Annotated in this window: 115 protein-coding genes, 3 tRNA genes and 1 riboswitch (1 of these 119 only partly in view); of the genes, 57 read left to right on the forward strand and 61 right to left on the reverse strand. The window is 71.7% G+C overall.

What is annotated here, in order from left to right:
* Positions 1–79 precede the first annotated feature (79 nt).
* Both AC1DZA_RS13690 and AC1DZA_RS13695 read right to left on the reverse strand, forming a co-directional pair.
* Entirely contained in the window at positions 80–1081 is a 1002-nt protein-coding gene (locus AC1DZA_RS13690) for an endonuclease domain-containing protein (RefSeq protein ID WP_476773157.1), read from the reverse strand.
* 171 nt (positions 1082–1252) lie between these two features.
* The gene (locus AC1DZA_RS13695) at positions 1253–2938 is read right to left on the reverse strand and encodes a beta-N-acetylhexosaminidase (protein WP_476773158.1); all 1686 of its coding nucleotides are present in this window, start codon (positions 2936–2938) and stop codon (positions 1253–1255) included.
* Between the two features lie 141 nt (positions 2939–3079).
* Positions 3080–3161: riboswitch (ZMP/ZTP riboswitch) on the forward strand.
* A 67-nt stretch (positions 3162–3228) separates the two neighbouring features.
* Between AC1DZA_RS13695 and glyA the strand changes: the two genes are divergently transcribed.
* On the forward strand, positions 3229–4503 hold the full coding sequence (gene glyA / locus AC1DZA_RS13700; protein WP_476773159.1) for a serine hydroxymethyltransferase: 1275 nt from the start codon (positions 3229–3231) through the stop codon (positions 4501–4503).
* An 8-nt stretch (positions 4504–4511) separates the two neighbouring features.
* Positions 4512–5396, forward strand: coding sequence for a bifunctional methylenetetrahydrofolate dehydrogenase/methenyltetrahydrofolate cyclohydrolase (locus tag AC1DZA_RS13705; protein ID WP_476773160.1), 885 nt, complete (start codon positions 4512–4514; stop codon positions 5394–5396).
* Positions 5397–5482: 86 nt separating this feature from the next.
* On the opposite strand, the gene AC1DZA_RS13710 is transcribed toward AC1DZA_RS13705, so the two are convergent.
* Positions 5483–6685 (reverse strand): type II toxin-antitoxin system HipA family toxin, encoded by a 1203-nt coding sequence (locus AC1DZA_RS13710; protein ID WP_476773161.1) that lies wholly within the window; start codon positions 6683–6685, stop codon positions 5483–5485.
* Complete coding sequence (locus AC1DZA_RS13715; protein WP_476763537.1) at positions 6682–6882, reverse strand: helix-turn-helix transcriptional regulator; 201 nt, start codon at positions 6880–6882, stop codon at positions 6682–6684. Before AC1DZA_RS13715 ends, AC1DZA_RS13710 begins: the two co-directional genes overlap by 4 nt.
* A gap of 280 nt (positions 6883–7162) precedes the next feature.
* Between AC1DZA_RS13715 and AC1DZA_RS13720 the strand changes: the two genes are divergently transcribed.
* The 3 genes from AC1DZA_RS13720 to AC1DZA_RS13730 are packed head-to-tail and all read left to right on the forward strand — an operon-like array spanning position 7163 to position 10762.
* Positions 7163–8488, forward strand: a complete 1326-nt coding sequence (locus AC1DZA_RS13720; RefSeq protein ID WP_476773162.1) for a cytidylyltransferase domain-containing protein — start codon at positions 7163–7165, stop codon at positions 8486–8488.
* 4 nt (positions 8489–8492) lie between these two features.
* Entirely contained in the window at positions 8493–9368 is an 876-nt protein-coding gene (locus AC1DZA_RS13725) for an N-acetylneuraminate synthase family protein (protein ID WP_309977538.1), read from the forward strand.
* Positions 9365–10762 (forward strand): DUF6716 putative glycosyltransferase, encoded by a 1398-nt coding sequence (locus AC1DZA_RS13730; protein WP_476773163.1) that lies wholly within the window; start codon positions 9365–9367, stop codon positions 10760–10762. The genes AC1DZA_RS13725 and AC1DZA_RS13730 overlap by 4 nt, the downstream gene beginning before the upstream one ends.
* A 42-nt stretch (positions 10763–10804) precedes the next feature.
* Here AC1DZA_RS13730 and AC1DZA_RS13735 read toward each other — a convergent pair whose 3' ends face one another.
* Together AC1DZA_RS13735 and AC1DZA_RS13740 are read right to left on the reverse strand one after the other, a co-directional pair.
* Positions 10805–11341 (reverse strand): gamma carbonic anhydrase family protein, encoded by a 537-nt coding sequence (locus AC1DZA_RS13735; protein ID WP_476773164.1) that lies wholly within the window; start codon positions 11339–11341, stop codon positions 10805–10807.
* 26 nt (positions 11342–11367) lie between these two features.
* On the reverse strand, positions 11368–12675 hold the full coding sequence (locus AC1DZA_RS13740; RefSeq protein ID WP_476773165.1) for an APC family permease: 1308 nt from the start codon (positions 12673–12675) through the stop codon (positions 11368–11370).
* Between the two features lie 57 nt (positions 12676–12732).
* Here AC1DZA_RS13740 and AC1DZA_RS13745 point away from each other — a divergent pair, with 57 nt between their 5' ends.
* A complete protein-coding gene (locus AC1DZA_RS13745; protein WP_476763545.1) occupies positions 12733–13254 on the forward strand; it encodes a YbaK/EbsC family protein in 522 nt (173 codons plus the stop codon).
* On the forward strand, positions 13251–13823 hold the full coding sequence (locus AC1DZA_RS13750) for a GNAT family N-acetyltransferase (RefSeq protein ID WP_476773166.1): 573 nt from the start codon (positions 13251–13253) through the stop codon (positions 13821–13823). The genes AC1DZA_RS13745 and AC1DZA_RS13750 overlap by 4 nt, the downstream gene beginning before the upstream one ends.
* Before the next feature lie 39 nt (positions 13824–13862).
* Here AC1DZA_RS13750 and galK read toward each other — a convergent pair whose 3' ends face one another.
* Entirely contained in the window at positions 13863–15020 is a 1158-nt protein-coding gene (gene galK, locus AC1DZA_RS13755; RefSeq protein WP_476773167.1) for a galactokinase, read from the reverse strand.
* Positions 15017–16186 carry a galactose-1-phosphate uridylyltransferase gene (galT, locus tag AC1DZA_RS13760; RefSeq protein ID WP_476773168.1) on the reverse strand — a complete coding sequence of 390 codons (1170 nt, stop codon included), beginning with the start codon at positions 16184–16186 and terminating at the stop codon, positions 15017–15019. The genes galK and galT overlap by 4 nt, the downstream gene beginning before the upstream one ends.
* Positions 16187–16269: 83 nt before the next feature.
* On the opposite strand from galT, the gene AC1DZA_RS13765 reads away from it, so the two are divergent.
* Positions 16270–17115: a DeoR/GlpR family DNA-binding transcription regulator gene (locus tag AC1DZA_RS13765; protein WP_476773169.1), complete on the forward strand. Its 846-nt coding sequence runs from the start codon at positions 16270–16272 to the stop codon at positions 17113–17115.
* Positions 17112–18044, forward strand: coding sequence for an aldose 1-epimerase family protein (locus tag AC1DZA_RS13770; RefSeq protein ID WP_476773170.1), 933 nt, complete (start codon positions 17112–17114; stop codon positions 18042–18044). The genes AC1DZA_RS13765 and AC1DZA_RS13770 overlap by 4 nt, the downstream gene beginning before the upstream one ends.
* Before the next feature lie 131 nt (positions 18045–18175).
* Here AC1DZA_RS13770 and AC1DZA_RS13775 read toward each other — a convergent pair whose 3' ends face one another.
* Both AC1DZA_RS13775 and AC1DZA_RS13780 read right to left on the reverse strand, forming a co-directional pair.
* Positions 18176–19351 carry a MarP family serine protease gene (locus tag AC1DZA_RS13775; protein ID WP_476773171.1) on the reverse strand — a complete coding sequence of 392 codons (1176 nt, stop codon included), beginning with the start codon at positions 19349–19351 and terminating at the stop codon, positions 18176–18178.
* A gap of 155 nt (positions 19352–19506) precedes the next feature.
* Positions 19507–20169 (reverse strand): fasciclin domain-containing protein, encoded by a 663-nt coding sequence (locus tag AC1DZA_RS13780; RefSeq protein ID WP_476761373.1) that lies wholly within the window; start codon positions 20167–20169, stop codon positions 19507–19509.
* Between the two features lie 307 nt (positions 20170–20476).
* On the opposite strand from AC1DZA_RS13780, the gene sigK reads away from it, so the two are divergent.
* The 3 genes from sigK to AC1DZA_RS13795 all read left to right on the forward strand — a co-directional run bounded on the left by sigK (position 20477) and on the right by AC1DZA_RS13795 (position 23178).
* Complete coding sequence (gene sigK / locus AC1DZA_RS13785; protein WP_476761374.1) at positions 20477–21055, forward strand: ECF RNA polymerase sigma factor SigK; 579 nt, start codon at positions 20477–20479, stop codon at positions 21053–21055.
* The gene (locus AC1DZA_RS13790; protein WP_476773172.1) at positions 21052–22035 is read left to right on the forward strand and encodes an anti-sigma factor; all 984 of its coding nucleotides are present in this window, start codon (positions 21052–21054) and stop codon (positions 22033–22035) included. The genes sigK and AC1DZA_RS13790 overlap by 4 nt, the downstream gene beginning before the upstream one ends.
* A gap of 102 nt (positions 22036–22137) precedes the next feature.
* A complete protein-coding gene (locus tag AC1DZA_RS13795) occupies positions 22138–23178 on the forward strand; it encodes an LLM class F420-dependent oxidoreductase (RefSeq protein ID WP_476773173.1) in 1041 nt (346 codons plus the stop codon).
* Between the two features lie 252 nt (positions 23179–23430).
* Here the strand turns inward: AC1DZA_RS13795 and AC1DZA_RS13800 are convergent, their stop codons facing one another.
* Positions 23431–23688: a hypothetical protein gene (locus AC1DZA_RS13800; RefSeq protein ID WP_476773174.1), complete on the reverse strand. Its 258-nt coding sequence runs from the start codon at positions 23686–23688 to the stop codon at positions 23431–23433.
* Between the two features lie 602 nt (positions 23689–24290).
* Here AC1DZA_RS13800 and AC1DZA_RS13805 point away from each other — a divergent pair.
* Positions 24291–24929 carry a DNA-directed RNA polymerase subunit beta gene (locus AC1DZA_RS13805; protein WP_476761378.1) on the forward strand — a complete coding sequence of 213 codons (639 nt, stop codon included), beginning with the start codon at positions 24291–24293 and terminating at the stop codon, positions 24927–24929.
* 276 nt (positions 24930–25205) lie between these two features.
* Positions 25206–26093 carry an aminodeoxychorismate lyase gene (locus AC1DZA_RS13810; RefSeq protein ID WP_476773175.1) on the forward strand — a complete coding sequence of 296 codons (888 nt, stop codon included), beginning with the start codon at positions 25206–25208 and terminating at the stop codon, positions 26091–26093.
* 27 nt (positions 26094–26120) lie between these two features.
* On the opposite strand, the gene pstB is transcribed toward AC1DZA_RS13810, so the two are convergent.
* The 7 genes from pstB to AC1DZA_RS13845 all read right to left on the reverse strand — a co-directional run bounded on the left by pstB (position 26121) and on the right by AC1DZA_RS13845 (position 34173).
* On the reverse strand, positions 26121–26900 hold the full coding sequence (gene pstB / locus AC1DZA_RS13815) for a phosphate ABC transporter ATP-binding protein PstB (RefSeq protein WP_309977569.1): 780 nt from the start codon (positions 26898–26900) through the stop codon (positions 26121–26123).
* Between the two features lie 22 nt (positions 26901–26922).
* Positions 26923–28020 (reverse strand): phosphate ABC transporter permease PstA, encoded by a 1098-nt coding sequence (gene pstA / locus AC1DZA_RS13820; protein WP_309977571.1) that lies wholly within the window; start codon positions 28018–28020, stop codon positions 26923–26925.
* Positions 28020–28958 carry a phosphate ABC transporter permease subunit PstC gene (pstC, locus tag AC1DZA_RS13825; RefSeq protein WP_476761380.1) on the reverse strand — a complete coding sequence of 313 codons (939 nt, stop codon included), beginning with the start codon at positions 28956–28958 and terminating at the stop codon, positions 28020–28022. The genes pstA and pstC overlap by 1 nt, the downstream gene beginning before the upstream one ends.
* Positions 28959–29059: 101 nt before the next feature.
* On the reverse strand, positions 29060–30151 hold the full coding sequence (gene pstS, locus AC1DZA_RS13830; protein ID WP_476773176.1) for a phosphate ABC transporter substrate-binding protein PstS: 1092 nt from the start codon (positions 30149–30151) through the stop codon (positions 29060–29062).
* 174 nt (positions 30152–30325) lie between these two features.
* Complete coding sequence (locus AC1DZA_RS13835) at positions 30326–31264, reverse strand: NUDIX hydrolase (RefSeq protein WP_476761382.1); 939 nt, start codon at positions 31262–31264, stop codon at positions 30326–30328.
* Positions 31261–33435, reverse strand: a complete 2175-nt coding sequence (locus AC1DZA_RS13840) for an RNA degradosome polyphosphate kinase (protein WP_476773177.1) — start codon at positions 33433–33435, stop codon at positions 31261–31263. Before AC1DZA_RS13840 ends, AC1DZA_RS13835 begins: the two co-directional genes overlap by 4 nt.
* A 45-nt stretch (positions 33436–33480) precedes the next feature.
* Positions 33481–34173, reverse strand: a complete 693-nt coding sequence (locus tag AC1DZA_RS13845) for a winged helix-turn-helix transcriptional regulator (protein ID WP_309977579.1) — start codon at positions 34171–34173, stop codon at positions 33481–33483.
* A 77-nt stretch (positions 34174–34250) separates the two neighbouring features.
* On the opposite strand from AC1DZA_RS13845, the gene AC1DZA_RS13850 reads away from it, so the two are divergent.
* The 4 genes from AC1DZA_RS13850 (at position 34251) to AC1DZA_RS13865 (ending at position 37546) form a co-directional block, all read left to right on the forward strand.
* Positions 34251–34565 (forward strand): hypothetical protein, encoded by a 315-nt coding sequence (locus AC1DZA_RS13850; protein WP_309977581.1) that lies wholly within the window; start codon positions 34251–34253, stop codon positions 34563–34565.
* Positions 34566–34704: 139 nt separating this feature from the next.
* Positions 34705–35313 (forward strand): nitrobindin family protein, encoded by a 609-nt coding sequence (locus tag AC1DZA_RS13855; protein WP_476761385.1) that lies wholly within the window; start codon positions 34705–34707, stop codon positions 35311–35313.
* Positions 35313–36470 carry a CAF17-like 4Fe-4S cluster assembly/insertion protein YgfZ gene (ygfZ, locus tag AC1DZA_RS13860; RefSeq protein WP_476773178.1) on the forward strand — a complete coding sequence of 386 codons (1158 nt, stop codon included), beginning with the start codon at positions 35313–35315 and terminating at the stop codon, positions 36468–36470. Before AC1DZA_RS13855 ends, ygfZ begins: the two co-directional genes overlap by 1 nt.
* Positions 36467–37546 carry an FUSC family protein gene (locus AC1DZA_RS13865; protein ID WP_476773179.1) on the forward strand — a complete coding sequence of 360 codons (1080 nt, stop codon included), beginning with the start codon at positions 36467–36469 and terminating at the stop codon, positions 37544–37546. The genes ygfZ and AC1DZA_RS13865 overlap by 4 nt, the downstream gene beginning before the upstream one ends.
* 16 nt (positions 37547–37562) lie before the next feature.
* Here AC1DZA_RS13865 and AC1DZA_RS13870 read toward each other — a convergent pair whose 3' ends face one another.
* Positions 37563–38372, reverse strand: coding sequence for a class I SAM-dependent methyltransferase (locus AC1DZA_RS13870; protein ID WP_476763249.1), 810 nt, complete (start codon positions 38370–38372; stop codon positions 37563–37565).
* A 76-nt stretch (positions 38373–38448) separates the two neighbouring features.
* On the opposite strand from AC1DZA_RS13870, the gene AC1DZA_RS13875 reads away from it, so the two are divergent.
* Positions 38449–39195, forward strand: coding sequence for a phosphoglyceromutase (locus AC1DZA_RS13875; RefSeq protein ID WP_476763248.1), 747 nt, complete (start codon positions 38449–38451; stop codon positions 39193–39195).
* 66 nt (positions 39196–39261) lie between these two features.
* On the opposite strand, the gene phoU is transcribed toward AC1DZA_RS13875, so the two are convergent.
* Positions 39262–39930, reverse strand: a complete 669-nt coding sequence (gene phoU / locus AC1DZA_RS13880) for a phosphate signaling complex protein PhoU (RefSeq protein WP_309977592.1) — start codon at positions 39928–39930, stop codon at positions 39262–39264.
* 187 nt (positions 39931–40117) lie between these two features.
* Here phoU and AC1DZA_RS13885 point away from each other — a divergent pair, with 187 nt between their 5' ends.
* Entirely contained in the window at positions 40118–41401 is a 1284-nt protein-coding gene (locus AC1DZA_RS13885) for a sensor histidine kinase (RefSeq protein WP_476773180.1), read from the forward strand.
* Positions 41398–42078, forward strand: coding sequence for a response regulator transcription factor (locus AC1DZA_RS13890; RefSeq protein WP_159603026.1), 681 nt, complete (start codon positions 41398–41400; stop codon positions 42076–42078). Before AC1DZA_RS13885 ends, AC1DZA_RS13890 begins: the two co-directional genes overlap by 4 nt.
* Positions 42079–42182: 104 nt before the next feature.
* Here the strand turns inward: AC1DZA_RS13890 and AC1DZA_RS13895 are convergent, their stop codons facing one another.
* Positions 42183–42668: a hypothetical protein gene (locus tag AC1DZA_RS13895; protein WP_476773181.1), complete on the reverse strand. Its 486-nt coding sequence runs from the start codon at positions 42666–42668 to the stop codon at positions 42183–42185.
* Positions 42669–42829: 161 nt separating this feature from the next.
* Between AC1DZA_RS13895 and AC1DZA_RS13900 the strand changes: the two genes are divergently transcribed.
* The 5 genes from AC1DZA_RS13900 to AC1DZA_RS13920 all read left to right on the forward strand — a co-directional run bounded on the left by AC1DZA_RS13900 (position 42830) and on the right by AC1DZA_RS13920 (position 47777).
* Positions 42830–43312 carry a CarD family transcriptional regulator gene (locus tag AC1DZA_RS13900; protein WP_159603022.1) on the forward strand — a complete coding sequence of 161 codons (483 nt, stop codon included), beginning with the start codon at positions 42830–42832 and terminating at the stop codon, positions 43310–43312.
* 81 nt (positions 43313–43393) lie between these two features.
* The gene (ispD, locus tag AC1DZA_RS13905; protein ID WP_476773182.1) at positions 43394–44644 is read left to right on the forward strand and encodes a 2-C-methyl-D-erythritol 4-phosphate cytidylyltransferase; all 1251 of its coding nucleotides are present in this window, start codon (positions 43394–43396) and stop codon (positions 44642–44644) included.
* 64 nt (positions 44645–44708) lie between these two features.
* The gene (gene cysS / locus AC1DZA_RS13910) at positions 44709–46139 is read left to right on the forward strand and encodes a cysteine--tRNA ligase (protein WP_476773183.1); all 1431 of its coding nucleotides are present in this window, start codon (positions 44709–44711) and stop codon (positions 46137–46139) included.
* Positions 46136–47170, forward strand: coding sequence for a 23S rRNA (guanosine(2251)-2'-O)-methyltransferase RlmB (gene rlmB, locus AC1DZA_RS13915; protein WP_476773184.1), 1035 nt, complete (start codon positions 46136–46138; stop codon positions 47168–47170). Before cysS ends, rlmB begins: the two co-directional genes overlap by 4 nt.
* A 49-nt stretch (positions 47171–47219) precedes the next feature.
* Positions 47220–47777 (forward strand): pyridoxamine 5'-phosphate oxidase family protein, encoded by a 558-nt coding sequence (locus AC1DZA_RS13920; RefSeq protein WP_476773185.1) that lies wholly within the window; start codon positions 47220–47222, stop codon positions 47775–47777.
* A 43-nt stretch (positions 47778–47820) separates the two neighbouring features.
* Here the strand turns inward: AC1DZA_RS13920 and AC1DZA_RS13925 are convergent, their stop codons facing one another.
* Positions 47821–49134, reverse strand: coding sequence for a DUF4032 domain-containing protein (locus AC1DZA_RS13925; protein ID WP_476773186.1), 1314 nt, complete (start codon positions 49132–49134; stop codon positions 47821–47823).
* 136 nt (positions 49135–49270) lie between these two features.
* Entirely contained in the window at positions 49271–50371 is a 1101-nt protein-coding gene (locus AC1DZA_RS13930; protein ID WP_476762307.1) for an ABC transporter ATP-binding protein, read from the reverse strand.
* Positions 50372–50642: 271 nt separating this feature from the next.
* On the opposite strand from AC1DZA_RS13930, the gene AC1DZA_RS13935 reads away from it, so the two are divergent.
* The 3 genes from AC1DZA_RS13935 (at position 50643) to AC1DZA_RS13945 (ending at position 52817) form a co-directional block, all read left to right on the forward strand.
* Entirely contained in the window at positions 50643–51584 is a 942-nt protein-coding gene (locus AC1DZA_RS13935) for a DsbA family protein (RefSeq protein WP_476762306.1), read from the forward strand.
* Positions 51585–51666: 82 nt separating this feature from the next.
* Positions 51667–51739: transfer RNA gene (locus AC1DZA_RS13940), tRNA-Thr, on the forward strand.
* A 1-nt stretch (position 51740) separates the two neighbouring features.
* On the forward strand, positions 51741–52817 hold the full coding sequence (locus AC1DZA_RS13945) for a DMT family transporter (RefSeq protein WP_476773187.1): 1077 nt from the start codon (positions 51741–51743) through the stop codon (positions 52815–52817).
* Here the strand turns inward: AC1DZA_RS13945 and AC1DZA_RS13950 are convergent.
* Together AC1DZA_RS13950 and msrB are read right to left on the reverse strand one after the other, a co-directional pair.
* Entirely contained in the window at positions 52801–53355 is a 555-nt protein-coding gene (locus AC1DZA_RS13950; RefSeq protein ID WP_476773188.1) for a nitroreductase family protein, read from the reverse strand. The two genes, AC1DZA_RS13945 and AC1DZA_RS13950, sit on opposite strands and share 17 nt — an antisense overlap.
* A 3-nt stretch (positions 53356–53358) precedes the next feature.
* Complete coding sequence (gene msrB, locus AC1DZA_RS13955) at positions 53359–53760, reverse strand: peptide-methionine (R)-S-oxide reductase MsrB (RefSeq protein WP_476773189.1); 402 nt, start codon at positions 53758–53760, stop codon at positions 53359–53361.
* Between the two features lie 197 nt (positions 53761–53957).
* Here msrB and AC1DZA_RS13960 point away from each other — a divergent pair, with 197 nt between their 5' ends.
* The 5 genes from AC1DZA_RS13960 to groL all read left to right on the forward strand — a co-directional run bounded on the left by AC1DZA_RS13960 (position 53958) and on the right by groL (position 58196).
* Positions 53958–54257, forward strand: a complete 300-nt coding sequence (locus AC1DZA_RS13960) for a DUF3263 domain-containing protein (protein WP_309977619.1) — start codon at positions 53958–53960, stop codon at positions 54255–54257.
* 30 nt (positions 54258–54287) lie between these two features.
* A complete protein-coding gene (locus AC1DZA_RS13965) occupies positions 54288–54833 on the forward strand; it encodes a LytR C-terminal domain-containing protein (RefSeq protein ID WP_476773190.1) in 546 nt (181 codons plus the stop codon).
* A 204-nt stretch (positions 54834–55037) separates the two neighbouring features.
* Positions 55038–55241, forward strand: coding sequence for a cold-shock protein (locus AC1DZA_RS13970; protein ID WP_309977623.1), 204 nt, complete (start codon positions 55038–55040; stop codon positions 55239–55241).
* Positions 55242–55390: 149 nt separating this feature from the next.
* Entirely contained in the window at positions 55391–56446 is a 1056-nt protein-coding gene (locus AC1DZA_RS13975; RefSeq protein ID WP_476773191.1) for a DUF3048 domain-containing protein, read from the forward strand.
* A gap of 130 nt (positions 56447–56576) precedes the next feature.
* Positions 56577–58196, forward strand: a complete 1620-nt coding sequence (gene groL, locus AC1DZA_RS13980; protein WP_309977627.1) for a chaperonin GroEL — start codon at positions 56577–56579, stop codon at positions 58194–58196.
* A 125-nt stretch (positions 58197–58321) separates the two neighbouring features.
* On the opposite strand, the gene AC1DZA_RS13985 is transcribed toward groL, so the two are convergent.
* The 4 genes from AC1DZA_RS13985 to AC1DZA_RS14000 all read right to left on the reverse strand — a co-directional run bounded on the left by AC1DZA_RS13985 (position 58322) and on the right by AC1DZA_RS14000 (position 62096).
* A complete protein-coding gene (locus AC1DZA_RS13985) occupies positions 58322–58612 on the reverse strand; it encodes a WXG100 family type VII secretion target (RefSeq protein WP_309977629.1) in 291 nt (96 codons plus the stop codon).
* A 161-nt stretch (positions 58613–58773) separates the two neighbouring features.
* The gene (locus AC1DZA_RS13990; protein ID WP_476773192.1) at positions 58774–60651 is read right to left on the reverse strand and encodes a sensor histidine kinase; all 1878 of its coding nucleotides are present in this window, start codon (positions 60649–60651) and stop codon (positions 58774–58776) included.
* Positions 60652–60682: 31 nt separating this feature from the next.
* A complete protein-coding gene (locus AC1DZA_RS13995; RefSeq protein ID WP_056734571.1) occupies positions 60683–61375 on the reverse strand; it encodes a response regulator transcription factor in 693 nt (230 codons plus the stop codon).
* A gap of 40 nt (positions 61376–61415) precedes the next feature.
* The gene (locus AC1DZA_RS14000; RefSeq protein WP_476773193.1) at positions 61416–62096 is read right to left on the reverse strand and encodes a helix-turn-helix transcriptional regulator; all 681 of its coding nucleotides are present in this window, start codon (positions 62094–62096) and stop codon (positions 61416–61418) included.
* Positions 62097–62214: 118 nt separating this feature from the next.
* On the opposite strand from AC1DZA_RS14000, the gene folE reads away from it, so the two are divergent.
* The 4 genes from folE to AC1DZA_RS14020 are packed head-to-tail and all read left to right on the forward strand — an operon-like array spanning position 62215 to position 65759.
* Positions 62215–62847: a GTP cyclohydrolase I gene (gene folE / locus AC1DZA_RS14005; protein ID WP_476773194.1), complete on the forward strand. Its 633-nt coding sequence runs from the start codon at positions 62215–62217 to the stop codon at positions 62845–62847.
* Positions 62844–64091: an NAD(P)/FAD-dependent oxidoreductase gene (locus tag AC1DZA_RS14010; protein ID WP_476773195.1), complete on the forward strand. Its 1248-nt coding sequence runs from the start codon at positions 62844–62846 to the stop codon at positions 64089–64091. The genes folE and AC1DZA_RS14010 overlap by 4 nt, the downstream gene beginning before the upstream one ends.
* 37 nt (positions 64092–64128) lie before the next feature.
* Entirely contained in the window at positions 64129–65049 is a 921-nt protein-coding gene (gene folP, locus AC1DZA_RS14015) for a dihydropteroate synthase (RefSeq protein WP_476773196.1), read from the forward strand.
* On the forward strand, positions 65046–65759 hold the full coding sequence (locus AC1DZA_RS14020; protein ID WP_476773197.1) for a pyrimidine reductase family protein: 714 nt from the start codon (positions 65046–65048) through the stop codon (positions 65757–65759). The genes folP and AC1DZA_RS14020 overlap by 4 nt, the downstream gene beginning before the upstream one ends.
* A 45-nt stretch (positions 65760–65804) precedes the next feature.
* Here the strand turns inward: AC1DZA_RS14020 and AC1DZA_RS14025 are convergent, their stop codons facing one another.
* The 4 genes from AC1DZA_RS14025 to AC1DZA_RS14040 form a co-directional block, all read right to left on the reverse strand.
* Positions 65805–66401, reverse strand: coding sequence for a dihydrofolate reductase family protein (locus tag AC1DZA_RS14025; RefSeq protein ID WP_476773198.1), 597 nt, complete (start codon positions 66399–66401; stop codon positions 65805–65807).
* Positions 66402–66531: 130 nt separating this feature from the next.
* Positions 66532–68172, reverse strand: a complete 1641-nt coding sequence (locus AC1DZA_RS14030) for a DNA repair helicase XPB (protein WP_476773199.1) — start codon at positions 68170–68172, stop codon at positions 66532–66534.
* A 64-nt stretch (positions 68173–68236) separates the two neighbouring features.
* Positions 68237–70102: a helicase-associated domain-containing protein gene (locus AC1DZA_RS14035; protein ID WP_476773200.1), complete on the reverse strand. Its 1866-nt coding sequence runs from the start codon at positions 70100–70102 to the stop codon at positions 68237–68239.
* Positions 70103–70111: 9 nt separating this feature from the next.
* A complete protein-coding gene (locus AC1DZA_RS14040) occupies positions 70112–70387 on the reverse strand; it encodes a multidrug ABC transporter ATPase (RefSeq protein ID WP_309977648.1) in 276 nt (91 codons plus the stop codon).
* Positions 70388–70496: 109 nt separating this feature from the next.
* Between AC1DZA_RS14040 and AC1DZA_RS14045 the strand changes: the two genes are divergently transcribed.
* Both AC1DZA_RS14045 and AC1DZA_RS14050 read left to right on the forward strand, forming a co-directional pair.
* Positions 70497–70877, forward strand: a complete 381-nt coding sequence (locus AC1DZA_RS14045; protein ID WP_159603760.1) for a cold-shock protein — start codon at positions 70497–70499, stop codon at positions 70875–70877.
* On the forward strand, positions 70870–71700 hold the full coding sequence (locus tag AC1DZA_RS14050; protein WP_476773201.1) for a DUF3027 domain-containing protein: 831 nt from the start codon (positions 70870–70872) through the stop codon (positions 71698–71700). The genes AC1DZA_RS14045 and AC1DZA_RS14050 overlap by 8 nt, the downstream gene beginning before the upstream one ends.
* Here the strand turns inward: AC1DZA_RS14050 and AC1DZA_RS14055 are convergent.
* Both AC1DZA_RS14055 and serC read right to left on the reverse strand, forming a co-directional pair.
* Complete coding sequence (locus AC1DZA_RS14055) at positions 71676–71942, reverse strand: DUF2530 domain-containing protein (RefSeq protein WP_476763745.1); 267 nt, start codon at positions 71940–71942, stop codon at positions 71676–71678. The genes AC1DZA_RS14050 and AC1DZA_RS14055 overlap by 25 nt on opposite strands.
* A gap of 6 nt (positions 71943–71948) precedes the next feature.
* Positions 71949–73064, reverse strand: a complete 1116-nt coding sequence (gene serC / locus AC1DZA_RS14060; protein ID WP_476773202.1) for a phosphoserine transaminase — start codon at positions 73062–73064, stop codon at positions 71949–71951.
* Between the two features lie 69 nt (positions 73065–73133).
* Here serC and AC1DZA_RS14065 point away from each other — a divergent pair, with 69 nt between their 5' ends.
* From AC1DZA_RS14065 to AC1DZA_RS14080, 4 genes are all read left to right on the forward strand, one after another.
* Complete coding sequence (locus tag AC1DZA_RS14065) at positions 73134–73826, forward strand: iron-dependent transcriptional repressor DtxR (RefSeq protein WP_476773203.1); 693 nt, start codon at positions 73134–73136, stop codon at positions 73824–73826.
* A gap of 390 nt (positions 73827–74216) precedes the next feature.
* On the forward strand, positions 74217–74897 hold the full coding sequence (locus tag AC1DZA_RS14070) for a C40 family peptidase (RefSeq protein ID WP_476773204.1): 681 nt from the start codon (positions 74217–74219) through the stop codon (positions 74895–74897).
* A 362-nt stretch (positions 74898–75259) separates the two neighbouring features.
* The gene (locus tag AC1DZA_RS14075) at positions 75260–75757 is read left to right on the forward strand and encodes an HNH endonuclease (protein ID WP_309977661.1); all 498 of its coding nucleotides are present in this window, start codon (positions 75260–75262) and stop codon (positions 75755–75757) included.
* A gap of 133 nt (positions 75758–75890) precedes the next feature.
* Positions 75891–76835, forward strand: coding sequence for a CHAP domain-containing protein (locus AC1DZA_RS14080; protein ID WP_476773205.1), 945 nt, complete (start codon positions 75891–75893; stop codon positions 76833–76835).
* A gap of 255 nt (positions 76836–77090) precedes the next feature.
* On the opposite strand, the gene AC1DZA_RS14085 is transcribed toward AC1DZA_RS14080, so the two are convergent.
* Positions 77091–78131: a lactonase family protein gene (locus tag AC1DZA_RS14085; RefSeq protein WP_476773206.1), complete on the reverse strand. Its 1041-nt coding sequence runs from the start codon at positions 78129–78131 to the stop codon at positions 77091–77093.
* Positions 78132–78222: 91 nt separating this feature from the next.
* Here AC1DZA_RS14085 and AC1DZA_RS14090 point away from each other — a divergent pair.
* Positions 78223–78294: transfer RNA gene (locus AC1DZA_RS14090), tRNA-Arg, on the forward strand.
* 33 nt (positions 78295–78327) lie between these two features.
* Here the strand turns inward: AC1DZA_RS14090 and AC1DZA_RS14095 are convergent.
* The 6 genes from AC1DZA_RS14095 to AC1DZA_RS14120 form a co-directional block, all read right to left on the reverse strand.
* Positions 78328–79104 carry a PspA/IM30 family protein gene (locus AC1DZA_RS14095; protein ID WP_476773207.1) on the reverse strand — a complete coding sequence of 259 codons (777 nt, stop codon included), beginning with the start codon at positions 79102–79104 and terminating at the stop codon, positions 78328–78330.
* A 2-nt stretch (positions 79105–79106) separates the two neighbouring features.
* Positions 79107–79730, reverse strand: a complete 624-nt coding sequence (locus AC1DZA_RS14100; protein ID WP_476773208.1) for a hypothetical protein — start codon at positions 79728–79730, stop codon at positions 79107–79109.
* A 195-nt stretch (positions 79731–79925) separates the two neighbouring features.
* Entirely contained in the window at positions 79926–80252 is a 327-nt protein-coding gene (locus AC1DZA_RS14105) for a DUF7882 family protein (protein ID WP_476773209.1), read from the reverse strand.
* Between the two features lie 138 nt (positions 80253–80390).
* Positions 80391–81122, reverse strand: a complete 732-nt coding sequence (locus AC1DZA_RS14110; protein ID WP_476773210.1) for a TMEM175 family protein — start codon at positions 81120–81122, stop codon at positions 80391–80393.
* Between the two features lie 61 nt (positions 81123–81183).
* Positions 81184–81453 carry a hypothetical protein gene (locus AC1DZA_RS14115; RefSeq protein WP_476773211.1) on the reverse strand — a complete coding sequence of 90 codons (270 nt, stop codon included), beginning with the start codon at positions 81451–81453 and terminating at the stop codon, positions 81184–81186.
* A complete protein-coding gene (locus AC1DZA_RS14120; RefSeq protein ID WP_159605097.1) occupies positions 81450–81614 on the reverse strand; it encodes a hypothetical protein in 165 nt (54 codons plus the stop codon). Before AC1DZA_RS14120 ends, AC1DZA_RS14115 begins: the two co-directional genes overlap by 4 nt.
* A gap of 172 nt (positions 81615–81786) precedes the next feature.
* Here AC1DZA_RS14120 and AC1DZA_RS14125 point away from each other — a divergent pair, with 172 nt between their 5' ends.
* The gene (locus tag AC1DZA_RS14125; RefSeq protein WP_476773212.1) at positions 81787–82854 is read left to right on the forward strand and encodes an ATP-dependent DNA ligase; all 1068 of its coding nucleotides are present in this window, start codon (positions 81787–81789) and stop codon (positions 82852–82854) included.
* A gap of 3 nt (positions 82855–82857) precedes the next feature.
* Here the strand turns inward: AC1DZA_RS14125 and AC1DZA_RS14130 are convergent, their stop codons facing one another.
* Positions 82858–83388: an Lrp/AsnC family transcriptional regulator gene (locus AC1DZA_RS14130; protein WP_476773213.1), complete on the reverse strand. Its 531-nt coding sequence runs from the start codon at positions 83386–83388 to the stop codon at positions 82858–82860.
* A gap of 129 nt (positions 83389–83517) precedes the next feature.
* On the opposite strand from AC1DZA_RS14130, the gene ald reads away from it, so the two are divergent.
* Positions 83518–84618, forward strand: coding sequence for an alanine dehydrogenase (gene ald / locus AC1DZA_RS14135; RefSeq protein WP_309977684.1), 1101 nt, complete (start codon positions 83518–83520; stop codon positions 84616–84618).
* A gap of 9 nt (positions 84619–84627) precedes the next feature.
* Here the strand turns inward: ald and AC1DZA_RS14140 are convergent, their stop codons facing one another.
* Entirely contained in the window at positions 84628–84936 is a 309-nt protein-coding gene (locus AC1DZA_RS14140; RefSeq protein ID WP_476773214.1) for a rhodanese-like domain-containing protein, read from the reverse strand.
* 227 nt (positions 84937–85163) lie between these two features.
* On the opposite strand from AC1DZA_RS14140, the gene AC1DZA_RS14145 reads away from it, so the two are divergent.
* Complete coding sequence (locus AC1DZA_RS14145) at positions 85164–88838, forward strand: AAA family ATPase (protein WP_476773215.1); 3675 nt, start codon at positions 85164–85166, stop codon at positions 88836–88838.
* On the forward strand, positions 88838–89047 hold the full coding sequence (locus AC1DZA_RS14150) for a hypothetical protein (RefSeq protein WP_476762791.1): 210 nt from the start codon (positions 88838–88840) through the stop codon (positions 89045–89047). The genes AC1DZA_RS14145 and AC1DZA_RS14150 overlap by 1 nt, the downstream gene beginning before the upstream one ends.
* Before the next feature lie 67 nt (positions 89048–89114).
* Here AC1DZA_RS14150 and mscL read toward each other — a convergent pair whose 3' ends face one another.
* Genes mscL through AC1DZA_RS14165 form a run of 3 tightly spaced genes read right to left on the reverse strand, consistent with a single transcriptional unit; the run spans position 89115 to position 90629 of the window.
* The gene (mscL, locus tag AC1DZA_RS14155; RefSeq protein ID WP_476773216.1) at positions 89115–89588 is read right to left on the reverse strand and encodes a large conductance mechanosensitive channel protein MscL; all 474 of its coding nucleotides are present in this window, start codon (positions 89586–89588) and stop codon (positions 89115–89117) included.
* A 35-nt stretch (positions 89589–89623) separates the two neighbouring features.
* Positions 89624–90022 carry an FmdB family zinc ribbon protein gene (locus AC1DZA_RS14160; protein ID WP_476773217.1) on the reverse strand — a complete coding sequence of 133 codons (399 nt, stop codon included), beginning with the start codon at positions 90020–90022 and terminating at the stop codon, positions 89624–89626.
* A 28-nt stretch (positions 90023–90050) separates the two neighbouring features.
* On the reverse strand, positions 90051–90629 hold the full coding sequence (locus AC1DZA_RS14165; RefSeq protein WP_476773218.1) for a 5-formyltetrahydrofolate cyclo-ligase: 579 nt from the start codon (positions 90627–90629) through the stop codon (positions 90051–90053).
* Between the two features lie 74 nt (positions 90630–90703).
* Here AC1DZA_RS14165 and galU point away from each other — a divergent pair, with 74 nt between their 5' ends.
* The 5 genes from galU (at position 90704) to AC1DZA_RS14190 (ending at position 95110) form a co-directional block, all read left to right on the forward strand.
* Entirely contained in the window at positions 90704–91603 is a 900-nt protein-coding gene (gene galU, locus AC1DZA_RS14170) for a UTP--glucose-1-phosphate uridylyltransferase GalU (RefSeq protein ID WP_476761140.1), read from the forward strand.
* A gap of 3 nt (positions 91604–91606) precedes the next feature.
* Positions 91607–92269, forward strand: a complete 663-nt coding sequence (locus tag AC1DZA_RS14175; RefSeq protein ID WP_476761141.1) for a GNAT family N-acetyltransferase — start codon at positions 91607–91609, stop codon at positions 92267–92269.
* A 52-nt stretch (positions 92270–92321) separates the two neighbouring features.
* Entirely contained in the window at positions 92322–93383 is a 1062-nt protein-coding gene (locus AC1DZA_RS14180) for a hypothetical protein (RefSeq protein WP_476773219.1), read from the forward strand.
* A 58-nt stretch (positions 93384–93441) separates the two neighbouring features.
* Positions 93442–93514: transfer RNA gene (locus AC1DZA_RS14185), tRNA-Ala, on the forward strand.
* Positions 93515–93631: 117 nt separating this feature from the next.
* Positions 93632–95110: an MFS transporter gene (locus tag AC1DZA_RS14190; protein ID WP_476773220.1), complete on the forward strand. Its 1479-nt coding sequence runs from the start codon at positions 93632–93634 to the stop codon at positions 95108–95110.
* Between the two features lie 35 nt (positions 95111–95145).
* Here AC1DZA_RS14190 and AC1DZA_RS14195 read toward each other — a convergent pair whose 3' ends face one another.
* From AC1DZA_RS14195 to AC1DZA_RS14210, 4 genes are all read right to left on the reverse strand, one after another.
* Positions 95146–95841 carry a DNA alkylation repair protein gene (locus tag AC1DZA_RS14195; RefSeq protein ID WP_476773221.1) on the reverse strand — a complete coding sequence of 232 codons (696 nt, stop codon included), beginning with the start codon at positions 95839–95841 and terminating at the stop codon, positions 95146–95148.
* A gap of 34 nt (positions 95842–95875) precedes the next feature.
* Positions 95876–97324, reverse strand: a complete 1449-nt coding sequence (locus tag AC1DZA_RS14200) for an MFS transporter (protein WP_476773222.1) — start codon at positions 97322–97324, stop codon at positions 95876–95878.
* A gap of 103 nt (positions 97325–97427) precedes the next feature.
* The gene (locus tag AC1DZA_RS14205; RefSeq protein ID WP_476773223.1) at positions 97428–97613 is read right to left on the reverse strand and encodes a hypothetical protein; all 186 of its coding nucleotides are present in this window, start codon (positions 97611–97613) and stop codon (positions 97428–97430) included.
* The gene (locus AC1DZA_RS14210; protein ID WP_476773224.1) at positions 97610–98689 is read right to left on the reverse strand and encodes a M20/M25/M40 family metallo-hydrolase; all 1080 of its coding nucleotides are present in this window, start codon (positions 98687–98689) and stop codon (positions 97610–97612) included. Before AC1DZA_RS14210 ends, AC1DZA_RS14205 begins: the two co-directional genes overlap by 4 nt.
* Positions 98690–98760: 71 nt before the next feature.
* Between AC1DZA_RS14210 and AC1DZA_RS14215 the strand changes: the two genes are divergently transcribed.
* Together AC1DZA_RS14215 and AC1DZA_RS14220 are read left to right on the forward strand one after the other, a co-directional pair.
* Positions 98761–99201, forward strand: coding sequence for a helix-turn-helix transcriptional regulator (locus AC1DZA_RS14215; RefSeq protein ID WP_476773225.1), 441 nt, complete (start codon positions 98761–98763; stop codon positions 99199–99201).
* Between the two features lie 10 nt (positions 99202–99211).
* On the forward strand, positions 99212–99616 hold the full coding sequence (locus tag AC1DZA_RS14220) for a VOC family protein (protein WP_476773226.1): 405 nt from the start codon (positions 99212–99214) through the stop codon (positions 99614–99616).
* A 6-nt stretch (positions 99617–99622) separates the two neighbouring features.
* Here AC1DZA_RS14220 and AC1DZA_RS14225 read toward each other — a convergent pair whose 3' ends face one another.
* Positions 99623–100282: an NADPH-dependent F420 reductase gene (locus AC1DZA_RS14225; protein WP_476761149.1), complete on the reverse strand. Its 660-nt coding sequence runs from the start codon at positions 100280–100282 to the stop codon at positions 99623–99625.
* Between the two features lie 168 nt (positions 100283–100450).
* On the opposite strand from AC1DZA_RS14225, the gene AC1DZA_RS14230 reads away from it, so the two are divergent.
* Positions 100451–101572: an LLM class flavin-dependent oxidoreductase gene (locus AC1DZA_RS14230; protein WP_476773227.1), complete on the forward strand. Its 1122-nt coding sequence runs from the start codon at positions 100451–100453 to the stop codon at positions 101570–101572.
* A gap of 11 nt (positions 101573–101583) precedes the next feature.
* Here AC1DZA_RS14230 and AC1DZA_RS14235 read toward each other — a convergent pair whose 3' ends face one another.
* The 9 genes from AC1DZA_RS14235 to AC1DZA_RS14275 all read right to left on the reverse strand — a co-directional run.
* Complete coding sequence (locus tag AC1DZA_RS14235) at positions 101584–102780, reverse strand: cation:proton antiporter (RefSeq protein ID WP_476761151.1); 1197 nt, start codon at positions 102778–102780, stop codon at positions 101584–101586.
* Positions 102781–102790: 10 nt separating this feature from the next.
* Positions 102791–103285, reverse strand: a complete 495-nt coding sequence (locus AC1DZA_RS14240; protein ID WP_476761152.1) for a cation:proton antiporter regulatory subunit — start codon at positions 103283–103285, stop codon at positions 102791–102793.
* Positions 103286–103331: 46 nt separating this feature from the next.
* The gene (locus tag AC1DZA_RS14245; RefSeq protein WP_476773228.1) at positions 103332–104210 is read right to left on the reverse strand and encodes a metal-dependent hydrolase; all 879 of its coding nucleotides are present in this window, start codon (positions 104208–104210) and stop codon (positions 103332–103334) included.
* Positions 104211–104213: 3 nt separating this feature from the next.
* Positions 104214–104390, reverse strand: a complete 177-nt coding sequence (locus AC1DZA_RS14250; protein WP_476773229.1) for a hypothetical protein — start codon at positions 104388–104390, stop codon at positions 104214–104216.
* A gap of 59 nt (positions 104391–104449) precedes the next feature.
* Positions 104450–105613, reverse strand: coding sequence for an acyl-CoA dehydrogenase family protein (locus AC1DZA_RS14255; RefSeq protein WP_476773230.1), 1164 nt, complete (start codon positions 105611–105613; stop codon positions 104450–104452).
* A gap of 9 nt (positions 105614–105622) precedes the next feature.
* Positions 105623–106549, reverse strand: a complete 927-nt coding sequence (locus AC1DZA_RS14260) for a DUF4349 domain-containing protein (RefSeq protein ID WP_476773231.1) — start codon at positions 106547–106549, stop codon at positions 105623–105625.
* Positions 106550–106624: 75 nt separating this feature from the next.
* On the reverse strand, positions 106625–107458 hold the full coding sequence (locus AC1DZA_RS14265) for an aldo/keto reductase (RefSeq protein ID WP_476761156.1): 834 nt from the start codon (positions 107456–107458) through the stop codon (positions 106625–106627).
* Positions 107459–107469: 11 nt separating this feature from the next.
* A complete protein-coding gene (locus AC1DZA_RS14270; protein WP_476773232.1) occupies positions 107470–108678 on the reverse strand; it encodes an MFS transporter in 1209 nt (402 codons plus the stop codon).
* A gap of 136 nt (positions 108679–108814) precedes the next feature.
* A protein-coding gene (locus AC1DZA_RS14275) for a M20/M25/M40 family metallo-hydrolase (RefSeq protein WP_476773233.1) crosses the window boundary here: on the reverse strand, positions 108815–109362 show its final stretch. The gene runs 1099 nt beyond the window's last position; the window shows 548 of its 1647 coding nt (coding positions 1100–1647); the start codon falls outside the window, past its right edge; the stop codon is at positions 108815–108817.

The following is a 109362-nucleotide window of genomic DNA, read 5'->3' on the forward strand; positions in this document are numbered from 1 at the left end:
CCCGCCGCCCGCCGCCCGCCGCCCGCCGCCCGCCGCGGGCGCCGCACCAGCGCCTCGGACTCAGGCAAACGGCCGCTGCTCAGGCCGTTCTCGTCGATTCCCGCCTGAATCGAGACCGGTTGCCTGAATCCGAGCGACCGATGCCGCCCTTGGCGACGTCGAGCCGAGCACCGAGCGCGTGCCGGACCTCCGACTCGACCTCGGGCCAGCGATAGAGGACGTCGACGTATCCATACCGGAACACCGTGTAGCCCATCAGCACGAGCCGACGGTCCTGCGCGAGATCCCGCTCGCGCTGCTCCGCCGTTCGATGGAACTCGAAGCCGTCGATCTGCAGCACCAGGCGTTCGCCGATGAGGATGTCCACCGGATGCCCGTCGATCATCACCTGTTGCCGTAACCGGATGCCGATCCTGCGCAGTCGCGCGACGGGGATGGACTCGATTCCCGAGTCCGACAACTGGGATGCGCCGAGCCGGACGTGTCTCGCCGCTGTGCTGCGGAGCGGTAGCTGCTCGAGGTATCCGGCACGGACCCGTCCCGTTCGCAGGGCCGACTCCCATGCAGCCAGGGCGTGGTCGAGCGGCTGGCAGTCGGCGATGCGGACGAGCGCGTCGACGAGCGGCTCGATGAGTCCGAAGCGATTCGGAGGCAGGACCGGGGCGCCCCAGTGCACCGTCGCGCCCCTGGCGTCGAAGCGCGACGCGCTCTGTGCGACGGCGAGATGGAGCCGTGCGTCGTCGACCGTCCACAGCCCGAGCAGGCGGGCGGCGCTGACGCAGCTCACCCTGCCGCTGACGGCGGCGGCCGAGCGGAGTTCCGGGCCCACCGCCGGCGTCGCCAGCCACCTCCGGATCCGGGTCACCGCTCCGCCCGCGACCGCCGCGCGGATCGCGTGCCGGGTGAACCCCGCGTTGAAGGCCTCCTCGGCGTGACGAATGCCGGTGGTCTGGTCGAGCCAGGTGGCGAGCTGCATCGCCCCATCGTCATCGACGCCGGGACGCGGATGCCCCGAGCGGCGCAGTTCGGTGGTCGCAGCGTGGGATCGGCCGGTGTCGAGGGCGAGTCGGCTGGCGCGCATTCAGGCGATCGGCCGCCCCTCAGGCAGGAATCGTACGGTTCGTCCTGAATCCCGGCCGAACGCCTGAACCAGCGGCGGTGCGAGTCGGAGCGGGCGCCGCGCCGCGCCGCGGTGCTGCGCTCGCGCAGCGACGACCGCGGAGTGGGCGTGCGCGGACGCGGCGGAGGTGCGCTAGTCGCCCCAGGGCACCCCGCGCACCGGGTAGTACCTGATGCCCGCGGCATCCCACCGCTCGCCGAGCCCGGCCACGCGCGCGAAGAACGCGTCCGTGTCGCGCAGCGCAGCGCCGCCACCCGAGCCGGGCGCCGGCACCGGCGCCGCCGACCAGCCGATCTCCGCGATCGCCGTGATGCGCGGGAACGCCATGAACTCGGCCTCCCCGAGCGTGCCGATCGTCTCGGTCCAGAGCGGCGCCTCCACGCCGAGCAGCTCGTCCTCGCCGATGCCGGGCACGACGGCTGCCGGATCCCAGAGGTATGCCTCGTCGAGCGTGGTCGGCCCCTTCGCCCAGTCGAGGCCGAGGGTGCCGCCGAGCGGCCCCTGCGGGTCGTCCACGTACTTCATGTCGAGGTAGGCGACGTCGGCGGGCGACATGATCACCCGGCCGCCCTGCGCGACGAACGACTGCGTGGCGGCGACCGCGTCCTCCTCCGGTTCCACGAAGCTCCAGTACTGGCCGATCGTGCCGACCGGCAGGGCGGCGGAGGCGCCCAGCTCGTGCCAGCCGATCACGGTCTTGCCGGTCGCCGCCCCGGCCGCCGCGATGCGCCGCACGAGGTCGAGGTAGTCCGCCTGCGAGGTCGAGAGCGATTCGTCGCCGCCGAGGTGCAGCCACGGACCGGGGGTGAGCTCCGCGACCTCGCGCGTGACGTCGGCGAGGAACCGGTCGGTGGCCTCCGCCCGCTCGGGCGACGCGCACAACGACGAGAACCCGACCTCGACGCCCTCGTACGGCTCGGGTGCGACGCCGTCGCAGTTGAGCTCGGGGTAGGCGCTGAGCGCGGCGTTGGTGTGACCGGGCAGGTCGAGCTCGGGCACGACGGTGACGAACCGCTCGGCGGCGTACTCGACGATGCGCCGGTAGTCGTCCTTCGTGTAGAAGCCGCCGCCGTCGCCACCGACCGAGGTCGACGCCCCGATGCGGGTGAGCTCGGGCCACGCGTCGATCTGGATGCGCCAGCCCTGGTCGTCGGTCAGGTGCAGGTGCAGCACGTTGAGCTTCAGCATCGCGATCGCGTCGATGTAGCGCAGCACGTCGTCGACCGGCAGGAAGTGCCGGGCGACATCGAGCATCGCGCCGCGGTAGGCGAAGCGCGGTGCATCGGCGACGGATGCCGCGGGCACGGTCCATCCGCCGTCGGGCTCGCCCGTGGCATCCGCCCGCTCGATCGCGGCGGGCAGCAGCTGCCGCAGCGTCTGCGTGCCGCGGTAGAGCCCAGCAGCGGTCGAGGCGGCCAGGCGCACGCCGTCGTCGCCCGACTCGAGCGTGTAGCCCTCGTCGGCCCCGGCGACCCCGTCGGGCGCCTCCCCGGCGGCGACCACGAACACGACGTCGGATGCCGCGGCCTCGCCGTCGACCACGGGCAACTGGAAGCCCGTGGCCGCCCGCACCTGCCCGGCGAACGTCTCTGCGACGGCGGCGGCGCCGTCACCGGTGGCGACGAGCCGGGACTCCTCGGTGAGCCGGAACGGCGGCGCGTCGTGCGTCGCGAACGTCGTGGGGGCGGGGACGATGCCGGTCACGGCGTCTCCGTTCTCGTCGGCGGTGCAGGCGGTGAGCGTGGTGGCGAGGAGGGCCAGCGCGACGACGACCGCCGTGAGCACTGCGGTCGTGGCGCGGATGCTGCGTCGGCGCATGCTTCCCCTGGTCGTCGTCAGGTCCGCCGAATAAGGCAGGACTCCTTACAAACACGTCGCGTCCATCCTCCCATGCGACGACGCCGTATGACAGTCCCGGTCGAGCCCGAGACGACCGCTCGCGGCATCCGTTGCTATGCTTGCCAGCGTCGCGACTGGCGTTGAGATGGGTACCCATCGGGGAGCGACTGGCACGGACCGACCGCTCGCCTGGGCCGGTGCGCCTGCTGCCGCGCGAGTCGCGCTCGCAGCAGCACCCCTTCAGGTCCGCATGTCATAAGGAGCCAGTCTTGGCCGAATCCGTCTTCAATGCCCCCCTGTCCGAGGTCGACCCCGAGATCGCCGAAGTTCTCGAGCTCGAGCTCGGTCGCCAGCGCGACTACCTCGAGATGATCGCGAGCGAGAACTTCGTGCCCGTCTCGGTGCTGCAGTCCCAGGGCTCGGTGCTCACGAACAAGTACGCCGAGGGCTACCCCGGCCGTCGCTACTACGGCGGCTGCGAGTACGTCGACATCGCCGAGTCGCTCGCCATCGAGCGCGCGAAGAGCCTGTTCGGCGCCGAGTACGCGAACGTGCAGCCGCACTCGGGCGCCACGGCCAACGCCGCGGTGCTCAGCGCCATCGCCACCCCCGGCGACACGATCCTCGGCCTCGAGCTCGCGCACGGCGGCCACCTCACGCACGGCATGAAGCTCAACTTCTCGGGCAAGCTCTACAACGCCGTCTCGTACGGGGTGAACCCCGAGTCGTTCCTCGTCGACATGGACGTGGTGCGCGACAAGGCCCTCGAGCACAAGCCGCAGGTCATCATCGCCGGCTGGTCGGCGTACCCCCGCCACCTCGACTTCGCGGCGTTCCGCGCGATCGCCGACGAGGTCGGCGCGAAGCTCTGGGTCGACATGGCGCACTTCGCCGGCCTCGTGGCCGCGGGCCTGCACCCGAGCCCCGTGCCGCACGCCGACGTCGTGTCGTCGACGGTGCATAAGACGATCGGCGGCCCGCGCTCCGGCTTCATCGTGTCGCGCGACACCGAGCTCGCGAAGAAGCTCAATTCCAACGTGTTCCCCGGCCAGCAGGGCGGCCCGCTCATGCACGTGATCGCGGCGAAGGCCACGGCCTTCAAGATCGCGGCATCCGAGGAGTTCAAGGACCGCCAGGCCCGCACGATCCGCGGCGCGCAGATCCTCGCCGACCGCCTCACGGACGACGACTCGCGCGCCGCCGGCGTCGACGTGCTCACGGGTGGCACCGACGTGCACCTCGTGCTGGCCGACCTCCGCAACTCGAAGCTCGACGGCCAGCAGGCCGAAGACCTCCTGCACGACGCGCTCATCACGGTGAACCGCAACGCGGTGCCGTTCGATCCGCGTCCGCCGATGGTCACCTCGGGCCTGCGCATCGGCACGCCCGCCCTCGCCACGCGTGGCTTCGGCGACGCCGAGTTCACCGAGGTCGCCGACATCATCGCGCTCGCGCTGCAGGGCGAGGCGGATGTCGCGGCGCTGCGCTCCCGGGTCGAGGCCCTCACGGCGGCGTTCCCGCTGTACCCGGGCCTCCAGCAGTAGGGAGCGGCATGACGGCCATCACCCTCGACGGCGTCGCCACGGCGTCCGCCGTCAAGTCCGAGCTCGCGTCGCGCATCGCGCTGCTGCGGGCGCACGGGGTCGTGCCGGGCCTCGGCACGCTCCTCGTGGGCGACGACCCCGGCTCGCGTTCGTACGTGGCGGGCAAGCACCGCGACTGCGCCGAGGTCGGCATCGAGTCGATCCGCGTCGACCTGCCGGCGTCGGCGACCACGCACGACGTGCGGGCGGCGATCCACGACCTGAACGCGGCACGCGAGGTCACCGGGTACATCGTGCAGCTCCCGCTTCCCGCCGGGCACGACGAGAACGCCATGCTCGAGCTCATCGACCCCGACAAGGACGCCGACGGACTGCACCCGACGAACCTCGGGCGCCTCGTCCTGGGCATCGAGGGCGAGCTGCACTCGCCGCTCCCGTGCACGCCTGCGGGCATCGTCGAGATGCTGCGCCGGTACGACGTGCCGATCCGTGGGCGCCATGTCACAGTCATCGGACGCGGCCTCACCGTGGGCCGCCCGCTCGGGTTGCTCTTCACCCGCAAGGGCCTCGACGCGACGGTCACGTTGACGCACTCGCGCACCGAGGACCTCGCGGCCGAGGTGCGTCGTGCTGACATCGTCGTGGCCGCCGTCGGCGTGCCGCACCTGGTTCAGCCCGACTGGATCAAGCCGGGCGCCGCGGTGCTCGACGTGGGCATCACGCGCGTGCAGGACGAGGAGACCGGCAAGGGCCGGCTCACGGGCGACGTCGACCCTGCGGTCGCCGAGGTCGCCGGGCACCTGTCGCCGAACCCGGGCGGCGTCGGTCCGATGACGCGGGCCATGCTCCTCGCGAACGTCGTGAAGGCCGCCGAGCAGCGCCTGCGCCGCTAGCGGCCGCGGTCGCAACGAGCACGAGCGACAGTGAGAACGAACGCGAGCGGATGCCGCGGGCCCGGTGCCCGCGGCATCCGCTCGTTTCACGCCGCGTCGTGCTCGAACTCGCCCCGGCGGAACCGCAGCTCGCGCTGGACGCGATGCAGCGGGGACCCCTCGAAGCCGATCGACCCGAGGTCGACCCGCGACGCTGCGGCGGCGGCGAGCGCCTCGGCGGATCGGGCGGCGCGCTGCGGCAGGCCGATCGAGTCCGCGAACTCGGCCCAGTGGCGGGCTTTGAGGCCCCGAGTGCGTCCGGCGACCGGCAGCGCCATCGAGTCGTCGCCGTACACGAGGGTGCACAGCACATCGTAGATCGGCGCGACGGACCAGCCGCGCTCGTCCGGCCGGATCACCGACAGGTTCTTCGCGTGCAGGTCGCCGTTGCCGGTGAGCCAGGCGAAGGCGAATTGGAGGTAGGCGGCGCGCACGGCGACCGCGGGCGCCCGGCACACCGCGGCGAGTCCGAGCACCGCCTGCTCCGCCGGAACGGTGTACTTCGACGCCGGGGGAAGGCCGAGCACCTGGGTGGCGTCCTCGAGGCCGAGGCGTCGCCAGCGGTCGGCGTCGCGGACCCGATCGAAGCGCTCCACGAGCAGCCCGGCGGTGCCGGTGCGGTCGTGGATGATCCGCGCTGCCGCGACGGGCAGCCGCACGCCCTTCGCGGCGTTGAGGTGCAGCAGCTCGTTCTCCACGAGGCGCGGATACTCGGCGGGTGAGAGCTTCAGGATGTAGCGGCCGTCGCGTCCCCGCACGGGCGCGCTGATCATCGAGGCGCTGGCCTTGTCCTGGACGCCGGGGATGGCGTGCGTGTCGACGGCGTCGACGAGCTTGCGGAAGTCGAGGAGCTCGGGATCGGTCGGGTCGATCAGGGCGGATGCCTCGATCGGCGCCTCGCCCGCGGGCACGACGCGCACGTCGCCGGGGGTGTCGCCGCCGACCGCGAGGAGCAGCGAGAGCTCGTCGCTCGTGCTCGTCTTCACGGCGCGCTGCAGCACCGTGAGGCGGTGCCCCTCGGGGAGCAGGCCCGCGAAGAACGCCGGGAGCGCGCCGTTCGGTGTGACGACCGGTTCGGTGGACAACGGGAGGGTGGTGGCGATGGGCCTCGCGCCGTCGCCGGCGAGGTAGTCGGGCCGGTAGGCGAAGGACGTGCCGCCCTCGGCGGTCCTCGACAGGGACGCCGCGAGCCGGTCGTCGGCCCACACGTCGGCCGCCGGGACCGACCGGAGACGCTCGAGATCGGTCACGGGCGCGCCTCGATCACCAGGCCGACGACGGTGGCCGCCCGGACGACCGCGGCGAGGCTCGGCGAACCGGTGCCCTTCTCGATGTCCCGGATCGTGCGCTCGGAGGTCTCGGCGAGCTCCGCGTGCTGTGCCTGGGTCAGTCCGGCCTCGCGCCGGGCTCGTCGTACCGCCGTGCCGATCGCCCGGATCTGGTCCATCCGTCCCTCCATCTTCGGCATGATCCTGCCGAATCTGCCGGTCGGCTCGCCAACGGGCGCATTGCCCGCCCTCAACCGGAAGGATACTGCCGAAATGGCTGGCCGGCCATCTTCGCGCGGGGTGTGGCTCCATGTTCGGCAGCATGCTGCCGACGCGAAGCACCGGGCGTTCGAGGGCCCTCGTCGTGTGGCGAGCCCAGCACGGCCCGTCGACCTGACCGTCGCCCGGCGTTCACCGCCCGTGCACCGCGCCGTCGTCGCGGCTGCATAGGTTCGCGCCATGACCCACGCCGAGCTCCTCGTCACGCCCGGCCGGGTGGCGCGAGCGGAGGGGGCCGACCGCGCCATCCGACCCGACGTGGTCGAGCACGCGGCGGATGCCCCGACAGCCCACGCGACGGCCGTGATCCCCGCCCGTGGCGGCTCGCAGGGCCTGCCCGGCAAGAACGTCGCCCGCGTCGGTGGGATCCCGCTCGTCGCCAGGGCGGTGATGGCCGCGCTCGCCGCGGAGCGGATCGCCCGGGTGGTCGTTACCACGGACGACGACGCGATCGCCGAGGCCGCGCGCGTCGCCGGCGCCGAGGTCGTCGTGCGTCCCGCGTCCCTGGCTGGACCGACCGCGTCGAGCGAGTCGGCCGTGCTGCACGCGCTCGAGCAGCTCGACGGCGCCGACCCCGTCACCGTCTTCATCCAGGCGACGTCGCCGTTCATCGACCCCGTCGACCTCGACGCCGCGGTCGACCAGGTCGTGCGCGGGCACCGCGACGCCGTGTTCTCGGCCGCGCCGACCCACGTGTTCCTCTGGCGTGAGGATGCCGCCGCCGGGGCGGTCGGCGTGAACCACGACGCCGCGCAGCGGCCGCGCCGCCAGGATCGCGAGCCCGAGTTCGCCGAGACCGGCGCCTTCTACGTGTTCCGCACCGAGGGGTTCCGCGTCGCGGGGCACCGGTTCTTCGGCCGCGTCGGCGTGCAGCCCGTGCATCCCGACCACGCCATCGAGATCGACGACGCCGCCGACCTGGACCGCGCTCGCGCGCTCGCGCCCCACGTCGACGCCGCGCTCGCCGAGGCCGGACGGGGGATCGCCGGCCCGCGGCATCCGCACATCGACGTCGACGCGCTCGTCACCGACTTCGACGGCGTGCACACCGACGACACCGTGATGGTCGACCAGCTCGGGCGCGAGACCGTGCGCGTGAGCCGCAGCGACGGGCACGGCGTGGCACGCCTGCGGGCGGCGGGCGTTCCCGTGCTGATCCTGTCGGCCGAGGAGAACCCGGTCGTGGGGCGCCGGGCCGAGAAACTCGGCGTGGAGTGCGCACAGGGCGTCGCCGACAAGGGCGCGGTGCTGCGCGACTGGGCGGCGGCACGCGGCATCCGCCTCGACCGCATCGCCTACCTCGGCAACGACCGCGGCGACCTGCCCGCGCTCGCCGAGGTCGGCTGGCCCATCGCGGTCGCCGACGCGGTGCCCGACGTGCGCGCCGCGGCCAGGCACGTGCTCGAACGCCGCGGCGGGGAGGGCGCGGTGCGAGAGCTCACCGACCTCATCGTCGGAGCGAGGACCAGGGCGGGCGCGACCGGCGCCCGCGACGAGGAGGAGTGAGCGAATGGCAGCTGTGCGCATCGGTCGATCGGTGGTCGGCCCCGGAATGCCCGTCTACGTCATCGGCGAGATCGGCCTGAACCACAACGGCGACGTCGACATCGCCAAGCGGCTCATCGACGTGGCGGTCGAGTCCGGCGCGCAGGCGGTGAAGTTCCAGAAGCGCACGCCCGAGATCGCGACGCCCGAGCACATGCGCGACGTGCCCCGTGAGACGCCGTGGGGCACGATGACCTACCTCGACTACCGACGCCGCGTCGAGTTCGGCGAGGCCGAGTACCTCGAGATCGCCTCCTACGCGCTGCGCGCCGGGGTCGACTGGTTCGCGTCGCCGTGGGACGTGCCCTCGGTCGAGTTCCTCGAACGGCTCGATGTCGTGGCGCACAAGATCGCCTCGGCGTCGGTGACCGACCTCGAGCTGCTCGAGGCCGTCGCGGCGACCGGCAAGCCCGTCATCCTGTCGACCGGCATGTCGACCCTCGACGAGATCGACCGCGCCGTCGAGGCGCTCGGCACCGAGCGGCTCGTGCTCATGCACGCCACGTCGAGCTATCCGATGCCCGCCGAGGAGGCGAACCTGCGCATGATCGGCAGGCTGCAGCACCGGTATCCCGGCGTGCCGATCGGCTACTCGGGGCACGAGCGGGGACTCCAGATCTCGCTCGCGGCCGTCGCGCTCGGCGCCGTGGCCGTCGAGCGGCACATCACGCTCGACCGGGCGATGTGGGGGAGCGACCAGGCGGCCTCGCTCGAGCCGCAGGGCCTCGAGCACCTCGTGCGCGACATCCGCATCATCGGCGAGGCCATGGGCGACGGCGTGAAGCGGGTGTTCCCGGGCGAGGAGGCCCCGCGCGCAAAGCTCCGCAGGGTGCCCGCGTGACCGGTGGCACGCTGCTCGTCGTCGCCGACACCGACTCGTACGTGAAGTGGGGCGCGGCGCTCGCGTCGCAGCTGCCCGACGAGTGGGAGGCGCGGCTCGTCGTCGTCGCGACGCCCGCGCAACCGAGCGCACGGCAGCTGCGGGTCGCGCTCGCCGGCACCCGCTTCGCACCGTCCGAGGTGGAGGTGCTCGAACTCGGCCCGCTCGGGGACCTCGTCGACGAGCAGCGTCCCGATGCCGTGCTGCTCGCGCTGCGCGGTCCGCTGGTGCGGGTCGTGGTGCCGGTCGTCGGCGAGCGTGCCGACCGCGTCGGCCGTGCCGACAGGCTCGAGCGGCCGGACCGGCCGGTGATCCTGACCGGATTCCCCGGGCTGACGATCCCCGCGGCCCGCAAGGCCGTGATCTACCGCGAGCGCACCGACCTCATCGTGCTGCACAGTCGCCGCGAGGTGCGCGAGTTCCGCGCCATCGCGGACGAGCTCGGCGTGCCGGTCGGCCTCGGCCTCGCGACGCTGCCGTTCCTCCGCGTCGCGGCACGCGAGCTCGAGCCGGTCGCGGCGGCCGGTGAGGCGACGTCGACGGTCGCGGCGTCGGCCGACCGTGCCGCGCAGCGCTCCGACCCCACGAGCGCGCAGCGCCCCGACCGCACCGATCTCGTGTTCGCCGCCCAGGCGAAGGTGCCCGCCGAGCGCGACGACCGGGTGCGCCTGCTCGGCTGGCTCGCGGATGCCGCGCGCCGCCGTCCGAACCGACGCGTGGTCGTGAAGGTGCGCGCCCGCGCCGGTGAGGCGCAGACGCACGCCGAGAGCTGGGATTACGCCGACCTGCTCGCCGACCCGGCCGTGCGCGCGCAGCTCGGTGGCTCGATGCCCCCGAACCTCGTCGTCGAGGACGGCCCGATGGCCGAGCACCTGGCGCGGGCGTCAGCGCTCGTCACCGTGAGCTCCACGGCGGTGCTCGAGGCGATCGCCGAGGGGGTGCCGGCGCTCGTCGTCGACGAGTTCGGCGTGGCTCCGAAACTCATCAACACGGTGTTCGTCGGCAGCGGCCTGTTCGGCGGCGCCGGCGACGTGGCGGCCGGGGCCGCGAGGCATCCGGATCCCGCGTGGCTCGACGACAACTACTTCCACGGGCCCGCCGCCGACGACTGGCTCGAACGGCTCGAGGAGCTCGTCGAACGCCGACGGGCGCTGCCCCTGCCGCTGGCGCCGCGTCGGCACAACCGGGCCGGCGGGGCGGTGCGACGCGCGTACGAGCGGCGGCGGATGCTGGGCCGCCACGACCCGTCGCCGGCCGGTGCGGTCGCGATGGTCGTCGCGCTCCCGGTGCGTGCGGTGGTGCGGCGGATGCACCGACTGCGTGCCGCGCTCACGACGCTCAGCGCGCGGCCCTGACACCGGCCCGCGGGGTTTCGTGCGGCGCCGCAGGCGGCACGCTCAGTCGACGGGCGCCGTGTGCTCCTCGACATGGCGCAGGTAGGCGGCGGCGTTGCGGCGGATGCCGTCGCGCTCGGCCTCGGAGAGCTCGCGCCGCACCTTGCCCGGCACGCCCGCGACGAGGGAGCCGGGCGGCACGACCGTGCCCTCGAGCACGACGGCCCCGGCCGCGACGAGCGACCCCGCGCCGATGACGGCCCCGTTCAGCACGGTCGCGCCCATGCCGATGAGGCAGTCGTCCTCGACGGTGCAGCCGTGCAGCACCGCGCCGTGCCCGACCGAGACGCCCCGGCCGATCGTGAGCGGGAAGCCGGCGTCGACGTGGCAGACCACGGTGTCCTGCAGGTTCGCGTCCTCGCCGAGCACGATCGGCTCGGCCTCAGCGCGCAGCACCGCGTTGTACCAGACGCTCGAGCCTGCGGCGAGGCGCACGTCGCCGACGATCACCGCGCCCGCGGCGACGAAGGCGTGCTCGTGCACGACGGGCGCCGGCACGTCGGCGATGGTCAGGATGCGGGCGGAGGGGTCGGCGCTCATGGCGTCAGCCTACGCTCGCGCCGCGGTCACCCGTCGGCGCGGCGTGCGCGGCGGCGTCGGCGACCGACCGTCGAGGCGACGAGGCGGTACGCCGCCCCGATCGCGAAGACCACGACGCCCCCGATGACCGCCTGGATCGGCAGGGTGGCGACGAGCACGAGGCATCCGATCGCCCCCGCGATGTTCAGCCAGCGCGGTACGCGGCGTTCGGGGGCAGGCTGGGTGAACGCCGACGCGTTGGCGACGAGGTAGTACAGGAGCACGCCGAACGAGCTGAACCCGATCGCGCCCCGAAGGTCGACGACGAGCACCAGCCCGACGATCGCGACGGCCACCGCGATCTCGGCGACATAGGGCACGTGCGATCGCGGATGCACCGCCGCGAGCGGCGCAGGCAGCTCGCGGTCGCGCGCCATCGCGAGGGTGGTGCGGCCGATGCCGGCGATGAGGGCGAGCAGGGCGCCGAGGGCCGCCACGGCGGCGCCCACCTGCACGACCGGCACCGCCCATTCCCAGCCGCTCAGCTGGACGAGGTCGGTCAACGGGGCGTCCACGCCGGCCGCGAGGTACGCCGCGCCCAGCGTGAGCAGGAGCACGATCGCGACGGCCGCGTAGATCGCCACGACGATGCCGAGCGCGATGGCGATCGCCCTCGGGATCGTGCGAGCGGGATCGCGCACCTCCTCCCCGAGCGTGGCGATTCGGGCGTAGCCCGCGAAGGCGAAGAAGAGGAGTCCCGCCGACTGCAGCACGCCGTACCAGCCGCCGCCGGACGCTACCGGCACCTCCTGCAGCACCGGGATGCCGTCGCGGAACAGCTGGGTCGCACCGGCGACGAGCACGAGCGCCAGCACGGCCAGGACCACGACCACGATGACGGTCGCCGCCCGGGCCGTGCGGGTGATGCCGAGCAGGTTGACCCCCGCGAGCACCACGACCGCCGCCACGGCCACGGGCCGCTCCCATGCCGTCGGCACCAGGTAGTCGGCGGCCGTGAGCGCCATCGCCGCGCAGCTCGCCGTCTTCCCGACGACGAAGCCCCACCCCGCGAGGAACCCCGGCCATTCGCCGAGCCGCTCCCGCCCGTACCGGTACGCGCCGCCCGACTCGGGGTAGCGCGCCGCGAGCTGGCCGGTCGAGCTCGCGTTCGCGTACGCGACGAACGCGGCGATCACGAGGCCCGCGAGCAGCCACGGGCCGGCGGCCGCGGCGGCCGGCTGCCACACCGCGAACACGCCGGCGCCGATCATCGACGCGAGGCCGATCGCCACGGCGTCGCGGAGTCCGAGGCGGCGGGCCAGGCGCCCGGAGGGCGGGGACGGAGTCGCGGTCACGCCGGAACCCTACTCCACGGGCGTGAAGCGCTCGTCGCCGACTCGTAGGATCGACGCATGCCCGCCGAGCAGACGTCCACGCCGTCCCACGCCGCCGTCGACCGCGTCACCGCCGCACTCGCCGCGCAGGGGGTCGAGCCGCGCATCGTCTGGTTCGACGACGCCGTGACCACCGCGCAGCTCGCCGCCGACGCGCTCGGCGTCGAGGTCGGGCAGATCGCCAACTCGCTGGTGTTCACGATCGACGACGAGCCGATCCTCGTGCTCACGTCGGGCGCGCACCGCGTCGACACCGAGTGGCTCGGCGAGCGCCTCGGCGGCACCATCCGTCGCGCATCGAAGGAGACCGTGAAGGCGGCCACCGGCCAGGTGATCGGCGGGGTCGCGCCCGTCGGGCATCCGGAGCCGGTTCGCACCATCGTCGACGTGCAGCTGGCCGACTACGACGAGGTGTGGGCCGCCGCGGGGCACGCGAAGACCGTCTTCCCGACGACGTTCGACGAGCTCGTGCGCATCACGGGCGGCACGCCCGGCCCCGTGGAGCCCTCGGGCGAGGCATCCGCAGAGGTCCCGACGTGACAACCGACCGTGTGGCGTGGCCGCGTCCGGCGGGCCCGCTCACGCTCCGACCGCCGACCAGCGAGGACCTCGACCAGGTGCTCGTCTGGCGGAACCGCCCGGAGGTCATCCGCTGGTTGCTGCGCACCACGGTCGACCCCGAGGCGTTCAGGCGGGCATGGCTGGAGAGCGTCGGCGATCCCGCCCAGCACACCGCCGTGGCGGTGCTCGACGGCGTCGTGGTCGGAACGGGATCGCTCGACGTGCGCGACGGCATGGGGCAGTTCGACGGCGACGCGTGGCGTGGGGCCGAGGGGCTGCTCGGCTACGTCATAGATCCGGCCCACGCCGGCAACGGGTACGCGAGCGATGTCGCGCGCGCGCTGCTCGACCTCGCGTTCGGCGACCTCGGCCTCCACCGGGTGACCGCCGGATGCTTCGCCGACAACGTCGCCTCGTGGCGGGTCATGGAGAAGGTCGGCATGCGGCGCGAACAGCACGGCGTCCGCGACTCGTGGCATGCCGAACTCGGCTGGGTCGACGGCTTCACCTACGGGATCCTCGCCGAGGAGTGGCCGGCGGCTGGCTGACCCAGGCAGTCGTGCGCTGACCCGACGTCGAGCCGAACCCTACGCGTCCCGTCGCGCGCCCTGGCTCGGGTGCACCACGAAGATCGACGGCTCGCGGTAGCCCCGCTCGGCGAACGCCGCGAGCACCTCGCGCGTGACGACCGGCACGAGGTCGTCGATCATGAGCGCGATGGCCGAGCCGCCGAACCCGCCGCCCGTCATGCGCGCCCCGATCGCGCCGTGCGCCTGCGCGGTCGCGACCGCGAGGTCGAGCTCAGGCACCGAGATCTCGAAGTCGTCGCGCATGGAGACGTGCGAGGCGTCGAGGAAGGGGCCGATCGCGCCCGGTCCCTGCTCGCGCAGCGTGCGCACGGTGTCGAGCACGCGCTGGTCCTCGGTCACCACGTGTCGCACCCGGCGGAACGTCTCGTCGTCGAGCAGCTCGGCCGCACGGCCGAGGTCGTCGTGGCGCACGTCGCGGAGGGACTCGACGCCGAGGGCGCGGGCGCCCGCCTCGCAGGATGCGCGCCGAGCGGCGTACCCGCCCGAGGCGTGCGCGTGCTCGACCTTCGTGTCGATGACGAGGAGGGAGAGCCCGTCGGCCGCGAAGCCGAGCGGGATCACGTCGGCGTCGAGGCTGCGGCAGTCGAGGAAGACGCCGCCGTCGGCCTCGCCGAGGAGCGACGCCGACTGGTCCATGATGCCCGTCGGCGCCCCCACCACGCGGTTCTCGGCGAGCTGGCCGACCTTCGCGAGCGTGGGCCGGTCGAAGCCGAGGCCCCAGTGCTCGTCGAGCGCGAGCGCCACGGCACTCTCGATCGCGGCCGACGACGAGAGGCCCGCGCCGACCGGCACCGAGCTCGCGACGTAGAGGTCGACCCCGCGCACGTGCTCGAGGTCGGCACCCAGCTCCCCGAGCGCCCAGGCGACGCCGAGCGGATACGCCGACCAGCCGCTGATCGCGTCGGGCGAGAGCTCGTCGAGGTGGATCTCGACGGCGTCGGGGGCGAAGCCCGACGCGACGCGAATCACCCGGTCGTCGCGGTCGCCGAGGGCGACGGCCGTGCGCTGGTCGATGGCGAACGGGAAGACGAACCCGTCGTTGTAGTCGGTGTGCTCGCCGATGAGGTTCACGCGTCCGGGAGCGGACCACACGCCGATGGGCCGCCGTCCGTACCATTCGGCGAACCCGTGCATCGCCTCCGTGACCTCGTTCATGCGTCGACCTCGATCTCTCCGATCGCGCGGCGCAGGGCGCCGGCCTGTGACTCGGGCGTGACATCCCCGATCCATGCGCCCATCGCGGCCTCCGAGCCGGCGAGGTACTTGAGCTTGTCGGCGGCCCGGCGCGGGCTCGTGAGCTGGAGCATCAGCCGCACCTCGTCGCGTCGCTCGCTGACGGGGGCCTGGTGCCAGGCGGCGATGTAGGGCGTGGGGGTGTCGTAGAGCCGGTCGACGCCGCGCAGCAGCGTGAGGTACAGCGACGCGAGCTCATCGCGCTCGTCGAGGGTGGTCGCCGCGAAGTCGGGCACGTGCCGGTGGGGGAGCAGGTGCACCTCGATCGGCCAGCGCGCGGCGAACGGCACGAACGCGGTCCAGTGCTCGCCGCTGAGCAGCACGCGCGGCCCGTTGCGCTCGCGCTCGAGGATGTCGGCCATGAGCGTGGGGCCGTAGTCGTCGATCGCGGCGAGCAGGCGTTCGGTGCGCGGCGTGACGTACGGGTAGGCGTAGATCTGGCCGTGCGGATGCGGCAGCGTGACGCCGATCTCACGTCCGCGGTTCTCGAAGGGGAACACCTCTTCCACTCCGGGCAGCGCCGAGAGGGCGGCGGTGCGCTGCGCCCACGCCTCGATCACGGTGCGCGCCCGCGAGACGCCGAGCGTGCCGAAGGACCCCTCGTGCTCGGGGCTGAAGCAGACGACCTCGCAGCGCCCGACCGAGGTGAGGGTGCGCTCGAGCCCGACGCTGCGGAGCGAGGCCAGGGCGTCGGCGGCAGGGGCGGCCGGGTCGGCCAGCTCTGGCCCGAACGACGGCGAGCGGTTCTCGAACACGGCCACGTCGTAGCTGCTCGGGATCTCGGACGGGTTCGTGGCCGTCTGCGGCGCGAGCGGGTCGGCGTCGGCGGGCGGGAGGAACACGCGGTTCTGGCGGGCCGCGGCGATCGAGATCCACTCGCCGGTGAGCGGGTCCTGTCGCATCTGGGCGGTGGCGGGGCGCGGGTCGAGCGTGCGCGCGTCGACGGCGCGCTCGGGCGGCAGGCTCGTGTCGGCGTCGTCGAAGTAGATGAGCTCGCGGCCGTCGGCGAGCGTCGTGGGGCGCACGGCGATGCGCGGGTCGACGATGGCGTCGGGCCCCGCGGTGGCGTCTGGTTCGGTATCGGGCACGCGCACACCCTACGCGACTTTCGTTTCGCAAACAACCGGGGTTTCGTATTGCAAAGGTCGCGTTCGGCGCGGAGAATGCCGGTATGACGGATGCCGCGACGGCCACGCCCGCGCCCCTCGACGCTCCCCGGCGACGCCAGCTCGCCCTCGGTCTCGTCGCCGAGCGCGGATTCGTGCGGGTCGCCGAGCTCAGCGCGGCCTTCGGCGTCACCACGGTGACCGCCCGAGCCGACCTCGACGCGCTCGAACGGCAGGGCGCCATCCGCCGGGTCCACGGGGGAGCCGTGCCCGCCTCGTCGGTGCTCGAGGCCGAGCGGCCCGAACGCGAGCCGAGCTTCGAGGAGGCGCTCGCGGCATCCGTGGAGCCGAAGCGGTCGATCGGCGAGTACGCCGCGTCGCTCGTGCGCAGCGGCCAGAGCGTCATCCTCGACGTCGGCACGACCACCCTGCAGATCGCACGCGCCCTGCGCGCCCGCACCGACCTCGACGACCTCGTCGTGTTCACGAACGGCCTCTCGATCGCGCTCGAGCTCGAGGACGAGATCCCGCGCTTCACGGTCGTCGTGACGGGCGGCACCCTGCGCCCGAAGCAGCACTCGCTGGTGCATCCGCTGGCCGGGTCGATGCTCGAGGAGGTGCACGCCGACCTCGCCTTCATCGGCTGCAACGGCGTCGACCCGGCACACGGCGTGACGAACGCGAACCTGCCCGAGGCGGCGGTGAAGGCGCTCATGCTGCGCGCCGCGGCCAGGGCCGTCGTGGTCGCCGACGGCTCGAAGCTCGGCGAGGTGCACCTGGGCCGCATCGCCTCGATCGACGCCTTCGACGTGCTGGTGACGGATGCCGCGGCGCCGGCGCCGCTCGTCGCCGAACTCGAGGCGTCGGGGCTCGCGGTGCACCTCGCCCGAGACCCTAAAGTGGATCCATGACTCTTCCCACGGGCGAGCAGTTCGTGCTCGAGACCTCGACGTCGAGCGGCGACCTGCAGGCCACGATCACGGCCGTCGCTGCGGGCATCCGCACCCTCAGCATCAACGGCATCGACCTCGTTCCTCCCTACGCCGAGGACCAGGCGCCCCCCATGGGCGCCGGCATCGTGCTCGCGCCGTGGCCGAACCGCATCCGCGACGGCCGGTGGACGCACGAGGGCGTCGAGCACCAGCTCGCCATCACCGAGCCGGCCCGCAACAACGCCATCCACGGCCTGCTGCGGTACACCGAGTACAAGCCGATCGCCCGCGAGCGCGACTCGGTGACCCTCTCGGCGACGATCTACCCGCAGCTCGGCTACCCCTACCTCCTCGGCACTGCCGTGCACTACGAGCTCGTCGCCGACGGCCTCAAGGTCACCCACTACGTGGAGAACCTGGGCGCCGAGGCGGCGCCGGTCGCACTCGGCTCGCACCCCTACCTGAAGATCGGCGGCGTGCCCACCGGCGACCTCACGCTGCGCCTGGACGCGGCGAGCCACATCGAGGTCGACGACCGGCTGCTGCCCACCGGTGAGGTTCCCGTCGACGGCACCGAATGGGACCTGCGCGACGGCCGGCGTGTGAGCGACCTCCACCTCGACGACGCGTTCGGCGAGGTGGCCAGCGAAGACGGTGTCGTGGTGCACACGCTCACCGCGCCCGACGGGCGAACGGTGTCCATCTGGGCCGACGACGAGTTCGACTACGTGCAGGTCTACACGAGCCGTGAGTTCCCCGGGGAAGACGGCGACGTGGCGATCGCCGTGGAGCCGATGACGGCTCCCGCCGAGGCGTTCAACTCGGGTCGCGGCCTGCGCTGGCTCGACCCGGGCGAGGAGTGGCAGGTCAGCTGGGGCATCCGGTTCGAGGGCTTCACCGCGGACTGAGCCGGACGGCGCGATCGACGGTCGCACCACCTGTCACGGTCACGTTCAGCGGATATACGATCCGCCGCACCGACGAAGCCGTGGACCGCGCGGCGCGGCGGATCGTATCTCCGCGATGTGCGGCACGCCGATCAGTCGGCGCACGACCCCGAGTCCACGGTGTCCTCCAGCAGCGGCGCCTGCTCGGCGAGCGGCGACAGCGTGGACACCGGGATGGCGTAGCCCACGTTCTCGACGGAGTCCGACTTGGCGAACACCACGCCGCCCACGGCACCGTCGCCCGTGAGCACCGGGCCGCCCGAGTTGCCGTGGTCGACGTCGGCGGCGACCGTCATGATCTCGCGCGTCGAGGTGCGGCCGCCCTCCTCGATGGTGATCGGCCCGACCGACATCACGCGGGCCGGCCGCAGTTCGAGCGGACCGCCGAACGGATAGCCGGCCACGGCGGCGTCGGAACCCGTCGTGAGGTCGGCGATCGGGAGCGGCGGGGTCAGCAGTCCCGACACGGCGATGAGGGCGAGGTCGTTCTCGCGGTCGAAGGCCACCACGCGACCGGCGAGCGCCGGCTGCCCGGGCGCCTCGACGATCGGCTCGGTGACGCCGGCGACCACGTGCGCGTTGGTGACGATGCGGTCCTCGGCGACGACGAAGCCGCTGCCCGACAGGTTGCTGCCGCACTGGAAGGCCGTGCCGGTGACGCGCACCACCGAGGTCGCCGCGCGTGCGAGCTCGGCGTCGTCGACGCCGCCCGCAGGCAGCGCGGGCGCCTCGGTCGGCGCATCGAGTACCTGCACGAGCCAGGGGATGCCCTGGCCGAGCGCAGCCGTGCGGATCTCGGCGAGCAGGGTGCGGGTCGGCGCGGGCGTGACCTGGTCGAGGGCGGTGAGCACGCGGGAGCCGGCGACCGCCGGGGAGAGCACCGGCACGCCCATCGCCGACACGCCCGACGCGACGAGCGCGACCACGAACGCGGCGACCAGGAGGTTGCCGATGGCGCCGAGGACGCGGTCGAGCACGCCGAGCTTCACGGCGCGGGCGCCACGGCTGAGCGCACGACCGACGACCGCACCGAGCCACGCGCCGAGTGACAGGAGCACCAGCGCCGTGCCGATCGCCGCGGGTGCTCGCCATTCAGGTGCGGGGACCAACCCCGACACCCACGGCATCACGAGGTACGCGGCGAGGCCGCCGAGCACGAGCCCGATGAGGCCGGCGGCGGTGCGCAGGAGGCCCGCGCGGTACCCGTGCACGGCCGCGGCGATGAAGGCCAGCACGAGGAACACGTCGAGCAGCAGGCTCCAGCCCATGGTGCCTCCGTTCCGTCGCGTCGGGTCGCACGTCCGTGGAGGACCAGCCTGCGGCATCCGGCTCGGAGACACCTGCAAGCGCGCCCGGCGCACACGCCCCGGCGCGCGAGAACGGCTCCGACGCCGGATCGTCGGAGCCGTTCGCACGGTCGGTGCTACATGGGGGGCATGAGCACCGTGTCGATGAGGTACACCGTCGCGTTGGCCGTGTGCACGCCGCCGCAGATCACCTTGGCGTCGTTGACCATGAGGTCGTCGCCCGAGCCGGTCACCTCGACGGTGCCGCCCTGCACGGTGGTCTGGGTGCCGACGACGTCATCAGGCGTCAGCTGGCCCGGCACCACGTGGTAGGTGAGGATGCTCGTGAGCGTCGCGGAGTCCGTCTTCAGCGCCTCGATCGTGGCCGGGTCGATCTTCGCGAACGCGTCGTCGACCGGGGCGAACACGGTGAACTCGTCACCGTTCAGGGTGTCGACGAGGTTCACGTCGGGGTTCAGCTGTCCCGAGACCGCCGCGGTCAGGGTGGTCAGCACCGGGTTGTTCGACGCGGCCGTCGCGACGGGGTCTTGCGACATGCCCTCGACCGACCCGGCGCCGTCGGGCACCTGCTCGGCGTAGGCGGCGCAGCCGGGGCCGACGAGGTCGGCCGCGGGATCCGCCATGGCCTCCTCGGTGGGCTCGGCCGACTCGGACATGGTGGGTTCTTCGCTCTCGGTGGCGCTTCCGCTCATGCTGCAGCCGGCGAGCCCGAGCGTCGCGAGGGCGACGATCGAGGCGGCGGCGATGGCGGTGCGAGTGCTGCGTGACGAGGATCGCATCGGTGTACTCCTTCGTGGAAGTCGGCCTCGTTCGGGGCCGATGCGAGGGGTTCGGCGTGGGCTCGGGAACGGATTGGACCGATCGCCGATCGGGGTGCGGCGGGCGTCGCGGTCGTCTCCGACGTCGCCAGCCGGCATCCGACCAATCGGATCGGCCGTCGGCTGCGAATCACCGACGACCCGAGAGAGCAGGATCCCCCGTGACCACCCCAGCCTCCGCCGAGGGATGAGCCGTGCACTGGCCCATCCTCGGGCGCGCGCCGCAACCGGTGCCGCGCCGCAGCAGCGATCTGTCATGCTTGACGAGATGGCAGACGACGGCGAGCGCACGTCGGCGTCGCGCCCGACGATCGACGAGCTGCTCGCTCACGTCGGGCGCGGTGACCGCGTCGCGTTCAGTGCGCTCTACGACGAGACGGCGCCGCGCCTCTTCGGCCTCATCCGCCGCCTGGTCGTCGATCCGGCGCAGGCCGAGGAGGTGACCCAGGACGTGTACCTCGAGATCTGGCAGTCGGCCGCCCGCTTCGACGCCGACAAGGGCAACGCGCTCTCGTGGATGTTCACCATGGCGCATCGCCGCGCCGTCGACCGCATCCGCTCGGCCCAGGCGTCGCGCGATCGCGACCTCCGCATCGGCGTGCGCGACCTCGACGTACCCGTCGACACGGTGGCCGAGGCCGCCGAGACGAGCGTCGAGCACGAGCGCGTCCAGGGCGCGCTCGGCGAACTGAGCGACCTGCAGCGCGAGTGCGTGCGGCTCGCCTACTACGGCGGCCTCACCCAGAGCGAGATCGCCGAACGACTCCAGGTGCCGCTCGGCACGGTCAAGACCCGGTTGCGAGACGGCATGATCCGGCTCCGCACGGCATTGGGGGTGACGACATGAGCGACGACCAGGAGCGACCCGACGACGGCTCGGATCGCCGGCCCGCCTCCGTCGAGGCGTACCGGGGGCTCGCGGCGGCCTATGCGCTCGACGCGCTCGACCCCGACGAGCGCGTCGCGTTCGAGCGCGTGCTCGCCGACTCCGCCGAACTGCGCGAGGAGGTCGACGCCTACGCGCGATCGGCGTCCCACCTCGCCGAGCAGACCGAAGACGTGACGCCGCCGCCGTCGCTGAAGGCGGGCCTCATGGCCGCGCTCGATCGCACGCCGCAAGAGGCGCCCGGGCAGCCGAGGCCGCAGGTCGCCTCGGCTCCCGTCACGGCGGCCGCGTCGGTTCCGGATGCCCCGTCGGTCGACGCCGCCCCGGTTCGCGATGTCGAGTCGGCTCCGGATGTCGCGTCGATTCGGGATGTCCCGTCGGTTCCGGATGACGCGTCGATTCCGGATGCCGCGGTGCCGGCCGCCCCCGCCTCCACCCCGCCGCCCGCGGCTCATGCGCCGGGCCCGGTCGAGTCCGCCGCTCACCGCCGGTGGTTCCAGCGGCCCGTCGCCGTCATCGTCTCGGCCGCGGCGGCCGTCGTGCTCATCGCCGGCATCGTGCTCGGCGTCGGATGGTCGGGGCCGAACGGGTGGGGCGCCCAGCGCGAGATGGACGCCATCGCTTCAGCGCCCGACGCCCAGTCGCAGACCCACGAGGTTCCGGGCGGCGGCGAGATCACGCTCGTGACCTCGGCCGCGAAGGGCCGGTCGGGCGTCGTGGTCGACGGACTGCCGCCCCTCGAGGCCGGCCAGACCTACGAGCTCTGGTACATCGACGACTCGGGGGCCGCGGCCGCCGGCACGTTCGACGCGAACGGCGGCGAGACGTGGCGCGTGCTCGACGGTTCCTTCAGCCCCGGTGTCGCGGTGGGCGTCACGGTCGAGCCGGAGGGCGGCTCAGCGCAACCCACCACCGATCCGATCGTCGTCATCGCCACGTAGTCGGGTCCCCACAAGCGACGCGGCCGCGCGCCGGTCCTCGGTTATGGTCTGAGGTGCCCGTCGACACCTCGCCGGGTCACAGCACACGACGAGGAGTGATGGATGCGCGTCGGCATGTTCCTGAGCTACGCAGGCGGATTCCGCGAGGTCGCCGACGAGGTGGCCGAGCTCGAGCGGGCGGGCGTCGACCTCGTCGCCGTGCCGGAGGCCTACTCGTTCGACGCGGTGAGCCAGCTCGGGTTCCTCGCGGCGCGCACGTCGACCATCACGCTCGCGTCGGGCATCCTGCAGCTCTACACGCGCACCCCCACGCTCACGGCGATGACGGCCGCGGGCCTGGACTACGTCTCCGGCGGACGCTTCGAGCTCGGCATCGGGGCATCCGGGCCCCAGGTGATCGAGGGATTCCACGGGGTGCGATACGACGCACCGCTCGCCCGCACCCGCGAGATCGTCGACATCTGCCGCATGACCTGGCGGCGCGAGCCGGTGGTGCACGACGGCCCGAAGTACCGCATCCCGCTACCCGCCGGCGAGGGCACCGGGCTCGGCAAGCCGCTGAAGCTCATCAACCACCCGGTGCGCGAGCGCATCCCGATCACGATCGCCTCCCTGGGCCCCAAGTCCGTCGAGCAGACGGCGGAGATCGCCGACGGCTGGCTGCCGATGTTCTACCACCCCGAACGGGCGGGCGACGTGTGGGGCGAGGCGTTGGCGGCCGGCACCGCAAAGCGGTCCGCCGACCTGGCCCCGCTCGACGTGTTCGCCAGTCCGGCGCTCGCCATCACCGATCGTCCCGAGGCCGTGCTGCCGCTCGTGAAGCCGCAGCTGGCGCTCTACGTCGGCGGCATGGGCGCCCGCGGCAAGAACTTCTACAACGACCTCATCTCGAGCTACGGCTTCGAGGCGGAGGCGGCGCGCATCCAGGACCTCTACCTCGAGGGCCGTCGTGACGAGGCCATCGCGGCAGTGCCCGATGAGCTCGTACGCGCGGTGTCGCTCATCGGTCCGGCCTCGTACGTCGCCGAACGGGTCGAGGCGTTCCGTGCCGCGGGCGTCACCACGCTGTCGGTCACCCCGCTGGCCCGCGACTCGGCCGAGCGCGTCGCGCTGATGTCGGGGTTCCGGGCGCTCGTCGGCTGACCTGCGCTCGGGCACATCGCTTCGACGGTTTCGACTGCGGGGGTCCACAACCGCACCGGGATACCGGCGTTCCGCGCATGGTCGATCGGCCGATGCCCCTTTCGGCCGCGGGCTTGCGGGGCTACCGTGTTGTCACCCGCTCGACGCCGTGCGGGAAGGGGAACCTGGGGAGGAGCTGCCGTGACGGGGACGTCCGAGTCCTCCACGTGACCCGGACTCCCGTCGGGCGGTGCCCCGGGGAGTCGGGCCGCGTCAGTCGGGGTCGGAGACGAGCTCGAGCCGGGCGGCGATCGCCGTCACCGCGGCATCCATGGTCGCGTAGCGGTAGACCGCTCCCGGACGTGGACGCATCCACAGCATCTCGTAGCCGTCGTCGATGGTCTGGAGGTAGCCGACGACGCGCCTGAGGTCGCCGTCCGCATAACGGTCGTTGCACACGCGCCACGTGGTCGGACTGAGCGGCATGAGCTCCACGTGGGAGCGGGTCTGCGTTTCCTGTCGGGCGAGCATCTCGCACCATTCCCCATCGAATCCGCGGTTCATTCATGGCGGACCGGCACCGACCGACACGTCCTGGGATGCGCGTGGTCGATTGCGCTGCGCCGGTCGGCCCGGCCCGCCTGTCCGGGTCTTGCGACCCGTGACTACAGTTCTACGCGGGGCCTTGGGGCGTCGATAGGCCCTTGACATGCCTCAGGCGAGATGCGATATTGCGGTGCCCCCACAGGGACTCGAACCCTGGACCCACGGATTAACCTGCTGCACTGGGTTTCCCCAGCCACCGCGGTGGCGGCTTGCAGTCTGGACTATATCTTCACCTTCGACCGGATCGTTCAGGTGCGCCGCGTGTAGTCTCTGAGGTTCCCTTGCGGTTACCTGCTGATTACCCAATCCGGTCCGATTGTCACTGCCTCGCGCGAACGAGGCGAGTACGGCCGGCTCTCAGGGCGTTCCAGCATATAGCGGCGGTCATCCAGCGCATTTCGGCGCTGGCGCTCCATTGTTGTGTTGAAGTCCGTTGCTCTAACCAACTGAGCTATAGGGGCATCGACCACCCTAACAGGAGCCGCATGCCGGTCCCTCGTCCAGCCGAGGCGAGTAGCCTTGCCGCAATGGCTTCCGACTTCCATCGACCCACTCGCTTCCCGAACGGCATGTTCGAGGGTTACCTCGGCGCCGAGGATCCGGCTCACGTGAGCCGGGTCGCCCACGACACCGCGGCCGCGATCCTGTCCCGGGTCCGTGCCGATCCCGACCCGGCGGTGGTCGAGCGACTCGTCACCTACACCGACGAGCACGGCATCGACGCGATCGCCGAGCTCTGGTCCCACGCGTCGGCGAAGAGCCTACCGGGGGCGCTCTGGCGGGTCTACCTGCTGCGCACCCTGATCCGCCAGGACCCGCTGGGCATCAGCCTGGCCTTCCAGCGCGGCACCGAGGTCTCGCACACGATCGACCAGGTCGTCGCGGGCGCACCGGTGCCGGCCGGTCCCGACGAGGTGCGCGAGCTCGCCGACCGCATCCTGCACGGGCTCTTCGCCGGCGACTTCGCGGTGGCGCTCGACCGTGCCGCCGCCTTCTCCCGGGTCGTAGCGGCCGGCTTCACGAGCCTCGCCGATGATGCGGATGCCGCGGACGCGGTGCACCCCGATCGCCCCGGCGAGCTGACCCAGCGGGCGCTGCGCCTCACCCAGCTCGCAGACGAGCTGTCCTCGTGCGCCCGGCTCTGGCGTCGCGACGCCTTGGACTGAGTCGACGCCCTGGACTGAGCCGACCGCGCCGCTTCGGCACGCGGATGCCTCGACGGCGCGCACCCGGGAATGAACCACCCCCCGACCTCGTTTACACTTGATGTGCCGGGCCGCAGTAACCCCGGGCTCCAATATTCGCCGCTCCGAGCGGCCTCGCGCCGAGAGGCGTTCTGCGGCCCGGCATTTTCATGCCCGGGCGCGGCCGACGCCCGGTCGTCATCCCTTCCGGCCCGGCTCGGCCCTCCCAGCACCGGCTCGTCCGCGTAGCATCGGAGGATGCCCGACACGCTCACCCTGCTGATCGAACCGCTGCCCGCCGACGCCCCCGCGACCGATCTCGACCGCACGTTCCGCGAGGTGGATGCCTCGGCTCCCGCGCTCCGGGTGGGCGAGCTCTCGACGCAGCGCGGCGATGGCATCTTCGAGACCATCGGCGTGGTCGACGGCCACCCGCAGGAGGCCCGGCCGCACCTCGAGCGGCTCCGCAACTCGGCGCGCATCTGCGAGCTGCCCGAGCCGAACCTCCCGCAATGGGAGGCGGCCATCGCGCGAGTCGTCGCGAGCCTTCCGGTGACGGGCGAGTTCGCGCTCAAGCTCGTGCTGAGCCGTGGCGTCGAGCACGGGCCGGCGCCCACCGCGTGGTTGCACGTGGCGCCCGCGGCCGACTTCAGCGCGGTGCGCGAGCGCGGCATCCGCGTCGTCACGCTCGATCGCGGCTACGACCGCGGCACCGCCGAGCGCGCACCCTGGCTGCTCCTCGGGGCGAAGACGCTGAGCTACGCCGTGAACATGGCGGCGCTCCGCGAGGCGCGCCGCCGTGGCGCGGACGACACGATCTTCGTCACGAGCGACGGCTACGTCATGGAGGGCCCGACCTCGAGCGTCATCCTCCGGCACGGCGAGGTCTGGTCCACCCCCGCGCCCTCGGGCGCCATCCTCCACGGCACGACCCAGCTGAGCCTGTTCGAGCACCTCGAGGCATCCGGTCGGCGCACCGAGTACCGCGACATCCCCGTCGACGAGCTCAGGTCTGCGGATGCCGCGTGGCTCGTGTCGAGCGTGCGGCTGGCCGCGGGCATCACCGAACTCGACGGGCAGCCGATGCCCTACGACGTGGAGGAGACGCGCGACCTCAACGCGTACCTGCTGAGCCCGCGCGACTGACGGTCGCCGTCGGCGAAGGGGCGGTGATCAGCCGAAGCGGCCCGACACGTAGTCCTCGGTGGCCTGCACGGTCGGGTTCGAGAAGATCGTGGTGGTGTCCGCGTACTCGATGAGGTTGCCCGGCTTGCCGGTGCCGGCGATGTTGAAGAACGCCGTCTTGTCGGAGACGCGGCTGGCCTGCTGCATGTTGTGCGTCACGATGACGATCGTGTACTGCAGCTTGAGCTCCTCGATGAGGTCCTCGATCGCGAGCGTGGAGATCGGGTCGAGCGCCGAGCACGGCTCGTCCATGAGGATGACCTCGGGCGACACCGCGATGGCGCGGGCGATGCAGAGGCGCTGCTGCTGGCCGCCCGAGAGGCCCGATCCGGGGCGGTCGAGGCGGTCCTTGACCTCGTTCCAGAGGTTGGCGCCGCGCAGCGACTTCTCGACGAGGTCGTCGGCATCCGTCTTGGAGATGCGCCGGTTGTTGAGCTTCACGCCCGCGAGCACGTTCTCCTTGATGGACATCGTGGGGAACGGGTTGGGTCGCTGGAAGACCATGCCCACCTGGCGCCGCACGAGCACCGGGTCGACGTCGGGGTCGTACAGGTTGTTGCCGTCGACGAGCACCTCGCCCTCGACGCGCGCGCCGGGGATCACCTCGTGCATGCGGTTGAGCGTGCGGAGGAAGGTCGACTTGCCGCAGCCCGACGGGCCGATGAAGGCGGTGACGCTGCGGGGCTCGATCTCGAGGCTCACGCCCTCCACAGCGAGGAACTTGCTGTAGTAGACGTTGAGGTCGCGGACTTCGATGCGCTTTGACACGGATTTCCTTACTGGGGGAGGGTCAGCGGCCGAACTTCGGTGCGAAGAACTTGGCGACGAGACGGGCGATGAGGTTCAGCGCCATGACGATGAGGATGAGGGTGAGCGCGGCGGCCCACGCGCGGTCGAGGTACGCCTCGGGCGGATTGCCCTGGTTGGCGTACTGCGTGTAGACGAAGACGGGCAGCGACGACATGCGACCGTCGAACAGGTTCCAGTTCATGCTCTGCGTGAACCCCGCCGCGATGAGGAGCGGCGCGGTCTCGCCGATGACCCGCGAGATCGAGAGCATGATGCCGGTCGTGATGCCGGCGATGGACGTCGGGAGGACCACCTTCACGATGGTGAGCCACTTCGGCACGCCGAGGGCGAAGGCCGCCTCGCGCAGCTCGTTCGGCACGAGGCGGAGCATCTCCTCGCTCGACCGCACGACCACGGGGATCATCAGGACCGACAGGGCGACGGCGCCGGCGATGCCCGTGCGGGTGCCCGGCCCCAGGAAGATCGAGAACAGGGCGTAGGCGAAGAGGCCGGCGACGATCGACGGGATGCCGGTCATGACGTCGACGAGGAACGTGATGCCCCGCGCGAGGCGCCCGCGGCCGTACTCGACGAGGTAGATCGAGGTCATCAGGCCAATGGGGATGGAGATGATCGCCGCGGTGCCCGTCATGAGCACCGTGCCGACGATCGCGTGCAGCACGCCGCCGCCCTCGCCGGTCACGTTGCGCATCGACATCGTGAAGAAGTCCGCGTCGAACCGGTTGAGCCCGAACGTGATGACGGTGATGGTGAGCGAGATGAGCGGGATCATCGCGAGCACGAAGGCACCCGTCACGAGCGCCGTGACGAGGCGGTCCATGGCCCGCCGGCGGCCCTCGACGAGCATCGAGAAGAGCCAGATCGACGGGATGTAGAGGACGGCGCCGACGAGGAGCGCGCCGCCCCAGTTGAATCCGCTGCCGTCGGCGAGGGCGAGCACGCCGAAGATCGCGGCCGCAACGAGGATGGCTGCGCCGAGGATCATCCACGGTGCGGGGGTGGGCAGGCGCCCGGCGGTCAGGGAGTTCTCGATGGGCACCGCGACGGCGGTGGGCTCGGGCTTCGTCGTGACGGACATCAGTTGGCTCCCGAGAATTCCTTGCGGCGGCTGACGATCCAGCGTGCGATGGCGTTGACCACGAAGGTCACGATGAAGAGGATGAGGCCCGTCGCGATGAGCACGTTGACGTTCATGCCGTAGGCCTCGGGGAACGTCAGGGCGATGTTCGCGGCGATCGTCGACGGGTTCACCGAGGTCAGCAGCTTGAACGTGACCGCGCCGCTGGCGGAGAGCACCATGGCGACGGCCATCGTCTCGCCGAGCGCCCGGCCGAGGCCGAGGACCGCGGCGGAGACGATGCCCGAGCGGCCGAAGGGCAGCACGGCGGTGCGGATCATCTCCCACCGGGTGGCGCCGAGCGCGAGTGCGGCCTCCTCGTGGAGGACCGGGGTCTGCAGGAACACCTCGCGGCAGATCGCGGTCATGATCGGCAGCACCATCACGGCGAGCACGATGGCGGCGGTGAGGATCGTGCGGCCGGTGCCCGAGACGGGGCCGGCGAAGAGGGGGAACCAGCCGAAGTTGTCGACGAGCCAGGAGTACACCGGCTGCACCGCCGGGGCGAGCACGCCGATGCCCCAGAGGCCGAAGACCACGGAGGGCACCGCGGCGAGCAGGTCGACGATGTAGCCCAGGACCGAGGCGAGGCGGCGCGGCGCGTAGTGCGAGATGAAGAGGGCGATGCCGATCGAGACCGGGATGGCCATGAGCAGGGCGAGGGCCGCGGCCCACACCGTGCCGAAGAGCAGGGGACCGACGTAGTTCCAGAAGTTGTCGGTGAGGATCGACGCGTCCTCGTGGCTCGCGACGAGCGCGGGAAGGCTCTGCACGATCAGGAAGACGGCGACGGCGGCGAGCGTGACGAGGATCATCGATCCCGCGAAGACCGCGGAGCCCGAGAAGACCCGGTCGCCCGGTCGCTGCTTCGCCTTGATGGCGGTGGTGGCGGTGCTCATCTGGCGTGATCCTCGAGTTCAGGTGATGGTGGATCGTGGGACATGACCGTGCCCGACCCCGTCGCGTTCATGAGGAAACGTCGGGGTCGGGCACGAACCTACTACTGGATCGAGTCGATCGCAGCCGTGATCTGCTCGCGCAGGCTGTCCGAGATCGGCGCAGAGCCGGCGGCGTCAGCCGCCACGTTCTGGCCCTCGGGGCTGGCCATGTACGAGAAGTACGACTTCACGAGCTCGACGTTCTCGTCGTCCTCGTAGTCCTGGCAGCCGATGATGTAGCTCACGAGCACGATCGGGTAGACGCCGGCCTCCTCGGAGGTGCGGTCGATCTCGATGGCGATGTCGCCGTCGGCGCGACCCTCGGCCTCGGGCGAGGCGTCGACGATGGCCGCGGCGGCCTCGGGCGAGAACTCGACGAAGTCGTCGCCGACCTGCACCGCGACGGTGCCCAGGTCGCCGGCGCGCGAGGCGTCGGCGTAGCCGATGGTGCCGGTGCCGTTGGTGACCGCGTCGACGACGCCCGAGGTGCCCTGTGCGGCCTCGCCGCCCTCGAACGGCCAGACGCCGTCGGCCTCATACGTCCACACGTCGGGAGCCGCGGCGCCGAGGTAGTCGGTGAAGTTCTCGGTGGTGCCCGAGTCGTCGGAGCGGTGCACGGGCGTGATCGCTAGGTCGGGCAGCGTCGCGTCGGGGTTCAGCGCGACGATGGCCTCGTCGTTCCAGTTCGTGATGGTGCCGGCGAAGATGCCCGCGATGGTCGCGGCGTCGAGGTTGAGCGTGTCGACGCCCTCGACGTTGAAGATCACCGCGATGGGGGAGATGTACATGGGCAGCTCGACCACCGAGGTGTCGGCGGCGCACTTGGCGAAGCCGCCGGCGGCGATCTCCTCGTCCTTGAACGCGCGGTCCGAGCCGGCGAAGTCGCTCGCACCCTCGAGGAAGGTCTCGCGGCCTGCGCCCGAGCCCGAGGGGTCGTAGTCGATCGTCACGTCGGGGTTGGCCGTCTGGAAGCCGGCGATCCACGCCTGCTGTGCGGCATCCTGCGAGGACGCGCCGGCGCCGACGAGGTTGCCCGAGAGCGACGAGGCCGACTCCGAGGCGGCGGTGCCGCCCTCGTTCGCGGCGCAGGAGCTGAGCGCGATCGCCGCGGTGATGGCGACGACGACGGGCACGCCGAAACGCTTGAGGTTCACGTGATTCCCTTCCGGGGTTCTGATTGCAGGGGATGGGCCGGGTGCCGGCCCGCCTGCGACGCTAAGCCGCGCGCCTTACGAGCTTCCGCCACGACGGTAAACGGCAGGTGAACGAGCCCTGTCGCACGGATGCCGCGGGCTGGGAGTTCCCCGGAAGCCGCCCGCGCGACCGCGTCAGGCGCGGGGCGCGTGCGTCTCGATGGCGACGATGCCCGAGCCGGAGTTCGTGGCCGAGAGGTGCACCACGCTGAAGGCGCCGGGCTCGAGCCCCGCGGCATCCGTCACGTACGAACCGAGCGGCGTGGCCGTCGCCAAGGCGATCTCGCGCACCATCTCGGGCAGCACGGGACCGTGTCCGCAGATCACGGCCGGCTTGCCCGCGCGCACGCGCTTGCCGACGACGCGGCGCACCTCGTCGTTGCCCGACTCCCAGGCGTCCTGGCTGATGCCCTCGTCGCGCTTGATCGGGATGCCGGTGGCGGCGGCGAGGGGCGCGACCGTGGTGACGCAACGCACCGCGGGCGACGTGACGATGCGCCGGGGCGCCCACGCCGTGATCGTGTCGACGAGCGCGGCCGCCTGCTGCACGCCGCGCTCGGCGAGCGGGCGCGCGGCATCCGTGCCCTTCCATCCGCCCCGTGAGACGGCCTTGCCGTGCCGCACCAGAAGGAGCGGGAAGGTGCTCGTGACGCCCTGGTCGAGCAGCTTCGCGAACGTGTCGAGGATCTCGACGTCGGGTTCGTAGCTGAGGTAGCCGCGGGCGCGCTTCACCGTGACCCACTCGAGGGCGGCGATCTCTGAGTTCGGCTTGAACGTCGATCGCTGGACGGCGCGTTCGCTCACCTCGGCGGCCCAGTAGTGCACGATCTTCTCGCGCCCGCTGGGCAGCGGGTAGCGCGAGACGCCGAGCGGCACGCCGAGCGCGACGTCGAGGCCGGTCTCCTCGGCGATCTCGCGCACCGCCGTGCGGGGGAGCGACTCGCCCGGGTCGACCTTGCCCTTGGGGATGGTGACGTCACCGTACGCGGTGCGGTGCACGACGAGCACGTGGATCCGGCCGTCGATGACGCGCCAGCACACGGCGCCGGCCGCGTAGATGGCCGTGGCGGTCAACGCCGCTTCCCCGGACGGGTACGCTGGCCGATCTGCTGCATCAGCTTCGACTGCATGTCCTCCAGCGGATGCCCCGCGTCGTCGATCCAGTGCCGCACCCATTCCCCGTCGCCCGACAGGTGCCACGAGCTCGTCCGGTCGTCCATCGCCCGGTCGAACAGGGCCGCGATCTCGGTGAGGTGCTCGGGGTCGACGAGTCGCACGAGTGCCTCCACCCGACGGTCGAGGTTGCGGTGCATCATGTCGGCGGAGCCGATGAACACCTGCGGGTCGCCGTCGTTGAGGAACGAGAAGATCCGCGAGTGCTCCAGGTAGCGCCCGAGGATCGAACGCACGCGGATGTTCTCGCTGAGCCCGGGGATGCCCGGGCGCAGGCTGCAGATGCCCCGCACCCAGACGTCGACGGGCACGCCCGCGTTCGACGCGCGGTACAGCGCATCGATGATCGCCTCGTCGACGATCGAGTTCACCTTGATGCGGATGCCGCTGGGCCGGCCGGCCTCGGCGTTGCGCGTCTCGGTGGCGATGAGCTTGAGCAGGCCCTTGCGCAGGTGCAGCGGCGCGACGAGCAGGCGCTTGAACTTCTTCTCGATCGCGTAGCCCGAGAGCTCGTTGAAGAGGCGGGTGAGGTCCTTGCCGACCTGATCGTCGGCGGTGAGCAGGCCGAGGTCCTCGTAGATGCGGCTCGTCTTCGGGTTGTAGTTTCCCGTGCCGATGTGGCTGTAGTGGCGGAGGCCGCCCTTCTCCTGCCGGATCACGAGGGCGAGCTTGCAGTGCGTCTTCAGCCCGACGAGGCCGTAGACGACGTGCACGCCGGCCTTCTCGAGCTTGCGCGCCCACGAGATGTTCGCCTGCTCGTCGAACCGCGCCTTGATCTCGACGAGGGCGAGCACCTGCTTGCCCGACTCGGCCGCGTCGATGAGCGCCTCGACGATGGGGCTGTCGCCCGACGTGCGGTAGAGCGTCTGCTTGATGGCGAGCACGTCGGGGTCGGCGGCGGCCTGTTCGAGGAAGGCCTGCACGCTCGTCGCGAACGACTCGTAGGGGTGGTGGAGGAGGACGTCCTGCCGGGAGACGGCCTTGAAGATGTCGGCCTGCCGGTTCGGCTCCGACGGCAGCAGGTGCGCGTTCGTGGTGGGCACGTGCGTGGGGTAGTGGAGCTCGGGCCGGTCGAGCCGGGCGAGGTCGAACAGCCCGCCCAGGTCGAGCGGGGCCGGGAGGCGGAAGACCTCCTGCTCGGTGACATCGAGCTCGCGCACGAGCAGGCCCAGGGTCACGTCGTCCATGTCCTCGGTGATCTCGAGGCGGATGGGCGGACCGAACCGGCGCCGGAGGAGCTCCTTCTCGAGCGCCTTGATGAGGTTCTCGGTCTCGTCCTCCTCGATCTCGACGTCCTCGTTGCGGGTGATGCGGAACACGTGGTGCTCGACGATCTCCATGCCGGGGAAGAGGTCGCCCAGGTGGTTCGCGATGAGGTCCTCGAGCGTGACGTACCTGGCGTCCTCGATCGACTCCTCGGGGTCGACGCGCACGAACCGGGGGAGCATCTGCGGCACCTTGACGCGGGCGAACTCCTGACGGCCGGTGCGGCTGTTGCGCACGCGCACCGAGAGATTGAGCGAGAGGCCCGAGATGTAGGGGAACGGATGCGCCGGGTCGACCGCGAGCGGCATGAGCACCGGGAAGATCTGCGCCGAGAAGTAGGCGCGCAGGTGCGCCGTCTCGCGTTCGCCCAGGTCGGACCAGGCGACGACGTGGATGCCGGACTCGGCCAGCGCGGGCTTGACGAGCTCCTGGTAGGCGGCCGAATGGCGTTCCTGCAGCTCGTGCGCCTTCTTCGAGATGTCGCTCAGGACGTCGTGCGGGGCGCGGCCCACGTTGGTGGGCACGGCGAGGCCCGTGACGATGCGGCGCTTCAGGCCCGCGACCCGCACCATGAAGAACTCGTCGAGGTTCGACGCGAAGATGGCGAGGAAGTTGGCGCGCTCCAGCACGGGCAGCAGCGGGTCCTCGGCGAGCTCCAGCACGCGCTGGTTGAACGCGAGCCAGCTGAGCTCGCGGTCGAGGTAGCGTTCGGCGGGAAGTTCGGGCGCGCCTTCGATGTCGAACGGCTCGAAGTCGTCGTCGAAGTCGCTGGCGGTGCGGTCTTCGTCGAGGGCGCTGTCGGTCATCCACTCATCATGCCACCCGGCCCGCCACAGGCGGGGGGTGCGACGTTAACGTGCGGTGACGGTCGGCGCGCCCTGGTCGTCTTCCTCGTGCACGTTGAAGCGGTAGCCCACGTTGCGAACGGTGCCGATGAGGCTGTCGAGGTCGCCGAGCTTGGCCCGGAGGCGCCGCACGTGCACGTCCACCGTGCGGGTGCCGCCGAAGTAGTCGTAGCCCCACACCTCGCTGAGCAGCTGCTCGCGGGTGAACACGCGCGAGGGGTGCGCGGCGAGGAAGCGGAGGAGCTCGAACTCCTTGTACGTGAGGTCGAGGGTGCGGCCGTGCACCTTCGCCGAGTAGCTGGCCTCGTCGATGACGACGCCGGAGGTCTGGATGCGCTCCGACGGCTGCGCAGACTGTGCCCGGCCGAGGGCGAGGCGGATGCGCGCATCGACCTCGGCGGGCCCGGCGTCCATGAGCACCACGTCGTCGACGCCCCAGTCGGGCGTGACCGCGGTGAGGCCGCCCTCCGTGACGATGAGCAGGAGGGGAACCGACAGTCCCGTCGTGCGAAGGATCTGCGACAGCGCCTTCGCACCCGCGAGGTTCGTGCGGGCGTCGAGGAACACGAGATCGGATTCTGGCGCTCTGACCAGCTGCTCAGGCGAAGCGGGGATGACCCTCGTTCGGTGAGTCAGGAGTGACAACGCCGGGAGAACCTCATCGTTTGCCGCCGGCGACAGGATCAGTAACTGCGCCACGCACACCCTCCAGTAGTAAGGTGCGGTCAATACTACGTGACGCCGGACACCGGCTGTGCGACGCGAACGGGGGGAACATGCGAGCGGGCTCTGAGACCCGAGGCGGCTGGCCGCGGATCGTGCTCGTCTGGGCCATCGCGGCGGTCGGTGCGGTCCTCGTCGTCTCCGGCGCGTACTCGGGCACCGGTGCGTGGTTCGGCGACGCCTCGTCGCTCGGGGTCTACGGTGCGCTGTGCGTCGCGTTCGCAGCATCCGTGCTGGCCGCGCTCATCGTCGAACTCGCGTCGCGGAAGCCCGGCGGCTTCGTCACGCGCACCAGCACGAGCATCGCCGGCGCCGCCGTGGTGATGCTCATCGCGGCGATCGCCGTGGCGCCCGTCGCCTTCGGGTGAGCGGGTAGACTCGACGCCATGTCGCAGCTGCTCGCCCTCGAACTCCTCTTCATCGGCCTGCTCGGGCTCGCGAGCCTCGCCATCGCGTGGATCAGCGGCGTCGTCGTGTACAAGCTCTTCAAGGGCCAGCGCTGATCCGATGATCGAGCTTCCCGTCGACCTTCCGGCCGAGCTCGTGCCGCTCTCCTGGCTCATCGGGGTCTGGGAGGGCTCGGGCGTCATCGACTACAAGGTGGGCGACGAGTCGATCACCCATGAGTTCGGCCAGCGCGTGAGCTTCAGCCATGACGGCCTGCCGCACCTGAACTACACGTCGTACACGTGGCTCTTCCCCGAGGAGCCCGACGGCGACCCGAGGCCGCTCGCGACCGAGACGGGGTACTGGCGCATCGAGCGCCCGCTGGGGGAGGGCGACCCGGGCCCCGCGCTGCTGCCCGCCGTGGGCGAGAACCGCTATCCCGACGCGGAGTCCGTCGAAACACTGCGTAATGCGACCGGCGGATTCGATCTCGAGGTCTCGCTCGTGCACCCCGGGGGTGTCGCCGAGCTCTACCTCGGGCAGGTCAAGGGCCCGCGCATCGACCTCGCCACCGACGCCGTGATGCGCACGGCCGGCGCGAAGGACTACGCGGCCGCCACCCGCCTCTACGGCCTGGTCGACGGCCACCTGCTGTGGGCCTGGGACATCGCCGCACTCGGGCAGGACCTGCGCACGCACGCGTCCGCCCGGCTCGCGAAGGTCGACTGATGACCGGATCGCCCTTCCTCGCGCTGCCCGGCGCCGTGCCCGCCGAGGGCGTCGACGCGGGCGTGCCCGGCCACTACGGCAACCCCATCGTCGAGCAGCGCCGCCTCGAACGGGGCGACGCGATCGTCGACCTCTCCGATCGCGGGGTGCTCTCGGTCACCGGGCCCGACCGACTCAGCTGGCTGCACTCGATGGCGAGCCAGGCGCTCGACCGGCTCGCACCCGGCATCGCCGCAGAGGCGCTCTTCCTCGACGCGTCCGGTCGCATCGAGCACGTGGTGCACGTCGTCGACGACGGCGAGACCGCGTGGCTCATCGTCGAGGGCACGGATGCCGCACCGCTGGCCGCCTTCCTCGACCGCATGCGGTTCATGCTGCGCGTCGAGGTCGGCGACCGATCGGGCGAGCTGGCGGTCGTCGCCGCGATGTCGTCGTCGGCCCTCGATGCGGCGGTGCCCGCGTACGCGCCGGCGGGGGTGGCGCTCGACTGGGCCGACCCGTGGTCGTCGCCCGCCCCGAACGCGCACCGCTACGCGGCCGACGCCGGCCACCCGGCATCCGACTGGCACTGGATCGAACGCATCGTGCCGCGCGACGCGCTCGCCGAGGCGGCCGCGGCCGTCCGCGCCGGTCGCGTGGCCGTGGCCGGCTCGCTCGCGGCCGAGGCGCTGCGCATCGCGGCGTGGCGGCCCAGGCTCGCCACCGAGGTCGACGAGAAGTCGATCCCGCACGAGCTCGACTGGCTGCGCAGCGCGGTCGACCTGGGCAAGGGCTGCTACAAGGGGCAGGAGACCGTGGCCAAGGTGCTGAACCTCGGCCGGCCGCCGCGCCGCCTCGTGCTCCTGCACCTCGACGGCAGCGACACGGTGCTGCCCGCCCCCGGCGATATCGTGGTGGGCGAGAAGGTGCGGCCCGAACCCGCCGAGGGCGAGGCGCCCCAGCGACGCGAGGTCGGCCACGTCACCTCGAGTGCCATGCACCACGAGCTCGGCCCGGTGGCCCTGGCGGTCGTGAAGCGCGCGGTGCCCGCGGACCTGACCCTCATCGTCGAGAGCCACGGCATCGACGTCGCCGCCGCACAGGTCGAGATCGTCCCGGCCGACGCCGGTGCCGCCGTCGACGTGCCCAGACTGCCGAGGCTCGGCGTCCGCAAGTGAGCGCCTCGGGCCGGGTCGGCGCGCGCCTCGCGGCCGGCTCGATCCGGGTCCGCGACTCCCTTCCCGCGATCCTGCAGATCACCGTCACGGCCGTCGCGGCGTATGCCTTCGCCTCGCTCGTGCTCGGCCACGCCCAGCCGCTGATCGCGGCGATCGTCGCGATCACCGCGCTCGGCTTCGTGCGCGACGCCCGTCCCGTGCGGGTGCTCGAGACCGTGGTCGCGATGACCCTCGGCATCGTGCTTGCCGAGGTGCTGCTGCTCGCGTTCGGCGCCGGAATCTGGCAGTACGCGCTGGCACTGGCCCTCACGCTCGCACTCGCGCGGCTGGTGTCGGCGAACGCGGCCTTCGCCATCGCGGCCGCCGTGCAGTGCTCGCTCGTCATGCTCGTGCCCGCGCCCGCCGGTGGCCCGTTCGTGCGAACGGTCGACGCCATCGTGGGCGGGGCGTTCGCGCTCGCCGCGACGGCGATCATCCCGCGCGACCCCTACCGCGCGGCCACGCGTGAGGGGCGTCGCCTCATCGACGAGCACGTGGCGGTGCTCGGCGAGCTCGCCGAGGCGCTGCGGTCGGGGAGCACGGATGCCGCGGGCCGGGCGCTCTCGCGAGCCAGGGCGACGCAGCCCCTCGTCGAGGCGTGGATGGCGTCGGTCGACTCGGGCCTCGCGATCGCGCGCGTCTCGCCGATCGTGCATCGGGCGAAGTTCGACCTCGAGCGGCAGCGGGTGATGCTCGGCGGGCTCGACCTCGCGACGAGGAACCTGCGCATCATCGCGCGCCGGATCGAATGGGTGCTGCGCGACGGACGAGCCCGGCCCGAGGTCGCCGACGTGCACGCTCGCGTCGCGGTGGCGCTGGGGCCGCTCGCCGACTCGATGCGCGACGTGTCGGCGCAGCCGATCGCGCGGCAGGCGTTCGCCGAGATCGCGCGCCATCTCGATCCCGTGGCGATCCTGCCCGACGGTCCGGTCGGCGACCGGAACACGATCACCGCGCTGCGGCCCTACCTCGTCGACCTGTTGACCGCGACCGGGCTCGACCTCGACGGGGCGCGGGAGCTGCTCCCCGCCGACTGAGGCGGGAACTCGGCGTTCAGACGGGCGCGACCGCGTCCCACGGCACGGTGAGCTCCCCGAGGCGCGAGCGACGCGGCCCGCCGATCACGGGCCAGCCCTCGTGCCGGAGGGTGGCCACGGCGGCGATCCACCGCTGCGAGCCGCCGTAGACCGACATCGGCGCGTGCACCCGCCAGGCGCGGTCGAGGGTCGCGAGCAGCTCGTGGATGCGCTCGCCGGGCACGTTGCGGTGGATGAGCGCCTTCGGCAGCCGCTCGGCGACGATCGAGGGCCGCTCGAGGCCCGACCGGCGCAGGCTGATCGTGAAGGTGCGCGGCCCCTCGGCCGTGACGCCCACCCAGCTCGACACCCGGCCGAGCTCGTCGCAGGTGCCCTCGACCACGAGGCCGCCGGGCGAGAGGCGCGCCGACATCCGCCGCCAGGCCGCGTCGACCTGCGCCTCGTCGTACTGCCGGAGCACGTTGAACGCGCGGATCACCGCGGGACGGCGTGCGTCGGGTGTCGGCACCTCGAAGCCGCCGAGGCCGAACGTGACGGGCAGGCCGGCGGGGAAGTGCCCGTCGCCGGCGCGCATGCGGTCGAGCTGCTCACGCGCGGTGCGGACCCGCGCCGGGTCGATCTCGAGGCCGAGCACCTCGACGTCGGGGCGCGACCGGATGACGCGTGCGGCGAGCTCGAACGTCGTCACGGCGCTCGCGCCGAAGCCCAGGTCGACGACGAAGGGGTCGGCGGCGTGCAGGAGGGCGGGCTGCGCGGCGATCCACCGGTCGACGCGGCGCAGCCGGTTGGTGTTCGTCGTGCCGCGCGTGATCGATCCGACGGGCATGCCCCAAGTCTCGCAGGGCGACGCGGGAGGTCTCGCAGCGCGGGCCACGGATGCCGCCGCGGCTAGGCTGTTCCCCATGCCTCACACGCTCGTGCTGCTGCGCCACGGCAACAGCGAATGGAACCAGAAGAACCTGTTCACCGGATGGGTCGACGTGCGACTCAGCGAACTCGGCCTCCAGGAGGCGAAGCGCGCCGGCGAGCTCCTCGTCGAGCACGGGGTGCTGCCCGACGTGCAGCACACCTCGGTGCTCACCCGCGCCATCCAGACCGCGAACATCGCCCTCGACGTCGCCGACCGCGCCTGGATCGACGTGCGCCGTTCCTGGCGGCTCAACGAGCGTCACTACGGCGCGCTGCAGGGGCTCGACAAGGCCGAGACGCTGGAGAAGTACGGTCCCGAGCAGTTCCAGCTCTGGCGTCGATCCTTCGACGTCCCGCCGCCGGTGCTCGCCGACGATGCCGAGTGGTCGCAGGTCGGCGACCCCCGCTACGCCGACCTCGCCGACGACGAGCTGCCGCGCACCGAGTGCCTGAAGGACGTCATCGCGCGAATGCTCCCGTACTGGGAGTCGGACATCATCCCCGACCTCGCCACCGGGAAGACGGTGCTGGTCACCGCGCACGGCAACTCGCTCCGCGCCCTCGTGAAGCACCTCGACGGGATCTCCGACGACGACATCGCCGAGCTCAACATCCCCACCGGCATCCCGCTCGTGTACGAGCTGGGCGACGACTACATGCCGCTCGAGCCCGGCCGCTACCTCGACCCCGAGGCCGCCGCGGCGGGCGCGGCCGCCGTCGCCGCCCAGGGCAAGAAGTAGCCGCACCGGCACACGACGAAGGGCGGGGGATGCGACATCCCCCGCCCTTCGTCGTGCGGTCTCGGCTCAGAGCGACGAGGCCGCCGACTTCTCGGGGTCCCAGTCGCCGGTCGCGAGGTACTGCACCATCTTCGCGATGGCCACCGCGTGGTCGGCGAACCGCTCGTGGTAGCGGCTCGCCAGCGTGGCGTCGACGGTGTCGACGGCCTCGCCCTTCCACTTCTCGCCCAGCACCCGGTCGAAGACCGAGAGGTGCAGCGCGTCGACCTTGTCGTCCTCGTTGCGGATCTCCTCGGCGAGGTTGACGTCCTCGCTGCGCAGGAGCTCGGCGAGCTTCTGCGAGATCTCGACGTCGAGCGCGCCCATCTCGGCGAAGGTGCCGCGGAGCGACTTGGGTACCACCTTGTCGGGGAACCGGTAGCGGGCGAGCTGCGAGATGTGCGTCGCCAGGTCGCCCATGCGCTCGAGCGAGGCGCTGATGCGCAGCGCGCTCACGACGATGCGGAGATCTCGGGCGACGGGCTGCTGCCGCGCGAGGATGGTGACCGCGTGCTCGTCGAGCGCCAACGTGGCCTGGTCGATGCGCGGGTCCTCGGCGATCACCTCTTCGGCCAGGCTCACGTCGGACTCGTTGAACGCCCGCGTGGCCTTCTCGATCGAGATGGCCACGAGCTCGGCGATCTCGACGAGTCGGTCCTGCACCTCGCGCAGTTCCTGCTGGAACACCTCACGCATGTGGAAATCCTTGTCTGTTCGGTCCGGCGCCGAAGCGCGCGCGGACGCACCGGTCTCATCCAGCCCCGGACATCATCCCCGCGACGGGTGAACAACAGGTACCGGGAGCCTGAACACTCGTTAACCTACCGCCGGGGGGCCGGGGGCAGCGGGCGGAGCAGCCGATCGCACTGGTTAGGGTGAACCCATGGACTCCATGTGGCTGGTGCTCACCGCGCTGGCCTTCGGCGTCTTCATCGGCGCCGCCTTCATGATCGTGCTGCACATCGCCGAACGGCGCGGATCGAGTGCGGCGAGGGTGGTCGCGCCCACCATCCCCGACGGCATCGACCAGGTGCTCGAGGTGCTCGAGTCGGCGGGCGTCGTGCTCGATCCGTCGAACAACGTGCTCAGGGCCTCGCCCGGTGCCCTGGCCATGGGCCTCGTGCGCCAGCAGGCGCTCGTGCATCCCGAGCTCCTCGACCTCGTCGCCGGCGTGCGACGCACGGGCGAGGCCGTGGTCGAGGAGATCGACGTCGCGCGAGGGCCCTACGGCGAGGGCACCATCAGGCTGCGCGTCCGCGTGGCGCGCCTCGGCACCCGATTTGTCCTCCTCCTCGCCGAGGACCGCACCGAGGCGCATCGGCTCGACGAGGTGCGACGCGACTTCGTCGCGAACATCAGCCACGAGCTGAAGACGCCGATCGCGTCGGTGAGCCTGCTCGCCGAAGCGCTCGACCAGGCGGCCGACGAGCCCGAGCAGGTGCGGCGCTTCGCCGGCCGGCTGACGGTCGAGGCGAGCCGCCTCGCGCACATCACGAGCGAGGTCATCGAGCTGTCGCGGCTGCAGGCGCGCGACGCCCTCCGACCCGACGTCCGCGTGCGCGTCGACGACGTGGTGGCGGCGGCGGTCGACCAGAACCGCGTCGTCGCGACGGCGAAGCACGTGGAGATCGCCGTGCGCACCTCCAACAAGGCCATCGTCTACGGCGACCGCTCGCTCATGATCGTGGCGGTGCACAACCTCATCGCCAACGCCATCGCGTACTCGAACGAGGGCGGCCGGGTGGGCGTCGGGGCGAAGGTGGTCGGCGACACGGTGGAGATCGCCGTCACCGACCAGGGCATCGGCATCGAGGGCGACGACCTCGAGCGCGTCTTCGAGCGCTTCTACCGCGTCGACCAGGCCCGTTCGCGCAACACCGGCGGCACCGGGCTCGGACTCAGCATCGTGAAGCACACCGTGCAGAACCACGGCGGCGACGTGCGCGTGTGGTCGACGCCGGGTCGCGGGTCGACCTTCATCATCCGGCTGCCACGCGCCGAGGACGCGCTGCCCGCCGACGACCCCGAGCGAGTCCCTTCGCAACCGAAGCAGCAGCCCGACCAGCCGCGCCCCGCGAGCTCACGCAAGACCAGCGACCGCGCCGCCCGGAAGGGCGCCGACCGCGCCGCCCGCGTGGCCACCCCCGACCGAGGAGAACCGAGTTGACCCGCATCCTGCTCGTCGAAGACGAGATCGCCCTCAGCGACCCGCTGAGCTTCCTGCTGGAGCGCGAGGGCTACGAGGTGGTCGTCGCTGCGGACGGCCCGTCGGCCATCGCGGCGTTCGACCAGGACGGCGCCGACCTCGTGCTGCTCGACCTGATGCTGCCCGGGCTGCCGGGCACCGAGGTGTGCCGGGAGTTGCGCACCCGTTCGACGGTGCCGATCATCATGGTCACCGCGAAGGACTCCGAGATCGACATCGTCGTGGGCCTCGAGCTCGGCGCCGACGACTACGTGACCAAGCCGTACTCGACGCGGGAGCTGCTCGCCCGGATCCGGGCCGTCCTCCGGCGCCGCATCGAGGTGGAGGACTTCGACGAGGCGATCCTCGAGGGCGGGCGCGTGCGCATGGACGTCGACCGGCACACGGTCGAGGTGGACGGCGACCCCGTGCCCATGCCGCTGAAGGAATTCGAGCTGCTCGAGCTGCTCATGCGCAATCCCGGCCGTGTGCTGACCCGCGGCCAGCTGATCGACCGGGTCTGGGGCTCCGACTACTTCGGCGACACCAAGACGCTCGACGTGCACATCAAGCGCATCCGCTCGAAGATCGAGGCGGAGCCCTCGGAGCCCGTGCAGCTCGTCACCGTGCGGGGACTGGGCTACCGCTTCGAGGCCTGAGCGCCTGAGCGCCTGAGCGCCAGAGCGCCTCAGCGAAGGAGCGCCTCAGCGCCGACACGACGAAGGGGCGGATGCCGCGGCATCCGCCCCTTCGGAAGTCGGACCTACTTAGAGGAGAGGTGGTTGTACTCCGCCAGGCGGGCGTCGAGCACGGGCACCTGCTTCTGGATGCCCTCGTTGTCGCCGTACTGGAAGTACATGGACAGGAGCGCGCCGGGCATCGTGTCGATGCCCTCGAGCACGATCGGGTCGAGCACGTCGATGCCCTCGACCTCGTCGACGCCGAATGCGGCCGTGCCGCCGGCCTCGATCTCGACCGTCTGGGTGTCGCCGCCGCCCTCGCCGAACTGCACGCCGAGCTCGACGTCGTCGTCGCCGTTGTTCACGACGGTCATCACGAGGATGCCGTCTTCCCCGTCTTCGCTGACCACGAGCACGTTGCGAAGGTCGAGGTCGCCCACGTCGACCGAGACGCCGTCGCTCGCGTCGTACTTCTCGGTCGTCGCCTGGTAGGTGAGCATCGAGCAGCCGCTCGCGCCCAGTGCGAGACCGAGGGCCAGAGCAGCGGATGCCGCGAGACGCGCCTTCACAGAACCTCCAAGTGCGAGCGTGCGCGCGAACGGATGCGAGCCCGCGCGAAGGGAATCGATCCGAGTGTAGCCTACGGCGGGAGCCCGTCCGGGGAGGGGTGGCGAACCTTAGCACGATCCGGAATGTGATATCCTGATAGTTGCCGAAAGGACATTCATTCATGCTTTTTGAGGTTGGCGAAACCGTCGTTTACCCCCACCACGGAGCCGCAACGATCACCGAGGTGAAGAAACGGATCATCAAGGGTGAAGAGAAGCTCTACCTCAAGCTGAACGTCACGCAGGGTGACCTCGTCATCGAGGTTCCCGCAGAGAACGTCGACCTCGTCGGCGTTCGTGACGTCATCGGCAAGGAAGGCCTCGACCGGGTCTTCGAGGTGCTGCGCGCACCCTTCACCGAAGAGCCGACCAACTGGTCGCGCCGCTACAAGGCGAACCTCGAGAAGCTCGCCTCCGGCGACGTGATCAAGGTCTCCGAGGTCGTACGCGACCTGTGGCGTCGTGACCAGGACCGCGGCCTGTCCGCTGGTGAGAAGCGGATGCTGGCCAAGGCTCGGCAGATCCTCATCTCCGAGCTCGCGCTCGCCGAGAAGACCGACGAGGAGCAGGCGTCGACCGTGCTCGACGAGGTCCTCGCCTCCTAGTCTCGAACCCCGCGACGCCGTCGGCCCCAGGCCGGCGGCGTTCGCGCGCTCGTGGCCGGTGACGCGCGCTACGCTCGTGCCATGAGCGCGTCAAGGGTCGCCGTCATCGTCGTCGCCGCGGGCAGCGGCACCCGCCTGGGGCACTCCGAGCCCAAGGCGTTCGTGCCCCTCGGCGACGACACGATGCTGGGCGTCGCCCTCGATGCCGTGCTCGGCATGCGGGAGACGCCGCACGTCGTCATCGTGGCGCCCGCCGACCGCGTCGGCGAGACGCGCGAGCGCTTCGCCGAGGCCGCCGCCGCGGCATCCGCCCCGCTCGACGTGGTCGCCGGCGGTGCCACGCGCCAGGCTTCGGTCGCCGCCGGGCTCGCGCTCGTGCCGCACGTCGTCGACACCGTGCTCGTGCACGATGCCGCGCGCCCGCTCACCCCGTCCATCGTCTTCGACGAGGTCGTCGCCGCGGTTCGCGCCCGCGGTCACGGCGTGGTTCCCGGGCTCGACGTGGTCGACACCATCAAGCGCGTCGGGCCGCACGGCCGGGTGGTGGAGACGGTCGACCGATCAGAGCTCGCCGCCGTGCAGACCCCGCAGGGGTTCCCGCGCTCCGCGCTGCAGGCCGCGTACGCCCGGGCCACCGAGGAGTACACGGATGACGCGGCGCTCGCGGCATCCGCCGGCATCGCCGTCGACGTGGTGCCGGGCGACGCGCGCTCGTTCAAGGTGACGCTGCCCGCCGACCTCCGTCGTGCCGAGTCGATCGTCGCCGAGCGGGCTGCCGGTCGTTCACGGACGGGGTCGTTGACGCCGGCGCGGGAGGCCTCCCAGCCTGCCGCCTCCGTCGACGCGGCGCGGCCACCGGTCGTGCGCACCGGCACGGGGGTCGACGTGCACGCCTTCGCCGACGACCCGAACACGCCCATGTGGCTCGCGGGCCTCGCCTGGCCCGGGGAGCGCGGGCTCGCCGGGCACAGCGACGGCGACGCGGCCAGCCACGCCATCTGCGACGCGCTGCTCGCGGCGGCCGGCCTCGGCGACGTGGGCGCCGTCTTCGGCACGAGCGACCCGCGATTCGACGGCGCGCACGGTGAGGTCTTCCTCGCCGAGGTCGTGCGGCTGCTCCGCGACGCCGGGTTCGCCGTCGGCAACGTGTCGGTGCAGGTCATCGGCAACCGCCCCAAGCTCGCACCCCGCAGGGCGGAGGCCGAGGCGATGCTCTCGGGCATCCTCGGCGCGCCGGTGAGCCTGTCGGCCACGACCACCGACGGGCTGGGCTTCACCGGCCGTGGCGAGGGCATCGCGGCGATCGCGACCGCCCTCGTCGTTCCCGCCTGAGGCCGCGCTCCGGCACGTGGCGTCCCCGACGTCGTGGGCGGGGGCGCGCCGGTAGGCTTGGCGGGTGACCGTGCGACTCTACGACTCGAAGGCCCAGGCCCTGCGTGACTTCGTGCCCCTCCGCGAGGGGCGCGTCGGCATGTACGTCTGCGGGCCGACGGTGCAGTCGAGCCCGCACATCGGGCACCTGCGCAGCGCCCTCGCCTACGACCTCATGCGGCGGTGGCTCGCGTACCGCGGGTACGACGTCGTGTTCGTCCGCAACGTCACCGACATCGACGACAAGATCCTCGCCGCCTCCGACGAGGAGCGCGCCGTGGGCGTCGGCGAGGAGTGGTGGGCGCTCGCCTACCGCGTCGAGCTCGAGTTCACCGCCGCGTACGCCTCGCTCGGCATCCTCGCCCCGACCTACGAGCCCCGGGCGACGGCCAGCGTGCAGCAGATGCAGCAGCTCATCGCCCGCCTCATCGAGCGCGGACACGCCTACGCGGCACCCGACGGCTCGGGCGACGTCTACTTCGACACCGCGAGCTGGCCGTCCTACGGCGAGCTCACGCGGCAGGCCCGCGACAACATGGAGGCGGCGGCCGACGCCGACCCGCGCGGCAAGCGGGATCCCCGCGACTTCGCGCTCTGGAAGGGCCGCAAGCCGGCCGAGCCCGAGTCGGCGTCGTGGGAGTCGCCGTGGGGACCCGGACGGCCGGGCTGGCACATCGAGTGCTCCGCCATGGCCACGCGCTACCTCGGCACCGAGTTCGACATCCACGGCGGCGGGCTCGACCTCCGCTTCCCGCACCACGAGAACGAGCTCGCGCAGTCGACGGCGGCGGGCGACGCGTACGCGCGCTACTGGGTGCACAACGGGCTCGTGAACATCGGCGGCCAGAAGATGTCGAAGTCGCTCGGCAACTCCGTCTACGCCGGCGAACTCCTCGAGCTCGCGTCGCCGCTCGCCGTGCGCTACCTGCTCGGCGCCGCGCACTACCGCTCCACGCTCGACTACGCGCCCACCTCGCTGGCCGAGGCCGAGGCGGCCGTCGACCGCATCCGGGCGTTCCTGGTGCGCGTCGAGCGCCGCCTCGCCGGCACCCGGTTCGCCGGGGTGGGCAGCCCGCTCATCCCCGACGCGTTCGCCGAGGCGATGGACGACGACCTCAGCGTGCCGCAGGCGCTCGCCGTGCTCCACGAGACCGTGCGGGCCGGCAACCAGGCGCTCGACGCCGAGGAGCTGCACGACGCCGCCTCCCTGCACGGCCAGGTCGTCGCGATGGTCGAGGTGCTCGGCATCGACCCGCGCGACACCCATTGGGCCCCGGATGCCGCGCCCGCGGCATCCGCGCTCGACACCCTCGTCACCCGCCTCATCGAAGACCGCCAGGCCGCTCGCGCGGCCAAGGACTTCGCCGCGGCCGACCTCATCCGCACCGAGCTCTCGGCCGCGGGCATCACCATCGAAGACAGCCAGACCGGCACGCATTGGAGCTTGGGATCATGAAGGGCAGCAGCAAGCCGCGCGCCGGAGCCGTGCGCAAGAGCAAGGGCAAGCAGGTCGGGTCCGGCGGCCAGGGCCGGCAGGCGCTCGAGGGCAAGGGCCCCACACCCAAGGCCGAGGACCGCGCCTGGCACCCCGCCGGCAAGCGCAAGGCCGCCGAGGAGCGGTATCGCGCGGCGGGCGGCAAGGGCAAGGCTCCCGGGAAGGTGGCCGGCCAGGGCCAGCGCGCCGGCGCGCCCCGCGGGGCATCCGGCGCAGCACGGCGGTCGAAGTCGGGCGACGAGTCCGAGATCGTGACCGGCCGCAACTCCGTCGTCGAGGCGCTGCGCGCCCGCATCCCCGCCACGACCCTCTACGTCGCCGCGCGCATCGAGATGGACGACCGGGTGAAGGAGGCGATGAAGATCGCCACCAACCGCGGCATCCCCATGCTCGAGGTCATGCGGCCCGAGCTCGACCGCCTCGCCGGCGAGGGCGGCGTGCACCAGGGCCTCGCACTCAAGGTTCCGCCCTACGAGTACGCGCACCCGATCGAGCTGCTCGATGAGGTGCTCGCCCGCGACGAGACCCCCCTCTTCGTCGCGCTCGACGGCATCACCGATCCCCGCAACCTCGGCGCGATCCTCCGCTCCACGGGCGCGTTCGGCGGCCAGGGCGTCATCGTGCCGCAGCGTCGCTCGGTCGGCGTGAACTCCGCCGCATGGAAGACCTCGGCCGGCGCAGCCGCTCGCGTGCCCGTCGCGATGGCGGCGAACCTCACGCAGACGCTCAAGGCGCTGAAGGAGCGCGGCGTGTTCGTGCTCGGACTCGACGGCGACGGCGACGTGTCGCTTCCCGGCCTCTCATGGGCCGAGCGCCCGATCGTCGTGGTGGTCGGCAGCGAGGGCAAGGGTCTCTCACGGCTTGTGGCGGAGACGTGCGACGCCATCGTGTCGATCCCGATCGAGTCGTCGACCGAGTCGCTGAACGCCGGCATCGCGGCATCCGTGACCCTCTACGAGATCTCGAAGCTGCGGGCCGAGTCGCCCGTCTGACGCTGTCAAGGCCTCGCTCGCCGTCACGCCGACACATAGCGTCGGGGGCATGACGCAGAACATCGACGAGCACCGAGACGACGACACGCGGCCGACCGACGCGGCCGGCACTGCCGAGACGCCGCCCGATCCCGCCGAGGAGCGCGAACGCATCGCGAAGCTCGTGACCGGCGCCGACACGGCGCTGCTCACCAGCCGAGGCGTCGACGGAACGCTGCACGCGCGTCCCCTCGCGGTGCTGCAGGACGACTTCGACGGCGTCATCCGGTTCCTCGTACAGGATCCGAGCGAGAAGACCCGCGAGATCCTCGCGGATCCGGTGGTCAACGTGTCGTTCGCCTCGAAGAACGGCTACCTGTCGATCGCGGGCCACGCGCGCGTCGTGCGCGACGACGCCCTCATCGACGAGCTGTGGAACCCGGCCGCCCAGGCATGGTTCGAGCAGGGCCGCGAGGACCCGACGATCGCGGTGCTCGAGGTGACCGGCGACGGCGCCGAGTACTGGGCGAAGACGGAGCCGGGCGTGTTCTCGCTCGTGAAGGCGGCCGCCGCGATCTTCACGCACAAGACGCCCGACATCGGGGAGAACCGCAGCGTCGCCCTCTGACCGGGCTCTGGCGCCGGCCGGGCTCCGGCGCGGGCCGGGCCGGCTAGACCTTGAGGCGCCAGTCGTTCTCGTCGTCGGGGTCGACCACCGCGATGGCCGACGTCTCGGGAACGACCTCGATCGTCGCGGTCGAACCCGTGGGCGGCCCCAGCACGGTCGCCTCGTCACGACGGTGGCGGAGCACCTGGTTGACGTACGACGTGACCGCCTCGGCGAGCGGGATGTCGTGCCCCGCCTGCTGCGCCATGAACCAGCGGTGCTCGAGGAGCTGGTGGAAGATCTCGGCCGGCTCGAGCTTGCCCCGCAGGTCGAGGGGGATCGCGCGCACGACGGGCTCGAACACGCGCATCAGCCACTCGTGGGCGACCATCTCCTCGTCGAGGTCGGCCTTGCCATACGCCGCCCGGTAGGAGTCGAGGTCATTGAGCAGGCGACGTGCCTGGTTCTCGCCGGCGTCGAGCCCGGTCAGGCGGAGCAGCCGCCGCTGGTGGTGCCCCGCGTCGACGACCTTCGGCTGGATGCGCAGGGTCGTGCCCGTGTCGTCGGTACGGATCGCGAGCTCCTCGATGTCGAAGCCGAGGTCGTTCAGGCGGTTCACGCGTTCGTTGATGCGCCACCGTTCGGCGGTCGAGAACGACTCGGAGCCCGTGAGCTCCTTCCACAGGCTGCGGTACGCCTCGACGATGCCGTTGGAGATGCGCACCGGGTCGAGCTCGTCGGCGACCCGGCCACCCGCTTCGAGGTCGAGGAGCTCGCCGGCGATGTTCACCCGGGCGATCTCGAGGTCGTTCTCGCGCTGGCCGTTCGAGAGGCCGCCCTCGTAGAGCTTGCCGGTCTCGGCGTCGACGAGGTAGGCGGCGAAGGCGCCCGCATCGCGCCGGAACAGCGTGTTCGACAGCGACACGTCGCCCCAGAAGAACCCGACGATGTGCAGGCGCACGAGCAGCACGGCGAGGGCGTCGATGAGCCTGGTCGCGGTGTCGGGCCTCAGGGTCTGTGAGAAGAGCGCCCGGTAGGGGAGTGAGAACCGGAGGTGGCGCGTGACGAGCACCGGCTTGAGCGGCTCGCCCTCGGCATCCGTTCGGTTCGTGATGACCGCGACGGGCTCGACGCAGGGGATCTCGGTGCGCTGCAGCAGTCGCAGCATCTCGTACTCGCCCTTGGCCATGTCGGCCGTGGTCTCCTTGATCGCCACGACATGACCGCCCAGGTGGGCGAACCGCACGAGGTGGCGTGAGATGCCCTTCGGCAGGGCGGCGATGGTGTCGCTCGGCCAGGACTCCAGCGGGAGGTCCCATGGGAGGTCGAGCAGTGCCGGATCGGCCATGGCCGACGTGATCGAAAGTGAGCCGCTCATCGTGGTTCAGCGTAGTCGCCGGTGCGGGCGACCGCAGACACGCTCATGCAGGCCGGAGACAGCGCGATGCCGGCTGGGGAAACGGCGATGCCGGCCGGGCCGAAGCCCGACCGGCATCCCGGTGGTGCGTGGAACGTCAGGCGACGATCGGCTTCTTGCTGAGGCGGAGGCCCGACTCGGAGTCGAAGATGTGCACGTGGCCCGGCGTGGCCGTGAGGTACACGCGGTCGCCGGCGTTCGGGTGCACGCGGCCGTCGACGCGCGCGACGATGTCGGTGCGCTTGCCCTCGACCGTCGAGTGCCCGTAGAGGTACCCGTCGGCGCCGAGCTCCTCGACGAGGTCGACGTCGACCGCGAGGCCCTGACCCTCGTTCGGCGACACGACGATGTCCTCGGGGCGCACACCGATCGTGGCGACCTTGCTGCTCGCGTCGGCGAGCGCCTCACGCTCGACCGGCACGTTGGCGGTGCCGAACATGATCCCGCCCTCGACGAGGTCGGCGTGGAACAGGTTCATCGCGGGCGAGCCGATGAAGCCGGCCACGAACACGTTGTTCGGCGCCTCGTAGAGGTCGCGCGGCGTGCCGACCTGCTGGAGGATGCCGTCCTTCAGGACGGCGATGCGGTCGCCCATGGTGAGCGCCTCGGTCTGGTCGTGCGTGACGTAGACCGTGGTGACGCCGAGGCGGCGCTGCAGCGACGCGATCTGGGTGCGGGTCTGCACGCGGAGCTTCGCGTCGAGGTTCGACAGCGGCTCGTCCATGAGGAACACCTGGGGCTGGCGCACGATCGCGCGGCCCATGGCGACGCGCTGACGCTGGCCACCCGAGAGGGCCTTCGGCTTGCGAGCCAGGTAGGGCTCGAGGTCGAGCAGCTTCGCGGCCTCGAGGACGCGAGCGGCGCGCTCGTCCTTGCCGACGCCGGCGATCTTGAGCGCGAAGCCCATGTTCTCGGCGACGGTCATGTGCGGGTAGAGCGCGTAGTTCTGGAAGACCATCGCGATGTCGCGGTCCTTCGGCGGCACGTCGGTGACGTTGCGGTCGCCGATGAAGATGTTGCCCTCGTTGACCTCTTCGAGGCCGGCGAGCATGCGGAGCGACGTGGACTTGCCGCAACCGGAGGGGCCGACGAGGACGAGGAACTCGCCGTCCGCGACGTCCAGGTCGAGCTTGTCGACCGCCGGGCGGGTGCCACCGGGGTAGAGCCGGGTGGCCTTGTCGAACGTGACTGATGCCATGGTTCTTCTGTCTCCTTCACCGGCAGGTACGTGCCGGACGATCCGTAGTGAATGGAAGTGCGTCGACGTCGACGCCTCATCAGTATCGCATGCGCGCGGGGTGCGGCCGAATCGAGCCCCGACCCCTTGCGCTCGGCGCTCGGGTGATTCCCATGCCGGGAACGGCACGTGTCCGGCATCCGCTTGGGTGATTCCCAGACATGCTTCCTACTATCGTGGGTGCGTTCGCATGCATACGCGCGCGCACCCACAGCGACCGGAGTGACCATCGATGACCTACGGCGGATCGAATCAGCCACGCCCATCCCGAAATGAACGCAGAGAGGCGGCCCGAGAGAAGGCCAGGCTTCTCCGCGAGGAGCAGAAGAAGCGGGAGCGCCGCAACAAGATCCTGATCCAGGGCGGCATCATCGTGGCGGTCGTCGCCATCGCCGCGCTCGTCGGCACGCTCATCTTCCAGAGCGTGAAGCCCGAGGGACCCGGTCCGCAGAACATGGCGAGCGACGGCATCCTGCTGACCGCCGGTGACGACGGCGGCATCGTGGCCGTCACGACCCCGGCGCTCGCGGCGGGCGAGACCCCCACGCCGACCGTGCCCGACGACAGCGGCGAGGTCGCCAACATCGTCATCTACGTCGACTACCTGTGCCCCTTCTGCGGCCAGTTCGAGGCCACGAACTCGGAGTCGATGCGCACCATGGTCGAGTCGGGCGCCGCCACCCTCGAGGTGCACCCCATCGCGATCCTCACGAACAAGTCGGCGGGCACCCAGTACTCGCTGCGCGCCGCCAACGCCGCGGCGTGCGTCGCCGAGTCGTCGCCCGACTCGTTCTTCGACTACAACGCGATCCTCTTCGAGAACCAGCCCGAGGAGGGCTCCACCGGCCTCACCGACGACGAGCTCAAGTCGCTCGCGGAGGAGGTCGGGGTGAGCAAGCAGTCGACGATCGAGAAGTGCATCGACGACGTGCAGTTCAAGGCCTGGGTCCAGGACTCGACGAACCGCGCCCTGACCGAGCCGATCCCGAACACCAACCCCGAGCTGCCCTCGGTCACCGGCACCCCGACGGTGCTCGTGAACGGCCAGCAGTACGGCGGCTCGCTCGACGACCCGCAGGAGTTCCAGGCGTTCGTGCTGCAGGCGACGAGCCAGACGTTCAACGACTCGGAGTCCACCCCCACGCCGACGCCCACGCCCACCCCGGCGCAGTAGTCGTCGTCCATCCGACCACGAAGGCCCGGCCTGCGCCGGGCCTTCGTGCCGTCGGTAGGATGTCGGGGAGGCATCGCCTCTCGCCGGCTTGGCGCAATTGGTAGCGCACCGCTCTTGTAAAGCGGTGGTTGCGGGTTCGAGTCCCGCAGCCGGCTCTTGACCGAGAATCCCAGCACGGATGCCGCGGCGCCCGCCGCACCGTCCGAGCACCCGCATCGGCATGCCCACGTCGAACGGACGCGGTTGCCGATGTGGCTCGCGATCGTGTTCGCCCTCGCGTGCGGAGCGCTGACCGCGCTCCAGTCCCGCATCAACGGACAGCTCGCCCACGCGCTCGACGACCCCTTCACGGCTGCGGCGATCTCGTTCGGGAGCGGCCTCGTCATCCTCCTCGTCGTGCTCGCGGCGTGGCGGCCGGGTCGTGCCGGAATCGGCCGGGTGGTCGTCGCGCTCCGCGAGCGCCGGATCGCCTGGTGGATGCTCTTCGGCGGCCTCGCCGGCGCATGGTTCGTGACGACCCAGGGCCTCTCGGTCGCCGTCGTCGGCGTGGCCCTCTTCACGGTGGCGATCGTGGCGGGCCAGACCCTCGGCGGCATCGTGTTCGACCTGCTCGGGCTGGGGCCGGGCGGCCGGCGCCCGCTCACCCCGACGCGCGTCATCGGCGCCGTGCTGGCGCTCGCGGCGGTCGGCTGGGCGGTCTCGGCCCAGGTCGGCGGGAACGTCCCCGTGCTGCTGATGCTGCTGCCGTTCACCGCGGGCCTGGGCGCCGCGTGGCAGCAGGCCGTGAACGGTCGGGTGCGCAGCGCGGCCGAGAGCGCGCTGACGGCGACCGTCGGGAACTTCGCGGTCGGCACCGCGGCCCTCGTCGTCGTGATGCTCGTGCACGCGGCATCCGTGGGCTGGCCCGAGTCGATGCCCACCGAGCCGTGGCTGTACGCGGGCGGCGCGATCGGCTGCGTCTTCATCGCCGGGCAGGCCGTGCTCGTGCGCATCGTGGGCGTGCTCGTGCTCGCGCTGTGCGGCGTCGCCGGGCAGCTCGCGGCCGCGCTCTCGCTCGACCTGTTCGCGCCCACCGCGGGGCGTCCGGTCGACCCCGCCACCATCGGCGGCACCCTGCTGGCGCTGGTGGCCGTGGTGATCGCGAGCGTCGGGTGGACGCGCCGGCGCCACGCGGCACCGCCCGGGCCCGTGCACGACGCGGCGCCCGCCGAAGGGGCTAGTCGAGCGTCGTGAGTCGCGCCGCGGCGAGGCGGTCGGCGCGCCCCTCGGGCCGGCGCACCTCCGTGCGGCCGCCGACGTAGAGCCACCCGAGCAGTCGCTCGTTCGGCGCGAGGCCGTGCATCGCGGCGACGAGCGGATGCCGCGTGAACGGGCCGGTGCGCCACATCACGCCCCATCCCGCATCGTCGAGCAGCAGGCTCATGAGGTGCGCGACGCCGGCCGCGGAGGCCTCCTGCTCCCACTCGGGCACCTTCGGGTGGTCGGGCGTCGTCACCGCGACCACCGCCAGGAGCAGTGGGGCGCGCAGCGGCTTTCCCGCGAGCTTCGCCGCGGCCTCGCCCTCGGCGCCGGCCGCAGCTGCGAGCGCCGCACCCAGCCGCTCACGCGCCGCTCCGCGCAACGCGATGACGCGCCACGGGCGGAGCGCGGCGTGGTCGGCGACTCGGCCGGCCCCCTCGAGCAGGGCGACGAGCGCCGCATCGTCGGGCGCGGCATCCGTCACCTTCGGCGACGACCGCCGGGCGAGGGCCGCGTCGAGCACCGACGCCACCCCTCAGGACTCCGCGGTGAAGTCGAGGGCGATCGAGTTCATGCAGTAGCGGTCGCCGGTCGGCGTGCCGAATCCGTCGGGGAAGACGTGACCGAGGTGCGAGCCGCAGGCGGCGCAGCGCACCTCGGTGCGCACCATGCCGAGCGAGGTGTCCTCGATGAGCTGCACGGCTTCGGGCCGCACCGACTCGTAGAAGCTGGGCCAGCCGCAGCCGGAGTCGAACTTGGTGCCGCTCTTGAAGAGCTCGGCTCCGCAGGCGGCGCACGCATACACGCCCGCTCGCTCCTCGTCGAGCAGCTCGCCCGTCCACGGGCGCTCCGTCGCGGCCTCGCGCAGCACGGAGAAGCGCTCCTCGCCGAGCTCCGCGCGCCATTCCTCGTCGCTCTTGTTCACGCGGTACTCCACGCGTGCTCCTTCCGGTCGGGTGCCATGATGGCAGGCACCAATGCTCGCAGGTCTTCCTGCACGAGGTGCAACGCGTGACGGATGCCCCGTGTTCCGGGCGCCCGGGATGCACACGCCGCGGTCGCTCGGCGTGCGCACGGCGGCGGTTCCCTAGGATGTGCTGCAACGGCGAGCGGCCGTGAGCGACGGGAGGACCCATGGGCGTTGAGCACGTGCCCTCCCGCGGCGACGGCGACGCCGTGCTCGACGACCGGGCGATCCGCGTGCTGGCCTTCGAGGGGCGTGCGTGGCAGCAGCCGGGTCTCAAGGCGCAGGCCATCCGCGACGAGTTCGGCATCTCCGCCGCCCGGTACTATCGGATCCTCGGAGAGCTCATCGATTCACCCGCTGCGCTCCGTCACGACCCGATGCTCGTCAAGCGCCTGCAACGGATGCGTGAGGCGCGCGCAGCGATGCGAGCCCGTCGCTCGCTCTCGATCGGCCGCGCGCTCGACTGAGCGCGGCCCCGACCCCGACGACTGGACCTCATGGCGCAGAAGTTCCCCCGCGATCGTTTCGACTCCATCCCGCACGGCATCGAGCGGGTCGGAGCGCACCGAGCACCCGCGCGGCGCGGCGCCGGCTGGGTGGCGTTCGGCTGGGCCGCGCTCGTCACCGTCGTGCTCGTCGCGGTCGGCATCGGCGGTGTCGTGCTCTTCAACGACCGGCTGAACTTCGGCGACACCGGCGTGGCCACGCCCACGCCCACCCCCGCGGTGACCGCGCCGCCGACGGTCGCTCCCGACATCCCCGTCACGGTGCTGAACGGCACGACGACCGCCGGCCTCGCCGCCCGCGCGGGCGAGACGTTGACGGCCGCGGGCATCCCCGTCGGCACGACCGCCAACGCGAGTGAGAACGACCTGACCGAGACGGTCGTCTACTACGCCACCCCCGATCTCGAGGGCGCCGCTCGCGGTGTCGCCGCCGCGATCCCCGAGGCCGACGTGCGGCTCTCCGAGCAGTTCGCCCAGATCGGCACCCCGCTCGTGCTCGTGGTCGGATCCGACTACGCGGCCGCCACCGGCGGGTGATCCGCAGCGAATCGTTGCCATTCCGCGACATTTTCTTGCGCCGAACCCCTTGTGCCGCGAAACCACGTCGTTAGTATCTGGAATTGGTCGCTCTCTCCCGTGTCCCGCCCGGCGCCGCCTCGGTGCCATGCCGGCACGTTCCGAGGGCCCCGGTACAGGCGACAGGCACGTGCTGATCGACGAACGGCAACATGGGAGCAACGCATGGCGAACGGAACCGTGAAGTGGTTCAACGCTGAAAAGGGTTATGGATTCATCACCGTCGACGACGGGGGCCAGGACGTGTTCGTCCACTACTCCGCGATCGACATGTCCGGCTACAAGGTGCTCGAAGAGGGCCAGCAGGTCGTCTTCGAGGTCGGCACGGGGTCCAAGGGGCCACAGGCCGAGGGCGTGCGTCCCGCCTAGCCCGAGAGCTCGAACGCGCCGCCGGCTCGCCGGCGGCGCGTTCCTCGTCGTCCGCCCGCGCTCGTGGCCTGACGGCGCGACTCGTCGCCGGACGAGGTCCGGGCGCGCCGGGGGGCTCCTCGCGTGCGGCGCATCGGTAGCATGACCGCATGGCGTGGCCCGCTCGCTCGGCCGCCGCGTTCCGTGGTGCAGCGCTCACCGTGGTCGCGGTCTCCGTCCTGCTCGTCACCGGATGCAGCGGCCCGCCGGTCCTCGTGCCGGTGGCGACGCCCTCGCCGGCCGCTCGTCCTGCCGGCGACAGCGGACCGCCGGTCGCCGTCGCGTTCAGCCCGCTGCGGGGCACGCGGCTCGAGGCGCCGGCCGCGCCGCATCCGTCGATCGCCGTGAAGATCGACAACCACGAGGAGGCGCGTCCGCAGATCGCCCTCAACCGGAGCGACATCGCGTTCGAGGAGCTCGTCGAGGGCGGGCTCACCCGGTACCTCGTGGTCTGGCATTCCGACGTGCCCGAGTCCGTCGGCCCGGTGCGATCGGTGCGCCCCATGGACCCCGACATCGCCTCGCCGTTCGGCGGCATCATGTCGTACTCGGGCGGTCAGGAGCAGTTCGTCGAGATGATGATGGCGACGCCCCTCGTCAACATCGTCTTCGACTTCGACGACACCGGGCTCTTCGAGCGCGCCGATGAGCGCCCGGGTCCGCACGACGTCATCCTCGCCGCCGCCGAGGCGGTCTCGCGCAACGCCTCGCTCGCGCCGCCGCCTGTGCAGTTCTCCTACGGGACGAGGGATCCCCTCGCCGCACCGGCACTCGCCGCGATGCCGACCTCGCGCATCGACCTCGTCTTCTCCGAGGCGCGATTCCCGTCGTGGGAGTGGGACGCGGCCTCCGGCGCATGGCTCCGCTCCCAGGAGGGGGCACCCGACTACGAGGCCTCGGGCGACCGGGTGCGCGCGACCAACGTCGTCACCATGCGGGTCGGCATCGACTGGAGCTACGGCGAGGTGCCGCGCACGGTCATGGTGGGCTCGGGCGAGGCATGGGCCTCGGTCGCCGGCAGGACGGTGCACGGGACGTGGGCGAAGGATGCCGCGGCCGCGCCGATCGTCCTCACGGCCGACGACGGCAGCCGCATCCGGCTCGCGCCGGGCAACACGTGGGTCGAGCTCGTGCCCGACGAGGGCTCGGCGACGTTCGTGCCCTGAGCCGCGGCGCGCGGCATCCGTGCTCGCTTGCACTCGTGACGGTCGAGTGCCAGAATCGTCTTAGCACTCACTCGATTTGAGTGCTAACCAACGAATCTTTGAGACGTCCGAGAAGGGACGAGAGACACACATGGCAAAGATCATTGCTTTCAACGAGGAGGCCCGCCGCGGGCTCGAGCGTGGACTCAACCAGCTCGCCGACGCGGTCAAGGTGACCCTCGGCCCGCGCGGTCGCAACGTCGTGCTCGAGAAGAAGTGGGGCGCCCCCACGATCACGAACGACGGCGTGTCGATCGCCAAGGAGATCGAGCTCGACGACCCGTACGAGAAGATCGGCGCCGAGCTCGTCAAGGAGGTCGCCAAGAAGACCGACGACGTCGCCGGCGACGGCACCACGACCTCGGTCGTGCTCGCCCAGGCGCTCGTGCGCGAGGGCCTCCGCAACGTGGCCGCAGGCGCCGACCCCATCTCGCTGAAGCGCGGCATCGAGAAGGCCGTCGCGGCCGTCTCCGAGGAGCTCCTCGCCGCTGCGAAGGAGATCGAGACCAAGGAAGAGATCGCCGCGACCGCGTCGATCTCCGCCGCCGACCCCCAGATCGGCGAGATCATCGCCGAGGCGATCGACAAGGTCGGCAAGGAGGGCGTCGTCACCGTCGAGGAGTCGAACACCTTCGGCACCGAGCTGGAGCTCACCGAGGGCATGCGCTTCGACAAGGGCTACCTGTCGGCGTACTTCGTCACGGACCCCGAGCGCCAGGAGGCGGTCTTCGAGGACCCGTACATCCTCATCGTCAACAGCAAGGTCTCGAACATCAAGGACCTGCTCCCCATCGTCGACAAGGTCATCCAGACCGGCAAGCAGCTCCTCATCATCGCTGAGGACGTCGACGGCGAGGCGCTCGCGACCCTGATCGTGAACAAGATCCGCGGCATCTTCAAGTCGGTCGCCGTCAAGGCTCCCGGCTTCGGCGACCGTCGCAAGGCGCAGCTCCAGGACATCGCGATCCTGACCGGCGGCCAGGTCATCTCCGAGGAGGTCGGCCTCAAGCTCGAGAACGTCACCCTCGACCTGCTCGGCCAGGCTCGCAAGGTCGTCATCACCAAGGACGAGACGACCATCGTCGAGGGCGCGGGCGACCCCGAGGCCATCGCCGGCCGCGTGGCGCAGATCCGCGCCGAGATCGAGAACACCGACTCGGACTACGACCGCGAGAAGCTCCAGGAGCGCCTCGCGAAGCTCGCCGGCGGCGTCGCCGTCATCAAGGCGGGCGCGGCCACCGAGGTCGAGCTCAAGGAGCGCAAGCACCGCATCGAGGACGCCGTCCGCAACGCGAAGGCCGCCGTCGAGGAGGGCATCGTCGCCGGTGGTGGCGTGGCCCTCATCCAGGCCGGCGCGAAGGCGTTCGCGAAGCTCTCGCTCACGGGCGACGAGGCGACCGGCGCGAACATCGTCAAGGTCGCCATCGAGGCGCCGCTCAAGCAGATCGCACTCAACGCGGGCCTCGAGCCCGGCGTCGTGGCGAACCGCGTCGCGGAGCTGCCCGACGGCCACGGCCTCAACGCCGCGACCGGCGAGTACGGCGACCTGCTCGCGCAGGGCATCATCGACCCCGCCAAGGTGACGCGTTCGGCGCTGCAGAACGCCGCGTCGATCGCCGGCCTCTTCCTCACCACGGAGGCCGTCGTCGCCGAGAAGCCCGAGAAGAACCCGGTTCCGGCCGGCGACCCCACGGGCGGCATGGACTTCTAGTCCGAATCGATCCACGGCCCGCGGGCCCGATCAACGCGAAGGGCGTCTCCTCCGGGAGGCGCCCTTCGTCGTGCCCGGGGGCCGTGCGGCGGTGCCCCCTGCGCGCGTCGCCGTGCCCGTCGCGGTCAGCGCAGGAACAGGCGCGCGTTCGCCTGCTCCGCGTCGGCGTACTGCGTGGCGGCCATGCCGAGCGCCTGGTTGAGGTGCGCGAGGCTCTGCTCGACCTGCAGCTGCGTGGCCCGCCAGTCGGAGACGGCGCCCTGGAACGCCGTGGCGGCCTGCCCCGACCACGACGACTGCAGCCCGGTCAGCTGGCCGAGGAGCGACGACACCTCCGCCTGGATGCGGCCGATGGTGCCCTGGACGGTCTGCGTCGCCGCGGAGACCTGTGCGGCGTCGACGTGATACGTGGTCATGGAAGTGCGTCCTCTCGGTCGGTGTGTGCCCCAACGGTAGGGGTGCGCACGGGTGGCGGGGACGAGCGGGCGCGGCCGGGGACGCGGCATCCGTACGTGACGATTGGTGAGGACGAGTCGGCGTCGTGGGATGGGCGGAGCCGGCGCCGTTCACGAGCCCGTCAGCCGGCGGTGACCGACTGCGGTGCTGCGGCTGAGCCGGCCAGCGGGAGCGAGACCCGGAACGTCGCGCCGCCGCCGGGCGTCTCCACCACGTCGACGGTGCCGTTGTGCGCCGCCACGATGGACGAGACGATGGCGAGCCCGAGGCCCGAGCCGCCGGTCTCGCGCGTGCGCGACGTGTCGGCGCGCCAGAAGCGCTGGAAGATCTTCTCCCGGATCTGCGGCGGGATGCCCTCGCCGTGGTCGATGACCTCGATCATCGCGCGCTCGGCCGGGTCGTCGATGGAGACGCGGATGTCGATCGGGCTGTCGTCGGACGTGAACCGGATGGCGTTGGCCATGAGGTTCGTGATGACCTGCCGGATCTTGTTCTCCTCGGCGAGCACCACCGCGCGCCGTACCGGTGCGGTCACCACGGCGCCGCCCTGGCCGGAGGGACTCGTCGCCTCCCCGGGCGAGGAGGCCGTCGCCCGGCCCGCGCCGGACGCCATGGCGGCGGTCTCCGCGACCGTCGCGGACGCGGCATCCGTGGCCGCAGCACGAGATCGCGCCGACTGCCGGCGCGACCCGCCGGATGCGGAGCCGGTGGACTTCGGGCCACCCGGTCGTCGCGGGGCTGTCGCGTGCGTCACCTCGCCGCGTGGTCGACGGCCGCGAAGCCGCGCGAGGGTCGCGCCGGCGAAGGAGATGGCGCCGGTCGCGGGTCGCTCCGCCTCGAGCTCCACCTCGAGCTCGGGCGCCGGGCTCGCGGCATCCGTGGTGCCGACCTCCTCGGGCGCGATCACCGTCACCGTGCGGGCGGGGTTCGCCGCCATCGCGTCGAGCGCGGCATCGCGCGCGAGCGGCACGAGGTCGACCTCGGCGAGCTCGAGCGGCTTGGCCTCATCGAGCCGGGCCAGGGCCAGGAGGTCCTCGACGAGGCCGCCCATGCGGATGGCCTCCTTCTCGATGCGGTCCATGGCCTGCGCGACCTCTTCGGGGCTCTGCAGGGCGCCCATGCGGTAGAGCTCCGCGTAGCCGCGCACCGACACGAGGGGCGTGCGCAGCTCATGCGAGGCGTCGCCGACGAAGCGGCGCATCTGCTCGATGGTGCGCGCGCGATCCCGGAACGCCCGGTCGATGCGGTTGAGCATCGTGTTGAGCGAGCGGTTGAGCCGGCCGACCTCGGTGTTGGGCGTGGCCCCGCCGAGGCGCTGGCTGAAGTCGCCGTCGGCGATCGCGGCGGCCGTGCGCTCCACCTCGCGCAGCGGCGTGAACGTCGAGGTCACGAGCATGCGGGTCAGCAGGGCGCCGATGAGCACGACGCCGAGCCCGAAGCCCAGGAAGATGGTGAGGTAGACGGCGAGCAGCTGCTCGGTCGCCTTCGACGACACGGCGATGATGATCGGCGCGTAGGTGCCGTGCTGGTCGGCCGTCATGAGCGCGGCCACGGCCCGGAAGGTCGAGTTGCCGTCGGCATCCCGCAATGGGAACACCTGGTACCCGCCGGCGTTCTTCTCGTTGACCATCGCGGGCGTCAGCATGGCGGGCAGCTGCGGCAGCTCGGCGCGGTCGCGGTCGCCCCAGTTGTGCGCCCATTTGCCCGTCTGCTCGTCGTAGACGGCGACGAACACGTCTTCGGCGGGCCGGAACGCGAGGTCGTCGAGGTTGGTGCCCGGATCGGCGTCGCCGCCCTCGTCGGTGAAGTACTTCATGAGGTCGCCCGACGCGATGGCCGCGAGCTTGCCCTTCGTCTGCTCCTCGACGTAGGAGCGGAGCATGGCGGCCGTGCCGATGCCGGAGACGAGCAGCCCGAGGGTCAGCATCAGGACCGTCACACCCGTGATCTTGGTGCGCAGGGAGATGCGGTTCCACCGCTCGTTGATCGTCTGATGCATGGCTGCCCGAGTCTAGGCGGCGAAGCCTGAGTCAGGGCTTGGAGGACTTCAGCATGTACCCGAATCCCCGCTTCGTCTGGATCAGCGGCTCGTTCGAGTGCTGGTCGAGCTTGCGGCGGAGGTAGGAGATGTAGCTCTCGACGATGCCGGCGTCCCCGTTGAAGTCGTACTCCCACACGTGGTCGAGGATCTGGGCCTTCGAGAGCACGCGGTTCGGGTTCAGCATGAGGTAGCGGAGCAGCTTGAACTCGGTGGGGGAGAGCTCGACGGGCACGTCGCCGACGAGCACCTCGTGGGTGTCCTGGTCCATGGTCAGCTCGCCGGTGCGGATGACCGCGTCCTCCTCGGCGTGCATGGTGCGCCGCAGGATCGCCTTGATGCGCGCCACGATCTCGTCGAGGCTGAACGGCTTGGTGACGTAGTCGTCGCCGCCGACCGTGAGGCCGGTGATCTTGTCCTCGGTGTCGTCCTTCGCGGTGAGGAACAGGATGGGGGCGGTGTAGCCCGCCGAGCGGAGTCGCTTGGTGACGCCGAACCCGTTCATGTCGGGCAGCATGACGTCGAGGATGATCAGGTCGGGCTCCTCCTCGAGCACGGCCGAGATGGTCTGCGCGCCGTTGCCGACGGCGCGCACGGCGAAGCCGGCGAACCGGAGGCTCGTGGTGAGGAGATCGCGGATGTTGGGCTCGTCATCGACGATGAGAATGCGTGGTCCATCGCTCATGGGGTCATTCTCTTGACGTTCGCTGTGATCTGCCTGTGAGTCACTTGGATGCTCCGGATGCCGCGGAGATCCGCAGGCAGCATCCGCCCGCGCCCGGATCGAGGTGCACCCGATCGGCATCGTCGCCCACCTCCTGCGCCATGGCGCAGACCAGGGCGTGGTTGAGGTCGCAGACGACCTCGGGATACTGCGCCGCGAGCTTGTGGAAGGGGCAGGTGCCGAGCACGGTGTCCCCGCCGTCGGGGCGCGGTTCGAACCCCGACCGTTCGAGGGCGACGTCGAGCGCCGGTGCGCCGAGGGCGAGGCGACGGCCGGCGCGATCGGCCGCGTCGTGCAGCGCGGCCTTCGGAGAGGCGCCCGTCATCGCCTGCTGGATGGCGTCGGCCATGACACCGCCGGCGACGGCGTACAGGCGACGGGGCAGGTCGAGCGCGAACTCCCGGTCGCTGCGCCGGTAGAGCTTCGACGGCCGCCCCGCCCCCGGCCCGGAGCGGCCGTTGAGGCGGCGGAACTCCACGGCGAGCAGGCCCGCTGCGGCCAGGCGCTCGAGGTGGAACGCGGCGGTGGAGCGAGGCAGGTCGAGCATACGGGCGACGACGTCTCGGCTGACGGCCTCGTCGTGCTCGACAACGGCAGCGTAGACGCGTCGCCGCAGCGGATCGGTCAGGACCGCCGCGGCCGACCAGCGGTCATCGTCGGAGCCGCCGCCATGGGATGCCATGCTCGGCAGCCTACTCTAAAAACAGGAAGCATTGACAGAAGAATGCCGCCGACCTAGCGTCGAGGGAAAGCGCGGAAGGGGCCACCGGCCCCGCCGAACGACACGCTGGAGGTGCTGCATGAGCCCCGACGGAACGCCCGCCCTCGTGCCGCTGCACGCCGTCGCCTGCGACGAGGCGCCCCCGATCGACCGCGATCGCGCGCAGCGCGCGATGGCCGACCTGCTCGCCGCCCTCGGCCAGGACCTCCGGTCCCCGCACCTCGCCGACACGCCGCGGCGCGCGACCGACGCGCTCATCGAACTGCTGACGCCCGAGCCCTTCCGGGTCACCACGTTCCCGAACGACGAGGGATACGCCGATCTCGTGCTCCTGACCGACATCCCGTTCCACTCGCTCTGCGAGCACCACCTGCTCCCGTTCCGCGGCGTCGCACACGTCGGCTACGTGCCGGGGGACCGCCTCGTCGGCCTCTCGAAGCTCGCGCGGATCGTCGAGCACGTGTCGAGGGCGCTTCAGGTGCAGGAGCGGATGACAGAGCAGATCGCCGAGTGGCTCGACGTCGAGCTCGCCCCGCGCGGCGTGGGCGTCGTGCTCGAGGCCGAACACCTCTGCATGACCCTGCGCGGGCCACGTATCGTGGGCAGCGTGACCACGACGAGCAGGTTCTCCGGACTCCTCACCGACGATCCGCGCCTCCGGCAGGCATTCGAGTCGCGGTGCGCGACCCGGGGAACGGGGCGGGCCGCATGAACGGCGAGCGGGGCATCCTGATCATCGGCGGCGGCCTGGCAGGCGCCCGCGCGGCGGAGGGGGCGCGGGCGGCGGGCTACGACGGGCCGGTGCGCCTCGTCGCGGCTGAGGACGCGATGCCGTACATCCGTCCACCGCTCTCGAAGGAGTTCCTGAACGGCGGCGGCTCCCGCGACGACCTCGACGTGCATCCCGGCGAGTGGTATGCCGAGCACCGGGTCGACGTGCTCCGCGGCATCCGCGCCACGGCGCTGGACCTCGCCGCCCACCTGGTGCGGCTCGACGACGGACGCGACCTCGGCTACGACCGACTGCTGCTCGCAACGGGGTCGGAGCCGCGCCGGTGGCCGGGCGCGGGCGCCGACCTCGCCGGCGTGCACACGCTCCGCACGGTGGGCGACTCGATGGCGCTCCGCGAGCTCCTCTCGCCGGGTGGCCGTCGCATCGCCCTCATCGGCAGCGGATGGATCGGGCTCGAGGTCGCTGCGGCCGCGCGCGGGTACGGCAACGACGTCACGGTCGTCGCGCCCGACGCCGTGCCGCTCGAGGGCGCGATCGGCCGCACCGCGGGTGAGGTCTTCGCCCGCCTGCACCGCGAGCACGGTGTCGACCTCCGCATGTCGACCAGGGTCGAGGCGATCGGCGGCGATGACGGTCGCGCGACCGGCGTGGCACTCGAGGGCGGCGAGGTCCTGGGGGCCGATGCGGTGATCGTCGCCATCGGCGCGTCCCCCGTCACCGGCCTCGCGGAGGCGGCCGGCATCGAGGTCGACAACGGCGTCATGACGGATGCCGCGTTCCGCACGAGCGCCGACGACGTCTACGCCGTGGGCGACGTCGCGAACGTGTACCAGCCCTTCCTCGGCCGGCACCTGCGCACGGAGCACTGGGCGACCGCGGAGCACCACGGCCCCGCCGCGGGCCGCTCCATGGCGGGCGAGCGCATCGAGTTCGACGAAGCGCCCTACTTCTACACCGACCAGTACGATCTCGGCATGGAGTTCTCGGGCTACGGTCCTCTGATGGCCGGCGTCGAGCCGGTGTTCCGCGGCGACGTGCCGGGGCGCGAGTTCATCGCCTTCTGGCTGGCCGACGAGCGGGTCGTCGCAGGCATGAACGTCAACGTCTGGGACGTGAACGAGCAGGTGCAGCAGCTCATCCGCTCGCGTGCCCGCATCGACGGCGCCCGGCTCGTCGACCCGGCCGTGCCCCTCGAGCGCCTCGTCGACGAGGCGACGGCATGACCTGGCCCCGCTGGGCGAGCGCCGCACGGGTCTCCGCGTGAGCGGCCCGCTCGGGTGGGTCGAGCCCGAGTTCGCCCATCCGGTGCGTCGCATCGCGGGTCGCGAGGTCGACTTCCGACGTTCCATCGCCGTCATGGCCGTGGTCAACCGCACCCCCGACTCGTTCTACGACCGCGGCGCGACCTTCGGCCTCGACGCGGCCGTCGACGCCGGCCGGCGCGCCATCGCGCAGGGCGCCGCGTGGATCGACATCGGCGGCGCGAAGTTCGGCCCGGGTCCGGCGATCCCGGTGGGCGAGGAGATCGATCGCGTGGTGCCGGTCGTGGCGGCGCTCGCGGGCGCGGGGGCCGCGCTCTCCGTCGACACGTTCCACGCCGAGGTCGCCGCCGCGGCCATCGCGGCCGGCGCCGACGTCATCAACGACACCACGGGCGTGCACGACCCGGCGATCGCGGAAGTGGTCGCGACATCCGCTGCCACGCTCGTCATCACGCACAGCCGCGCCGAACCCCGCCAGTGGTTCCCGCGGCCCGAGTACGACGACGTCGTGGGCGAGGTCGCCGCGTTCCTCGAGGAGCGCACCGCACTCGCCGTCGCGCACGGGGTGCCCGAGGAGCGGATCGTGCTCGACCCGGGGCACGACCTGAACAAGAACACGCGCCACAGCCTCGAGCTCACCCGACGGTTCGGCGAGCTCACACGGCTCGGGTTCCCGCTCGTCGCCGCGGTGTCGAACAAGGACTTCATCGGCGAGACGCTCGACCGCGCGCGCGACGCGCGACTCGCGGGTTCGCTCGCCGCCGCGGTCTTCTGCGTCGCCCAGGGCGCCCGCATCCTGCGCATGCACAACGTGGCCGAATCGGTCGACGCGGCACGCATGGTCGAGGCCGTCATGGGATGGCGCGAACCGACCCACCTCAGGCACAACATGTACGACGGCCCGAACGAGGAGCCATGACCGCGCCGACCAGGGAGCAGCTCCTCGAGGCCTACGCGATCGCCGACCGCGAAATGCCCGCGGTGCGGATGAACTTCGTCACCAGCCTCGACGGGGCGGTGACCCTCGAGGGGCGAAGCGGGGGCCTCGGCGACGAGCACGACCGCCTCGCCATGCAGGTGCTGCGCACGCTCGCCGACGTGGTGCTGGTCGGCGCGGGCACGGTGCGGGTCGAGGGGTACGGCGGCCTGCAGGTCGGCGAAGCGGATGCCGCGTGGCGGCGGTCGCGCGGGCTCCCGCCGCAGCCCCGGCTGGCCGTGGTCTCGTCGCGTCTCGACCTCGGTCCCGAGCATCCGGTGTTCGGGCGCGCTGTGGAGCGGCCGATCGTCGTGACGCGCGAGGCGGCGCCCGACGACCGACGTGACGCGCTCGCCGAGGTCGCCGATGTGCTGGTGTGCGGCGAGGACACGGTCGACCTCGCGGCGATGCTCGACGCCTTCGCCCGCCTCGGCCTGGGGCAGGTGCTCTGCGAGGGCGGCCCGCACCTGTTCGGCTCGCTGGTCGAGTCGGATCTCGTCGACGAGCTGTGCCTCAGCCTGAGTCCGCTCCTCGTGGCGGGCGGCGCCGGCCGCATCGTGCGCGGGGCGCCCGAGGTCGAGCACCGGATGCGGCTCGTGCATGCGATCCCCGCCGGCGACCTGCTGCTGCTGCGGTACGCGCGGGCGCGCTGACGCGGTCGGACGCGCTGACGCGGCGGGCGGGCCCGCCTCCGCGGGTCAGCGCACCGGCCGGTACGCGAGGTGCGTGACGAGCGAGGTCCCCCGTGACGAGACCTGCTCGAACGCCGCCGGCGGCACCCCGTCGAAGAGGCGATGGCCCGCCCCGATGATCGTGGGCGACACGTGCACGCGAACCTCGTCGACGAGCCCCGCGGCGAGGAACTGGTTGACCGTCGTGGCGCCACCGACGATCACGACGTCGCGGTCGCCGGCGGCCGCCGTGGCCCGCTCGAGCGCCGAGTGCAGTCCCGCCGTCACGAAGTGGAACGTGGTGCCGCCCGCCATGGCGAGGTCGGGTCGTTCCCGGTGCGCGAGGACGAACACCGGCGCGTGGTAGAGCGGCTCGTCGCCCCACCACCCGCTCCAGTCGAGGTCCCACTCGCCCCGGTCCGGGCCGAACATGTTGCGCCCCATGATGAAGGCGCCCGCGTCGAGCATGGCGTCGAACTCGTCCCGATTCTCCGCGCCGTCCTCGATCATCCAGTCGTAGAGGCGGTTGTGCTCGATCCTCCCGAAGGGCAGGTCGCGGGTCTGGCCGGGTCCGGCCATGTAGCCGTCCATCGAGACGGCGACGTCGCAGACGACGTTGGACATGGGTGTCTCCTCCCTGCAAGACCGATTGCGAAGTGCAATCGGTATGTCGAGAGGGTAGCCATTCCGCTTGCAGTCTGCAATCGGTTTTTCACGCATGCGGGAGACAGGGCGGTTCCGACGGGTGCAGTGGTTACGCCGCGAGCCCGTGCGCGTCGAGGATCGTGTAGCTGTAGCCCTGCTCGGCGAGGAACCGCTGCCGGTTCTGCGCGAAGTCCTGGTCGACGGTGTCGCGCGCGACGAGGGTGTAGAAGTTCGCCGAGAGTCCCGACTCCTTCGGCCGCAGCAGGCGGCCGAGGCGCTGGGCCTCCTCCTGGCGCGAGCCGAACGAGCCCGACACCTGGATCGCGACGGTCGCCTCGGGGAGGTCGACCGAGAAGTTCGCCACCTTCGACACGACGAGCACCGGGGTGCGCCCGTCACGGAACTCCTGGAAGAGCCGCTCGCGCTCGTCCACCGGCGTGGCGCCCGTGAGCTGGGGTGCGCCGAGGGTCTCGGCGAGCTCGTCGATCTGGTCGAGGTACTGGCCGATCACGAGGATCCGCTCGCCGGCGTGCTTCGCCACGAGCTCCTTCACCACGCCGAGCTTCGCGGGTGCGGTCGCCGCGAGCCGGTACCGCTCGTCGTCGGCGGATGCCGCGTACGCGAGCCGCTCCGACTGCGGCAGGTCGATGCGCACCTCGTAGCAGGCCGCGGGGGAGATGAAGCCCTGCGCCTCGATCTCCTTCCACGGCGCGTCGAACCGCTTGGGACCGATGAGGGAGAAGACGTCGCCCTCGCGTCCGTCCTCTCGCACGAGCGTCGCGGTGAGGCCGAGGCGACGGCGCGCCTGCAGTTCGGCGGTGAGCTTGAAGACCGGCGCCGGCAGCAGGTGCACCTCGTCGTAGACGACGAGGCCCCAGTCGAGCGCGTCGAGCAGCGCCAGGTGGGCGTACTCGCCCTTCCGCTTCGCGGTGAGGATCTGGTAGGTGGCGATGGTGACGGGCTTGACCTCCTTCACCTGCCCCGAGTACTCGCCGATCTCGTCGGCGGTGAGGCTCGTGCGCTTCAGCAGCTCGTCGCGCCACTGCCTGGCCGACACCGTGTTCGTCACGAGGATGAGCGTGGTGGTCTTCGCGGTGGCCATCGCACCCGCGCCGACGAGCGTCTTGCCCGCGCCGCACGGCAGCACGACCACGCCCGAGCCGCCGTCGAAGAAGTTGTCGACGGCCTTCTGCTGGTAGTCGCGCAGGTGCCAGCTCGTCTGGTCGAGCTCGATCGGATGCGGCGTGCCGGGGGTGTACCCGGCGAGGTCCTCGGCCGGCCAGCCCAGCTTCACGAGCTCCTGCTTGAGGGCGCCGCGCGCCCACGCCGCGACGAGGAAGCTCTCGTCGTCGATCCGCTCGGTGAGCAGCGGCGCGATGCGCTTGGCGTTCGCGACCTCGGTGAGCACGGCGATGTCGCTGGAGTACAGGCGCAGGGCGCCGTCGTCGGTGCGGTCGACGATGAGCCGGCCGTAGCGGCCGACCGTCTCGCGCATGTCGACGGCCACGGTCTGCGGCACGGGGAACTTGGCGTACCGCTCGAGCGTGCCGAGCATGTCCTCGGCTCCGTGGCCGGCGGCGCGGGCGTTCCACAGCCCGAGACGGGTGATGCGATAGGTGTGCACGTGCTCGGGCGCGCGCTCGAGCTCGGCGAAGACCGCGAGGTCGTGCCGCGCGTCCTCCGCGAGCGGATGGGCGACTTCGAGGAGCACGGTGCGGTCGCTCTGCACGATGAGTGGGCCGTCTGACATAGCGTTCGAGTCTACGCCCGCTTGGGGGGACGACGGCCGCCACGCGGCATCCGTCGCTCGCGCCTCAGACGTTGGTGGGCGCCGGGGAGACCGCGGCGATCGCGGAGAGCGGCAGCGTGCGCTCGATGTCGGCCTTGCGATCGCGGGCGCGGAGGCGTCCGTTCGCGACGCTCGCGGGAGCGAGCAGGTAGTCGGCGGTCTGGCCGCCTGGCATGCGGACGGTGACGGTGAGGGTCTCCTTCGCGCGGGCCGCGGCCTCGAGCTGGCGGGCGAGCCACGCCTGCTCGGTGGCGCCGGCGTCGCCCGTCGCGAGGACGCGGTCGAGCAGCGCGGCGACCGGATCGGTCTTCGGCGGCGGCGGGGGAGCCGTGGCGAGGCGATGCCGACGCAGCCGGACGATCTCGCCGTTCCCGTCTTCGGCGGCCACCGGATACCTCGCATCGGAAAGCGCCCAGAACACGACGTCGGGCGTGAACCGGGAGAGGAGCCGGTGCGGGCCCGTCTGGCGCAGCCCGATCGACGAGAGCGACTGGTCGACCGCGAGCGTGCGCACGAGCTGCTCGTCGTCGGAGCGGATCGCGGAGCGCGCCGGGGCGTCGGCATCGTCGGCAGCGGCCACGCGCACCGAGCCGAACCGCGACGCCGCTTCTCCCACGAGATAGGCGAGCGGCTGCGGGATGCCGGTCAGCGAGAGGCCGTGAAGGAACGCGAGGATCGACTCCGACGTCTCGCCCGCGGCGAGCCCCCGGTTCACGGATGCCGCGCTCACGCGATACGTCGATGCGAGGTCGCGGCCCTCGACGTCGGCGAAGCCCCTCAGCCTCGCGTCGAGCGCGGGCTCGAGCGGACCGGGCGACACGATGGAGAGGTCGTGCTGCACGTAGACCTTGTCGACCTGTGCGGGGAAGTGCGCGGCGAGCAGCCGCGCGGCGCGATCGATGTCGCCGGCGAGCACGAGCCGACCGGTCTCGACCGGTTCGCCCGCGACGGCGAGGCCGAGCGACTCGGCGTCGCCGACCAGACGGTCGAGGCCCTCCTCGATCCAGCGGCCACCGGCCGGGTAGAACCAGTGCACGTCGTCGCGCAGGTCGGTCGCCGTGAGGTGCTCGCTGCGGCGCGCGACGAGCTCGCGGAGCGGAGCGGGCACGCGGTCGCGCCAGCATTGCGCGAGGCGGCGCCACCGGGCGGCGGCGCTCTGCTGCGTCCACTCGGCCCCGAGGTCGGACTCGAGCCAGAACGCGCCGTCGCGCACCACGAGGCCGGCCTCGTCGGCGCGGTGGAAGAGGCGGGGCAGCGCCTCGAGGGCGATGCCGCTCGACTCGGCGAGGCGCTTCGAGTCGGGCAGGGCGAGCCCGCCCTTCGCGAGCTCGCGCGCGGGCTGCAGCCCGAGCTCGGCGAGCAGCTCGGCGGTCGCCGCGACGGTGGCGTAGGCGGCCTCGGCGGCGTGGCGCTCGAGCAGGCTGCGGTCGACCTGGTCGACGCTCACGAGCACGGGCGGCGCCGGTGCCGCGAGGTCGGCCGCCGTCGGGATGTCCCTGGGGGTGTGCACGGCCAGGCGTGCCGACACCGCGGTGGGCACGTGGACGCGCTTGGAGGTCTCGACGACGAGGAGGAGGGCGCCGAGCCTGGCCAGGAGTGCCGGCGCGGCATCCGCCAGTTCGTCGGATGCGCCGAACTCGACCAGCTGGTCGTGCACCGACGCCGCCGTGGCGTCGCCGTGCTCGTCCGCGACGGCCGATGCGGCGGCGAGCACCGCGAGGTGGCGGCGATCGAGCCGGCTCAGCGCATGGTCGATCGAGTCAGGGGCGAGCAGCACCTCGGCAAGGTCGAAGAGGTCGCGCACGCCGACGGGGTCGAACTCGCGCGACTGCAACGCCGACGCGAGATCTGTTCGCGACAGCTCGCGGAGACGTGCGGCGAGCTCCAGCACGGCGGCGGGTCAGCTCGATCCGGTGCGACCGGCGCGCGATCGTCGCACGCCGTTCACGATGAGGAGCGCGATGAGCAGGAGGAAGGCGATCGGCAGCCCGAACAGGGGCAGCGTGAGCACCAGGGGCCAGACGCCCTGGCTGAAGCCGTCGTCGGCTCCTGCGCCGTTGGCCGTGCCGATCATGACCGCGATGAACGCGAGGATCGAGATGGCCACGATGGCGACGAACATGTAGGCGAGGATGCGCTCGGCACGGTGCTGGGTGATGGGGCCTGAGTCGCTCACCTCACCAGAATAGGGCAGCGGGCGGACGCAGGGCTCCCGGGCTTCTAGACTGGACCGAGGACGGAAGCCCATTCGGCCCGTCCATCCCCACGCGAGCGAGGTTCACACGATGCCCACCGGCAAGGTCAAGTTCTACGACGAGGAGAAGGGGTTCGGCTTCATCAGCTCCGATGACGGCCAGGAGGTCTTCCTCCACGCATCCGCTCTTCCCGCCGGCGCGACCGTGCGTGCGGGCACCCGTCTCGAGTTCGGCGTCGCTCAGGGCAAGCGCGGGGCGCAGGCGCTCTCGGTGCGGGTACTCGAGGCGCCGGTCAGCCTCGCGAAGATCAATCGCAAGCCCGCCGACGACATGGCCATCATCGTGGAGGACGTCGTGAAGGTGCTCGACGGCATCGGCGCAGACCTCCGGCGTGGCCGCTACCCCGACAAGTCGAAGTCGCGCACGGTCGCGGCGGTGCTGCGCAAGGTCGCAGACGATCTCGATGCCTGAGCAGCCGGGTCCCGTCGACGAGGTCGACGCCACCCCGATCGACCAGCCGGCGGATGCCGCGCCCGTGTCGACCGATGAGCCGGCGGATGCCGCGGCGGTGACCGTCGACGAGCCTGCGGATGCCGCGGCGGAGACCATCGACGAGGCTGCGGATGCCGCGGTGCCGGTGTTCGAGCCCGACGCGATCCTCCTCGACGCCGTCGACCTCGCCCGTCGTGCGCTGCTCGAGGTGACCCCGCCCGAGACCGTCGGATCCGTCATCGGGCACGTCGCCGAGGGCGAGCACGTGCTCACCATGCTGTTCGCCGCCGACCTCGCGGGGTACCCGGGCTGGCGGTGGAGTGTCACGATCGCCCGGGTCGACGACGGCGAGCCGACGGTGCTCGAGACCGAGCTGATGCCCGGCGACACCGCGCTGCTGGCGCCCGAGTGGATCCCGTGGTCCGAGCGGCTCGCCGACTACCGCGCGGCACAGCAGGCGGCTGCGGCCGCCGCCGCGGAGGCCGCCGGCTCGGACGACGAGCACGACGATGACGAGCACGACGACGGCGACGACGAGCACGACGACGACTTCGATGAGGACGACGACGAGGACGACGACTCGGATCTCGACGAGGACGACGACTCGGATCTCGACGATGACGACGATGCGGAACTCGACGCCGCGTTCGGGCACGACGACGGCGACGACGAGTTCGACGGCATCGACATCGACGCCCTCGACGAATCGGGCGACGAGCCGACCGAGGGCGACGACGCGAACCCGGGCGACGACGAGTCGACCGAGGGCGGCGACGGTCAGCCGGCCGAGCCGGTCTCCTGACGGGCGATCCGCCGACGGATCACCTGCACGACCACCAGCCCCACGAGCCCCAGAACGACGCCGGTCGCGCACGCCCAGACGAGCCAGCCCAGGTCGGCCGCCTCGAGCTGGGCCCGGAACACCAGGGTGACGACGAGGGCGACCAGCCACGAGACCGTGCCCGCCAGCACGGCCTTGCGTGCGTCGGCCCGCGCCGGCGCCGGGTCGGGGCGCCGCTCGGAGTCGTTCAGCCAGAGTCGCACCGGACCTCAGCCCAGTCGCTCGAGCACGTAGTCGATCGACGACGTCAGCGCGCGCACGTCGTCGGGCTCGATCGCCGTGAAGGTGGCGACGCGCAGCTGGTTGCGTCCGAGCTTGCGGTAGGGCTCGGTGTCGACGATGCCGTTCTCGCGGAGCACCGACGCGATGCGCGCGGCATCCGTCGACTCGTCGAAGTCGATCGTGACGACGACCTGCGAGCGGTCGGCGGGGTCGGCCACGAAGGGCGTGGTCACCTCGGTGCGCTCGGCCCAGTCGTAGAGCACCGACGAAGACTCGCGGGTGCGGGCGTCGGCCCAGGCGAGGCCGCCCGAGCCGTTCATCCACTCGAGCTGGTTCTCGAGGAGGAGCAGGGTCGCGAGCGCGGGGGTGTTGAGTGTCTGGTCGAGCCGCGAGTTGTCGACGGCGTTCTTCAGCGAGAGGAACTCGGGGATATAACGGTCGCCCGCGGCGATGCGCTCGACGCGCTCGATCGCCGCGGGGGAGAAGAGGGCGAACCAGAGGCCGCCGTCGGAGGCGAAGTTCTTCTGCGGCGCGAAGTAGTAGACGTCGAAATCCGTGGGGTCGACGGCGACGCCACCCGCCGCGCTCGTCGCGTCGATCACGGTGAGCGCACCGTCGTCGCCCTCGACCCGGGCCACCGGGGCCATGACGCCGGTCGACGTCTCGTTGTGCGGCCAGGCGTACACGTCGACGCCCTCGACCGCCTCGGGGTTCGATCGGCCGCCCGGCGCGGCCTTGCGCACGTCGGGTGCCTCGAGCCATGGCGCCGCGGCGGCGCCGGCGAACTTCTGGCCGAACTCGCCGAAGGCGCAGAGCTGCGCGCGCCGCTCGATGAGGCCGGATGCCGCGGCGTCCCAGAACGCGGTCGAGCCGCCGTTGCCGAGCACCACCTCGTACCCGTCGGGCAGGCCGAACAGGTCGGAGATGCCCTGGCGCACCCGGCCCACGAGCTGCTTCACGGGCGCCTGCCGGTGGGAGGTCCCGAGGAGCCGCGGGCCTTCGGCGGCGAGATGCGCCAGCTGCTCGGGGCGGACCTTGGACGGACCGCAGCCGAACCGACCGTCGGCGGGCAGGAGGTCACTGGGGATGACGAGGCTGGGCATGCGCACGAGTCTAGCGAGGGGGCGGCGGCCGCTAGGCTGGATGACGGGCTGCGACAGGGAGGGCTTCTGGTGACGGATCTCATCGACACGACGGAGATGTACCTCCGCACCATCCTCGATCTCGAGGAGGAGGACATCGTGCCCCTCCGTGCGCGCATCTCCGAGCGACTCGGTCACTCCGGGCCCACCGTCTCGCAGACCGTCGCCCGCATGGAGCGCGACGGGCTCGTCGTCGTGTCGGGCGACCGCCACCTCGAGCTGACCCCCGACGGGCGCAGCAAGGCCGTGCACGTGATGCGCAAGCACCGCCTCGCCGAACGCCTGCTGGCCGACGTGATCGGCCTCGAGTGGGAGTACGTCCACGACGAGGCATGCCGGTGGGAGCATGTCATGAGCGAGCAGGTCGAGCGCCGCCTGATCGAGCTGCTCGGCGGGCCCCGCGAGTCGCCGTACGGCAACCCCATCCCTGGGCTCGAAGAGCTGGGCCTGCCCGCGGCCGATCCGTTCATGCAGGGCGTGGTGCGCGTGCTCGACGCGGTCACCGCCAGCGACGAGCCGGTGCGCGGCGTCGTGCGCCGCCTCGGCGAGCCCGTGCAGTTCGATCCCGAGCTGCTCGCCCAGCTCAAGCACGCCGGCGTGATGCCGGGCGCACGTGCGTCGTTCAGCGCAGCCGGGCCGTACATCCTCGTCGAGGTCGACGGTGTCGATGGCGGTCTCGAACTGCCGAGCGAAGTCGCCGGTCACATCTTCGTCGGAGAATAATCCCTGATCACGGCCACTCCGTGATCAGAATGTGACATTCGACCAACCCTCGCGTATCCTCGATCGAGTCCGCCGGCGCCAAAGCCAGCCGGTGGAACGGGATCGAGATCGCCCCCCGGCGCCCACCGCTCGATCCGGAACCCGTGACTGCGCAGCTTGCGCTCCAGGTGGGACGGCCGCACCGGTCGTGGGGCGGCGGAGGTACACGTTTTGGCTCGATTCCCACAGCGACGTCCGACCCGGAAGACGACGCGAGGGGCCGCTTCGAAGGCGATGATCGCCACGAAGTCCCCGACCACCCCACCCACTGAACTCGCAGCGAAGGTCGCCGCGGCACCGTTGCCCTCGACCCGCCGACTGCGGCGCGGTGGACTCGCGAACGTCCTCGTGATGACCGTCGCCGCCGGCATCGTCGGCACCCTCGCGATCCCCGCCTACGCGTTCACCCCCGGCAGCGAGGGCCCGCAGTTCGGCACCTCGGCCGAGACGGCGTTGACGAAGGCGCAGGCGCAGTCCGTCGAGGTCACCGACGACGTGATCGCGGCGCCGGTCACGACCGACGCGTATGCGGCCACGACGGCCGAGGAGATCAAGGCGGCGGCCGATGCCGCAGCTGCGGCCGCCGCCGCCGAGGCCGCGCGCCAGGCCGCGGAGTCGCAGATGACCTCCTACGCGGCGTCCTACTCGGGCCCGTCGGTCGGCGACTTCCTCGCGAACCCGCCGTACCCGAACTTCGACCTCGGCAGCGTCTACGGCGTCGCCACGCAGTACATCGGCACGCCCTACGTCTACGGCGGCGCAACGCCGGCCGGCTTCGACTGCTCGGGCTTCGTGATGTACGTCTACGCGCAGTTCGGCGTGAGCATGCCGCACTCCTCGGCCGGGCAGGGAGCCATGGGCACCCGCATCTCCGAGGCGGACGCGCAGCCGGGCGATCTCGTGATCATGGACGGCCACGACGGCTTCTACGCCGGCAACGGCATGATCCTGCACGCACCGTATGAGGGCGCCTCCGTGCGAGTGCAGCCGATCTGGACGAGCGACTACTACATCGTGCGCATCGGCATCTGATTCGTGAACATCTCGTGACACCGCACACGAATGGCGCGCCAGGAAGCCCTGGCGCGCCATTCGTGCTTTACCCTTGAAGCCTGACGATCCGAGAACCGGGCAGGGGAAGCCGATGGTCGCGACGCGCAGCATCCATTCCACGGATGCGCGCGCGCAGTTCCGCCAACGGCGCAGCAGTCAGCCGAGCACGATCCGGGCGAACGCCGCAACGGGCACTGTCTTCATGACGGTGCCCGTTCTTCGTTCTCCGGGCGCATCGCGTTCCTCGGCGACGGCCCTCCCTCCGGCACGCCTTCGTGCGCTCGGCGCGTCAGTCCGTTCACGCGGCTGGAAGCCATCCAGCACCGATCGAAAGGCACTTCATGCGCACCCTCGTGCTCAACGCCGGATATGAGCCGCTCGCCGTCGTCTCGTTCAAGCGAGCGCTGCTCCTCGTCATGAACGAGAAGGCCACCGTCATCCTCCACGACGAGGGCAATCCCGTCTGCGCCGCGAGCGGCTCCTGGGAACGTCCGAGCGTGATCCTGCTCACCCGGTACGTGCGCACCCCGCGGGTGCACGCGGTCCCGGTCAGCCGCCGGGGCGTGCTGCGCCGGGACGAGCACCGGTGCGCCTACTGCGGCCGGTCGGCCGCGACGATCGACCACGTGTTCCCGCGATCCCGCGGCGGTCGTGACACCTGGGAGAACCTGGTGGCGTGCTGCCTCCGCTGCAACAACACCAAGGGCGACCACACGCCGGCCGAGATGGGCTGGGAGCTCCGGTTCACGCCGGGCATGCCCCAAGGGCGCAGCTGGGTCGTGCGCGGATTCGAGCGCCCGCTCCCGCAGTGGGACGAGTACCTCGCCACCGCAGCCTGATCCGCCGTGACATCCATGCGGACGTGCCCTATGGTGGTACGAGTCCGGAGACCCCCGACCTCCGAGATCTCACGAGAAGCCAACCCACTCCGGGCCGCACTGCGGCCTCGAGCGGGATCCGGAGGTTCCACACTTGCACGGTGACGACGAGAACGACGCCCACGAGCGCACGCGCTCTGAGCGGCGAGCGGCCGATCGCGGTCGCATCCGTCGCACCGCGCCGAAGGCCCCTCGCCGCGCACGCTCGGCCCAGGCGGCCGCGGTGTCCGCCGTTCCCGCACCGACGGCCGGTCAGGTTCCCGCGGGGGATGCGGCCCGCCCGGTGATGGGCTCGCCGCGCGCGGTGCGCCGCAACCGGCCCGTGCGCGTGTTCGCCACGATGCTGGTCGTCCCCGCCATCGTCGGCACCGTCGCCCTGCCGGCCTACGCGATCATGCCGGGCGTCGGCGGCTTCGCGGCATCCGGAGCCTTCAGCCTCTCGCGGGCCGAGGCGCAGGACGTCGACGTGTCGGCACTCGCGAGCGGTGCCCCGCTGTCGTCCGACACCTACGCGGTGACCACCAAGGCCGAGATCGAACAGGCCCGCATCGACGCCGAGGAGGCGCAGCAGTCCGCGTGGGCGGCCGAGCTCGCGTCACGCGGCTCCGGCAGCTACGCGATCTACACGGTCAAGGCCGAGGGCGACGACTACCCGTGGTGGGACCAGGTGCCCGACGACTACGGCGGCGGCCTGTCTCCGCTGCGCTACTACTACCGCGAGTGCGTCGACTTCGTCGCGTGGCGCCTCAACCGCGACGCGGGAGTGACCAGCGCCCCGTGGAAGTGGGACTGGAGCAACCTGGCATCGGGCAGTGCGTACGCGTGGGCCGACGCATGGGCCGCCAAGGGGTGGCCGACCTCGAGCGAGCCGGTGATCGGGGCCGTCGCCTGGTTCCCCTACAACCACGTCGCCTACGTGCAGTCGATCAACGCCGATGGCTCGGTCAACATCGAGGAGTACAACCAGAACTCCGACCACTCCTACCACCGTCGCACCATCCCGGCCGGCTCGGCGCTGTACCTCTACCCGCCCGGCTGACCCGCCGCGCCGCGCCGTTGTCGACGCCATGGCGATATCCGCTCGATTTGTTGGACGTCCTGGCCAGTGATCTCGTCGAGCGGCCTCGGTAACGTTGGGCCTCATTCCACGGTGAGGCAGGTGATGGCGATGACGCAGGACTTGGATGAGGCGCGACTCGACGAGATCGCGTGGGTCGACGAGCTCGCGCCGTCCACCTCGGCGATCGTGATCCTCGGCTACAACTGACCGCGGGCCAGCCCAGCCCTGTTCGGTTCAGGGCAGGCGGGCCAGGCAGGCCGGCGCCGGCGTCTGCAGGGTGGCCACGACCTCGGTCGGAACGCCCTCGTCGAGTGCGATGACCGCGATCGAGTCCGATGCCTGGTCGGCGACGAGGGCGAACCGCTCGTCGTGCGACACGTGCAGGTCACGCGGATGCCGCCCGCCCGTCGGCACCGAGGCGAGGCGTTCGAGCGTGCGCGCGTCGGGGTCGAACCGCATGGCGACGAGGGCATCCGCGTCGCGGTCGCCGATGAGCACCGTGCCGGCGCGCGTCATGCGGATCGCGGAGAGCCCGAGCCCGCGCGGCGCGACCCGGTCGTCGACGTCGAACCAGGCCAGCTCGCGACCGGCCTGCAGGTCGAGGACGCTCGCCGTGCGGTCGAGCTCGTTCGCGACGACGGCGAGGTCGCCGGCGATCACGAGGTGACGGGGCCCGGCACCCGGATGCACCTCGACGTCGTGCGACTCGTCATGCCGGAGCCCCTCGGGCAGCGCATCCAGCGCGATCACGCGGATGCGGTCCGACCCCAGGTCGGCGACGAGCAGCCGGTCGCGTGTGGAGTCCACGACCGCCTGGTGGGCATGGGGCGAGGCCTGGCGCTCGGAGTTCGGCCCGCTGCCCGAGAACGGAACGGCGTGCACGGCGTCGGCCGCGGCATCCGGAGCCGACGGATGGGCCGTGAGGCGGCCGCCTGAGTAGTTCGCCGCGAAGATCCAGTCGCCCGACTCGTCGAAGGCGAGGTGGCAGGGGTCGGCGGCGCCGGTGCGGCCGGGTTCGCCGAAGGCTCGAAGTTCGTCGCCCTCGACCGTCCACGTCGAGACGAGCCCGTCGGCGAGCTCGTGCACGATGCCGAGCACGCCCGTCGCCGCCGAGACCGCGAGGTACATCGGATTCGGTCCGACCTCGACGACGTCGCCGAGCGTCGCGGTGCCGTCGGCGGCCATGTCGAGCGGTCGGATGCCGCGTGCCGCCGATCCGAGCGCACCGAGCGTCGAGGCGCCCACCCAGAACCTCGTGGTCTCCGCACCGGTCATCTCGACTCCTCGTCTCACGGCCGGGCCGCGCTCTCGAGCGCCACGGGCGCCGCAGGACACGCTATCGCGAGCCGGTAGACTCGTGCGGTCAGCCTCTGTAGCTCAATGGAAGAGCAGTTCCGTCCTAAGGAAAGGGTTGGGGGTTCGAGTCCCTCCAGGGGCACTCTCTCACCGGGTGCGGGGTCACCCCCGGTGCTCAGCCTCGTCCGATGCTCAGCCACCCGTCGGGGGCGTCGCCGGGGGAGCGTCCGCTCGAGGCCGAACCTGCCGGCGCCGCTCCGGCGTTGCGCAGCGCCTCGAGCTGGCGATCCACGTCCGCCTTCGCGGTCACGGCCGCCAGCTGCTGCTCGATGTCCGCGTCGGGTGTGGCGGTGAGGTCCTGCAGCGCACCGCTCGCGAGCAGCTCGTCGGTCGCGGCGGCACGCGCCTGCATCTGGGCCACGCGGTCGCGAGCGCGGTCGAGGCTCGTGCCGACGTCGCTCATGGCGTTGCCGACGCCCGCGACCGCCTCGTTCGCCCGGACCTGCGCCTCGGACGCGGTGTAGGTGGCCTTGATGGTCTCCTTCTCGATGCGGAACGCGGCGACCTGCTCGGTGAGCCGGCGCTCGCGCTCCTGGAGCTGCGCGGTCTGCGTGTCGAGGGCCATGAACTGCTGCTGCAGCTTGCCCACCTGGTTCTCGAGCAGCGCGCGGCGCTCGAGGGCGGCCCGGGCGAGGTCCTCGCGACCGTGGACGACGGCGTCGCGAGCCTGGGTTCCGAGGCGGGCGTACCTCGTGCCCAGCTCCTGCCCCTGCAGCTCGAGCCGCTTCTTCGCGGTCGCGACCTCTGCGACCGCCTGTCGCACCTGCTGCAGGAGCTTCACCTGCTGGTCGTAGCTGTCGTCGAGGGTGTCGCGGGGGTCCTCGATCCTGTCGAGGGCCTTCGTGGTCTTGCTGCGGAAGATGGTGCGCATCCGCGCGCTGTTGCTGCTCATGGTCAGATCCCTTGTGTCGAGCGGTTGGAGCGGACGATGGTCGGCTGCCGGAGCGGTTCTGGGGCCTCGTGGCCGTCGAGCCGGCGCAGTTCCTGCACGCCCGCATGCAGTGCGGCGATCTCGCGATCGACATCGCCGTCGAGCGTGGTGAGCACGTCGTCGGTGGAGCCCGCGAGCACGGCGGCGACGGTCGTGCGCATGCGGCCCACGAGGCCCGTCACCTGTTCGACGCGGTGCCGCGCCGCAGGCAGGGACTCGCCGAGGACGGCGGAGTCCGTCTCGCTCTCCATGAGCCGCAGCTGGAGGTCGAGCGCGGCGCTCTCCTCCTGGATGCGCCGGAACAGCCGCGGCAGGTCGCCACGCGGCCCGTGGCCGCTCGCGAGCAGATCGATCGCGGACTGCCCGCTAGTGAGCGTCTCGGCGAGGCGCACGCGAAGCGCGAGGACGCTACGCTGCGGTCCGTGGCTGAGCGCGGCACGCGTCCGCAGGACGGTTCCGCCCACGGCGCGGCTGCGACGGACGCGTCGGTACAGCGCTCGCAGCACGAGGACGACCGTCACGATCGAGGCGACCCCGATCGCGATCACGATCCCGAGCGCCGCCAGCACCCATTCGAGGCCGCTCATGACGGCCGCTCCAGCTCTTCCATGTCCCCGCCTTCGTCCCGTCGTCGCCACGGCGCGTCCCGGACGTCGGGCGATCGACCCGTGCCGGCAGGAACGCGATATAGCGCGATCAAACGCGATATAACGCGAGCGTACGCCGGGAGCGGCCCGAACGTTAGTCCTCCGGTCGAATTCGCAGGGAGCGCATCCGACCGATCAACCGACGACCGGCGCCTCGGCGGCCGCCACCGGCTCCGTCTCGGGCGGCTCCGGCACCACGATCAGCCCGCCAGCCGAGTTCGCGATGAGGGCCAGGTCCTCGAGCCAGGCGCGGTTGAGCCGCGGGCGCCGGTTGCCGTGGTAGACGAACGCCACCGGGGTGTGCGGGCTCAGCCAGATGGTCATCGAGCGGCGTTCGTCGCTCCAGGTGAACGGGAAGCTCTCCCGCCGCCGCAGCTTGTTCACGATGATCACCTGCAGGTGCGCGAGGGTCCGATCATCGAACTCCGCCGCGTGGTCGGCGTCGTACAGCAGAGAGCCCATTCCACTCCGTTCCGGGCACGCCGGCGAGGAACTGCGCGGATGCGCCGGCCGGATCGGATCGATCATTCCGGGCCGGACCGGATCGCGGGAGGGTCTTGACTTCGGGCCCTCCCTTCCGGCACGCGCCGGCGGCGGTGGCTACGCGCGCGACCCGGTGGGCGGCTGGAGATCGTCGCGACGACGGATGCCGCGTGCTGCGGCATCCTCGGCCACGATGCGGGCCACCCGCCTCGACGACCACAGGCCGACGAGCGGGTTGACCACGACGAGCAGCGCCCAGGTCCAGCGCCCGGCGTCGGCGCCGAACGCGTACGCGATGGGGATGGAGGCGAGGAAGATCGCCGGCGTGGTCATCGTGTCGATGAAGTTCACCCGGTCGGCTCGCCGGGGCAGCGGCGCGATGAGCGCGCCGTCCCGGCGGGCGACGGCGAAGACCGCCGACTGCGCGAACACGGCGCAGCTGATGTTCACGGCGTAGACGGCCACCGCGAGGGGAGCATCCGCCGAGCCCTCGTCGCTGATGCCCTGCGTGGAGAACGGGATGAGCACCACGAAGGCGATGGCGACGAGGTTCGCGACGATGGTGCCCGGCGTGACGGCGCGGAACCCCGAGACGATGCGGTGGTTCACCCGCCAGAACACCGCGATCACCGCGAAGCTCACCGCGAAGCCGAACAGCTGCCATTCCAGGCCGCTGGCGAGCAGGGCGGGGAGGCTGGTCCAGTCGACCGCACTCGGGGGATCGATATTGACGACGAGCAGGGTCAGCGCGAACGCGTACACCGCGTCGAAGAAGGTGAAGGCGCGCGCGAACTCCACGGTGTCGCGCTCGTAGCGCGGCCGATCGACGACCGCCCGTTCACTGCCCACGTCAGGAGTGTGCCCGGCGTCGGCCCGGCCGAGGCATCCGACGCGCCGTCAGTCCCAGCGGTCAGTCCCAGTCGACCGCGTGCATCCAGCCGGCGATGTAGGCGCGCTCGTTCACGCCGAGGCGCACGCCGCCGCGGGGCACGGGCTCGTGGTCGAGTTCGCAGAGGTCGAAGATGCGGCGCACGATGACGCCGCGCAGGGGCGCGTCGAGGTTCTCGAGCACCTCGCGCTGCAGGGGACGTTCGAGCATCGGCCACCAGAGGCCGATGGGCGGGAGTCCGTGGCCGGTTCTCGGGCGGTCGTCGTGCGCCGGCTCGAGGGTGGAGGTCATTGCGCCGGCTCCTCGCTCAGGTGACCCGTGTCGGGGTCGCGGACAACGACGTGCTCGTCGGGGTCGGCGTCGTGCTCGGCCTGCTGGTGCTGTTCGACGGCCTCGACCGCCTCGTCGAGCTCCTCCGCCGCATTGGGATCGGTGGGGGCGGGATCGGTCATCGCTCACTCCTCGCTCACGGCCGACCGCGACTGCGAGGTCCGCCGACTTCGACGGTACGCGCGCGCGCGAGGCGGGCACAGGGGATTGACCCGCCCGAGGGGCGGTGCTACCCGGCGCGCCTCCTTCGCCTTCGGGGCTGCGGTCCGTCGCCGAGCGGACCAAGATGGACGGATGGACCTCCCGGTGATGCCGCCCCTCTCGCCCATGCTCGCCAAGTCGGTGAAGGAGATCCCCGACGTCGGCCACGTGGAGCCGAAGTGGGACGGCTTCCGCACCATCGTCTTCAAGGACGGCGACGAGATCGAGCTGGGGAGCCGCAATGAGCGCCCGATGACGCGGTACTTCCCCGAGCTGGTGGCGGCCCTTCGCGAGAACCTGCCCGCCCGGTGCGTGATCGACGGCGAGATCATCCTCACCTCCGACGGGCGGCTCGACTTCGACGCACTGCAGCAGCGCATCCACCCGGCCGCGAGCCGGGTCGCCATGCTCGCCGAGACCACGCCGGCCTCGTTCGTCGGGTTCGACCTCCTCGCCGTCGGCGACGAGAACCTGATGGAGGAGCCGTTCGCCGACCGGCGCCGCGGGTTGGAGGAGGCGCTCGCCGCGGCATCCGACCCCGTCTTCATCACCCCGGCAACCGCAGACCTCGCCGAGGCACGCGACTGGTTCACGCGGTTCGAGGGCGCCGGCCTCGACGGGGTGGTGGCCAAGCCGCTCGACGGCACGTACCAGCCCGACAAGCGGACGATGTTCAAGATCAAGCACGAGCGCACCGCCGACTGCGTCGTCGCGGGGTTCCGCTGGCACAAGACCGGGGGGATCGTCGGGTCGCTGCTCCTCGGGCTGTACGACGGAGACGGCCGGTTGCACCACGTGGGAGTTGCGGCGTCCTTCCCGATGGCGCGCCGGGCGAGCCTCGTCGCGGAGCTCGAGCCGCTCGTCGCCGACGATCTCTCGGTGCATCCGTGGGGCGAGTGGGCCGACCAGGAGGCGCACCAGTCGGCACGGCTGCCGGGGGCGGTGAGCCGGTGGAACGCGGGCAAGAACCTCTCGTTCGTGCCGCTCCGCCCCGAGCTGGTCGTCGAGGTGGCGTACGACCACATGGAGGGCGACCGGTTCCGTCACACGGCGCAGTTCCGCAGGTGGCGCCCCGATCGCACCCCCGAGAGCTGCACCTACGAGCAGCTCGAGTCGCCCGACGGGCTCGACCTCTCGGAGATCCTGCCCATCTCGCGGTAGCGCTCAGAGCACCGCGCGCAGTCCGGCCGACAGTGCCGTGTGGTGCTCGAACACCAGGTTCGTCTCGGTGAGCGCGACGGCCGGGTTGGCCGAGAGGTTCTTCAGCACGAACTGCCGCACGTGCTCGCTGTCGCGCACGCGCACGTGGATGAGGAAGTCCTCGGTGCCGCCGAGGAAGAAGAGCTGCGCGACCTCGGGCTCCTGGCGCAGCTCGTCGGAGATCTGCTCCATCAGGTGCCTGGCACCCGGCCGGATGCGCACGCTCACGAGCGCCTGCAGCGTGAACCCGAGCGCGAGCGGGTTGATCTCGGCGGTATAGCGCACGATGACCCCGCGCTCGCGGAGCGACCGCACGCGGGCGAGGCACGTCGAGGGCGAGACGCCGACCGCGCGGGCGAGGTCGACGTTCGGGATGCGCGCGTTCTCGTGCAGCAGGGCGATGATCTGCCGATCGACCTGGTCGAGGGCCAGTGGCCCGGATGCCGCTCCGACGACGCCGGCGCCCGGCTCGCTGATCTGCGGTGCATCGGCCATGAGCCGCCTCTCGCTCGAATGAATGGGATGAATCTGGCCATCATACCGAATTCTGTGCGGCCACTCTTCCCAGACGGCGAACGAGCGGCGACCATTGAGGTACTCATCCACACAGCATTCGGAGTCCCCATGCGCATCGGCGTGCCTGCAGAGATCAAGAACAACGAATTCCGCGTCGCGATGACGCCCGCGGGCGTGCACGCTCTGGCGCAGCGAGGCCACGAGGTGGCCATCCAGTCGGGCGCGGGCATCGGCGCGGGCTACCACGACGCCGAGTACCTGGCCGCAGGGGCGCTCATCGTCGAGACGGCTGCCGAGGCGTGGTCGGCCGAGCTGGTCATGAAGGTGAAGGAGCCCATCGCCGCGGAGTACGGCTTCCTCCGCGAGGACCTCACCCTGTTCACCTACCTGCACCTCGCCGCGGACCTGCCGCTCACCCGGGCCATCCTCGACTCGGGCGTCACCGCGATCGCCTATGAGACGGTGCAGCTGCCCGACCGCTCGCTGCCCCTGCTCACCCCGATGAGCGAGGTCGCCGGCCGCCTCGCCCCGCAGGTCGGCGCGGCATCGCTGCACGCGTCGCAGGGCGGCCGCGGGGTGCTCCTCGGCGGCGTTCCGGGAACCGCGCCGGCGAAGGTCGTCGTCATCGGCGGCGGTGTGGCCGGCGAGCAGGCCGCGGCGACGGCGCTCGGCCTCGGGGCCGACGTCACCGTCTTCGACATCTCGCTGCCGAAGCTCCGCGAACTCGATGCCCGCTACGACCACCGCATCAAGACCCTGGCCTCATCGCCCTACGAGATCGCCCGGCAGCTGAAGGACGCCGACCTCGTGGTCGGCGCGGTGCTCGTGCCGGGCGCGGCGGCGCCGAAGGTCGTCACCGACGACATGGTCGCGGGCATGAAGCCGGGCGCCGTGCTCGTCGACATCGCGATCGACCAGGGCGGATGCTTCGAGGGCTCGCACCCGACGACGCATGCCGAGCCGACCTACCGGGTGCACGACGCCATCTTCTACTGCGTCGCCAACATGCCCGGCGCGGTGCCCGCGACCTCGACGCCGGCGCTCACCAACGCCACGCTGCCGTACGCGCTGAGGATCGCCGACCTCGGCTGGGAGGCCGCGCTCGCCGCGGACCCCGCGCTGGCCCTCGGCCTGAACGCCACCGCCGGGCGGCTCGTCAACGAGGGCGTCGCCGCCGCGCACGGGCTGGAGCTGCAGACCGCGCGCTGAGCTCGGGGCTCAGTCGCCGTCGCCGACGGTGACCGGAAAGCCCGCCCGATACCAGCCGACGATCCCGCCCGTGACGTTGACCGCGTCGAAGCCCTCGGACTCGAGGTACTGCGTGGCCTGGGCGCTCCGCCCACCGACGTGGCACAGCACGTAGACCGTACGGTCTCGCGGCACTTCGGCCAGGCGCTCGACGAGTGAGCCGAGCGGGATGTGCTGGGCGCCGTCGATGCGGGCCTGGGCCACCTCGTCGGGTTCGCGCACGTCGAGGATGTGGGCGCCGTCGACGGCGTGCACCTCGGCGGGGGTGGTGGTCTGCATCGGGACTCCTTCGAGCGGCTGCGCGAGTGGTGATGGTTCGTCGGGGCATCCGGACACAGCAGCCTACCCGCGACCGTCGAAACGCCGCCGGAACCGGCGATGCTCCCTCGATTCCGTGCGAAGCCACGTATGGTGTCCGTGTGTGGCGGCTCGATCGGAACCATGACGAGGAGGACCTCCTCGGGTCCGAGCCGGACGGCGCCGCGGAGCAACTCACCCCGGATCCCATGCGACACGACACCACGAGCCCTGACGGAGTCAGCCTCGGCGACCCCGAACTCGTCGCCGGCAATGTGGCGGAGCCCGCGTGGCACCGCTGGCGCGGCGAGCTCGCGGAGGTCGGCGGCCGGTCGCCGCTCGTGCGCTTCGTCGACACGCCGCGCACCCGCATCGAGCTGTCCACGACGCATCCGGGCGGCCTGCCGCAGTTCATCACGGGCAAGTCGACCCTGCTCTCGAGCCTCATCCGCGACGAGCTCGCGCTGCGCAACGCGCGGCTCGCGGCCGCGGAGATCACCCAGAAGGGCATCGAGCTCCGGTCGGTGCGCGGCATCGAGTCGGTGCACCTGGCGATCGGGCTCGCGTCGTGGCGCAATGCCGGCGAGGAATACCTCGCGCCAGTCCTGCTCCGCCCCCTCGCCATCCGTCGCTACGGCCGCGACTTCGAGCTGAAGCTCAAGGGCCAGCCGTACCTCAACCCGGCCCTCGCCCGCGAGCTGCGCGAGCAGTTCCAGATCACGCTCGATGCCGACGCCTTCGTCGCCCTCGCGATCACCAACGGGGTCTTCAAGCCCCAGCCCGTGATCGACCGCCTGCGCGGTCTCACCTCGCACCTGCCCTGGTTCCACGTCGCGCCGCGACTCGTCGTGTCGGCCTTCGCGGAGGTCGGTCCGGCGATGGCCGATGACGTGCGACGGCTCGACCACCCCGTCATCGACGCCATCGCCGGCAACGCGGCCGCGCGCGCCTCGCTCGCCGAGCAGGGCGAGCGGGCCCGGCCGGTGCCGCAGGACCAGCGTCCGCCGTCGACCGACCACCTCCTCCTCGATGCGGATCCTGAGCAGGAGCAGGTCGTCGCCGAGATCGAGTCGGGGTCGTCGCTCGTCGTCAAGACGCTGCCGGGCACCGGCGGCACCCAGACGATCGTCAACGCGATCGGGGCACTCGTCGCCAAGGACAAGCGCGTCCTCGTGGTCGGCGCCCGCCGTGCGAGCCTCGACGGCATCGCGCATCGCCTGGGCCAGGTCGGCCTGGGCGGTGCCGCGGTCTCCACGGCGAGCCTCCGACGCGACCTCATCCAGGCGATCTCCCGCAACGAGAAGGCCGAGCAGCCGCGGGTCGCCGACGTCGACGACGCGCTCGTGCGGCTCCGCAAGGTGCTGCTCGACTACCGCACGGCCCTGACTCGCGACGACCCCGAGCTGCACGTGTCGGTGCTCGACGCGCTCGGCGAGCTCGCCAAGCTGGCGCAGCTGCGGGAGGCCCCGTCCACGACCGCCCGGCTCGACCACGCCTCGCTCGTGGCGCTCGCCACCGGTCGCGACCGTGTCGCGCACGACCTCGCCCGGGCCGCCGAGCTCGGCGAGTTCCGGTACGGTCCGGGCGACTCGCCCTGGTACGGCGCGTCGTTCACCTCCTCCGATGAGGCGACGCACGCCCACGACCTCGCGAAGCGGCTCGACGCCACGGAGCTGCCCCGGCTGCTCGAGCGCGGTCGCGCCCTGATCGCGCAGACCCGCCTGCGCCCCTTCGAGTCGGTCGCCGAGCTGGGGGTCTTCCTGCGCCTGCTCCTCGACGTGCGCGAGACGCTCGACCGGTTCCAGCCGTCCGTGTTCGACCGTCCCCTCGGCGAGCTCATCGCCGCCACGTCGGCCCGCCGCGATTCGCCCGGGATGTCGGGTCCCAACCGCCGGCGCCTCCGGCGCCTGGCCCTCGAGTACGTGCGCCCCGGGGTGCACGTCACCGACCTCAACGGCGCGCTCCGCGGCATCCAGCAGCAACGCACGCTGTGGCAGCGCTACTCGGAGGCGGGCGCCATCCCCAGCGTGCCGGTCGGCATCGACGACGTGCACGTCGCCTTCCGCACGGTCGCGACCGACCTCGCCGCGCTCGATGCGCCGCTCGGCGTGGTGGGCACCCCTCGGCAGCTCGCCGCGAGGCCCGTGCGCGAGCTGGTCTCCGATCTTCGCGGACTCGCCGCGGAGTCGGAGGTGCTCACGAACCTGCAGGAGCGCACGGCGGTGCTCTCGCGCCTGCGCGACCTCGGCCTCGACCCGCTGCTCCTCGACCTCGCCAAGCGCCACGTGCCCGAGCGCGCCGTCGCCGCCGAGCTCGAGCTCGCCTGGTGGCAGTCGGTGCTCGAATCGATGCTCGCCGGCGACAAGGCGCTCCTCGGCGCGAACACGACGGTGCTCGACCGCCTCGAGGGCGACTTCCGCCTCGTCGACGAGGCGCATGCGTCGGCAGCGGGTCCGCAGCTGGCCTGGCACCTCGCCGAGAACTGGAAGGTCGCGCTCGTCGATCATCCCGACGAGGCGCAGCGACTGAAGCGGATGCTCCGCGGCGACCGGGTGCGCCCCGCCGCGCTGCACGCCGAGACGCCGCACCTGTTCCGCACGCTCGCGCCGATCTGGCTCGCGTCGCCGTACGAGGTGGCCGAGATCGACGACGCGATCCCCTTCGACACCGTGGTGCTCGTGGACGCCGGCTCGACGACCATCGCGGAGAACCTCGGCGCGATCCGGCGCGCACGGCAGGTCGTCGCGTTCGGTGACCCGGTGACGCAGACCCCGACCGTGTTCGAGACCGGCATCGACGACTCGGAGCCCGGCTCGGCCGGCACCACCGAGCACGGCGTCGATGCGCTGCACGCGGATTCCGCGCTGGCCCGGCTCGGCGAGCTGCTGCCCACGCTCACCCTCACGCGCAGCTACCGCGCCGGCGGCGAGGACCTCGCCGAGCTGGTGAACCGCCGGTTCTACGCCGGACGCATCCAGTCCCTGCCCTGGGCGGGCAGCTTCCTCGGCCACGGCAGCCTCGGGCTGCACTACGTCCGCGGCAACGGGCTCCCCGACGCCGTCACGGGCACGGTCGAGAGCATCGACTCCGAGGTCGCGAAGGTCGTGGAGCTCGTGATGGACCACGCCGTGAAGCGGCCGCGCGAGTCGCTCATGGTCATCACCGCGAGCGCCCGGCACGCGGCACGGGTGCACCAGTCGGTGCTCGCGGCGTTCGCCAAGCGCACCGACCTGTCGGACTTCATCCTCAAGGACCGCGCCGAGCCGTTCACGGTGCTCACGCTCGAGCAGGCCGTGGCGCAGAGCCGGGATCGCGTCATCTTCTCCGTCGGCTACGGCCGCACCCCGCACGGCCGGCTGCTGTCGAACTTCGGCTCGCTCGGCGAGCCGGGCGGCGACCGGCTGCTCGCCGTCGCCATGACGCGCGCCCGGCGTTCGATGGACCTCGTCTCCGCGTTCCGGCCCGAGGACATCGACGAGGAGCGCCAGTCCCACGGCGTGCTCGCGCTCGCGAACATCCTCAGCCAGACCGAGGAGCGCGCCGCGGCCGACGTCGACGGCGAGGCCGGGGCGTCGATGCTGGCCGACCTGGCCGCACGGCTGGCGCGGCGCGGCATCCGGGTCAGCGTCGACCATCGCGGCCGGCTGCCGCTTGCGGCCGCCCACGCCGGCAAGGCGGTGGTGGTCGAGACCGACGAGGCGTTCGAGGGGCTCAGCCTGCGGGAGTCCCTCCGGCTTCGGCCCGACGTGCTGCGACGGCTCGGCTGGCACTACCTGCGGGTGCACAGCTTCGAGCTCTTCGGCAACCCCGAGGCGGTCGCCAACCGCGTCGCCACCGTCCTCGGCAAGCCCGAGGCGAACCCAGCGGATGCCGCGGCGAGCTGATGCCCGACGAGCCCAGGCAGCGCGTGGAGCGCGCCGGCGGGAAGTCCCGTCGCGCGCGGCTCACCCCGGCGCCCGGGTCCGACCCGTCGCCCGAGCAGCCGGCGACGACGGGGACGGAAGCGGGAACGGGCGAGTCGCCGCAGCCGAAGCGCGGTCGCCCCAGCGCCGACGACGAGCGGATCACGAGGGAGCGGCCGCCGCACTGGTGAGCGCCATGGCCTGATCCCGGACGCGGCCTCTGCGAGCCGGATCCGGTGGGAGCCGCGGTGATCGGGGCTACTCCGCGTGCTTGCCGGGGGTGGCCGCGGCGACGGGCTCCATGCCCTGCGCGGGCGCGACGCGGTCGCGCTCGGCCAGCAGGTCGCGGATCTCGGAGAGCAGGGTCACCTCGGTCTCGGGCTCGTCGGCGTCGGGGGTTCCGGCCTGGCGCTTCGCGGCCGTGCGGTCCTTCAGGTGGTTCATCGGCATCACGAAGACGAAGTACACGACGGCCGCGACGATGGCGAACGTCAGGATCGATCCGAGCACCGCGCCGAACTTCACGTCCGCCGTGCCGCCGTCGAGGGTCGGGATCGACCAGACCAGCGCCGTGTCGAGGCTGTCGGCGCGGAAGATCGCGCCGATCAGCGGGTTGATGAGGTTGTTCACGATCGAGTTCACGACGGCGGTGAACGCCGCGCCGATGACGACCGCGACGGCCAGCTCGATCACGTTCCCGCGGAGGATGAACTCCTTGAACCCCTTGAGCACGCCGCCTCCTCGATCTGCGCCCCGCGCGGGCACGCCTAGGCCACGCTAGCCGACGAGCCCGACCCGGTCGAGTTCGCGCCGCCCGAGGATCCCGACGAACCGGTCGAGCCCGACGACCCTGACGAGCCTGCCGACGATCCGCCCGTGCCCGAGCCGGATGAACCGGAGCCGGACGATCCGGAGCCGGACGATCCGGACGACCCGCTGCCGGACCCCGAGGAGCCCGACGCGGCATCCGACTTGCCCTTCGCGCCATCGGCCCGGGAATCGGTGCGGTAGAACCCCGAGCCGTTGAACGTCACGCCGATGGTGTTGAAGAGCTTGCGGAGGCGACCCCCGCACACCTCGCACACCGTGAGGGCGTCGTCGGTGAAGGCCTGGTGGATGTCGAAGGCGTTGTCGCACTCGGTGCAGCGGTAGGAATACGTGGGCATGTGACTCTTCCGGATCGTGGTGCGCCGGTCAGAACGCGATGATGCGCGTGGGCGTCACGATGCCGTTCACGGCCTGGTCGTGCACCTCGCGCGGCACCCGCTCGACGAACTCGCTGTCGAAGACGACGGCGTACACCGGGGGACATTTTCCCATCGAACCGAGGGTCTTGTCGAAATAGCCGCGGCCCCAGCCGAGTCGCATGCCCGTGACGTCGACCGCGGCGGCCGGCACGAGGATGAGGTCGACGTCGTTGATCGCCATCGGGCCGAGCAGCTCGCCGACCGCCTCGGGCACGCCGTGCAGGCCCTGCGTCTCGACCTCCTCCTCGCCGACCGTCCAGTCGAGCAGCCCGTCCTCGCGGGTGATCGGAAACAGCACCCGGATGCCGCGGGCCTCAGCCCAGTTCACGAACGGCCGCGTGTCGGGCTCGGTCGGCATCGAGAGGTAGCACGACAGGGACTCGGCGTCGGTCGACCCGACGAGCTCCTGGAGGCGCGCGGTGAAGCCCTCCGTGGCGAGCTCGCGCTCGTGGGCCGGCATGTTCTGGCGGCGCTCCCGGAGCTCGGCGCGCAGCACGCGCTTCTGGACGTCCGGATCGTCGGGCATGGCAGACATCCTAGGACGACGGCGACTCCGCGTCGGCCCTGCGCCGTGTCGCGACATCCGGTTACGCTGTCGGCATGACTCAACGGATCACGAAGGCCGTCATCCCCGCCGCGGGCCTCGGCACGCGATTCCTCCCGGCGACGAAGGCGATGCCCAAGGAGATGCTCCCGGTCGTCGACAAGCCCGCGATCCAGTACGTCGTCGAGGAGGCCGTCGCGGCCGGGCTCGACGACGTGCTCATGATCATCGGTCGCAACAAGAACGCGCTCGCCAACCACTTCGACCGCGTCGCGGAGCTCGAGCACACCCTCGAGGAGAAGGGGGACGGAGCGAAGCTCTCGACGGTGCAGGAGTCGAGCGACCTCGCCGACGTGCACTTCGTGCGCCAGGGCGACCCCAAGGGCCTCGGCCACGCCGTGCTGCGCGCACGCAAGCACGTCGGCGACGAGTCGTTCGCGGTGCTCCTCGGCGACGACCTCATCGACGCGCGCGATCCGCTGCTCACCCGCATGCTCGACGAGCACGACAAGCGCGGTGCGACCATCGTCGCGCTCCTCGAGGTCGACCCCGACTCGATCCACCTCTACGGCGCGGCCGCCGTGGAGCCCACCGACGACCCCGACGTCGTCCGGGTCACCGGGCTCGTCGAGAAGCCCGCGAAGGACGTCGCGCCGTCGAACTACGCCGTGATCGGACGCTACGTGCTGAAGCCCGAGGTGTTCGACGTGCTCGAGCACACCGAGCCGGGCAAGGGCGGCGAGATCCAGCTCACCGACGCGCTCATGGAGATGGCGGCCGACGTCGAGGGCACCGGCGGCGTGTACGGCGTGGTGTTCCGCGGGCGCCGCTACGACACGGGCGACAAGCTCGACTACATCAAGGCGGTCGTGCAGCTCGCCGCCGACCGCGACGACCTCGGTCCCGAGCTGAAGCCCTGGCTGGTCGACTACGTCGCCGGCTTCGGCCGGAGCTGATCCATGGCGACGGCCGCGATCCCCACGCTGCGTGACGCGGACGTCACCCTGCGGCCGATCCGCGCGCGCGACGCGAAGGCGCTCGAGCGCGTGCTGCTCGACAATCGCGGCTGGCTCCGGCAGTGGGAGGCCACGTACCCGGGCGGCGGGTCGTTCATCGACACGCGGGCCAGCATCCGGAACCTCCTGGCCCACGCCCGCACCGGCCACGCGCTGCCGTTCGTCATCGAGCTCGACGGTGAACTGGTGGGGCAGTTGAACGTGTCGTCCATCACGTTCGGGTCGCTGTCGTCGGCGACCATCGGCTACTGGGTGTCGCAGTCGGTCGCGGGCCGGGGCATCACGCCCACCGCCGTCGCGCTCGCGACCGACCACTGCTTCTCGGTGCTGCGCCTGCACCGCATGGAGATCTGCATCCGGCCCGAGAACCAGCCGTCGCTGCGCGTGGTCGAGAAGCTCGGGTTCCGCTACGAGGGATTGCGGCGGCGGTTCATCCACATCAACGGCGAGTGGCGGGACCACTTCTCGTTCGCCCTGGTGGCCGAGGAGGTGCCGCGCGGAGTCCTCCGCCGCTGGCGCGACGGACAGGTGCCGGCGGATGCCGCGCGCATCCCGGCGGAAGACCGAGCCGCCGCCGCGTACCCGCTCCACGTCGCCGATCGCTGAACACGCCCGCGACCAGCCGAGCCATTCGTCCACCGTGACCTAGCGTGGTCGCATGGACGTGATCGGCGGTGGCGTGCTCGTGGCGGCGGCCGCCGCGCTCTGGATCGCGTACCTGCTGCCGAGCTGGCTCCGCCGCCGGCAGTACCTCGACACCGAGCGCAACGCCGTGCGCCTGCAGCAGACGCTCCGCATCCTCGCCGAGACGAGCGAGACCCCCGAGGAGGTGCGCGTCGAGGCGACCGCCCGCGAGGTCGCCGTCCAGCAGCGCATCCTGCACGAGCACGAGGAGACCGCCCGGCTCGAGGCCGAGGCTGCCGAGCTCCTCGCGATCGCCGAACGCCTCGCGGCCGAGGAAGCCGCCGCCACCGCTCGGGAGCTCGCGGCTGCGGCGCAGGCGACGGTCACCGAGCCGATCACGGTCGTGACCCCGCCCGCTGCGACCTCGTCCACCGTGACGGATCGGCCGTCGGGCGCGACGCCGGCACCGGTGACGGCGACGGATGCCGCACGCCGACGACGCGCGCTTCGCCGGCGCCGCGGACTCAGCTCGCTCTTCCTCCTCGTCTCGCTGCTCACCGTCGTCGTCGGCCTCGTCGCCACGGCCTTCGGCGCCACGTTCCTCATCGCGGGCGTCGGAGCGGGAGGCGTGATCGTCGCGCTCGGCCTGCTCGCCCGCCTGGCGCGCGTGCGCGTGCCGTCCGTCCTCGCCGCAGCCCCGGTGGCGGCGCCCGAGTCCGTGCCGTTCGAGCCCATCGAGCTCGCCGAGCCCGAGGCGGAGGACCACGGCTGGGTGCCGCGGCCGCTGCCCAAGCCGCTGCACCTCTCACGCGGCACGATCGCGGCGATGGCGATGGCCTCGGTCGAGGCGGCGGCCGAGCTCAAGCGCGCCGAGCTGGACGCCGAGGTCGCCCGCCGGGTCGAGCGACTGGAGCCGGCCGTGCCGTCGATCGCCCCCGCGGCCGTGGCATCCGCCGAGCCGGCCGAGCCCGCGGCATCCGCTCGCGAACGGCTCGAACCCGCCAGCCCCTACGCCCGCATGGGCATCATCGACGACGCGGCGCCCGGCTTCGACGACCTCGACGCCGTGCTGCGACGACGCCGGCAGGCCGGCTGACCGGCACCCGTGGGTGGTCCGAACCATCCCGCGAGAAATGATAGAGTCGTTCTCGCTCGGGCCCATGGCGCAGTTGGTAGCGCGTCTCGTTCGCAATGAGAAGGTCGGGGGTTCGAATCCCCCTGGGTCCACTTCGACGGCCGGCATCCACTCGGATGCCGGCCGTTCTCCGTTCTGCGACATCCGTTCACGTCCGCTCACGGTCGTCCGCGACCGTCCCCGACCGACCCGGGCGTAGGGTGGACGGGATGTCGCAGCCCACGCCCACGCAGTCGATCCCACTGACGGACGCGAAGCGCTGGCGTGCGTACTGGGTGTGCGTCGCCGTCGCCGGGCTGACGATCCTCGACCTCACGAAGGTCAACGTGGCGTTGCCGTCGATCGAGTCGGCGTTCGGCGCGACCTCCACCGAGCTGCAGCTCATCGTGTCGGGCTACGTGCTCGCGTTCGGGCTGACGCTCGTGCCGGCGGGCCGCATCGGCGACCAGCGCTCGCGCCGTGCGCTCTTCGTGATCGGGCTCAGCCTCTTTACGGTCACGAGCCTGGCCTGCGCGCTCGCGCCGACCGGCGAGTTCCTGCTGGTGGCGCGGCTGTTGCAGGGCGTCGCGGCCGGCATCCAGATGCCGCAGGTGCTCGGCCTGATCCAGCAGCTGTTCCAGGGCGCCGAGCGCGGCAAGGCGTTCGGCCTGTTCGGCGCGACGATCGGCATCGCGACGGCGTTCGGCCCGACGCTCGGCGGGCTCGCGATCGCGATCGGCGGCCCGGAGGACGGCTGGCGCGGCATCTTCTGGATGAACGTGCCCCTCTCGCTCGCCGCCATCGCGCTGGCGCTCTGGCTCCTCCCCGACACGAGGACCAAGTCGTCGAGGCCGCTCGAGCTCGATCCGGTCGGCCTCCTGCTCTTCGCCGTCACGATCGTCTCGCTGATGTGGCCGTTCCTCTTCACCACCGGATCGCCCGACGACAACCCCGCCCGGTGGTGGCTGCTCGTCGTGTTCGTGATCGCCGCGAGCGGCTTCGTCGCGTGGGAACGGCACTACGCGGCATCCGGACGCCACCCGCTCGTGCCGCTCTCGCTGTTCGGGGTGAGCTCGTATCGCAACGGCACGGTGCTCGCCTCGGCGTACTTCGCGGCGGCGCCGTCGATGTTCCTGCTGACGACGCTCTACCTCCAGCACGGGCTGGGCCTGGCACCGGTGTTCGCGGGCATGGTGAGCATCGGGTTCGCCCTCATGAGCGCCGTGTCGTCGTGGATCGGCGGGAACCTCGTGAACCGCCTGGGCCGTCCGCTCGTCGTCGTCGGCCTCGCGACGGTGCTCGCCGGCATCGGACTGCTCGTGCTCGCCGCCCTCCTGACCTCGCCCGAGATCACGCCGTGGGCGATGGCCGGCGCCATGGTGGTCGCGGGCTTCGGCGGAGGCCTCGTGATCTCACCGAACCAGACCCTCGCGCTGGCCGACATCCCCGTCAAGCAGGGCGGCCTCGCCGGCTCGGTCGGCCAGCTCGGGCAGCGCATCGGCACGGCCGTGGGCACGGCGGTCACGCTGTCGCTCTTCTACGCGACCATCTACCGCGAGACGGGCACCGCCGACTCGGGCGATCTCAGTGTGTACCACGACGCCTACACCCTCGGCATGCTCGCCGTGGCGATGTTCATCGCCGTCGCGTTCGCGGTGGGCCTCCTCGACCTCGGCGCCCGGCGACGGCAGAAGCGCTCGCTCGCCTGAACCGCACGAGGTCGGGCGGATGCCGCGACCGCCGCTCACCGGATGGCGAGGATGCGCGCGCGTTCGTCCTTCGGGACGTGCTCGATCGCGGCGCGGAGCGCCACCCGCGGCATGGTCGCCGCCCTCGGCTCGATGAACGCGATGAGGCGGGCTGGATCATGATCGCCTGCCGTTCGAAGCACCCAGCCGAGCGCCTTCTGCACGAGCGGCTCCGGGTCCGCGGCGAGCGTCTCGGCGAGGAGGTAGGCGTCGTCGAGCTCGCCGCGCTTCAGGAACGCGAACGTCGCCACGAGCGAGGTGCGGCGCTCGGGCCAGAATCCGGATGCCGCGAGGCGGGCCAGCGGCGAGCGGTCGCGGTCGAGCAGGTACCCTCCGACGACGTCTCGTGCGGCGAGATCCACGAGGTCCCACTGGTCGATGCGGTCGTGCCGCCGAAGGTACAGCTCGTAGAGGTCGGTCCGTCGCCCGTCGGTGGTCTTCCCGGCCGCCGCCGACTTGCCCATGATGCTGCAGGCGAGTGCCCGCACCTCGTGGGTCGGCCGCTCGAGCAGCGTCTGGAGCTCGGGGATCGGAAGGTCGAGTGCGGTCTTCGCGAGGTCGAACACCGCCCCCATCCGCACCCCGATGAACGGCGCGTCGGGGTCGGGCGGGAAGTACCGCGTGTACTTCTCGCGCTCGGCCACGGTGGCGAGCCCCTCGAGCGTCGCGACCAGCTCCGCGGCATCCGTCATCGACTGCTCCCTCGCTCGCGTGGCGCACTGCCTGTCAGCGTACGACCGTGGCGCCCTCCACGGCGGGTGCATCCGAGAACGCCAGCTTCGGCACGAATGCCAGCAGCACGGCCGCCACGGCCGCGGTGACGCCGCAGACCAGCCAGACGGTGACGTAGCCCGCGAAGGATCCCGCGGTGCCGGTGGCGGCCTCGCCGGCGGCACCGAGCAGCGCGATGCCGAAGACGCACGACGCGATCGCCCCGCCGACCGTCTTGACCGAGTTGGTGAGCCCGGTCGCGACGCCGGTCTGGTGCGCCGGGGCGGCCGCCGCGGCGGCGGCGGGCAGCGCGGCGACGAGCGCGCCGGAGCCGACGCCGGCGATGACCATGTTCGCGAGCACCTGCCCGTATCCCTCGTGGAACGGCAGGAACAACAGGTAGCCGATCGACACTAGCGCGCTGGCGCCGATGAGCGCGACACGTGGGGTGATCCACCGGGTCGCGAGCGGGAACAGCATGGCGCCGACGACGAGCGAGAGCACGTACGAACCGACGAGCAGGGACGTCTGGAAGCTCGTGGCGCCGAGCCCGTACCCGACCTCGGCGACGTCCGTGCGCGCGAACGTCGACAGCGGCGCCTGCGCCCCGAGGACGCTCACGCCGAAGAGGCCGGCCGTGAGGAAGACGGGCCAGAGCGAGGGGGAGCGGAACATCCGGACGTCGATGAGCGGGTCGTCATGGCGGAGCTCGTACCGCGCGAACGGGATCACGAGCAGCGCGCCGAGCAGCACCAGCGCCCAGCTCAGCAGGTCGGCGGGGCCGTTGAGGCGCATGAAGCTGAGGCCGCCGGTGAGCGCCAGGAGCGCGAGGGAGATCAGCACCAGGCCGCCCGTGTCGAAACGGCCGCCGGCGAGCCCGGGCGACTCCTTCACGCCGAACACGACGACCACGAGGCACAGCACGACGGCGACGGCGGGGATGAGCAGCAGCACCTGCATCGGCAGCACGTCGGCCAGGGCGCCGGCCGCCAGCGCCCCGGCGATCGCCCCGAACTCGAGGGCGGCGACGAGCAGGCCCGCCGCCTTGCGCGTCATCGCGGCGGGGCGTTCGGCCGACCGGCTGCGCGACCAGATCAGCGCGATCTCGAGCGGCAGCCACACGACGTAGAACCCCTGCAGTGCCCATGCCGCGAGGAACACCCAGAACTGGTCGGTGAACGCGAGCGCCGTGGACGCGACCGCGGTGATGGCCGTCGACCACACCAGCATGCGCTTGTGGCCGATCATGTCGCCGAGCTTCGCGAACGCGGGCACGACGAGGGCCGAGAGCATGAGCTGGGTGCCCTCGAGCCAGTTCACGTCGGCGTCGTGGATGCCGAGGTGGCGGGCGATGTCGGTCAGCAGCGGCGTGTAGTAGCCCTGCAGGATGCCGCTCGTGAACTCCACGAACGCGAGGAAGCCGACGATGGCGGCGACCGGTCCGAGTCTGGCAGCACGCGTCATCGGGGCTCCTTCGGGTGGGGGTGGATTCACCCTAGTGGGTCGAGCGTTCCGGTCGGCACCGGCTCGGGCGGTCCCGTTCGTTCACTCGGGCCGACCCGTTCGGTCACTCGGGGAGCGAGGAGATGAGCGCCCGGTGGAACCGCTCGCCGCGTTCGAGGCTGTCGATCGTGACCCACTCGTCGACCCCGTGGATCGACGCCCGCTGCGCCGCCGTCATCTGCAGCGGCGCGAAGCGGTAGACCCCCGGCGAGAACCGGTGGAACCAGCGCGAATCGGTCGCCGCCATCATGAGGTAGCGGGAGACGGATCGCTGCCCGCCACGACCTCCACCGTCACGGCGCGGTCACGGATGACCCGTCGTACGCGCGCGACCGCGGAGCCGACCGTCTCGCCGACCGCGATGCGAAGGTTGAGGGTCGCGCTCGCGCTCGCGGGGAGCACGTTGTCGGCGGTGCCGCCCGACAGCATGGTGGCCGCCACGGTCGTGCGCACGAGGGCGGAGGGCTCGCCGCCGACGCGGGCGAACACGCGCGCGGTGAGCCAGGGCACGGCGGTGAGCGCCCGGAGCAGCATCCGCGCGGCGCCGGTCGTGTGCGGGACGAACGTGGCGAGCATGGTGCGCATCGACCGCGGCATCCGCTTCGGGAACGGATTCGGCGTGAGCCGGTGCACGGCGCGGGCGATGCGCGCGGTCGGCGTCGTCGCGGGTGGCGCCGACGCATGGCCGCCCTCCCCTCGTGCGCCGAGGCGCAGGGTCAGGACGCCCTTCTCGCCCACGCCCACCATCGCAGCCGGCACCTTCACGAAGGGCAGCGGCGCGTCGACCACCGCCCCACCCTCGTCGAGCACCAGCCAGGGTGTGAGTCCGCGGTCGCGGAACAGGTCGGCGATGGCCCGGGCGGCCTCCCCATTGCTCTCCTCGTCGCCGCCGAACGAGAGGTACACGTCGCGGGCCGGCGTGAACCCGTCGGCGAGCAGGTTCTCCACCGCCTCGAGCAGCACGAGCAGCGGTCCCTTGTCGTCGAGCGTGCCCCGCCCGTGCACCGACCCGTCGCCGACGCGCCCCTCGAACGGCGGGAACGTCCAGCCGTCCGCCTCCACGGCCGGGACGACGTCGTAGTGGGCCATGAGCACCACCGGGTCGCCGTCACCTCGTCCCTGCCAGCGGAACAGCAGTCCGAGCGGGGTCACCTGCTCGAATGCGAGGTTCGCGTGTACGAGGGGATAGAGCTCGGCGAGCAACTCCCGGAAGCGCTCGAAGTCGGAGGGCCCCCGCTGCGCCAGCTCAGCCGACACCGTCGGCAGCTGCACCATCCGGGCGAGGCGCTCCGGCGCGCCGGGGCGCACGGTCGCGGGTTCGGGCATTGCTCCACCCTAGGAGACGGCCCCCATGGGCACCGCTGACAACCGCGGCGCCGAATGCTAGCGTCGGGAACATGACCCCGCAGGAGCTCGAGACCCTGGTGTACCTGCGCCGGGCGCGGGACCTCATCGACCGCGACTACGCGAAGCCGCTCGACGTGCCGACCATGGCCGAGAAGGCGCTCATGTCACCGGCGCACTTCTCACGGCAGTTCCGCGCGGCGTATGGCGAGACGCCCTACAGCTACCTCATGACCCGCAGGATCGAGCGCGCCATGGCGCTGCTGCGCGCCGGCGTGAGCGTCACCGACGCCTGCATGGCGGTCGGCTGTACCTCGCTCGGGTCGTTCAGTTCGCGGTTCTCCGAGATCGTCGGCGAGTCGCCGTCGGCGTACCGCAGCCGGGAGCACGACGCCGTCAACGCGATGCCGGCCTGCGTCGCCAAGGCGCACACCCGCCCGGTGCGGAACGCATCGAGCAGGATCGGAGAAGCCGGCGGCGTGAGCGCGGCCTAGAGTCGCCTCCATGACCATCGCACTCCAGTACACCAACATCACCGTGAACGACGTCGACGAGGCCATCGCCTTCTACGGCGACGCACTCGGCCTGCAGGTGGTGAACGACGTGGCCTCGGGGAAGCATCGCTGGGTCACACTCGGCAGCGATGCCCAGCCCGGCCTCGGCATCGTGCTCTCCGAGCCGCACGCAGGCCGTTCGAAGGCCGACGGCGACGCGATGCAGGAGCTGCTCGCCAAGGGCGTCCTGCCGATGCTCGTCTTCAGCTCCGACGATATCGACGCCACGTTCGAGACGGTGCGGGCCTCGGGGGCCGAGGTGCTCCAGGAGCCCATCGACCAGCCGTGGGGCCCCCGGGACTGTGCTTTCCGCGACCCGTCGGGCAACACCGTCCGCATCTCGCAGGCCGCCTGAGGCAGTTCAGGCGGCGAGGTGGGCCGCCGGCGAGAGCAGCGCCGCGAGTTCCGAGGCCGACAGCTCACGGCCGAACGCCGGATGGCCGGGCTCGAGTGCCCGCCCGTTGGCGAGCGGTCCGCCGTCGACCGCGTCGAACCCGATGTCGTCGATGAGTCGGGCGATCACGGCGCGGGCGTCGGCGTCGTCGCCGACCACGGCGAGGGCTCGGCGCAGCGGGGACCCCGCGTCCATCGCGTCGTCCTCCATCTCGTGGTAGCCGACGTGGTTCAGCGACTTCACGACCCGGGCGAGCGGGTTGCGGGAGGCGTTGATCTCGCTCGTCGACCGCTCGTCGTCGTCGATGGCGGAGATGTGCCCGTCGACCGGCGGCCAGTAGTTCATGGCGTCGACGACGATGCGCCCGCCGAAGTCCTCCCAGGGCACGGAGCCGGCCTTGCCGAACGGCACGGCCACGATGATGACGTCCGCGCCCTCGACGAGCGCAGCGGGGGTGACGACTCGTGCGCCGGGCGCGACGACCGAGACGAGCAGGTCGAGCGCGGTCTGTCGGGGCGAGCCGGCGATGAGGACGTCGTACCCGGATGCCACGAGCAGCCGGGCGAGCGCAGTGCCCACCTTGCCCGCACCGAAGATGCCGATGACCGGCCGATCCGTCACGTCCACGCCTCCATTCTCGCCGACGCGCCCGATGCATGCGTCGACATCATCCGCCAACGCCGCTGCTCCCTTCGGCATTCCCGCGCGCTCGCCGGGTTCTGGGGAATACGCTCGGCGTGACGCGAGTTGGCGTGGAAGATGCGTACGCATGCAGACGCGGAGATGAGGCAGGACATGGCCCAGCGCTACGAATTCGGACTCGACACCTTCGGTGACGTGACGGCGGGGCCCGACGGCACCCCGCTGCCGCACGCGCAGGTGCTGCGCAACGTCGTCGAGGAGGCGGTGCTCGCGGATCGACTGGGCCTCGACTTCTTCGGCATCGGCGAGCATCATCGGCACGAGTTCGCCGTCTCCGCGCCCGAGGTCGTGCTCGGGGCGATCGCTGGGCGCACCGAGCGGATCCACCTCGGCTCGGCCGTGACCGTGCTGAGCTCCGACGACCCCGTGCGCGTCTTCCAGCGCTTCGCCACGCTCGACGGGCTGTCGGGCGGCCGCGCGGAGGTCATCCTCGGCCGCGGCTCGTTCATCGAGTCGTTCCCGCTGTTCGGCTTCGACCTCGAGCAGTACCAGGAGCTCTTCGAGGAGAAGCTCAACCTCTTCTCGGCGCTGCTGCCGCAGGAGCCCGTCACGTGGAGCGGCGAGCTCCGGCCCCCGCTCACCGACCAGCTCGTCTACCCGCCCGTGGAGCACGGGCGCCTGAAGACCTGGGTCGGCGTCGGCGGCAGCCCCGAGTCCGTGGTGCGTGCGGCCCACTACGGCCTGCCCCTCGTGCTGGCGATCATCGGCGGCAGCCCGGCGCGCTTCGCTCCGCTCGCCGACCTCTACCGCCGCGCGCTCGCCCAGTTCGGGCACCCCGAGCAGCCGGTCGCGATCCACTCGCCCGGATTCATCGCCGACAGCGACGCCGAGGCCCTCGACGTGCTGTGGCCGCACTACAAGGTCATCATCGACCGCATCGGCAAGGAGCGCGGCTGGGGCCCGGTCACGCGTGAGCACTTCGAGGGCGAGGCCGGACCGAACGGCGCCCTCTACGCGGGCTCGCCCGAGACCGTCGCGCAGAAGATCGCCGGGGCCATGCGCACGGTCGGCGCGGTGCGCTTCGACCTGAAGTACTCGAACGGCACCCTGCCGCACGAGGCGATGATGGGCAGTATCGAACGGTATGCCACGCTCGTCGTGCCCCGGGTCCGAGAACTCCTCGAGGCAGCGGATGCCGCGGACGCCGAGCTCGATCTCCTCGCCGCCGCCGACCGCGCGGATGCCGCGGCCGCGGCCGAGCATCCGGCCGACTGAGTCGCCCGGCGTCAGGCCGAGCCGGTCGCCGCGGTGGTCCGGGCGGCGCGGCGGCGCACGGCGGCCCTGAACCACGCGGCATCCGGAAGCCGGGCGAGGAACGTGCCGGCGATGATGGTGATCAGCACGTAGGCGGTGGCCAGCGGGGCGATCGCGGGCGCGACGCCGGCGGCCACGGCGATGCCCGCGATGACGATCGAGAACTCTCCGCGCGGGGCGAGTGACAGGCCGGCGCGCCATTGGCCGAGGGTGCCCACCCCGGCCTGCCGGGCCGCGTAGGCGCCCGTGATGAGCTTGGTGAAGATGGTGACGACCGCGAGCGCGGCCGCGGGAAGCAGCATCGGGACGAGTCCCGACGAGTCGCTCGTCAGCCCGAAGAACACGAAGAACGTCGCGGCGAAGAGGTCGCGCAGCGGGGTGAGCACCTGGCTCGCGTTCGCGGCGACCCGTCCCGAGAGCGCGATGCCGACGAGGAACGCGCCGACGGCGGCGGAGACGCCCACCTGCGCGGCGAGCCCGGCCACGAGCATGGTGAGTCCGAGCACGCCGAGCAGAAGGGGCTCGTACTCGTCGGCCGGGAACAGCCGCGACACGATGTGCCCATGCCGGAGCGCGACGTAGAGGATGAGCGCCACGACGCCGACCGCGATCGCGACCGAGATCGCGCCCTGCAGGAGGCTCACCCCGATGACGATCGCCGACAGGACTGGCAGGTAGAAGGCCATCGCGAGATCCTCGATCACGAGCACGGCGAGGATCGCGGGCGTCTCACGGTTCGAGAGCCGGCCGAGGTCGCGCAGGAGCTTGGCGATGACGCCCGACGACGAGACCCACGTGACACCGGCGAGCGCCACCGCGGCGACGGGTCCCCACCCGAGCAGCAGCGCGAGGGCCGCGCCGGGAATGGCGTTCAGGATGCCGTCGAGGATGCCGGGCAGCCGCGCCGACTTCAGGCTCGTGAAGAGCTCGGTCGCCGTGTACTCGAGGCCGAGCAGGGCGAGGAGCAGGATGATCCCGATCTCGGAACCGGTCTGCAGGAACTCCGCGCTCGCGTCGAGCGGGATCACCCCGCCCTCGCCGAACGCGAGGCCGAGCAGCAGGTAGAACGGGATCGGCGAGATGCCGATGAGGAGGGCGAGACGCCCGAGCAGGCTCATGCCGAGAAGCAGCGCGCCGACTTCGATGAGGAGCAGCGTGGTCTCGTGCATGCAGGCCGCCTCAGCCGGGGCCGTTGGAGAGGAGCCTGGCTACTCCGTCGAGTCCTTCACGAGTCCCGACGCCAACGATGACGTCGCCCGCGCGCAGCCGCTCTGCCGGCGTGGGGGAGGGGATGATCGCCCCGTCGCGAACGATGGCCACGATCGACGCGTGGGTGCGCGTGCGTGCCTTCGTGTCGCCGAGCGTGCGATTCAGGTAGGGCGAGTCCGTCGGAAGTGCGATCTGCTCGGTGTACAGGCCCGCGGTCTCGTCGCTGAGGCTCTGCAGCCGGCTGAGCATGACGGATGCTCCGAGCACGTCGGCCAGGGCCGCCGCCTCGTCGTCGTTCAACGGGATGGAGTCGCGGCAGGCGTCGGGGTCGTCGACGTCGAAGACGCCCAGGTCGCGCTCACCGTCCCGGTGCGAGACCACGCTGATCCGCCGGCCGCCCTCGGTGACGAGGTCGTGGCGAACGCCGATCCCGGGAAGGTCGACCTTCTCGATATGAATACCCACGAGCGCTATCGTAACCCCGCCGCACGGTGTCGTCGGCACCGGCCCGTCAGTGTCGGAGCCGGGCCTCGTTCGTCATCTCGAGCACGGGGGTCCCGCCATCGTCGACCAGCGAGAACGAGGGCACGATCGCCGACAGCTCGGCGAGGGAGGTGAGGTGCGTGCCGCCGCACGCGATGCGCGCGGTGCCGTCGGGCAGTTCGCACACCCAGGTGCGTCGGTCGGTGAGCCCGTCGCCTGCGGCGTCCACCCGAACGGCCCCGCCGGTCGCGAGCCAGGCGTCGAGCTGCTCGGCGACCTCGCGTTGCAGTGCATCGAGATCTCCGGTGAGCGACGCCGCGTCGAACCCGGCGCGACGCAGCGACTTGTTGAGCCGGTAGCGGTCCACCGATCCGTTCGGCACGATGCGCGACGAGGAGATCGCCGCGGCGTCGAAGTCGGGACTGCCGAGGGCATCCTCGCGGGTCGGCTTCGACCAGCGGAAGGCGAGTGCCCGGTTCAGCGCGAGCGAGGCGAGGTGGCAGGCCGTGTGGCCGGTCGACAGGGCGCGCCGCGTCGCGGCATCCGCCTCGATGGTCACCTCGTCGCCCTCAGCGATGGCCGCGTCGGCGTCGACGAGGTGCGCGACGAGGAAGACCCAGCCGTCGGTGCCGGTGCGCACGGGGATCTCGGAGCCGAGGTGCAGCGCCTCGCCGTCGGTGGCGGTGACGACTGCATCGCGCACGACGACGTCACCCGCTGCGCACCGGATGACGCCGGCGTCGGCGGGCTGGTCGGGCCATGCGGCGTCGACGGGATGGAAGCTCGTGGACTCGGTGAAGACCGCCAGCAGGCCATCATTCACGGGTGCGACGTGGACGACTCGCGTGACCGCCTCGAGGGCACCGCCCGGGTACGTGACGCGGGTGGCGCGACGGGGGAGGGTCACCCGTCAGACGCCGTCGGCGCGACCGAGGATGTTGACCGGGATCGCCACGGCGAGGGCCACGCAGAGGATGCCGCCGAAGAACGTGACCGCCTGGAAGGCCGGCACCTCGAACGCGAAGCCCATGAGCCACATGCCGAGGATGAAGAATCCCATCGCGATGAGGAAGGCGACGACGTTCACAGGGACCTCCAGCTGCTCGGCGCGGCATCGACACCGCGCCGCCAGTCTAGCGTCGAACGCTAGCCCTCGACGGGACCGAGCCAGGCGTTGGCCACCGTGCTGTGCGCCGACTCGTCGTCGGACGGATGGAAGATGCCGGCGAGCACGTCGCGGTACAGCCGCCCGAGCTCCGACCCGGAGAAGTACGACGAGCCGCCCGACACGCGCACGGCCTGGTCGACGACGTGCTTCGCCGTCTCTGTCGCGCGCACCTTCACGCCGACCAGCTTGGCGAACCAGCGTGAGCCGTGGTCGACGAGTCCATCGAGGTCTCTGGCGACGGCGAGCAGCTGCGGCTCGATCGCGTCCTGGGCGATCGCCGCGTCGGCGACCCGCCAGCGGATGTCGGGGTCCTGCGCGAGCGGCGCGCCGTCGCGCCGCATCGAGGTGCGCCGGTGGGCGGCCGCCACCGCGAGGTCGAGCGCGCGGGCGCCGATCCCGGAGTACACCGCGGCGAGGAGCAGCTCGAAGCTCGCGAAGATGCCGAAGATGAGGGGGTCGGCGTTCGGGCCGGGGTCGAGGCGTCGCACGATGCGGTCGGGCGCCGCGAACGCGCCGTCGAGCACCGTCGTGCGGCTCTGCGACGCACGCATGCCCAGGGTGTCCCAGTCGTCGAGGATCCGGATGTCGGGATCCTCCCGATCGATGAACCCGTAGACGATCTTCGGTGCATCGGCCGACGACGTGTCGAGGCCCATCGTGCCGAGCCTCGTCCACGCCGGAGAGAGCGAGGTGAAGATCTTGCGCCCGCTGAAGCGGTAGCCGCCGCCCGGCTGCGGTTCGGCCGCGGTGCGCGACCCGAACAGCATGAGGTCGTTGCCGGCCTCGCTGATGCCGAACCCGAACACCTCGCCGGCACCGGCCTCGCGCAGCAGGAAGTCGAGCGTGTCGTCGCCCCGGTCGCGGAGGATTTTCGCGACGCCGGTCCACACGAGGTGCATGTTCACGGCGAGCGCGGTGGCAGGCGCCGCGCCGGCCAGGCGCCCCTGCGCGCGCACGGCGTCCTCGAAGCTCCAGCCGAGCCCGCCGTACTCCTCGGGCACGAGGGCCGTGAGGTACCCGGCTTCGCGGAGGTCGACGAGGTCCGCGTCGAAGAACGCGTTGTCGCGGTCGTATCCGGCGGCGCGCTCGCGCACCCGTTCGAGGAGTTCGTCGTCGAGGACGGAGTCTGGCGTCGCGCTCACGACGCCAGACTACGCCTCGGGGGAGTCGTGGCGCGGGGCGGCCGCCGCGTCATCGGCCGGCCGCCGGCGGGGGGTGGTCAGCACGACGATGAGGATGACGACGGCGCCCGTGACGAGCGCGGCGAGCAGCCACGGCAGGGCCACGCCGATCGCCACCCCGAGCCACGCGGCGAAGCCGACGAGGGCGTTCCAGCCGACCACGATGCCGCTCCAGAAATCGTCGGGCTGGGGGTCGGGCGCGGCCGCCGCGGTCACGAGCTCGAGGCCGATCGTGGCGTAGTCAATCTGGTCGACGAGCGAGTCCCGCTGCTGGGTGAGGCTGTCCAGCTCCGCCTGCCGGGTTGTCAGCTCCGACTCGATGGCGATGAGGTCGGTCACCGTCGTGGCGGTGGCGAGCAGCTGCGTGAGGCGGTCGACCGACACGGTGAGGGCCTCGATGCGGGCGTCGAGGTCCTGGCGCTGCTGCGTGACATCCGACGCGTTCATGGACACCGAGTTGACGGTGCCGAGCGTCCGCAGCTCGTCGACCACGTCGTCAACCTGGTCGGACGGCACTCGCAGCGTGAGCGATGCGCTGGGCGGCTGCGCGTCGGTGCCGGGGCTCTCGGAGCGGTTGTCGACGCGGCCGCCGGCGTCCTTGGCGATGGTCGCGGCATCCTCCGCGGCGGCGATGGGGTCGTCGACGGTGATCGAGGCCCAGCCGGTGGTGATGACGCTGCGGTCGGCCGAATCGGCGTCGGCGGCCGACGCGGGCGACTTCGCCGACTCCGCCGACTGATCTGCTGACTGGTCCTGCACCTCGCCCGGCTGGGGTGCGACGGGACCGGCGGGGGCCTCGACCATCGGCGCGGTGGAGTCGTTCGCGCCCATCGAGCATCCGGAGAGGAGCAGTGCGGTGATCGCGGCGGCCGCCGCCGCGGGTGCGAGTCGTCTCATGGGCTCACTGTATTGCCGGGCAGGAATGCGATGTCTGGACCCGTGCTGGGAGTCGGGTCACGATCGGATTGCGGCTCAGTCGAGGTCGGGGTCGCGTCCGGTGCGCTCGCCGGTCGCGAGCGTGGCCAGCGCCGCGAGGTCCTCGTCGTCGAGCGCGAAGTCGAAGACGTCGAGGTTCTCGCGCAGCCGCGCTGCCGACGACGCCTTCGGGATGACGACATTGCCGAGCTCGACGTGCCAGCGCAGCACGATCTGCGCCGGCGTGCGCCCGTGCTTGTCGGCGAGGTCGTCGAGCAGCGGCGTGCCGAGCACCCGGCCGCGTGCGAGGGGCGACCACGCCTCGGTGCGGATGCCGCGTGCCGCATCGAACTCGCGCACCGCCGCCTGGGGCAGCCACGGATGCAGCTCCACCTGGTTCACGACGGGCGCGACCCCGGTCTCGGCGACGAGGCGCTCGATGTGGTGGGGATGGAAGTTCGCCACGCCGATGGATCCGACGCGGCCCTCCTCCTGCAGCCGGATCAGCGCTCGCCACGTGTCGACATAGCGGTCGGTCGACGGCACCGGCCAGTGGATGAGGTAAAGGTCGAGCGAGTCGAGGCCGAGCCGGTCCATGCTCGCGTCGAAGGCGCGCAGCGTGGTGTCGAAGCCGTTGTCGTCCTTCCAGACCTTGGTGGTGACGAAGAGCTCCTCCCGCGCCACGGGCGCCCCGCGCACCGCGCGCCCCACCTCCGCCTCGTTCGCGTAGAACGCGGCCGTGTCGAGGTGCCGGTACCCGAGGTCGATCGCGGTACGGCTGAGCGCCTCCGCATCGCCGGCCGGCACCTTGTACAGTCCCAGGCCGAGCTGCGGGATCATGGCGCCGTCGTCGAGCGACAGCGTCGGGGCGGGGGCGACGGGCTGGGGCATCCGGATTCCTCTCAACTGGGTTGCAGCGGCACCGGTTCGGTGTCGGGGATCGGGCTGGCATCGCGGCCACGCAGGTCCGGATGCCACGGGCGGCCGATGACGGCGGCGACGACGCCGAGGAACGCCAACCCGGATGCGGCCCAGAACGCGCCCTGCGCCCCGGACCCGTCGATCAGGAACCCGGCGAGCGCCGAGCCGAGCGCCGCGCCGATGAGCTGGCCGGTGCCGACCCAGCCGTAGGCCTCTGCGGTGTCGCTGAACTTCACGCTCGCCGACACGATGGCGAACAGCACGGCGAGTGCGGGGGCGATGCCGATGCCCGCGATGAAGAGCGTGATCGCGAGCCACCAGAAGTCCATGGCGAACGCCGCGAGCGCGACGCCGACGAACACGATGAAGAGGCGGCGGGCCGTGGCCCACGGCCCGATGGGGACGTGCCCGAGGAAGAGCCCGCCGGCGAGCGAGCCGACGGAGAAGACGGCGAGCACGATGCCGGCCTCGGCGCCGTCGTGGCCGAACGCGGCGACGACCCCCGCCTCGACCGCGGCGCACGCGCCGATGAGCAGGAAGCCGACGATGGTGGCCAGCATGACGGCCGGTCGGGCCAGCACCGCGCCGAAGCGACGCTTGGAGCGGGGAATCCGCACGCGACCGAGCTCGGGCGACGAGATGAACCAGACGCCGCCGATGACCATCATGGCGGCGGCGAGCAGGATGGCCCAGACGGTGCCGACCTGCGTCGCCACGAACGTCGTCACGACCGGGCCCACGACCCAGATGATCTCCTGCGCCGAGGCGTCGAGGGAGAACAGCGGCGTGAGCTGGCGCGAGTTCACCATCTTCGGGTAGATCGTGCGCACGGCGGGCTGCACGGGCGGGGTGGAGAGCCCGGCGACGAGGCCGACCGCCATGTACGCGGGCACCGACATGGGCACGACGCCGATCGTTACGATCGCGGTGACGCAGACGGCCAGCGTGGTGATGAGCACCGGTCGCATGCCGAAGCGGCCCATGAGGCGGCTCGTGAGCGGCCCGGCGACGGCCTGGCCGATCGAGGTCGCGGCGAGCACGAGGCCCGCCGCGCCATAGGAGCCAGTCTGCCGTTCGACATGAAGGAGGAACGCGAGCGACAGCATTCCCGACGGGAATCGTGCGGTCAGCTGGGCGGCGATGATCCGAGCGACGCCCGGGGTTCTGAGGAGATCGGAGTAGCTGCCCACGGTCCGTCCACTCTATCGAGGCGGATGCCGCGACAGCAGGTGGCACGCGTCGGCGGCCGGACGCGGGGAGCCCCGCCCGCGACGCGGGCGTCGGCCCTCCCCTCGGCCGTGCCGGAAGGAGGGCCGACGTGTCCGTTCAGCGTCGGAAGTGCGAACCGAGACGGTCTCCGACGTGCTGCCCGGCGACGGGGGAGGCCTTGGCCGTGCCGTTCACCGCACTCGTCGACATGGCGTACGTGAGGATCGCGTGCGCCGCGGCATCCGCCATCTGCTCGAGGGCCAGCGTGTTCACGTTGCTGATCACGCCCTCGTACTCGAGTGCGCCGTCGTACGCGTCATTCAGCGCCTCGTAGAGGCCGGCGTCCGCGCCGTCACCGATCGGGTCCATGCTGTCGCAGGCCTGGTGGTAGCACGGGTCGAACGAGACCGGTTCGCCCTCGTACGTGGCGAGGCCGCCGTAGAGCGCGACCTGGTCCTCGGACTTCGCGTCCTCGGCTCCGGTGAACAGGCCTCCTGCCGGGATGCCGGCGCTGATGAACGCGTCGTAGTCCGAGCGTCCGTCGAAGGCCGTCGGTTCCGTGGCGAGGCCCTGCGAGGCGAAGTAGTCCTCGAAGACCCCCTCGATGCCGGCGCTTCCGTTCGGGCCGGAGGTGCCGAAGGCGTCGCCGTTCCCGTCGTAGATGA

It is taken from the genome of Agromyces sp. P2_B3 (genome assembly GCF_056404815.1).

Coding starts and splice junctions, on each gene's coding strand:
- AC1DZA_RS13690 (WP_476773157.1), bottom strand. CDS start 1,081: ATGCGCGCCAGCCGACTCGCCCTCGACACCGGCCGATCCCACGCTGCG.
- AC1DZA_RS13695 (WP_476773158.1), bottom strand. CDS start 2,938: ATGCGCCGACGCAGCATCCGCGCCACGACCGCAGTGCTCACGGCGGTC.
- AC1DZA_RS13705 (WP_476773160.1), top strand. CDS start 4,512: ATGACGGCCATCACCCTCGACGGCGTCGCCACGGCGTCCGCCGTCAAG.
- AC1DZA_RS13715 (WP_476763537.1), bottom strand. CDS start 6,882: ATGGACCAGATCCGGGCGATCGGCACGGCGGTACGACGAGCCCGGCGC.
- AC1DZA_RS13720 (WP_476773162.1), top strand. CDS start 7,163: ATGACCCACGCCGAGCTCCTCGTCACGCCCGGCCGGGTGGCGCGAGCG.
- AC1DZA_RS13725 (WP_309977538.1), top strand. CDS start 8,493: ATGGCAGCTGTGCGCATCGGTCGATCGGTGGTCGGCCCCGGAATGCCC.
- AC1DZA_RS13735 (WP_476773164.1), bottom strand. CDS start 11,341: ATGAGCGCCGACCCCTCCGCCCGCATCCTGACCATCGCCGACGTGCCG.
- AC1DZA_RS13745 (WP_476763545.1), top strand. CDS start 12,733: ATGCCCGCCGAGCAGACGTCCACGCCGTCCCACGCCGCCGTCGACCGC.
- galK (WP_476773167.1), bottom strand. CDS start 15,020: ATGAACGAGGTCACGGAGGCGATGCACGGGTTCGCCGAATGGTACGGA.
- AC1DZA_RS13765 (WP_476773169.1), top strand. CDS start 16,270: ATGACGGATGCCGCGACGGCCACGCCCGCGCCCCTCGACGCTCCCCGG.
- AC1DZA_RS13770 (WP_476773170.1), top strand. CDS start 17,112: ATGACTCTTCCCACGGGCGAGCAGTTCGTGCTCGAGACCTCGACGTCG.
- AC1DZA_RS13775 (WP_476773171.1), bottom strand. CDS start 19,351: ATGGGCTGGAGCCTGCTGCTCGACGTGTTCCTCGTGCTGGCCTTCATC.
- AC1DZA_RS13780 (WP_476761373.1), bottom strand. CDS start 20,169: ATGCGATCCTCGTCACGCAGCACTCGCACCGCCATCGCCGCCGCCTCG.
- sigK (WP_476761374.1), top strand. CDS start 20,477: ATGGCAGACGACGGCGAGCGCACGTCGGCGTCGCGCCCGACGATCGAC.
- AC1DZA_RS13790 (WP_476773172.1), top strand. CDS start 21,052: ATGAGCGACGACCAGGAGCGACCCGACGACGGCTCGGATCGCCGGCCC.
- AC1DZA_RS13795 (WP_476773173.1), top strand. CDS start 22,138: ATGCGCGTCGGCATGTTCCTGAGCTACGCAGGCGGATTCCGCGAGGTC.
- AC1DZA_RS13800 (WP_476773174.1), bottom strand. CDS start 23,688: ATGCTCGCCCGACAGGAAACGCAGACCCGCTCCCACGTGGAGCTCATG.
- AC1DZA_RS13805 (WP_476761378.1), top strand. CDS start 24,291: ATGGCTTCCGACTTCCATCGACCCACTCGCTTCCCGAACGGCATGTTC.
- AC1DZA_RS13810 (WP_476773175.1), top strand. CDS start 25,206: ATGCCCGACACGCTCACCCTGCTGATCGAACCGCTGCCCGCCGACGCC.
- pstA (WP_309977571.1), bottom strand. CDS start 28,020: ATGTCCGTCACGACGAAGCCCGAGCCCACCGCCGTCGCGGTGCCCATC.
- pstC (WP_476761380.1), bottom strand. CDS start 28,958: ATGAGCACCGCCACCACCGCCATCAAGGCGAAGCAGCGACCGGGCGAC.
- AC1DZA_RS13840 (WP_476773177.1), bottom strand. CDS start 33,435: ATGACCGACAGCGCCCTCGACGAAGACCGCACCGCCAGCGACTTCGAC.
- AC1DZA_RS13850 (WP_309977581.1), top strand. CDS start 34,251: ATGCGAGCGGGCTCTGAGACCCGAGGCGGCTGGCCGCGGATCGTGCTC.
- AC1DZA_RS13855 (WP_476761385.1), top strand. CDS start 34,705: ATGATCGAGCTTCCCGTCGACCTTCCGGCCGAGCTCGTGCCGCTCTCC.
- ygfZ (WP_476773178.1), top strand. CDS start 35,313: ATGACCGGATCGCCCTTCCTCGCGCTGCCCGGCGCCGTGCCCGCCGAG.
- AC1DZA_RS13870 (WP_476763249.1), bottom strand. CDS start 38,372: ATGCCCGTCGGATCGATCACGCGCGGCACGACGAACACCAACCGGCTG.
- AC1DZA_RS13875 (WP_476763248.1), top strand. CDS start 38,449: ATGCCTCACACGCTCGTGCTGCTGCGCCACGGCAACAGCGAATGGAAC.
- phoU (WP_309977592.1), bottom strand. CDS start 39,930: ATGCGTGAGGTGTTCCAGCAGGAACTGCGCGAGGTGCAGGACCGACTC.
- AC1DZA_RS13885 (WP_476773180.1), top strand. CDS start 40,118: ATGGACTCCATGTGGCTGGTGCTCACCGCGCTGGCCTTCGGCGTCTTC.
- AC1DZA_RS13900 (WP_159603022.1), top strand. CDS start 42,830: ATGCTTTTTGAGGTTGGCGAAACCGTCGTTTACCCCCACCACGGAGCC.
- ispD (WP_476773182.1), top strand. CDS start 43,394: ATGAGCGCGTCAAGGGTCGCCGTCATCGTCGTCGCCGCGGGCAGCGGC.
- rlmB (WP_476773184.1), top strand. CDS start 46,136: ATGAAGGGCAGCAGCAAGCCGCGCGCCGGAGCCGTGCGCAAGAGCAAG.
- AC1DZA_RS13920 (WP_476773185.1), top strand. CDS start 47,220: ATGACGCAGAACATCGACGAGCACCGAGACGACGACACGCGGCCGACC.
- AC1DZA_RS13925 (WP_476773186.1), bottom strand. CDS start 49,134: ATGAGCGGCTCACTTTCGATCACGTCGGCCATGGCCGATCCGGCACTG.
- AC1DZA_RS13930 (WP_476762307.1), bottom strand. CDS start 50,371: ATGGCATCAGTCACGTTCGACAAGGCCACCCGGCTCTACCCCGGTGGC.
- AC1DZA_RS13935 (WP_476762306.1), top strand. CDS start 50,643: ATGACCTACGGCGGATCGAATCAGCCACGCCCATCCCGAAATGAACGC.
- AC1DZA_RS13960 (WP_309977619.1), top strand. CDS start 53,958: ATGGGCGTTGAGCACGTGCCCTCCCGCGGCGACGGCGACGCCGTGCTC.
- AC1DZA_RS13965 (WP_476773190.1), top strand. CDS start 54,288: ATGGCGCAGAAGTTCCCCCGCGATCGTTTCGACTCCATCCCGCACGGC.
- AC1DZA_RS13970 (WP_309977623.1), top strand. CDS start 55,038: ATGGCGAACGGAACCGTGAAGTGGTTCAACGCTGAAAAGGGTTATGGA.
- AC1DZA_RS13975 (WP_476773191.1), top strand. CDS start 55,391: ATGGCGTGGCCCGCTCGCTCGGCCGCCGCGTTCCGTGGTGCAGCGCTC.
- groL (WP_309977627.1), top strand. CDS start 56,577: ATGGCAAAGATCATTGCTTTCAACGAGGAGGCCCGCCGCGGGCTCGAG.
- AC1DZA_RS13985 (WP_309977629.1), bottom strand. CDS start 58,612: ATGACCACGTATCACGTCGACGCCGCACAGGTCTCCGCGGCGACGCAG.
- AC1DZA_RS13990 (WP_476773192.1), bottom strand. CDS start 60,651: ATGCATCAGACGATCAACGAGCGGTGGAACCGCATCTCCCTGCGCACC.
- AC1DZA_RS13995 (WP_056734571.1), bottom strand. CDS start 61,375: ATGAGCGATGGACCACGCATTCTCATCGTCGATGACGAGCCCAACATC.
- AC1DZA_RS14000 (WP_476773193.1), bottom strand. CDS start 62,096: ATGGCATCCCATGGCGGCGGCTCCGACGATGACCGCTGGTCGGCCGCG.
- folE (WP_476773194.1), top strand. CDS start 62,215: ATGAGCCCCGACGGAACGCCCGCCCTCGTGCCGCTGCACGCCGTCGCC.
- AC1DZA_RS14010 (WP_476773195.1), top strand. CDS start 62,844: ATGAACGGCGAGCGGGGCATCCTGATCATCGGCGGCGGCCTGGCAGGC.
- AC1DZA_RS14020 (WP_476773197.1), top strand. CDS start 65,046: ATGACCGCGCCGACCAGGGAGCAGCTCCTCGAGGCCTACGCGATCGCC.
- AC1DZA_RS14025 (WP_476773198.1), bottom strand. CDS start 66,401: ATGTCCAACGTCGTCTGCGACGTCGCCGTCTCGATGGACGGCTACATG.
- AC1DZA_RS14030 (WP_476773199.1), bottom strand. CDS start 68,172: ATGTCAGACGGCCCACTCATCGTGCAGAGCGACCGCACCGTGCTCCTC.
- AC1DZA_RS14045 (WP_159603760.1), top strand. CDS start 70,497: ATGCCCACCGGCAAGGTCAAGTTCTACGACGAGGAGAAGGGGTTCGGC.
- AC1DZA_RS14050 (WP_476773201.1), top strand. CDS start 70,870: ATGCCTGAGCAGCCGGGTCCCGTCGACGAGGTCGACGCCACCCCGATC.
- serC (WP_476773202.1), bottom strand. CDS start 73,064: ATGCCCAGCCTCGTCATCCCCAGTGACCTCCTGCCCGCCGACGGTCGG.
- AC1DZA_RS14070 (WP_476773204.1), top strand. CDS start 74,217: ATGACCGTCGCCGCCGGCATCGTCGGCACCCTCGCGATCCCCGCCTAC.
- AC1DZA_RS14075 (WP_309977661.1), top strand. CDS start 75,260: ATGCGCACCCTCGTGCTCAACGCCGGATATGAGCCGCTCGCCGTCGTC.
- AC1DZA_RS14085 (WP_476773206.1), bottom strand. CDS start 78,131: ATGACCGGTGCGGAGACCACGAGGTTCTGGGTGGGCGCCTCGACGCTC.
- AC1DZA_RS14095 (WP_476773207.1), bottom strand. CDS start 79,104: ATGAGCAGCAACAGCGCGCGGATGCGCACCATCTTCCGCAGCAAGACC.
- AC1DZA_RS14100 (WP_476773208.1), bottom strand. CDS start 79,730: ATGAGCGGCCTCGAATGGGTGCTGGCGGCGCTCGGGATCGTGATCGCG.
- AC1DZA_RS14105 (WP_476773209.1), bottom strand. CDS start 80,252: ATGGGCTCTCTGCTGTACGACGCCGACCACGCGGCGGAGTTCGATGAT.
- AC1DZA_RS14115 (WP_476773211.1), bottom strand. CDS start 81,453: ATGACCTCCACCCTCGAGCCGGCGCACGACGACCGCCCGAGAACCGGC.
- AC1DZA_RS14120 (WP_159605097.1), bottom strand. CDS start 81,614: ATGACCGATCCCGCCCCCACCGATCCCAATGCGGCGGAGGAGCTCGAC.
- AC1DZA_RS14125 (WP_476773212.1), top strand. CDS start 81,787: ATGGACCTCCCGGTGATGCCGCCCCTCTCGCCCATGCTCGCCAAGTCG.
- AC1DZA_RS14130 (WP_476773213.1), bottom strand. CDS start 83,388: ATGGCCGATGCACCGCAGATCAGCGAGCCGGGCGCCGGCGTCGTCGGA.
- ald (WP_309977684.1), top strand. CDS start 83,518: ATGCGCATCGGCGTGCCTGCAGAGATCAAGAACAACGAATTCCGCGTC.
- AC1DZA_RS14140 (WP_476773214.1), bottom strand. CDS start 84,936: ATGCAGACCACCACCCCCGCCGAGGTGCACGCCGTCGACGGCGCCCAC.
- AC1DZA_RS14145 (WP_476773215.1), top strand. CDS start 85,164: ATGCGACACGACACCACGAGCCCTGACGGAGTCAGCCTCGGCGACCCC.
- AC1DZA_RS14150 (WP_476762791.1), top strand. CDS start 88,838: ATGCCCGACGAGCCCAGGCAGCGCGTGGAGCGCGCCGGCGGGAAGTCC.
- AC1DZA_RS14160 (WP_476773217.1), bottom strand. CDS start 90,022: ATGCCCACGTATTCCTACCGCTGCACCGAGTGCGACAACGCCTTCGAC.
- AC1DZA_RS14165 (WP_476773218.1), bottom strand. CDS start 90,629: ATGCCCGACGATCCGGACGTCCAGAAGCGCGTGCTGCGCGCCGAGCTC.
- galU (WP_476761140.1), top strand. CDS start 90,704: ATGACTCAACGGATCACGAAGGCCGTCATCCCCGCCGCGGGCCTCGGC.
- AC1DZA_RS14175 (WP_476761141.1), top strand. CDS start 91,607: ATGGCGACGGCCGCGATCCCCACGCTGCGTGACGCGGACGTCACCCTG.
- AC1DZA_RS14180 (WP_476773219.1), top strand. CDS start 92,322: ATGGACGTGATCGGCGGTGGCGTGCTCGTGGCGGCGGCCGCCGCGCTC.
- AC1DZA_RS14190 (WP_476773220.1), top strand. CDS start 93,632: ATGTCGCAGCCCACGCCCACGCAGTCGATCCCACTGACGGACGCGAAG.
- AC1DZA_RS14195 (WP_476773221.1), bottom strand. CDS start 95,841: ATGACGGATGCCGCGGAGCTGGTCGCGACGCTCGAGGGGCTCGCCACC.
- AC1DZA_RS14200 (WP_476773222.1), bottom strand. CDS start 97,324: ATGACGCGTGCTGCCAGACTCGGACCGGTCGCCGCCATCGTCGGCTTC.
- AC1DZA_RS14205 (WP_476773223.1), bottom strand. CDS start 97,613: ATGATGGCGGCGACCGATTCGCGCTGGTTCCACCGGTTCTCGCCGGGG.
- AC1DZA_RS14210 (WP_476773224.1), bottom strand. CDS start 98,689: ATGCCCGAACCCGCGACCGTGCGCCCCGGCGCGCCGGAGCGCCTCGCC.
- AC1DZA_RS14215 (WP_476773225.1), top strand. CDS start 98,761: ATGACCCCGCAGGAGCTCGAGACCCTGGTGTACCTGCGCCGGGCGCGG.
- AC1DZA_RS14220 (WP_476773226.1), top strand. CDS start 99,212: ATGACCATCGCACTCCAGTACACCAACATCACCGTGAACGACGTCGAC.
- AC1DZA_RS14230 (WP_476773227.1), top strand. CDS start 100,451: ATGGCCCAGCGCTACGAATTCGGACTCGACACCTTCGGTGACGTGACG.
- AC1DZA_RS14235 (WP_476761151.1), bottom strand. CDS start 102,780: ATGCACGAGACCACGCTGCTCCTCATCGAAGTCGGCGCGCTGCTTCTC.
- AC1DZA_RS14260 (WP_476773231.1), bottom strand. CDS start 106,549: ATGAGACGACTCGCACCCGCGGCGGCGGCCGCCGCGATCACCGCACTG.
- AC1DZA_RS14265 (WP_476761156.1), bottom strand. CDS start 107,458: ATGCCCCAGCCCGTCGCCCCCGCCCCGACGCTGTCGCTCGACGACGGC.